The sequence below is a fragment of the Methylobacterium sp. SyP6R genome, from assembly GCF_019216885.1.
GTDB lineage: Bacteria > Pseudomonadota > Alphaproteobacteria > Rhizobiales > Beijerinckiaceae > Methylobacterium.
Genome location: NZ_JAAQRC020000001.1, coordinates 510460 through 624304 on the forward strand (window position 1 = coordinate 510460; position 113845 = coordinate 624304).

The window sequence follows — 113845 nt, forward strand, 5'->3', positions numbered from 1 at the left end:
AAGGAGTGGCAATAATCCATCATGTCGACCAGTGAAGGCGATTCCGGAGAAGGTCAGGCCGAAAAACACGACGGGTAGGATTGCCAATTGAAAAAATGGTAGTGCGAGGGCTGCAAGGAGGAGTGCCGGAAGGCGGAGAATATGGCTTGTCCGCCTCGACACGGTGCCCTCCTCAGCGATCTACGGATTTCAAGAAGGCCTGTTTGCCTGCCGGAAACGATGTGAACCTCTATGCCAAAGTCTCGTCGCCTCTGCCCGGGTTTCTTCGGGCGGGTTCGGCCGGGGCGGCGCTGAATACCCCGGGGCGGTGGAAGCGATGCCACCTGCCCAACGAAAGAAAGGCCGGCCCCGTCCCCGGATGCCGGCCCTGAATTCTCAGAGAGGCTGCGAGGCTTACTCGCAGACCTCGACGCGCTTGTAGGTGAAGGACTCGTCGTCGAGCCACACCTTGCGGCGCTCGAAATGGCAGATCGGGCCGCGGCGCGGGCGCACGTATACGGTCTCGGGCTCCTCGACATAGACCCGGCGCGGCGGCGGCGCGGCATACATCGGGGGCGGCGGGGGCGGGGGCTGCATGCCGTTCATGATGGCGCCGGCCGCGACGCCGCCGAGCACGCCGGCGGCCGCACCGCCGATGATCGCCGCGCCGACATTGTCGCGGGCCTGGGCCTGGGGGACGGCGGTGACGAAGAGGGCGGCGGCGAGCGCCGCGCCCGCGCCGAGGCGCGGAAGGCCGTAAGAGGTCGGAGCGCGCACGCTGAGGGTCTCCCGAAGGTGTTGGCGCGAGGATGCGAGGGACTGCTTAACGAAGTGCCAAGCTTGCCGCCCGACCGGGAGGTCGGGCACGGCCCGGGGCCGACGAAAGCCTCGCGCCGTCGGGCCCGAGAGATGAGGGCGGTTTGCGGCGATTTCCGGGTATGCCCGAGCTTCCACAGGGTGTGTGTATTTCGGGACACGGTGGCGTCGGGCCCGACGCGAAAAGGGCCGCCCCGAGGCGGCCCTTCGTTCACTGCTACAGGTTCATCAGGGCGCTGGCGGTGCCGGCGACCGTCATGGCGAGGCCACCAGTCAGGACACCGATCATGCCGTAGGACACGGCGCGCAGGAGCTTCATCTCGCTCATCGTCGCTCCCCTCAGCAGCGGTAGCCACCGGCCGTCTGGCCGTACTGCTTGACCGGGAAGTTCTGCTGCTTGGCGTTGCCCTCCGCAGCCGAGCTCATCGGGCAGGCGCCGTAGAACGGCACGCTGTCGTTGGCGCGGCCGCCGATCGAGCCGGTGGTCTCGACGTCACGCGGCCAGAACGCATTGGCGGGGCCGTTCGGGCCGAAGGCCATGGCGGAGGAGAGCGGGGCGGCGACCAGAGCGAGGGCGGTGACGGCGGCGGCAATGCGAGTCTTCATGTGAGTTCGATCTCCGGTTACTTGGGGTGGCCGGGGCTTGTTGTCCCTGTGCCTTTCGATGATCCGAATATAGTTGGCCGCTCGACGCCGTGATGTGTCATCGCGCACGCGGAATAATGGAATAAAAATCAGGAGGAATCGGGCGGATGGATGGAGAGCGAGGCCGTTCCCGACCGCTTCGGTCACGCTGCCTCTCCGGCATGCGCTGCGGGCTGCGGATCGTCACAGCGGCAGGTGCGATGGTGCGCGCTGGATGCGGCCGTGACGGCGCCTCCGCGGCTCCAGCGTTTCCCACCCACGAACCTCATCCTGAGGTGCGGGCGATCGAAGATCGCTGAGCCTCGAAGGAGGGCTCCAGATGTCGCTGCGATCTCTGGAGCCCTCCTTCGAGGTCAGTCCATCGAGATGGACTGACACCTCAGGATGAGGTCGAGGGTGGGAGAGCCCCAGGGCCGGCAGGCTTCAAGCCACTGTCGTCTACCGCGGTCCTCCCGCTCGACCATTCGCGGGCGGAAGAGATGTCTTGCCCTATCGCCCGTCTGGGATGCCGCGCATCGCCGGATTCGTCCCGCCCCCCGGTCGCCCTCCGCGAAGTTGCCTGATAGCCTTCCGGAAAAGGATTCGTCAGGGAGGGAAACGGCGATGGCCGAGAGCGACCAGTTCGAGAAGGGTCTCGAGGTCCGCCGGGCGGTGCTCGGGGCGGATTACGTCGATGCCAGCCTCGCCAAGGCCGACGACTTCATGATGGCGTTCCAGCGCATCACCACCGAATGGTGCTGGGGCTATGCCTGGACGCGCGACGGGCTCGACCGCAAGACGCGCTCGATGCTCAACCTCGCGATGCTGACCGCCCTGTCGAAGCCGGCGGAACTGAAGCTCCACGTCAAGGGCGCGCTCGCCAACGGCGTCAGCGTCGACGAGATCAAGGAGATCCTGCTGCACGCCACCGTCTATTGCGGCATCCCGTCCGGCCTCGAAGCGTTCAAGGCCGCGCACGAGGTGCTGAAGGCCGAAGGAGCCATCCCCGACAAGCCGTGACCCGGCCCCGCAGCGGGGCTTTTTCCGGGATGCCAGGACAAGAGGGTCATGGACTTCATGCGCATCGATCGATCCTCCGCCCGCATCGCGTTCCTGGGCCTCGGCAAGATGGGGCTGCCGATGGCGAGCCGGCTCGTGGCGGCGGGCTGGACCGTCGCCGGGTTCGATCCCGCGCCGGCCGCCGCCGACGCCTTCGCGGCCGCCGGCGGCCGGGCGGCGCCCTCGGCGCGGGAGGCGGCGGAGCGGGCGAGCGTCGTCGTGACGATGCTGCCGGACGGCCGTGCGGTGCGCGCCGTCCTCGCGGGCGCCGAGGGCGTGGCCGGGCATCTCGCTCCCGGCGCGATCGCCATCGACATGAGTTCGTCGGCGCCGGTCGGCACCCGCGAACTCGCCCACGACCTCGCCGGCGCCGGCGTCACGCTCCTCGACGCGCCGGTCTCCGGCGGGGTAAAGCGCGCGGTCGACGGCACCCTCGCCATCATGGTCGGCGGGGACAAGGCCGCCGCCGCGGCTTTGCGGCCGCTCCTCGAATGCCTCGGCGCCTCGATCTTCGAGACCGGGCCGATCGGCTCCGGCCACGCCATGAAGGCCCTGAACAACTACGTCTCCGCCGCCGGCCTCACCGCGGCCTGCGAGGCGCTGCGCATCGGCGCGGCCTTCGGCCTCGACCCCGGCCTGATGACGGATGTCCTCAACGTCTCCACCGGCCGCAACAACTCGACCGAGGTGAAGCTGAAGCCCTTCGTGATCCCCAAGACCTACGCCTCGGGCTTCTCGATGGCGCTGATGGCCAAGGACCTGCGGACCGCGGACGATCTCGCCCGCCACGAAGGCGTCCCGGCGCCCTTGTCGCGGGCGGTCGCCTCCTTGTGGCAGGAGGCCCTCGACGAGCTCGGGACGGAGGCGGACCACACGGCGATCGACGCGTTCCTGGCAGCGTTGCCGGCGCGGGAATGAGGAGAGAGCCATGCCGGCTTACGAGGTCATCGCGTTGCGCTACGCGACGCACCAGCGCCCGGCCTCGGCGAACCTGCTCTATCCGCCGGAGGGCGGTGACCCGCATGACGGGCCGATGCCGATCGACTACTTCGTCTGGGTGATCCGCGACGCGAGCCGCGTGGTCGTCGTCGATACCGGCTTCGACTGGCCCGCCTGCGCCGCCTATGGCCGGACCATGGTGCGCCATCCCCTGGAGGGGTTGCGGCAACTCGGCGTCGATCCGGCCGAGGTGCGCGACGTGATCATCACGCATCTGCACTACGACCATGCCGGCAACCTGTCGGCGTTCCCGAACGCCACCTTCCATCTTCAGGACGCCGAGATGGCCTACGCGACCGGGCGCTGCATGGGCCATGCGCGCCTGCGCGGCGCCTTCGCGGTGGAGGATGTCTGCACCATGGTGCGGCGCGTCTACGAGGGCCGGGTCGCCTTCGTCGACGGGGAGGGCGAGGTCGCGCCGGGCATCACGGTCCATGCCGTGCCGGGGCATACGCGCGGGCTCCAATGCGTGCGGGTCGAGACGGAGCGCGGCCCGGTCGTCCTCGCCTCGGACGCGGCCCATTTCTACGCCAACCTCGCCCAGCAGAATCCCTTCCCGATCGTGGTCGACATCGCCGCGATGATGGAGAGCTGGCGCCGGCTCGCCAGGCTCGCGGGCGACCCGGAACGGATCGTTCCGGGCCACGACCCGCTCGTCATGGCCCGCTACCCGCGCCATCCCGCGGCGGAGGTCGAGGCGGTGCTGCTGCACCGCCCGCCGCGAGGGCCGGCGCCGTGATGCGGCCTCACCCCTCCATGGCGATCAGCGCCGCGTCACCCCCGGCGGCAGCGGTGTTGATCGTCACGGTCTGCTCGGTGGCGAAGCGGGTGAGGTAGTGCGGACCGCCGGCCTTCGGGCCGGTGCCGGACAGGCCGTGGCCGCCGAAGGGCTGCACGCCGACCACCGCGCCGATCATGTTGCGGTTGACGTAGACGTTGCCGGTGGACAGCCGCGAGACCACCCGCTCCACCGTGGCGTCGATGCGCGAATGCACGCCCAGCGTCAGGCCGTAGCCGCTGGCCTCGATCGCATCGAGCACCCGGTCGAGATCGGCGGCGTGATAGCGGGCGACGTGCAGGATCGGCCCGAACACCTCCTCCGTCAGGGCCTCCGGGCTGACGATCTCGTAGATCTGCGGCGCCACGAAATGGCCCTCGCCGGGCACCTCGCCGACGTAATGCGCCTTGGCGGAGCGGCGCATCGCGGCGCCGTGGCGGTCGAGGCGGGTGCGGGCTTCCGCGTCGATCACCGGGCCGACATGGGTCGCCGGGTCGCGCGGATCGCCCAGGCGCAGTTCCCGGGCGGCGCCCGCCACCATGCCGATCACCTTGTCGGCCACGTCCTCCTGCACCAGCAGCAGGCGCAGCGCCGAGCAGCGCTGGCCGGCGGAGCGGAAGGCGGACATCACCACGTCGTCGGCGACCTGCTCGGGTAGAGCGGTGGCGTCGACCAGCATCGCGTTGATGCCGCCGGTCTCGGCGATCAGCGGCACGATCGGGCCGTCCTTGGCGGCGAGCGCCCGGTTGATGTGGCGCGCCACCTCGGTCGAGCCGGTGAAGACCACGCCGGCCACGTCGCGATGCGCCACGAGCGCCGCGCCGACCGCGCCGTCGCCCGGCACGAGGTGGAGGGCCGACGGGGCGATGCCGGCCCGGTGCAGGAGGCGCACGGCTTCCGCCGCCACCAGCGGCGTCTGCTCGGCGGGCTTGGCCACCACGGCGTTCCCGGCCATCAGGGCCGCGGCGACCTGGCCGACGAAGATCGCGAGCGGGAAGTTCCAGGGCGAGATCGCCACGAAGACGCCGCGGCTGCGCAAGGTCAGGCGGTTGCTCTCGCCGGTCGGGCCCGGCAGGGCCTGCGGTGCCCCGAAGAGCGTGCGCCCTTGCGCGGCGTAGTAGCGGCAGAAATCCACCGCCTCGCGCAGCTCCGCCACCGCATCGTCGAGGGTCTTGCCGGCTTCCGCCTGGAGCAGGTGGATCAGCCGGCCGGTCGACGCCTCCATCGCGTCGGCGGCCCGCTCCAGGGCGGCGGCGCGCTGCTCGGCGGGAACCCTGCCCCAGGCGAGCGCGCCCTTGCGGGCGGCGCGCATCGCGGAGGACGCGGTGTCCGGAGAGGCCTCGGTGACGGTGCCGACGATCGTGCGCGCGTCGTTCGGGCTCAATACATCGCGCGGCGTGCCGGTCTGCTGTGCGCCGTCGATCACCGGCGCCGCCTCGGCGGGACCGCGGGCGGCGGCGACCGCATCCGTCAGGCGTTCCAGGGCCGCCCGGTCGCCGAACTCGACACCGGCGGAGTTGATCCGCTCCGGGGCGAACATCTCGGCCGGGCGGCGCAGCTTGGCGTGCCGGGCGCGGTCGGGATTGCCGACGCTCTCGGCGGGGCGGCGCAGCAGGCTCTCGACCGGCACCGCCGGGTCGGCGGCCTGCGAGACGAAGGAGGAATTGGCGCCGTTCTCCAGGAGCCGCCGCACCAGATAGGCCAGGAGGTCGCGATGGCCGCCGACCGGCGCGTAGGTGCGGCAGGCCGCCCCCGGCACGCTCGCCAGCAGCCGGGCATAGAGCGCCTCGCCCATGCCGTGCAGGCGCTGGAACTCGTAGGTGCCGGCTTGCGGCCCCGCCCGCTCGACGATGGCCGCGACGGTGAGCGCGTTGTGGGTGGCGAATTGCGGGAAGAGCCGCGGCCGGTGCGCCAGCATCCGCTCGGCCGCCGCCAGGTAGCTGAGATCGGTCATGCTCTTGCGGGTGAAGACGGGATAGTCGGGCAATCCCCGCTCCTGGGCCCGCTTCACCTCGGTGTCCCAGTAGGCGCCCTTGACGAGGCGCACCATCAGCCGCCGGTCGAGGCGGGCGGCGAGATCCGCGACGTGGTCGATCACCTGGAGGCAGCGCTTCTGGTAGGCCTGGACCGCGAGGCCGAACCCGTCCCATCCGGCGAGCGAGGGATCGCCGAGCACGGCCGCGATCACGTCGAGGGAGAGTTCGAGCCGGTCCGCCTCCTCGGCATCGACCGTGAAGTTGAGGTCGTAGCTCCTGGCGGCCTGGGCGAGCGTCAGGAGCACCGGGACCAGCTCCGCCATCACCCGGTCGCGGCCGACCGCCTCGTAGCGCGGATGGAGCGCCGAGAGCTTGACCGAGATGCCCGGCCGGTCCGGCAGCGGCTTGTTGCCGGCGGCCCGCCCGATCGCCTCGATGGCGGCGGCGTAGGAGGCCGCGTAGGCCCGCGCATCCTCGGCCGTGCGGGCGCCCTCGCCGAGCATGTCGAAGGAGTAGCGGTAGAGGCGCCCTTGCCCGCTCGCCGAGCGCTTGAGCGCCGCCTCGATCGTCTCGCCGAGCACGAAATGCCCGCCCATCACCCGCATCGCCTGGCGGGCGGCCTGGCGCACGGCGGGGAGCCCGAGGCGCTTGGCGAGGCCGGCGAGGATGCCTTCGGGCGTGTCGCCCGGCTGGATGATCCGGGCCGAGAGGCCGAGCGCCCAGGCCGAGGAGCGCACGAGAAGCGCCTCCGAGCGGGTGGCATGCTGCTCGAAGCCGCCGAAGCGCAGCTTGTCCTCGATCAGGCGGTCCGCGGTGGCGGCGTCCGGCACCCGCAGCAGGGCCTCGGCCAGCACCATCAGCGCCAGGCCCTCCTTGGTCGAGAGCGAGTATTCGCGCAGCATCGCCTCGACGCCGCCGAGGCCCCCGGTCTCCTGCCGGATGGCCCCGACGAGGTCGCGGGCCAGCGCATCGACCTTCGCCTCGCGCTCGGGCGGCAGCGCGCCCCGCTCCAGGAACAGCCGGGCGAGGGCGGCATCGTCGGCGGCGAAAGGCGCGTGGAAGACGGGGAGGGGCGCGGGCATCGGGGCGGTCCAGGGCTAGGCGACGATCCTCAGCGTATTCGGCCTTTCACCGCGCTTCGATGGCGCATATCGCCGATCGGCCGCAGGATCGGCGGTGAGATCGGCCTTGGGGAGTGAAAATGACGGATGGGCTCGACCGGGTCGACCGGCAGATTCTGAAAATCCTCCAGCGCGAGGGGCGCATCCCGAACGTGGAACTGGCCGAGCGGGTCGGGCTGTCGCCGACCGCCACCGGCGAGCGGCTGCGCCGGCTGCAGAAGGAGGGGGTGATCACCGGCTTCGGCGCGCGGCTCGACCCGCATCTCCTGGGTCTGAGCCTGCTCGTCTTCGTGGAAGTGTCGCTCGACAAGACCACGCCCGACGCCTTCGCGCGCTTCGCCGCCGCCGTGCGCCGCGCACCGGAAGTCTTGGAGTGCCACATGGTCGGCGGTGGGTTCGACTACCTGGTCAAGGCCCGGGTCGCCGACATGCCGGCCTATCGCCGCTTCCTCGGCGAGGGCCTGCTGTCGCTGCCGGGGGTCAACAACACCCGCACCTACGCGGTGATGGAGGAGGTGAAGAGCGACGGGTTGCTGCCGCTTTAATCCGCCGTCTCATGCGTCCAGCGCATGATTTCCCTGCGACATAATGGAGCTTTGCAGCGGCTGCGGAGTTGGCAGGAGGCGCAACGTGTCGCAGTCTCGCATTCACCAAGCCGACGCAGAGCGGCCCGACGCGAATGGAGGTACGCCGATGGTCAATCCGAACCGTCTCGTCAAATCCGCCTGGATCGCCGCCGAAGTGTCCCGCGAGAAGTCCGAGAAGGTGCTGGTGGTCGAGGCCTATATCGCGGTCTCTCCGTTGGAGAGCGGCTACGATGCTGGCCGCTACGGCCGCCTTGTCGAGGATGTCCGACGCATCCTGGCCGAGAACCCCGATATCGACCGGGCTTCGATCCTGAGCGTCCACCGCGAATCGCGCTGCGCGGCGCTCTTTCGCCGGGGCGCCTGCCAGGACGAACGCCAGGAGGAGCGGCGGCCCGAATTGGTGGCGTGAGCACCCATCCGGCAACGCGCCCGAACCCTCCCCCCTCTGCGGGGGAGGGTGCCCCACGCAGTGGGGCGGGAGAGGGGAACCCGCTTCCGGAGAAGTCGCGACCGTGGTGACGGGCGCCATCTGGATCAGCGTCGCGCTGCCCCTCTCCCGGCTCGCATCCGCTCGCCACCCTCCCCCGCAGAGGGGGGAGGGTTCGGGCGCCGCGGTCCCTGAATGGGCGGGGTCCCCGAAGGAACCCCACCCCTCGACCCCTCACAGCCCCTCGAACAGAGCCGACGAGATGTAGCGCTCGGCGAACGAGCAGGCGACCGTCACGATGCGCTTGCCCTTGAATTCCGGCCGGGCTGCGATCTCGAGGGCCGCCGCGACGTTGCCGCCGGTCGAGATGCCGCCGGGGATGCCCTCGATCCGGGCGAGCAGGCGCGCGGTGTCGAAGGCGGTCTGGTTGGAGACCGTCACCACCTCGTCGATCACGCCGCGGTCGAGCACGTTCGGCACGAAGCCGGCGCCGATGCCCTGGATCTTGTGCGGACCGGGCTGGCCGCCGGACAGGACCGGGGAATCCTCCGGCTCGACCGCGACGACGCGGAGGTTCGGCAGGCGCTGCTTGATCACCTGGCCGACGCCCGTGATGGTGCCGCCGGTGCCCACGCCCGCCACGAAGGCGTCGAGCTGCCCTTGAGTGTCGTTCCAGATCTCCTCCGCGGTGGTCTTGCGGTGGATCTCGGGGTTCGCCGGGTTGTTGAACTGCTGGGGCATGATCGCGCCCGGGATCTCCTTGAGGAGCTCCTCGGCCTTGGCGATCGCGCCCTTCATGCCCTGCGGGCCGGGGGTGAGCGCCAGCTCGGCGCCGAGATAGGCCAGCATCTTGCGCCGCTCGAGCGACATCGTCTCGGGCATGACCAGGATCAGCCGGTAGCCGCGGGCCGCCGCCACGAAGGCGAGGGCAATGCCGGTATTGCCGGAGGTCGGCTCGACCAGGGTGCCGCCGGGCTTCAGCGCGCCCGAAGCCTCCATGGCGTCGATCATGTTGACGCCGATCCGGTCCTTCACCGAGGCGATCGGGTTGAAGAATTCGAGCTTCAGCAGGATTTCGGCGTCGATCCCCCGCTCCTTGGCGAGACGGTTGAGGCGCACCAGCGGGGTGTTGCCGATGGTCTCGGTGATCGACTCGTAGACCCGGCCGTGGCCGATCCGGCGGCCGGATTCCGAGGTGGCGGTGGCGTCGGCCATGGGTATCTCTCTCCCTCGAGGGTACGTCGTCCGCCGCACGGGTAGCGGAAATCCGGCCTGCCGTCGAGATATGCCGATTTATACAGTTTTCGACTGTGAAATACGCATCCGCCTGGCCGGCGGACGCCCGTCGGAGCGTTGTTGGTGCATCAAAGCTGTCGGCACCGCCCGGAGCCCGGCAAGGGGGTCACAAGGGGGAACCCTGCGGCCCTCGCCAGCCTCGTAACCTTGGGTCACAATGTCGCTCCGGCAAGCCCCGACGCGGCGAGTCCTCCCGCGACCCGCCCCGGCCCGACCGCCGCAACCGCCCGAGAGCGCCGCGAGAGAGAACCGCATGTCCGAGACCCTGCACCGCACCACTCTCGAACCCGCCCCCCTCGACGGCGCGCGCGGCGCGGCGCGTCCGGATGCCGTGCCGCACCGGGTCGTGATCGTCGGCGGCGGGTTCGGTGGCCTCACGACGGCGCGGGGGCTCGGCGGCGCCGAGGGGATCGAGGTCACGCTGATCGACCGGCGCAACCACCACCTGTTCCAGCCGCTCCTCTATCAGGTCGCCACCGCCGTGATCGCGCCGGGCGAGATCGCCGAGCCGATCCGGGCGATCCTGCGCTGGGACCGCAATGTCCGCGTGCTGATGGGCGAGGTCGTCGGCGTGGACACCGAGGCGCGCGCGGTGCAGCTCCGCGACGGCACCCGCATCCCCTACGACACCCTGGTGCTGGCGACCGGCGCCACCCACAGCTATTTCGGCCACCCGGAATGGGAGCGCTTCGCGCCCGGCCTCAAGACCCTCGACGATGCCCGCCGGATCCGCGCCCGGGTCCTGCTGGCCTTCGAGGCGGCGGAGCGCGAGGACGATCCGGCCGCGCGCGAGCGGCTGATGACCTTCGCGGTGATCGGCGGCGGGCCGACGGGGGTCGAGATGGCCGGCGCCATCGCGGGCCTCGCCCACCACGCCCTGTCGAAGGATTTCCGCCGCATCGACCCGAAGCAGGCCCGGATCCTGCTGATCGAGGCGGCGCCCCGGGTGCTCGGCACCTTCACCGAAGACCTCTCGGCCTATGCGCGGCAATCGCTTGAGCGCCTGGGCGTCACGGTGCTGACCGAGCACGCCGTCGAGGACGTGTCGGAGGAGGGCGTGACCGTCGCGGGCAAGGTGATCCCCGCCGCTACCATCGTCTGGGGTGCGGGCGTGCGCGCCTCGCCGGCGGGGGAATGGCTCGGGGTCGAGACGACGCGCACGGGCCACGTGCCGGTGGGACCCGACCTCGCGGTGATCGGCCGCCCGGGGGTTTACGCGCTCGGCGACCTCGCCATGACGAAGGGCGAGGACGGCAAGCCGCTGCCGGGCCTCGCCCAGGTGGCCGATCAGCAGGGCCGCTATCTCGGCCGCTCCCTGCGCGACCGCATCCTGCGCGGGACGATGCCGAAAGCCTTCCGCTTCCGCAGCCGCGGCAACCTGGCGATCATCGGGCACAATTCGGGCGTGGTGCAGTGGGACCACGTCAAGCTCAAGGGTTTCCTGGCCTGGGTGGTCTGGGGCGTCGCCCACGTCTACCTCCTGGTCGGCTTCCACAACCGGCTCGTGGTCACCCTGCGCTGGCTCTGGGCTTACTTGAGCTTCCAGCGCGGCGCCCGCCTGATCTCCGAGCGCGACGAGGCCGTGATGGCGCTGATCCGCGGCACGCCGCCCGGCCGCATCCCGCCGCCCTGATTCTTTCGGTGCCGCGGGCCTTTGCAGACCTGGACCGAGCCGGACGCATGGCGCCCGGCCCCCATCGTGCGACAAGGGGCCGGGCCTAACAACGGACAGGCCCCCGAGAACGACATCCCGAAGTCGCGAGGAAACATGCACAACAGCGAGGCGATCTGGCGGCACGTCGAGGAGCACGCCGCGGCCTTCGTCGCCCTCTCCGACCGCGTCTGGGAGATGCCCGAGCTCAACTTCCAGGAGGTGCGCTCGGCGGCCGAGCATGCCGCGATGCTCCGCGCCCAGGGCTTCCGGGTCACGGAGGGGACCGGCGGCATCCCGACCGCGATGATGGGCGAGGCGGGGGAGGGCGGTCCGGTCATCGCGATCCTGGGCGAGTACGACGCGCTGCCGGGCCTGAGCCAGGAGGCGGGCGTGGCCGAGCACCGGCCGCGGCCGGGGGAGGGGGCCGGCCACGGTTGCGGCCACAACCTGCTCGGCGCCGGTGCGCTGCTCGCCGCCACCGCCGTCAAGGACTGGCTCGCCGCGCAAGGGCTGCCGGGCCGCGTGCGCTATTACGGCTGCCCGGCCGAGGAAGGCGGGGCCGCCAAGACCTTCATGGTGCGCGACGGCGTCTTTGCCGATGTCGACGTGGCGATCACCTGGCATCCGGGCCCGTTCGTGGCGATCTGGGAGCCGGTCTCGCTGGCGATCCAGCTCCTCGATTTCACCTTCGCCGGCAAGGCCTCGCATGCGGCGGCCGCGCCCCATCTCGGCCGCTCGGCCCTCGACGCGGTCGAGCTGATGAATGTCGGCGTCAACTACATGCGCGAGCACATGCCGAGCGACGCGCGGGTCCACTACGCCTATCTCGATGCCGGTGGCATCGCCCCGAACGTGGTCCAGGCCGGCGCCAGCGTGCGCTACCTCGTGCGCGCCGCCGACCTGCCCGGCCTCCTCGACCTCGCGGCGCGGGTGGAGAGGATCGCGCAAGGTGCCGCGCTGATGACCGAGACCACGGTGACGAGCCGGGTGGTGAGCGCGATGTCGAACCTGCTCGCGAATCCGCCGCTGGAGCAGGCGCTGCACGCCAACCTGATGCGGCTCGGCCCCCCGCCCTTCGATGCCGAGGACCGCGCCTTCGCGAAAGAAATCCGGGCGACGCTGACGGCCGAGGACATCGTCTCGGCCCATCGCCGCTTCGGCGTGCCGGTGACCGAGGCCCCGCTCTGCGACACGATCGTGCCGCTCGGCGCGGTCGGCGAGCGGATGATGGGCTCGACCGATGTCGGCGACGTGAGCTGGGCGGTGCCGACCGTGCAGGCCCGCGGCGCCACCTACGCCATCGGCACCCCCGGCCATTCCTGGCAGATGACCGCGCAGGGCAAGACCCCGGCGGCGCACAAGGGCATGATCCACGTCGCCAAGGCCATGGCCGGCACGGCGGTGGACGTGCTGCGCGACCCCGACCTGCTGGCCCGCGCCAAGGCCGACCATGCCGAGCGGCTGGCCCGCACGCCCTATGTCAGCCCGCTGCCGGCGGGGCTCGCCCCGCCGCTCGACATGGCGGGTTGAATTGGCGGGCTGAATCGGCGGGCTGAATCGGCGGCCTGAGCCGGGGCGGGCCCACCGTCCCGGCGCTCGCCCCGCCTCCGGGCCGAAGGCCCGATCCTGCGCCGGCCCCCAGGATTTCGCCGGATGCATCAAATGCAACCGATTCGCATCACCATCGGACCAGACCTCCCCTCGTACTGACCATTCCTGATGCAAGCGACCGCCCCCACCAGGCGGCAACCGGCGCGAAGGCTGCGTCGCTCGTCGGAACGGAGCAGGTCATGATCGTCACGGGCGCGTCCCTCCTCGGGCAGATCCTCACGAACCGGACATCGTCCGGCTTCGCACCCGCCAAGGCCGCTTCCGCCCCGGCCGAGGCCGTGCCCGCGACCCGGCCCGAACCGGTATCGACGCTGGCCTCGGTGACGATGTCGCTCTCGACCCTCGACGCGTTGTTCGCGCTGACGGTGTCGTCGCAGGGCGCCGGGGCGGCGACCGGAACCCGGGCTCTCGCGCACCTGTCCGCGCCGGGCTTGGAGGCCGGCCCGCAACGGCGGGACAAGACCCTGATGGGCGGCCGGACCGTCGTGGATCCCGACCTGGTGCGCGCGATGACCGCCGCCCTCGAGAGCCGCAAGAGCATGGGGACGCCGCTGGCGCCGCAGGCGTAGGCCGGCACTCGACGGGCTCGATGATCGCGAGAGGTCTTCCATCCCACCAGCGACCCCAGGATGAGGTCGAAGGCAGGACGGGCCGGTTGCGCGGCTCGAACCGTCGCCGCGCCCGAATCTCCACGACGGCGACGGCGCGTCAGCTCATCAGGTCGCCGTGCTCACGGTGGCGCCGCAGCCACGCCGCCGCGTAGCCGCAGAGCGGCCGGATCCGCGCGCCCTCCGCCCGGGCGGCCGCGGCCACGCCCTGCATCAGCCGGTCGGCGGCGCCGGTGCCGCGCAGGCGCGGCGGCGCATACACATAGGCGATGACGAGGGTGCCGGGCTGGCGGCGGTAATCGGCATAGGCGACCTCGCCGTCGATCTCGAGCTCGAACCGGCTCCGCTCCGGGTTGTCGCGTAGGACGGCCTTCATGGGCGCCTTCGTGATGGGCTGATCCGCATGGTCGGGCATGCGGGAGGGAAAGGAGCGGGAGCCGGGGTGGTTCCGCTCCTGTCCCGCGGCCGTGCCTTCCCTGGGGAAGGCACCCTACGGCTCTCCCGGCAGGGCCGAGGCTTCCAGGCGCCGGGCGGTGCGGCCGAACAGGTTTTCGCGCAGCCGCAAGGCGTCGCCCCGGCCGAGGATCGCGGCGAGGCGGCGGCGCAGGTCGGCGCAAGGTAGGGCGCGGGGCGGCAGCGGCGCCGTGGTGGTCGGCACGATCGGCGCCGGGCCGGCGAGGGCCCGATCGAGGAGGGGCCGCATCCGCGCGACGCCGCCCGACCCGCGGCTTCCCGGCAAGGACTCGGCGGCGGAGAGGAGGTCGCCGTCCTGCCCGATGGCGCGGCACGTCTCCTCGCTCCCGCTCGCCGTCATGGCCTCGAGGACGAGGCGGCCGAGGGACGCGACGGTCGCGTCGTCGGTGCCCGAAAACGCCGTCCGCAGCGCGTCCACCGCTTCGGCGCGAATGAGGTCGAGGCCGTCGCTCTCGCTGCGTCCCTGCCGGTAGGACGCGCGGTAGCGGGCGGCAATGCCGTCGAGCACTCCCGGCCGGTGGGCCGCGAAGGCGGCGAGGAGGTCGACCGCCCGGAGCGCCGCCGCCCGGGCGCCGGCCGGGGAATCGTCGTCGTCGAGGGTCGAATCCGGCAGGTCGCCCGGCCCGACCACCCGGGTGACGACCCCGGCCGAGCGCAGGCGGGCGGAATCGGGGATCCAGACGTCGCGGGAGGGGGTGGCGAGGGCCCGGTCGACGAAGGCGGGCTCCAGGCCGGCGGCGAGGTAGCGGCCGCGCTCGTCGCTGGCATCGACCGGGATCATCTGCCCGAACAGGCCCGGCTCGTAGGGGGCGTGGAAGCCGAGCCGGCTGTCGCCCATGATGATCCGCTCGCGCCCGCGCACGAAGGCGAGGGTGCAGGCCGAGACGCAGTAATCCGGCACGTAGGTGGCAAGCCCCCGCTCGGCGACGATCTCGCCGATCGCCACCCCCTCGTCGACGAGGCCGCCATCGCTGGTCAGGTGCAGCCGCGTCACGCCCGGATTGGCGTCGAGCAGGGCGCGCAGCCGCGCGGCGGTGCCGTCGTTGAGGTCGCCCCACAGCCGCACGTCGCGCCCGCCCGGGCCGAGGGTGACGCGGGCCGGCGGCCCGTCGGGCGTGGTGTCGAGAACGGCTTCGAGGTTGCGCGACAAGCCGCCGAAGGCCGGGGTCAGGGTGCCCGTCACTCCGGCGAGCCCGAGGCACGCCAGCACGAATCCGGCGCCGGCCCATCGCCGGCCACGCCGCACGCCCGTTGCTCCCATTCCGGTCCCCCGCCACCTTGCCGGGCTCAGCCTCTTCGGGCTTGGGCCCTCTTGTCCTTGACCTCCACTCAGCCACATCGCCGGGGCGATGCGAAGACGTTGAGGCACCCGCAAGGGTCAGCAAGATCCGGGCCGAACTGGGGCCGGAGCATGGTTCGTTTCGCCAATGGCTCCCGTGACGGAAACAGTTGTCGGCGGGAGTGCGGCACGGGAGAAACTTGCGCTCCGCCCCGCGCCACCGTGTCGCGGTGGCGGAATTGCCTCAATCTTTGAGCGGATCGTGGCCCCAGTTCATGAGGGAGTAGCGCCAGCGCGAGGTCTTCACGTCTTCCTTCGGCCCGCCCTGGGCGAGGTGGCGTCTGACGTAGGCCACGACCTTGCGCATGTCGGCATAGTCGTCGTCCGAGAGGTCCGCCTTCTTGATGTGCTTGATCGCGACGATCCGGCGTCCCTGGTGGTGGCCGACCGATTCGCCCCCCTTCGCGCTCTCCTTCTTGGCGCCGTCGCTCCAGCCGACCGACCGGCTCTCCTCGGTGTCGAGCCATTTCTCCAGCTCGGCCGGGGCCATGTTCACCGCCTCGCGGAAGGCCGCGTAGGTGTCCTCGTGGTCGCTCGCATCGGATTCGGCCTGCTTGCTCACGGAAGTCGTCTCCTCGGGTGATCGGATGTCGCGCATCAACGTCACGAACGGCCTTCGCGTTCGTCGCGCGGTGGTGGATCGTCGGAAGACGGGAAGCAGCCTTAAGCGCTAGGGTCGGGCACCCGTCTCACCCGGATTGCGTCCCCCATGACCGAGACCGACGAACTGCTCTATGAGGTCGATGCCGAGGGCATCGCCCGCATCACCCTCAACCGGCCGCAGGCGCGCAACGCCCTGACCTTCGCGATGTACGAGCGCCTGCACGGCCTCAGCCTGGAGATCGACGCCGATCCGGCGATCCGCGCCGTGGTGATCCAGGGGGCGGGCGGGCGCGCCTTCGCGGCCGGTACCGACATCGCTCAGTTCCGCGCCTTCTCCACGGCAGAAGATGCGCTCGGCTACGAACGCTTCATGGACCGGGTGCTCGGCGCCGTCGAGCGCTGCACTAAGCCGACCATCGCGGCGATCGCCGGGGCCTGCACCGGCGGCGGGGCGGCGATCGCCGCCGCCTGCGACCTGCGCATCGCCACGCGGGATGCCCGGTTCGGCTTCCCGATCGCCCGAACCCTCGGCAATTGCCTGTCGGTCGCCAACCTGCGCCGGCTCTCGGCCCTCGTCGGCGCCGCGCGGGTCAAGGAGATGATCTTCACCGCCCGCCTGGTCGAGGCCGAGGAGGCGCGGGCGATCGGCCTGGTGAGCGCGGTGGTGGAGGATGCCACTGCGCTGGCCGAGCGGGCGACCGACCTCGCCCGCCTGGTCGCCGGCCACGCACCCTTGACGCTCGCCGCCACCAAGGAGGGATTGCGGCGGGTGCGCGACGAGGCGCCGTCCGAGGCCGGGGACGACCTGATCCTGCAATGCTACACGAGCGCGGATTTCCGCGAGGGGATGGAGGCCTTCCTGGGCAAGCGCGCGCCGCGCTGGCAGGGGCGGTGAGCGGGGGCTCCGGCGCGGGTCGAGCGCGGAGGGGCGTGGTGTCCACGTGGTCCGGCGTGTTCGAGGCGACCGGCCTGCCCAGGGCTGTCCGGGGAAAAGAATGGCGCGGGAATTCCCCTCTCCCCGCGGGCGGGGAGAGGGTCACGACCCCCTTGTCGGGGTCGTGACAAGCGGAGGCGCGGCCGGAGCGAGGGGTGAGGGGGTCTCGACGCGTGAGGCTCTTCCGGGCCCCCCCTCCACCCTCGCCCTGCGGGCTCACTTCATCGACGACACGGTCGATGAAGTCCTCTCCCCGCCCGCGGGGAGAGGGGAAACCCGCACTCTTCTCGTCTCGGAAGTTTCTCCGGGCAGCACTGCGCCCGCGGGGAGAGGAGAGCGCCCGCGTCTTACCGCGAGCACAAAGTTTCTGAACGTCTATGCCAGCTATGGGCGCAGAAATCCTCCTGCGACTTCGAGGTCAGGCGCAGAGGTGGTTCGTCGGGCGTTGCGATGTTGGTGACATGTCATGCGGGATGCCGGGAAGACCCGCTTTGCAACAAGTAGCCGCTCTGCGAGCGACGAACCCCTGCAACAGACGCCGCAGAACGAGCGGTATTCTTCAAGAAAAAGGCCGGCGGCGCATGGCGTCGTCGGCGCGGGCCGGGCATGAAGCGCCGGATTCGGGACGCACCGCCTTCCGCGGCGCGGCGCGCTCAGTGGATCGGCTGGTCCTTGCGCTCGTTCTGGGCGAGCGTGGCCTCGTAGCTCTCGGCCTGTGCACGGGTCAGGCCGCTGACGAGCACGAGCGCGCCGCGGTAGACCGTGTAGGTGCCGTCCTGGGTGGGCTTGACGCGAATGACCTGAGACATGCGCTGGCTCCCTTGCGCGAATCACGACCGATTTTCTTGGATTTGAACGTGACGTTAACGACTCGGCGGAGCCGCGCAAGAGGGGGACCGCGAAACCGCCGGCTTCTCGACACGATCTTGACCAAAGTACAGTCGGCCGGGGGAGGCGCCGCCAGCCCGGGGGGAGGCACCTCGCCGCGGGCAGCACCATGCCGAACAGCTCCGGGCACGGGACTGGTAGGCCGGAAATCTTGATCCGGCGAAAGTCTTGGCCGGCTCGGAATCGCGATGGACGATGTCGCAGGGGACGTGAGGGGAGGTTCGGCTCAGGACGGTGAGCGAACGCTCGTGAGATGGATCTTCGGCCCTTGAAGCGTCGGAGCGCTCTGGGCTGACGGTGCCAGGGTCGGGGCCTTGCCGGGCAGGGTCCACCAGCCGACGGCCGAATGCACCGCCAGGGTCAGGCAGAGGAGGACCAGCATCGAGACGGCCTGGCCGGCCATGCTTGGTTCCGCCGGGGGCGGCGAGGGCTCGCGCTGCGGGCTCGCGGCGCAATCCAGGGGTTCGGGCTCCAGCGGGAGCATCGAGGCGTAAGGACCGACGGGTTGACCGGTCGGGCGGTGGAAGGGTCCAATGCTGAACATCGGCGTCTCCTGTCGAGGCCCCTGCGACGGAGGGCTATCGGAACCGCCCAAAGTTAACAGCTGGTGAACAAGACGCCAGCCCCGATCACGAACCCGTGAACGAGGCGCTTGTACACCGGCCGTTCAGGTTCGCGGCCAGGATGACGGGGGCGTAGCCCGGCCTCAAGGCCGCTCTTCGGAGGATGCCGTAAACAGCGTCGGGTGGCGCAGGCGCAGGGTCTGGACCAGGCACAGCGTCTTCATGTCGGCGACCTCGCCCCGGTCGGCCATCGCAGCGAGGTCCGACAGCGCCACCTCCACCACCTCGATGCTCTCGTGCTCCTCGGCCAGCCCGCCCCCGGCGCCCTCGCGGTCGGCGGCGCGGTAGGGGGCGAGGAAGAGGTCCATCCGCTCGGTCGAGAGACCCGGCAGCGACCAGACCCTGCCGGCGGGTTCGAGCACCGACAGGCGCAGGCCCACCTCCTCGAAGGCCTCGCGCCGGGCGCAGGCCTCCGGGTCGTCTTCCTCGCGCAAGCCCGCGGGCGTCTCCAGCACCGAGGCGGTGCCGTCGACGAAGCAGGGCGGCGTGCGGAACTGCCGCACCAGCAGGGCGACCCGGCGCTCGGGATCGTAGGGCAGCACCGCCACGGCGGGCCCGTGATCCTCGACCTCGCGGCCGATCCGGCTGCCGTCCGGCATCCGCACCTCCGCGACGAGGTAGCGCGCCCAGCCCTCGTAGACGGTGCGGGCGCCCATGATCCGCGGCGGGGTCTCGTCTCGGCTCACGCGGCGCTCTCCTTAAGTCTCGTCGGGCGCGGTTCCGCGACGGATCTCGAAGGTCAGGATGCCGTCGTCGCGCAGCATCCGCTCGAGATGGTCGCCGCGCTCGCGCAGCAGGTTGGGAATGTCGATGGCGGCCATCGGGTCGGTGCAGCGCACCGAGAGGCCCTCGCCGGGCGCGAGGCCGCGCAGGGCCTTGGCGGTGCGCAGGACCGGCAGGGGGCATTTGAGCCCGCGCAGATCGAGATCCGGCAGATCGAGATTTTGCAGGTCGAGATCGGGCAGGTCGAGGTCTCGGTGTCGCATGATCGTCCGTGCCGCGCGTCGCTCGACCGGTTGAGCATATCCGGCGCCCACGAGAAAGCCCGGCGCGGGAGCGTCCCGCGCCGGGCTTCCGTTACTTCAGGCCGTGCGGCCGATCAGTAGCCGTAGCCGTAATAGCCGCCATAGGCCGGGTAGCTGTATCCGTAGGACGGGTAGCTGTATCCGTAGCCGTAGCCGCCGACCGGGGCGTAGCCGCCGCCGTAATAGCCGCCATAGGCCGGGTAGCCGTAGCCGTAGGACGAGGCCGAACCGGCCGCGATGGCACCGCCGATGATGCCGAGCGCCGCGCCGGCCGCGAGCGCCCCGCCGGCGCCGATGCCGCGGCGATAGCCGTAGCCGCGATAGCCGCCGCGGTATCCGCCGTAATAGCCGCCGCCGCGCCAGCGCACCTGGTCGACGGTCGCACCCGACCCGGCGATGGCGGCCGAGGTCGCCGCCGGCAGCGGCGCAGCCTGGGCGCCGACGGTGCCGGCGGTCAGGGCGGCGGCCGCGCCGGCCGCGAGGGCGAGGGTGGTGAAGCGAGACATACTTATCTCTCCGAATGGTCTGAGGAACGTGCCCCGATGGCCTCAAGAACGGCCAAGGGGCGACCTGTGTTCCAAGATTCGGTGCGAATTGACGGACCGTCAATCGGTAGCGGCTACGCTTGTCCTGCGCGTGTGCGCGGCCGCACTCGGCGAGACCGCATCGGGCGACCCGGATAAGCTTGAGCGTTCATCGGATCGCCGCGGCCGTCACTGGCTCGACCGCAGAGTGCCGGGGTGTCGTCAGAGTCTGTTCGAGCGGGCCGACCGAGCTGACATTCCCATCGTCAGCCCGGGTCGCGCAGCCGAACCCGGGATCCATCATCGCTGACGGTGCAGGACGATGCGGAACGGGATACGCCGTGCTCTTCGATGTCGGCGGTTATGGATCCCGGGTTCCGCTGCGCGGCCCCGGGATGACGTCGAGTGACGGCAGCGGTTGCGCCAAGTTACCGACGCTACACGTCACCGGCTCGTCGCATCAAACACGCCTCAGAACGCGCAAGCCGCGAAGGCCGGATCGACCGAGCGGTTCCACGGCCCATGATAGAGCGCCAGCAGGTCCTCGGCCCGGCTCTGCGAGGCGGCGATGGCCTGGAGCGGGGCGAGATGGAGCGTCTCGTCGCGTCCCTGCGCGTCGCGGCGGGCCCGCGCCTTCAGGCCGGCCTCCGCCAGCGCCAGCGCGTCGCGGGCCAGCTCGCGCAACGGCCGCTTGCCGGCCGGCGCGTCGAGGCCGAGCCGCGGCACCTCGGCGCGCATCGTCTCGCGCTCCTCCGCCGAGAGCTCGCGCACCAGCTGCCAGGCGCCGTCGAGGGCGCCGGCATCGTAGTAGAGCCCGGCCCAGAACGCGGCCTGGGCGGCGATCATGTTGGCGTCGCCGACATCGGCGCCGCGCATCTCGAGGAAGCGCTTCAGGCGCACCTCGGGGAAGGCGGTCGAGGCGTGGTTGGCCCAGTCGGAGACCATGGCGCGCTCGCCCGGCAGGGCGGAGAGCCGCCCCTCCAGAAGATCACGGAACGAGGCGCCGCTCACGTCGTGGTAGGTCTCGCCGCGCTTGACGAAGTACATCGGCATGTCGAGGAGCCAATCCGCATAGGCCTCGTAGCCGAAGCCCTCGTCGAAGGCGAAGGGCAGCATGCCGGTACGGTCGCGGTCGGTGTCGCGCCAGATCTCGGAGCGGCGCGACAGGAAGCCGTTCGGCTTGCCGTCGGTGAAGGGCGAGTTGGCAAACAGCGCCGTCGCGACCGGCTGCAGGGCCAGCCCGACCCGCATCTTCGTCACCATGTCGGCCTCGGACGAAAAGTCGAGGTTCACCTGCACGGTGGCGGTGCGCAGCATCATGTCGAGGCCGAGCGACCCGACCTTGGGCATGTAGCCCTTCATGATGCGGTAGCGGCTCTTCGGCATCACGGGCGTTTCCTCCCGTGTCCATTTCGGGCTCATGCCGAGGGTGAGGAAGCCGATGCCGAGGGGATCGGCGGCCTGCCGCACCGCGTCGAGGTGCTGGCTCAGCTCGTGGGCGGTGGCATGCACGTCCGGCAACGGCGCGCCCGAGAGCTCGAACTGGCCGCCGGGTTCGAGCGAGATCGCGCCCCCGCCCTCCACCGCGGACAGGCCGATCACCCGGCCCGCATCCTCGATCGTCTCCCAGCCGGTGATGGCCCGCAGGCCCTCCAGCAGGGCCTCGATCCCACGCTCGCCCTCGTAGGGCACCGGCGAGAGGTCGGCGCGGTAGAACGGGACCTTCTCATGCTCGGTGCCGATGGCGAAGGCGTCCTGCGGCTTCTCGCCGGCCGCGAACCACTCGATCAGCTCGGACCGCGCGCTGAGCGGGGTCGCGTCGGACACGTCGCGCGCCATGCGCCACCTCGTGCTTGAAAGCGAAAAACGATGACTCCCGGCGGGCCGGCGGCCCACCGTCAAGGTTGCGCCTAAATAGGCCGCGGACGACCGAGCCGCAACGCGGCTGCGAAACGCCCCCCGCGAGCCATGCGCTCCCGGCCGTCAACCAACCGTTCACCATAGCGGCCGGATCCGGCGCCAGCCCCCTTTGACATGGAACAAAACAGGAACGAACATCCGGTCATCGCAAGGGGACAGACCATGAACATACGCAAGATCCTCATCGCTGTCACGGAGGTCGCCTCGATGGGCCTGCTCACCGGCGCGATTGCCCTGTGGGCGGTGGCCCTGTCGCCGATGCACTGAGCCTTCGCGCCGTGGCCCATGGGCCACGGCTCGGGCCCTTCGGCCCGAATCCGGTGGATGGCGCCGCTGTGTTGCGCCGCTGGTCGTGACTCCTCAAGCTCTGCCGGGAATCCTAGCCCGCTCGGTAGGAGTGAGTCGCCTTGCAGATCCTGAAGCCCGTCGGCTACGTCCACCTGCACGTCCACTCCTCGTATTCCCTGCTCGAGGGCGCGCTGAAGATCGGCGACCTCGTGAAGGCCGCGGGCGCCGACCGGCAGCCGGCCCTGGCGCTCACCGACACCAACAACCTGTTCGGCGCGCTCGAATTCTCCGAGAAGGCGGCCGGGTCCGGCATCCAGCCGATCGCCGGGATGCAGCTCAGCGTCGCCTTCGAGGCGCCGGAGGCGAACGCCAAGCTGAACGCCTCCCACCCGCACATCGTGGTGCTGGCCAAGGACGAGACCGGCTACGGCCACCTGCTGCGGCTCGCCAGCCGCGCCTATTTCGACAACCATCTCGGCGAGGTGCCCCGCGTCTCCGCGCAGGCGCTCTCCGAGTGCGCGGGCGGCCTCATCGCGCTGACCGGCGGCATGGGCGGCCCGGTCGATGCGGCGCTCCGCGCCAACCGGCCCGAACTGGCGCTGGCCCGCCTCGACGCCCTGAAGGCGGCCTTCGGCGAGGACCACCTCTACGTCGAGCTGCAGCGCCACGGCCTCTCCGACGAGCGCGCCGTCGAGGGCGAGCTGATTCGGCTGGCCGACACGCACGGCCTCTCTCTTGTCGCGACGAACGAGCCCTATTTCGCCAAGCCCGAGGATTACGAGGCCCACGACGCGCTGCTCGCCGTCGCCGAAGGGCGGCTCGTCTCCGACGACAAGCGCCGGCGCCTGACCCCGCGCCACGCCTTCAAGACCCGGGCCGAGATGGCCGAGCTGTTCCGCGACCTGCCCGACGCGCTCCAGGCCAGTGTCGAGATCGCGATGCGCTGCGCCTACCGGGTGCGGACCCGGAAACCCATCCTGCCGAGCTTCGGCGCCCCGAGCCTGACGACGCCCGCGCAAGGCACGAAGGAGGGCGCCGCCCTCCAGGCGCAGGTGGCGGCGGCCACCACCGCGGTGGCGAAGGAGATCGCCCCCGACGAGGCCGCCGAGCTGCGCCGGCAGGCCGAGGAAGGCCTGACCGAGCGCCTGCGCCAGCACGGCCCGGCCGAGGGGCTGACGGAAAAAGATTACCGCGACCGGCTCGAATACGAGATCCGCGTCATCACCAACATGAAGTTCCCGGGCTACTTCCTGATCGTCTCGGACTTCATCAAGTGGGCCAAGGAGCACGACATCCCGGTCGGCCCGGGCCGCGGCTCGGGCGCCGGCTCGCTCGTCGCGTGGTCGCTCCTCATCACCGATCTCGACCCGATCCGCTTCGGCCTGCTGTTCGAGCGCTTCCTCAACCCCGAGCGCGTCTCGATGCCGGATTTCGACATCGATTTCTGCGTCGAGGGCCGCGAGCGGGTGATCCGCTACGTCCAGGAGCGCTACGGCGAGGAGCAGGTCGGCCAGATCATCACCTTCGGTACTCTGCTCGCCCGCGGCGTGCTGCGCGACGTCGGCCGGGTGCTGGAGATGCCCTACGGCCAGGTCGACAAGCTGACGAAGCTGGTGCCGCAGAACCCGGCCAACCCCGTGACCCTGGCGCAGGCCATCGAGGGCGAGCCGAAGCTCCAGAGCGCGATCGAGGAGGAGCCGGTCGTCGCGCGGCTCATGAGCATCGCCAAGAAGCTCGAGGGCCTGCACCGCCACGCCTCGACCCACGCCGCCGGCGTGGTGATCGGCGACCGGCCGCTGGAAGAGCTGGTGCCGCTCTACCGCGATCCGAAGACCGGGATGCGGGTGACCCAGTTCAACATGAAGTGGGTCGAGCAGGCGGGGCTGGTGAAGTTCGACTTCCTCGGCCTCAAGACCCTGACGGTGCTCCGCGCCGCCACCGACCTGTTGAAGCTGCGCGGGATCGAGGTGGATCTTCCCTCGCTGCCGATCGACGACACCCTCACCTACGAGCGCCTGCGCAAGGGCGAGACGGTCGGGGTGTTCCAGGTGGAATCGGCCGGCATGCGCAAGGCGCTGGTCGAGATGAGCGCCGACCGGTTCGAGGACATCATCGCGCTGGTGGCGCTCTACCGCCCGGGCCCGATGGCCAACATCCCGGTCTATTGCGAGCGCAAGCTCGGCCGCGATGCCGGCAACGAGAAGAACTGGTACCCGCACGAGAAGCTGGAGCCGATCCTCGCCGAGACCTTCGGCATCATCGTCTACCAGGAACAGGTGATGGAGGTGGCCAAGGTCCTGGCCGGCTACTCCCTCGGCGACGCCGACCTCCTGCGCCGCGCCATGGGCAAGAAGATCAAGGCGGAGATGGACGCCCAGCGCGACCGCTTCGTGAAGGGCGCGGTCGAGCGCGGCCTCGAGAAGGGCAAGGCCAACGAAATCTTCGACCTCTTGGCCAAGTTCGCCGATTACGGCTTCAACAAGTCGCACGCCGCGGCCTACGCGCTGATCACCTACCAGACCGCCTATCTCAAGGCGAATTTCCCGGTCGAGTTCATGGCCGCCTCGATGTCGCTCGACATCGACAACACCGACAAGCTCGCCGAATTGCGCCAGGACGCGCAGCGCCTCGGCATCAAGGTCGAGCCGCCGAACGTGAACCGCTCCGGCGTCACCTTCGAGGTGCATGACGGCGCGATCCGCTACGCGCTCGCCGCGATCAAGGGCGTCGGCCGCGCCGCCGTCGAGGCGATCGTCCAGGCCCGCGGCGACACGCCGTTCCGCGATCTCGGCGACTTCGCCCGGCGCCTCAACCCGAAGCAGGTCAACAAGCGCACGCTCGAGAACCTCGTCGCGGCGGGTGCCCTCGACGCGATCGAGCCCGACCGGGCCAAGGCCTTCGCCGCCGTCGAACCGATGATGCGCCTCGCCCAAGGCGCCGCGGAGGCCGAGACCGTCGGCATGATGGACATGTTCGGCGGCGTCATCGCCGCCGAGGTGAACTTGCGCATCCCGGCTTACGAGAACTGGCCGATGGCCGATCGGCTCAAGCGCGAATACGACGCGGTCGGCTTCTTCCTCTCCGGTCACCCGCTCGACGAGTACGGCGACCTTTTGCAGAAGCTCCGGGTGCAGACCTGGGCCGAGTTCTGCCGCTCGGTCCGTGCCGGCACCTCGACGGTCGGCCGGGTGGCTGCGAGCGTGCTCGACCGCGCCGAGCGCCGCACCAAGACCGGCAACAAGCTCGGCATCGTCACGCTCTCCGACCAGACCGGCCATTTCGAGGCGATCATCTTTTCCGAAGGCCTCTCGCATTACCGCGACATGCTGGAACCCGGCGCCGCCCTGGTGCTCCAGCTCCAGGCCAGCACCGAGGGCGAGGACGTCCGCGCCCGCATCCAGACCTGCGAACCCCTCGACCAGGCCGCCGCCCGCCACCAGAAGGGCATGCGGATCTACCTGCGCGACGAGCGCCCGATCTCCAGCGTGCAGCAGCGGTTGCAGGTGAAAGGGGAGGGGGAGGTGTCGCTGATCCTGATCCTCGATGGGGGGGAGCGGGAGGTGGAGGTGAAGCTGGGGGGGAAGTACCAGGCGACGCCGCAGATTGCGGGGGCGCTTAGGGCAGTGCCGGGGGTGGTGCAGGTGGAGGTGAGTTAGCGGGAAAAGATAATAATTAGCATCTTCAGATTGTACCAAGAAGAAGCTTTTTTCGCTTGCTGCTGTGCAATAGAATGATATCACAGCAGGTTAGTAGTACTATTTATTTATTTTTTAGGCGTTAATTCATAATTTGACAATCTCAGAAATTTTACTGCCGACAATTGGCTAAATGCATCGATTAATTTATTTGAAGTGAAAATATACCGCAAGTATATTATTATGGCCTACCTATGTAGGCTGTTTTATATGCAGTCGGGGAAATTTTTATAAATTATTGAATATTAATCGCAAAAATTTAAGACAACAATATTATATATCACATAAATAAAATAGCTAGATATAATAATACATTTATAATTTACAGGCATATTAGCGAACGGTGAAACTAATCGATATAATAATATATGAATATTATTCACAAAATATTGGTTCTATAAAGACTAAGCTTGTTTCCGGATTTTTTTATCATGATGTTAATGTTGTCTCGGGCGCCTACTTAATGTCTCGACAGCGGCTGGATTTAGTGTGAAAGTCGTTTCATGGGGAGATCGTGATGGCCGGTGATTCAAATGGAGCGGACCCTATTTCTGCTTTCGTCGTGCGGTATCAGCGAGAGTACGATTACTTCTACGAAGTAGCCCGCTTAGTCTCGCAGCGCTGCGACGCGTTAGCTGCCGAGAATGGTATCAGAGCAATCGTCACGTTTCGCGCTAAGTCCCCGGATCGATTAGAGGCTAAACTTCGTCAAAGAAACTCCGAAAAAAATTATACATCTGAGGATGAGATACGCAATGATATTGTCGATCTTTCGGGCGTAAGAGTTGCTTTGTATTTTCCTGGCGATCGAAATAAAATCGGAAATTTAATAAATTCGGCGTTCCAGGTTGACAAAGTAAAATCTTTTCCCGACAAGCCTAAAACAGATCAACAGAAATTTGATGGATACCATGCCGAGCACTACCGTGTGAGGTTGGTTTCAGAAATTCTACCCGAGTCGCAACGAAGATATGGCGGCAGTATGGTTGAGATTCAAGTTGCTTCGGTGCTCATGCATGCGTGGTCAGAAGTGGAGCATGATCTTAATTATAAGCAGTTAAGTGGTAATCTTTCAGATGATGAAATTTCTATTCTTGATGGTATCAACGGAATCGTTCTGGCCGGCGAGGTTTTTCTAGAACGATTGCAGGTGGCGTTTGAAGCGCGTGTATCTCGCAGCGGCAGTAGTTTTTCAAGCCAGTATGAATTGGCGGCGTTTCTCTATGATCGCCTTCGTGCTACGACGACTGGCAGTAATACTGATTTGGCGATGGGTAGAATCGATTTGCTTTTCAGACTTTTGCAAAAAGCAGAATTAAACAATCCAGACGCCCTGATGCCATATATCGAAAATATAAAATTACAAGAAAATCGCGGACCTCTGGCCGATAGATTTATTGATCATTTACTGTCGAGGAATCCAGGCTTATCTGATGTGTATCTAAATCTTCGTCGATCCAGCGGTAGCGGTGCCAGATCTTTCTTTAGTGGGCAAGATCAGCCTTCGCCAGAAATCGTAGGTAGTTATTTACAGAAGTGGATCGTCTTGGAAAGATTTATACGAGCTCTTTCAAAAATTCGTAATATTGGAGGAAGGCATTATTCTTTTCCGTCCCGGGATGTGGTCAATATGCTCCAGCTTGATGTAGGAGTTCAGGCAGCGCTTGATGTTCTCAGAAGAATCCGCAACGAGCTTGTTCATGGAGTGAACATACCTGGCGAAGACCTGCTTCAAACGGCGGATCGAGATTTAGGTATTATGTTAGAATCATTTGCAGCAAGTGATGATCCGGAAATATCTACTGCTATGGAGTGGGCAAGATCAGGAGAGCCGGACAATAATCAGTCAAGCATTTGAAGTGGAGACTTTGCTCGTGATATCTAGGGTATAAAATCCGATAGATGTTTCCTGGCGTTTAGGAGGTATGATGCGGTTTGATACATACGGGCCATTTCAAGTGGCTGCTGTTAATAAGAGGGTTAAGGGAAGTCAGCCAGATTTCTGGTCTTCTGTCGATGACGAGGCAAAACGCTATGGCTATGTAGCGGGGGAGCTGCCGCGCGCTATCGGATGCTATGCCCTTGTAATATACAATCGCGCATATCGCCCATGGTATGTTGGTAAGACCCTCGCTCGAGCTGGATTTCGAGGCGAGATTTTTCAAAAACATAAACTTGAGATTTATAGCGAGTATACTCTTGAACGTCGAGGTACGCCGTATATGTTTCTTTTCCCCTTATTGACCGATGGTGGCGCATTCAGCAAAGCGCGGTCTTCCGCAGATAGTGTAATCGATTGGCTCGAACAAACACTTATTGGTATGGCATTTGCAAAGAATCCGATGTTACGCAACGTTTCTCGCACGAAGCATCTACGTAGTGTTACGGTATCTGGTATAATCGGTCCTCGACCACCAGGGAGACCAAATAGCTATGCTGTCGAGGCACGCAAGGCCTTCGTGTTGGGCGATTGATTTAGAGAAACAAGTGTCGTGCATATATGATATTTATTATATATTGAAAATTATAATATTTTTTTAAATGGAGTTATATTTTTTAATTACGAATTGTTTATTGTGAATAATAATTAACTCTCCAACCCCAGCCACCCCGCCAAAACCCCTAACTCCACTCCCAACGCCTCCTGCGCGCCCTCCCCCACCCCCGACTCCCAATGCACCGCATGCACCAGGAGCCGCCCCCCAGCCCGATCAGCCTTCAAATCCACCCGCCCCACCAGCTCCTCCCCGAACAGGAACGGCAGCACGTAATACCCGTACTGCCGCTGCGCCGCCGGGGTGTAGATCTCGATGCGGTAGCGAAAACCGAACAGGCGCTCGGTGCGGGCGCGCTCCCAGACCAGGGGGTCGAAGGGGGCGAGCAGGGCTCGGGCCGAGACGCGGCGGGGGATCGTGGCGTCGCGGTGGAGGTAGGCGGGGGGCCAGCCGGGCACCTCGGCCGGGAGCAGGAGGCCCTCCTCCACCAGCCGGGCGATGGCCGCGGCGGCATCAGACGCGTCGAGGCGGAAATAGTCGCGGAGTTCTGACGCCGTGGCGAGGCCGAGCGCCCGGGCGGAGAGGGCGACCAGCTGCGCTTGCGCCTCCGCCTCCGGCACGTCGGGCAGAGACAAAATGTCCGGCGGGATCACCCGCTCGGTGAGGTCGTAGACCCGCTCGAAGCTGCGCCGCCGCGTCGCCGTGGTGACGTGGCCGGCGTAGAACAGCCATTCGAGCATGCGCTTGGGCTCGCTCCATTCCCACCAGCCGGCCCGGCCGGTCTGGATGTCGGAGGCCGAGAGCGGGCCCTCGTCGCGAAGCCGCGCGAGCAACGCCATCGCCTCGGGCCGGCGCTCGGTGGCGAAGGTCCGCATCGCCCGGTAGCCGGCCTCGCCCCGATCGGCCCGGGCCATGCGCCAGCGCAGGAGCGGGTGGAGGGAGAGCGGCAGGAGCGAGCATTCATGCGCCCAGTACTCGAACAGCCGCCGGTCGCGCTTCGGCCCCCAGGCGCGGCGGTCGAGGATGCTCGTGTCGTAGGCGCCGAGCCGCGAGAAGGCCGGCAGGTAATGCGCCCGCACCAGGACGTTGACGCTGTCGATCTGGTGCAGGCCGAGCCGGTCGATCGTGGCGGCGAGGTGCCGGGGACCAGCGGTGGCAGGGCGTGCGGCGTGAAACCCTTGCGCCGCCAGGGCGACCCGGCGGGCTTCTTGAGGCGTCAGCCGCACGATCCCCATCAGGTCAGATCTTCCGCACGGCCCCGTGGGCGGCGCTGGTGGTCATGCTGGCGAAGGCCCGCAGCGCGGCGCTCACCTTGCGCTTCCTCGGCGCGGCGGGCTGCCAGCCCTTCGCCTGTTGCGCCGCGCGGCGGCGTTCGATCTCGTCGGCATCGACCGCAAGGTGGATGCGCCGGTTCGGGATGTCGATCTCGATCCGGTCGCCCTGCTCGACGAGGCCGATCAACCCGCCTTCCGCCGCTTCCGGCGAGACGTGGCCGATCGAGAGCCCCGAGGAGCCGCCCGAGAAGCGCCCGTCGGTGACCAGCGCGCAGGCTTTGCCGAGGCCCTTCGACTTCAGGTAGCTCGTCGGATACAGCATCTCCTGCATGCCGGGGCCGCCGCGGGGGCCCTCGTAGCGGATCAGCACCACCTCGCCGGCCTTGACCTTGCCGCCCAGGATGCCGTCCACCGCCGCGTCCTGGCTCTCGAAGACGTGGGCCGGGCCGGAGAAGCTGAGGATGCTGGCATCGACGCCTGCGGTCTTCACGATGCAGCCGTCTTCCGCCAGGTTGCCGTACAGCACCGCGAGGCCGCCATCCTGCGAATAGGCGTGGGCTGAATCGCGCACCACCCCGCCCTCGCGGTCGAGGTCGAGCTCGTCGAAGCGCGAGGCCTGGCTGAAGGCGACCTGGGTCGGGATGCCGCCCGGCGCCGCGCGGTAGAACTCGCGCACGCTCTCGCTGGTGGTGCGGGCGACGTCCCAGCGCGCCAGCGCCTCCTTGAGGGTGCCGGAGCCGACATTGCCGACATTCGTGTCGATCAGGCCGGCCCGGTCGAGCTCGCCGAGGATCGCCATGATGCCGCCGGCGCGATGCACGTCCTCCATGTGGACGTTGGCGACGGCGGGCGCGACCTTGCACAGGACCGGCACCCGGCGCGACAGCCGGTCGATATCGGCCATGGTGAACGGCACCTCGCCCTCGTAGGCCGCGGCGAGCAGGTGCAGCACCGTGTTGGTCGAGCCGCCCATGGCGATGTCGAGGGTCATGGCGTTCTCGAACGCCGTCATCGAGGCGATGGCGCGCGGCAGCACCGACGCATCGTCCTGCTCGTAATGGCGCTTGGCGAGATCGACGATGAGATGGCCGGCCTCGACGAACAGGCGCTTGCGGTCGGCATGCGTCGCCAGCACCGAGCCGTTGCCGGGCAGCGACAGGCCGAGGGCCTCGGTGAGGCAGTTCATCGAGTTCGCCGTGAACATGCCCGAGCACGAGCCGCAGGTCGGGCAGGCCGAGCGCTCGATCACCTGCACGTCCTCGTCGGTGACGCGGTCGTCGGCGGCGGCGATCATCGCGTCGACGAGGTCGACCTTCTTGATCCCGGTCGAGAGGTGGACCTTGCCGGCCTCCATCGGCCCGCCCGAGACGAACACCACCGGGATGTTGAGGCGGAGCGCCGCCATCAGCATGCCGGGGGTGATCTTGTCGCAGTTCGAGATGCACACCATGGCGTCGGCGCAATGCGCGTTGACCATGTACTCGACCGAATCGGCGATCAGGTCGCGGGACGGCAGCGAGTAGAGCATGCCGTCATGGCCCATCGCGATGCCGTCATCGACCGCGATGGTGTTGAACTCCTTGGCGACGCCGCCCGCCGCCTCGATCTCCCGCGCCACGAGCTGGCCGAGGTCCTTGAGGTGGACGTGGCCGGGCACGAACTGCGTGAACGAGTTCACCACCGCGATGATCGGCTTGCCGAAATCGGCGTCGGTCATGCCGGTGGCGCGCCACAGGCCGCGGGCGCCGGCCATGTTGCGGCCATGGGTGGTGGTGCGGGAGCGATAGGCGGGCATCGGAACTCTTCTAAGGGAGGCTCCCCCGCGTCATGCCGCCGCGACCCCGTCTCCCGCAAGTCCCTGAATGCAGATCAGGCCCGCGGAGAGCCGCTACTTCGAGCAGCCGATGCAGATGCCCTTCATGATCTGGTCCTCGCGCTTCGCCTCCCGGCGCATCTGCGGGGAGACGGTGCCGGTCTCGTTCGGACCGAGGGCGCCGGGCTTGGGCACCGTCTGGCCGGTGCCGGTGGTGTTGGGCGCCTTGATCGTCGAGGCCGGGCCGCCGCCGGTGCCGGTCTCGCTCACCTGCGCGAGGGCGGGGAGGGGGGCGAGGAGACCGAGGGCGAGCAGCGTGGGGAGGAGGGGGCGGGCCGGCATGGCGGGATCATTCCTTGTAAGACTCTCTCGCCCGAGTCGACGCGGCGGGCCCGGCGAAGTTCCCGAGATGTGGCCGAGCTTGTTCACCCATGATCGGCGCGCGCCGATCCGGCGGTCGCCCGGAAGCGACCGTTCCGGCGGCGTGGTAACGACTTGTTAACCATTTCGGCGCCACGAATCGGCCATGTACTCACAGCTTCGCCACTACGGCTGGCGCCCGCTTGAAGCGGTTGGCCATATCGCGTTCTGGATCGCCCTGCTGACGGTGGGCATCGCCTGTACGGGGGCCGATCTCCTCGGCGGCTGGGAGCAGGCCGGGCGGATCCTCACGGGGCGGGGCTGATTCTTCGAGGGCGCGGCGGGTTCCCGCTTGCGAGCGGGTTCGGTCGCTCCACAGATTCAATCCCACCCGCGACCTCAGGATGAGGTCGCGGGTGGGACAGATTCTCGTCTCATGCGATCTCGAACCCATCCGGGTTGCGTCCAGGGTCTCGGCTGCTAAGCTTGGCCGTGGCCACGGGCCAGGCTTGCCGCCCGATGAAGGGGCGCCACACGTCTCCCGCGCCGCCGGAGAGCGACGTCGGCCTCCGATGCGCCGCGCGACCCGGTCCCTGAGCGCCGGCGCATCCTCGACCCATCCGGGCGCGGCTTCTCGCGCCCGCCCAGGCCGCGCCGCCCATCGCCTCCCGCGTCGGGTTCGTCGCGCGTGGCCGCACCCATCGTCAAGGATCCGACGCGATGATCGATCACCGCCGCCGCCTCCTGAGCCGCGCCGCCCTCACGGAGGAGGGGCGCATCACAATCCGGCGCGAGCCGGACCGGGCCTGGCCCGGCGACCACAGCCGGCTCTGCGCCCTGGAGAATGACGGCCACCTGCTGTTCCTGGGCGAGCGGCCCGGCCCGCTGCCCGGCGGCGCCTCGGCCGAATGGCGCCTCACCGCGCAGGGCCGGCAGGCGCTGGGGGAGGCCTGAAGGCCGGGGCCGGCAAGGGCGTCGCGTCGCACCGGCGCTTCAAAACCGGCCTGTTCGCGCCTACATCCCGGAGGTAGGGCCACCGGCCCGGACAGACCGCCGAGGTGAGCGATGGACTATGTCTGCGACGTCACGGGCGGAAACACCTGGTTCCGGATCGAGACCGAGGCGGAAGCGATCCAGGAATCGGCCCTGATGGGCCATGCGGTCGAGAAGCACTTCCGCCAAGCGCGGGAGCGCGCCGAGGCCTCCTACGTGCCGCCCCCGGGGCCCTTCATCGAGCAGCAGATCGGCCTCAAGGCGCATCTGCGCCGGACCATGCCGCGCTTCTTCACCCTGCGCGATCCGGAGGGCAACGGGCTCGCCACCGCCATGGTGCCCTCGGGGGCGGGCTGCCCGATCATCGTCGGCGTCGGCAATCGCGACCCTTACGTGGAGCACGACGCGGCGATCCGGGCGCTGGCGGCGCATCTCGGCATTCCGCTCGAGCGCAGCCGCTGCTACCCGTACGGGCGCTGAGGCTTTTGTCTGTGCATCATTTTTTTCGCCGAACCGGCAACCACTTCGGCGAATGATGCCGTGTCACGCGGCTTGCGTCCGGGCCGTGAGCGGCACCGCGATCCGGCAGGCGAGGCCCGACGCCGCGTAATCGAGCCGGACCGCGCCGGCGAGTTCCCGCTCCAGGCTGGTGCGGATCAGCCGCGTGCCGAAGCCGGTCCGGGCCGGCGGCGCCACCGCGGGGCCGCCGCTCTCGCGCCAGCGCAGGGAGAGAAGGCCGGCACCGGCCTGCCACGCCACCTCCCAGTCCACCGCCACCTGGCCCGTCTCGACCGAGAGCGCGCCGTACTTCGCCGCGTTGGTGGCGAGTTCGTGGATCGCCATCCCGAGGGGCAGGGCCACCGCCGGCGTGAGGGAGACCGGCGGCCCGTCGAGGCGGATGCGGTCCGGCCGCCCGCCGGCATAGGGCTCCAGCTCCGCCGACAGGATGCCGCGCAGGCCCGCCCCCTCCCAGTGGTTGGCGGTCAGCACGTTGTGGGTCTGGGACATCGCCAGCAGCCGGGCCTCGAAGCTGCCGGTGAAGTCGGCGAGGGTGGCGGCGCTGCGGGCGGTCTGGCGCGCCATCGATTGCACGGTGGCGAGCGTGTTCTTCACCCGGTGGTTCAGCTCGTGGATCAGCAGGTCCTGGCGGGCATCGGCCGCCCGGCGCTCCTCCTCCTGCCGCCGCAGGGCGTCGGCGGCGGCGGTCAAGGCGTGGCTGATCGCCTGCGCCTCGCGCACGGCGGAGGCCGGGACGACCGCCGGCTCGCCCCGGCCGAGCGCCGCGGCGGCGACCGCGAGGCGGCGCAGCGGCCGGGCGAGCAGGCCGGCGGCGAACCAGCCGATGCCCGCCGCCACGGTGGCGACGACGAGGCCCCAGAGCAGGATCTGCCGGCGCAGCTCCGCCACCGTCGCGAAGGCGGTGTCGGCGTCCTGGCGGACCAGCACCGTCCAGCCGAGGCCCGGGAAGTCGCGGTAGCCCCGGGTCGGTCGGTAGCCGGTGAGGTAGCGCTTTCCGTCGGGCCAGGTCTCCGCCACCGTGCCGGAGCGGCCGGCGCGGGCGGCGGCCACGCTCGGCAGATCCGCCGGCAGGTCGGTGCGGCGCCAACGGTCGGGGCCGAGCAGCACCGTGCCGTCCCGGGCGAGCACCAGGGGGGTGACGTCGCGCTGGCCGGCCGCGGATTCGCGCAAGGCCGCCTCGGCCGCCCGGGCCCAGGTCCAGTCGAGATGGCCCGAGACCACCCCCACGAGGCGACCGGCATCGTCCCGTACGGGAGCGGCGATGTCGAGCACTCGCGGCGGGTCGGCGGGATCGCTGTTCGGTTTCAGGCTGGCGAGCAGGGTGGCATCGTGCACGTCGCTCACGAAGGGGCCGTGGCGGCCCTTGGTGAAATACTCCCGATGGGCGACGTCGATCCCCTCCAGCACGCCGGTGCTCGTCGCCGCGATCCGGCCGTCCGCGTCGATCAGCCCGATGATGGCGTAGTCCGGATAGGTCTCCTGCGCCCGCCGCAGCACCCGGCGCTTGCGCTCCACCGGCACGGCGGGATCGCGGATGGTGTCGTTCTCGGCCAGGATCACCATGTCGCGCCAGCGCTCGAACAGGCCGCGATCGAGCCGGCCGGCCATGGTGACGGCGAGGTCGCCGAGTTCGGCCTCGATGCGCGCCTCGAGCCGGTCGCTCGCCACACGGGAGGCCACCAGGGCGAGCACCAGGGTCGCCACCAAGCCCGCGGCTCCCAAACCGAGGGCCAGGAAGACGCGGAGCGGCGGCTGGAGCACGGGGCGATCCGGGTCCTGAAGGCGGGGCAGGGGGAGGCTGCCCTACGGGTACGGGCCAACCCTATCTCAAAGCAACCCGCGCGAGAAAGCCTCGCGGTTCCGGATACGGCGGAAACGTCAGCTTTCGAAGCGCCGCTTCCCCGTCGGCTCGATCATCGCCCGGACCTTGGCGGCGAAGGCGTCGATGGCGAAAGGCTTGGTGATCATCCGCATGCCGGGCGCGAGGTGACCGTTGCCGAAGGCGGCGTTCTCGGCGTAGCCGGTGATGAACAGCACCCGCAGGTCCGGCCGCGCCGCCAGGGCCTCGTCGATCATCCGGCGGCCGTTGAGGCCCGGCAGGCCGACATCGGTGACGACGAGGTCGATCCGCCCGGGCGCTTCGAGGAGGCGAAGGCCGGTCCGCCCGTCGGGCGCCTCGATCACCCGGTAGCCGAGTTCGGTCAGGGTCTCGCCGATCAGCGCCCGGACGGTGGAATCGTCCTCCACCACCAGCACCGTCTCGCCGTGCTCGGCCCGCGGCACCGGCAGGCCCCTCTCGGGGGCGGGCTCGTCGGCGATGCGTCCGCGGTGCCGCGGCAGGTAGAGCTTGACCGTCGTCCCGGCGCCGACCTCGGAATAGATCCGCACGTGCCCGTCCGACTGCTTGGCAAAGCCGTAGATCATCGAGAGGCCTAAGCCCGTCCCCTCGCCCATCGGCTTGGTGGTGAAGAACGGGTCGAAGGCGCGGGCGATCACGTCCGGCTTCATGCCGGTCCCGGTATCGCTGACGCAGAGGCAGACATACTGCCCCGCCCGCACCCCGATCTCGCTCGCCACATAGGCGTCGTCGAGATGGGCGTTGGCGGTCTCGATGGTCAGCCGCCCGCCGTCGGGCATCGCGTCGCGGGCGTTGATCGCGAGGTTGAGGATCGCGTTCTCGAGCTGGTTGGGGTCGCAGAGCGTCAGCCACAGGCCGCCGGCCACCACCACCTCCAGCTGCACCCGCTCGCCGAGCGTCCGGCGCAGCAACTCGTCCATCGAGCTCACCAGCCGGTTGGCGTCGACCGCCCGGGCCTCGAGCGGCTGGCGCCGGGCGAAGGCCAGCAACCGGTGGGTCAGGGCCGCGGCGCGCTGGGCCGAGGCCATGGCGAGGCCGGCATAGCGGGTCAGGTTCTCGGTGCGGCCCTCGCCGATGCGGGTCTGCATCAGGTCGAGCGAGCCGACGATGCCGGTGAGCAGGTTGTTGAAGTCGTGGGCGATGCCCCCCGTCAGCTGCCCCACCGCCTCCATCTTCTGCGACTGGCGCAACGCCTCCTCGATCCGGGCCCGCTCCTCGATCTCGGCGGTCAGGCGCGCATTGGCCTCGGCGAGCGCCGCCGTGCGCTCGGCTACCAGCGCCTCCAGCGCCTCGCGGCTGCGGGCCAGGGTCTCGCGGGCCCGGACCTGGTCGTCGATGTCGGTGCAGGTGCCGAACCAGCGCTCGATCGCGCCGGTGCGGGCATCGCGGATCGGCATCGCCCGGCCGAGCACCCAGCGATAGACACCGTCGTGCCGGCGCAGGCGGTACTCGATCTCGTAGGGCTCGCCGGTGGCAAGCGAGTGGCGCCAGCGCCGCCAGGCCTCCGGTTGCTCGGCGGGATGGAAGATCGCGTTCCAGCCCTCGCCGTCGGTCGAGCCCTCCGGCATGCCGGTGAACTCGTACCAGCGCGTGTTGTAATAGTCGTGGTAGCCGTCCGGCAGGGTCGACCACACCATCTGGGGCATCGATTCGGCGATGGCCCGGAACTTCAGGGCGCTGTCGGCGAGCGCCGCCCGCGCCTCCTTCTCGGCGGTCATGTCGACGCCGAGCAGGTGCAGGTCGGCGATCGCGCCGTCGGGCCCGCGATGGGGCACGTAGCGCACGAGCGCGTGGCGCCCGTCGGCACCGGGATGGGGCATCTCGAACGACACGGTCTCGCCCGAGAAGGCCCGGGCGAGCAGCGGCTGGCGCACCGCATAGGCGTCCTCACCGAGGATCGCCCGCAGCGGGCGCCCGACGGCCTCGTCCGGCGCGAGGCCGAACCATCGCGAAAAATTGCCGTTGGCGAAGCGGCAGATCTCGTCGCGGTCGAGGGCGGCGATCAGCGCGGGGGCGGCTTCGGTGATGCTGCGCAGGTCGTCGCGGTCGGCCCGGGCCTCGGCGAGCGCCCGGGCGAGGCGGATCTCCCGCGCCGCTTGCCCGGCGAGCACGGCGAGGCCCTCGGCCTCCCGCTCCGTCAGCCCGTCCGGCCGCGCATCCGGATCGAGCACGCACAGGGTGGCGAGGGTCCGGCCATCCGGGTCCGCAAGCGCGATGCCGGCATGAAAGCGCAGGCCCGGCGGACCGGCCACGGCGGGCAAGGCGGCGGTGCGATCGTCCTGGGCCAGATTCGGGACGATCACGGGTTCGACGCCGGCGAGGCGAGCGAGCGCCGCCGCATCCCGCGGGGACAGCCCGGGCGGGACGAACCCGACCGGGGCTGCGTCCGCCCGGTGGATCAGCGCGAAGGCGCTGCCGCAGACCGCACGGGCGAGGCGGGCGGTCTCGGTGAGGTCCGGTTCCGGAAGGTCCGATTCCCGGATGTCCGGTTCCGGGTCTCCGGCCGGGAGCATGACGGTGCCCCATCCGGCCGGTTCGATCTGTCCGCTCGCGTCGTCGCTGGTCATGGCTGATCGTTGCGGCCCGCCCCCGCCGGACCCTGCGGAACCGCAGCCGGATAGACGGAGCGATACCCTGCAGGCAACCGCCAAGACGGCGCAGGGTTTCCCGAAGGTGCGCCGAAGGATGCGCGAATGGCGCGCACGGGCGACCGCCTGCGGCGCGATGACCGCACCCGTGCGGGTTGCGGACCCTGCGCCGAATCAGTAACTTGTTGATTATGTTGTAGTTTTCAAAAGTTCTAATCTGAGAGCCGTCTGCGGGAGCGATTCCCTCGGCGCTCCGCGGATCGGGTGCTCCAGTCACAACATGATCGTCTGTTCCTGCAACGTGCTCTCCGACGGCCAGGTGCGCGCGTGCCTCAATCCCGGCCCGGGCTGTCCGCGGACGCCCGCCCAGGTCTATGCCTGCCTCGGCTGCAGCCCGAAATGCGGCCGCTGCGCCCGCACGATCCGGGGCATCCTCGATCGGGCCCTGTCCGAGGCGCATGCCGCCTGCACCACCACCTGCGGGGCGGCCTGCACGCTGAAGGAATTGAAGGAAGAGGCCGCCTGAGGCGGCCCCCTCTCGTCACGACCTGAAAGCCACGCGACTGGCCACGCAACCTGAGATCTCGCAGAGTCTCGGGCTCACATGGCCTCGGGCTCACATGGCCTCGGGCTCACATGGCCTCGGGCTGGATCGTCTCCAGGCCGCCGATGTGACGCTGGCAGTAGAGTTGCAGGCCGATCTGGCTGATCAGCTCGAGCTGAGTCTCCAGGAAGTCGATATGGCCTTCCTCGTCGGCGGCCAGTGCCTCGAAGAGCTGCTTCGACACCCGGTCGTTGATCGAGTCGCAGTACTTCGCGGCCTCGAGATAGAGGCTGCGCGCCTCGTTCTCGGCGGCGAGATCGCACTCGATGATTTCCAGGACGTTCTGCCCGATCCGCAGCGGATCGAGCTCCTGCAGGTTCGGGAAGCCATCGAGGAACAGGATCCGATCGACGAAGCGATCGGCGTGGTTCATCTCCTCGATCGACTCCTTGCGCCAGAACTTGGCGAGATCGACATAACCCCAGTCGTTCAGCATCCGGAAGTGGAGCCAGTACTGGCTCACCGCGGTCAGCTCGCTGCGCAGGCCGCGGTTGAGGTACTCGACGACCTTGGCGTCACCCTTCATCGCTCGATCTCCCGTGTCGATCGTCCATGGGGCCGGGCGGGTGCCGGCCCAACCGGGGCCCTAGCTAGCAGCGAACGTGCCGCAGGGCCACAGCGTCCAGGCGCTGACAGCCCGGGATCCGGCGCTCACACGTCGAGGCAGGCGAAGGCGTCGAGGTCGAGGGCGTGGCCGGCCCGGTCGCGCTTGGCGGTCAGGTAGCGGATGTTCTCCGGCGTGATCCGCCCGAGCGCCCGCTGGGTCTCGACCACGGTGAGCCCCGCGGCCTCCAGGCTCGCGGCCTTCTCGGGGTTGTTGCTGAGGAGCCGGACGGAGGTGACGCCGAGCGCCTTCAGCATCGCGGCCGCGAAGTCGAACCGGCGCTGGTCGAGGCCGAAGCCGAGGGCCTCGTCCGCCTCGTAGGTGTCGAGCCCGCGCGCCTGGAGGTCGTAGGCGCGGATCTTGTTGGCGAGCCCGTTCCCGCGGCCCTCCTGGTCGAGGTAGAGCACGATGCCGCCGCCGTTCTGCGCCATCCAGCCGGCGGTGCCGCGCAGCTGGTCGCCGCAATCGCATTTGAGCGAGCCGAACAGGTCGCCGGTGAGGCAGGCCGAGTGCAGCCGCACCGCCACCGGCCGCGACAGGTCCGGCCGGCCGATCACCACCGCCACCTGATCGCGCAGCCCCTCGCCGCCGCGGAAGACCACGAACTCGCTGTCGGGCGCGCTCGCCAGCGGCACCGGCGCCCGGCTGACCGGCCTCAGGGACGCCGCCTGCCGGCCCGGATAGGCCGCGACCGACGCCGCCCCGACCGCGAGGGTCCCGGGGGGCGCCGCCTCGCCGGGCACCACCAGGACGGCCGGCAGTACCTGCGCCAGCGCCATCAGGGCGAGGGCCGCCTCGTCGCCGGCCGAGGCCGGCGCCACGGGCGCGTCGATCCGCCCGTCGAGGCGCAGGGCCAGGGTCTCGATCCGGACGGGGTCGATCGCCGGCAGGGCGACCGCGCCGGCCTCGCTCCGATCCGCGAGGCCGAGGCGGCGCAGGCGCGCCGCCGGCAGGACGAGACGCGCGCCCGTGCCCGCGAGCGCCGCCAGGGCGCCGGCCGCGTCGCCGTCGAGGGCCTCGACCGACAGCGCGAGAACCGGATCCGCGCCGCGCAGGGCGACGGGCCGGCCGGCGCGGATCTCCGCCAGCGCCCGCTCGACGTCGACCTGCTCCTGCCTCTGTTCGCGGCCCGCGGCCGGGTCTAGATTGCTGCTGCTACTCTGCATCGTGACCGACATCATCGACCCTGAGAGAGATGGCCCCGGCACGGTCGTGACGGGCCGGGAACCATGAGGACGAACCGGTGAAGGGACAAAGCCACGGTTCGACGCCGGACGGCATGCGGGGCGTTTCGCCACGCTTGGCTCAAGTGGGGCGTTCCGCCCCGCTTTGCCGGGATCCCTCCATCAACCTTTCGCGATTGTCCAGACCGTCCATACATCCGGGGAGTGAGGCCGCATGACGCCGCCCAGCTATGCTCCGTCCCAGAAGGTGCTGCACTGGGCCGTCGCCGTCCTGATCGTCGCCCTGGTGCCGATCGCTCTAGCCATGGCCAACCTGCCCGACGGACCGGTGAAGAACGCGCTCTACGAGTGGCACAAGTCGTTCGGGCTCACCGTGCTGGCACTGGCCCTGGCGCGGCTCCTGGTGCGCGCCGCCCGCGGCGCTCCCCCGCTGGCGGCCGGCCTGCCCGCCTGGCAGCGCCGGGCGGCCCACGCCTCGCACCTGGCGCTCTACGCCCTGATCGTGGCGGTGCCGCTGCTCGGCTGGGCCGGCACCTCGGCCTGCTGCGCCCCGGTGATGCTGTACTTCACCCTGCCCCTCACCCTGCCGATCTCCGGCGGCATGCCGGTGGGCGAGGCGATCCTCCGGGTGCACCAGGTCGCGGCCTTCACGCTGGTCGCGCTGGTGCTGCTGCATGCCGCCGCCGCCCTGCATCACCATCTGGTGCGGCGGGACGGGACCTTGCGGCGGATGCTGCCGGGACGGACGGAGTGATCCGACATCCGGAAACGATCGCCCGGATGTCGGATGACGAGCCCGCGCGGCGGATCCGACGGCTCCACGCGCTCGAGCGAAGCCGATATCCGCATCGCGACAGCGATTGCGCGGCAATCGCCGGGCGATCGTGCAAGCCGGCCTGCTATGCCGGCATCGCGAAGTGTATCGGCCGTCCGGAGGGAATGGCCGCAAGCAGGATGGGCGGAACGGTCCGCACCAGCGCCTCGTTGAAGCCCAGCTCTACGAAATTTTCGTAGGTCTTGATGGCATATTTGCGGATGTTGATCGACGGCTCGCCGAAGACCAGATAGATTTCGCCGGTCTCGCTATCGCTCACCAGGCACGTGCCGGGGCCGAGATCCGGACCTTCGGCGACGCTGTCGAGGTCCGGAACGTGATCGAAGGTCACTCCCGGCCTGAACAGCGCGTCATAGACGGGGGAGCTGGTTACATGGTGGCGCAATCCATTGAATACCAGCCATGTCCGCGTGCTCTCTTCGTTGATGAGACGCCGACCATTGAGATCCGGGCGAATGGACTTCACAATACCAGCTCCGACTTGAAACGGAATGGCAGACGCCATAACAATCGCGCTGCGTGATTGCAAGCAGGAACCGCCGTGCTGATCGGATGTCATCCCAGTATCGAGCATGGAGGGGTGCAAGCGAGATATGGTATTCATATCCGATTTATCTGCGATGTCACGCTATGAATGGATGGCATGTCGATGAACGTCGCCGTTCACGGAGATCCCGTCAGTCAAGATTTCCGATCGCCTCGTCTTGGGAGGTGCGGCCATTGTTCTGGCGGCGGCGGTCGTGATCCGGCCTGCCGCAGCCCCGACGATCCGTCGCAGGGTGGCGGCCGGAGCGCCTTTTCGTGCACCACGAGATCTTGATCCTGCGGTTGCCATGGCGGCGGTGGCGCCGCGCAGGGCTCGGCGAGACGTCCCGCGACCGACGCCTGCGCCGGAGCCGCTTCGACCGGACTTTCGCAACGCCGTGTCATCCGGGCCTCCGACCCGACGTGCATGGCGGCATTCGGCTGGACTTCGTTGATCCAATGGAGCGTCTGATGTATGTGCTATGTACCAGTATCTTGGGTCTGCCGTGCCGGACAGCCCAGCCGATCGATGCGTGCCGCACTCGGGCTGCGACGAGTAGGATGACATGCCGGATTGGTCGAAAATGCGAGTTTTCCATGCAGTCGCAAACTTCATTTGCAAATGCAGTCTGAATTATAATCAGTCAAGAGGTATGAAATATTCTAAATTATGATTTATAGTCACGCAGATTGAAAATCGCATATATTATATATAGGATGGTATGGCATGAAGCTGGAGATCGTCATCGATGATTCCGTCGCCGTGAGCGGCGACGGATGGATCGCTAAGATCTGCAATATCGGCGTGAAGAAAATCGATAACGAGGGCGATCTAAGCTTCTGCCTGTCGACGGGAGATCCTGACCTTTATGATTATTTCCCGTTCAATGTCCGCATTTTTTTGAACGGGCAAATCGCGGAGGGCGTCGAGTTCGGCAGGCCTTGGGAGAATCTCAAGCTGAGCTACCCGATCCACGATCCGTCCGGCTCGTTCGCGATCAGGATCGAGAGCGATTACGCCGCGACCCCGTCCGCGCGTGGCATGAACGACGATCAGCGCGAGCTCGCCCTCGTCGTCTCGGATTTTGCCTACGACCCGATGGTCCATCTGCGCCCCAGGAAGGCGATGCCCCGGGGGCCGTCGTCGAACGCTCCGATCTTCGTCATCGGCCCGCACCGGCCCGACACCCGCCGTCTCGCCTGGGCGGTCGGGCAGCATCCGAACGTCTACCCGATGGACGAGACCAGCTGGCTGCCGGGCTTCTACGTCGGAGCGCTGCGGGCGTTCGAGGCAGCGAGCCGGGCTCCCGGCTCGTCGGTGAAGACGTACAGCCTCGATCTCGACGATGTCCTGCGCCGACAGGGGCAGATGATCAGCGACATGCACCACGAGATCAGCCGACGCCGGTCGCTGGAGATCCTGTTTGCCCGCGCGGAGAACATGTCGCCGCACTTCGACAGACGGTTCTAGATGATCCGGTCGCCGCACTCGACGAAGGGCCGCTGGGTCGACGGCACGGCGGACAATACCGGCCTGGCGATCGGTCTGGCGCGCATGTTCCCCGACGCACGGTTCATCGGCACGCTCGGGCGCCCCACGGCGGCGGTAACGTCCCGGCTGGTCTCCGGGGAGGCGGGCGTGGATCCCGCGGCCTTCAAGGATGCCGCCGAGGCGTGGGAGAGAGCGACCCAATGTCTGGTCGAGGCGATGCGGCATCTCGGGCCGGGGAGGGCGCTTCCGGTCAGGCAGGGCGACGTGACCGAGAATCCGGCCAGGGTGATGCGCACGGTACTGGATTTCTGCGGCGAGCCCTTTTTCAGGGGCTGCGAGGCGAGCCTCGCGAGAGACGGCACTCCGTCCCCCGCATCCCCCCGGTTCGACGATGCCCAGAGCAGCCATCTGTTCGATCTGGAGAACATCTACGAACAGGTCATGTCGGGGGCGGCGATGGCGGACATCCGGTGGAGGACGCCGCCGGTCGCCTTCGACGACCGCTGCGCCGTGGAGGCCGGCCGATGGGCCGGTGCGATGCCGGGCGGTTGACGGCCGCCGCCGCCCGGACGGGGCGCGGGGCCGGAGCATCGCCGTCGCCGCACCCCGCCCAGTGCGGATCGTCACGAACGCGGGAGTCGGGCCCGCACCAGGTCGTCGAGGGAGTCGCTCCCGCCGATCTTGTATCCGACGATGCCCGCCGCCCGGGCCGCGGCCACGTCGTGATCCTGGTCGCCGACCAGGAAGCTCGTCGCCGCGTCGACGGGCCATCGGCTCAGGAGATCGAGGATCATGCCGGGTGCGGGCTTGCGCCAGTCCGAGACGCGGGCATAGGCCGGCACCGTGCCGTCCGGATGGTAGGGGCAGTACCGGAAGGCGTCGATATGCGCGCCCATCGTCCGCAGCTCCGCCTGCATGTGGGCGTGTAGCAGGCCGACGGCCGCCTCGTCGTAGAAGCCGCGCGCGACGCCGGCCTGGTTCGTCACCACGAACACGAAGGCGCCGGCATCGTTCAGGGTCTTGACGGCCTCCCGGGCGCCAGGCAGCCAGCGGAACCGCTCGATCTCGCCGACATAGCCGCAATCCTCGTTGAGGACGCCGTCGCGGTCGAGGAAGACGGCCGGCCGGCGCTGGGCCGCCGGGATCGCTCTCTGGGCCCGCTCGAAATCGCTCGGGATCCCGATATCGATGAAGAAGCCGTCATAGCGCCGGCCTGCGACCCGGCCGCTCTCGGCGAGCTTGGCCAGGCCGTCGGCCTCGAGCGAGGAGGACGGCGACAGGCTGTCGACGAGCGAGCGGCGGACGACGTAGATGCCGCCATTGACGAGGCCCGGCGCCGGGGAGCCGGTCTTCTCCGCGAAACGCCGCACGCGCGGGCCGTCCACCGTCACGGTGCCGTAGCGTGCCGCATCCTCCACTTCCCGCAGGGCCAGGACCGCGAGGTCGTCCGGCCCGAGCCGGGTCGCCAGGTCGAGGAGGTTGACGTCGAACCAGCTGTCGCCGTTGAACAGGAAGAAGACCGGGTCGAGCTGGTCGCGGGCGTGCCAGAGGGCGCCGCCGGTCCCGGCCCGGTCGGGCTCGACCGCGATCTCGAAGGTCAGGCCGAGCCGTGGACACGCCTCCGCCGCGAAGGCGCGGATGTCGTCGGCGCGGTGAGCGGCGAGGAACAGGACCCGGTCGATCCCGAACCGGCCGATCTCGAACAGCAGCCGCTCGAGGAACGGCGTCTCCGCCACGGGGAGCAGGGGCTTCAGCGTCGCCGCCGTCAGGGCGCCGAGGCGGCTGCCGATCCCCCCGCAGAGGATGACGGCCTGCCGGACGTCCGTCGGCTGGGAATGGGTCGCAATCATCTTGGTTTCCAGTCACGGACGATCGGGCACCTTGGAGAGCGCCGCGATCGCGTTGCAATCACGAAGCTCTCTAGGTCTTTGATTTTGCCGCAATTTCTGCGACGAACCGGCACCCACTTCGTCGGAAAATGCGCGAGAGGAGGCTCCCTCCCCGGCGGCCGATGCGGGCGCGCTCTCTCGCTGGAGGGCGCCGCGTATCAGGCGGCAGGGCCGCCGAAGATCTCCTCCTCGACGGCGCCGCAGATCGCGTGGGCCGCCGTGATGTGGAGCTGCTGGATCATCGGCGTCCTGGTGTGGGGCGCGGCCAGCACCAGGTCGCAGAGATCCGCCATCTCGCCGCCATTCGCACCCATGAGCCCGACCGTGGTGACGCCGAGCTCGCGCGCGGCGCGCAGCGCGCGCAGGATGTTGGGCGAGCGGCCCGAGGTCGAGATGCCGCAGAACAGGTCGCCCTTGCGGCCGAGCGCCAGGACCTGCCGCTCGAAGACACGATCGAACCCGTAATCGTTGCCCACCGCCGTCAGCACCGAGGTGTCGACGGTGAGGGCGATCGCGGCCAGCGGCGCGCGATCGAAGTTGAGGCGGGAGACGAACTCGCCGGCGATGTGCTGGGCGTCGCCCGCGCTGCCGCCGTTGCCGGCGAACAGGAGCTTGCCGCCCCCGCGCAGGGTGCGGACGCAGGCCGCCGTCATCTGGCGGCAGGACTCGATGAAGGCCTGTTCCTTGAGGGTGTCGGCCAAGGCGGCGCTGGACGCCTCGAAGTGGGACAGGACGTGGCAGGGCTTATCGGACATCGGCTGGTCTTTCGGGCTGGTCTTTCGGGCCGGTCGTTCTGTCGGGATGGGAATCGGCGGCGCGCGGACGGGTCACGACTCGCCGGAAGTGGCGGGAGGCCCGCCGAGTTCCGGCACGTAGGGCTGCATGCTGCGCACCAGCGCCGCCAGCGCATAGTCGCGCGACAGGAATTCGATCGCCCGCGCCGCCCGCGCCTGGGTCGCCGCCGGATCGAGGAGGCAGCGGATGACGCCGTCCGCGAAGGCGCCGGGCTCGTCGGCCACGATGCAGATGTCGTCGGCGTCGATGCCCTGCATGCCGATCGAAGTCGATACGACCGGGATCGCGTTGGAGAACGCCTCGATCACCTTCCCCTTGACGCCGCCGCCGAAGCGCAGCGGGACGATCGCCGCCGAGGCCTGGGCGTAGAGCTGCCGCAGAGCCGCGTCGCTGATATGGCCGGCCACGGTCACCGAGGGCGCCGTGTTGACGAGGTTGCGGATGTCGCCCGGCGGGTTCGAGCCGGCGATCGTCAGCCGGGCATCGGCCACCGCGGCCTTGATCGTCGGCCACACCTCCGAGACGAACCACAGCACGCCGTCGACGTTCGGCCCATGCTGGAAGCCGCCGACGAACATCAGGTGGGCGGCGTCGCGGCTGGGCGCCTGCGTGTTGCGCTCCCACATCGCGGCGATCTCGGCTTCGTCGAAGAACCAGGCCGGCACCGCCGCCGCCGGCGGCAGGTCGGGCAGGGAGGCCCGCAGGATGTCGATCTCGGTCTGGCTCGGATAGAAGATCGCGTCCGAGCCAAGGCAGATCTTCTCCTCGAGCGTCCGCATCGCGGTCATCTCATCGTGGACCGCCTCGTCCTGGGATACGTTCCACTGGATTTCCAGCCGGCGCCAATGCAGGTCGTGGCCGTAGAACAGGACCTTGCTCTTTTGGCGGTCGATCGCGTCGATGTATTTCTCGGCGATCTGCGGCCGGCTCAGGAAGACGTAGCCGAGATCGTCCGCGTTGTCCCGGTACCAGGCCTCGAACCCGCCGACGTATTGCGGACCGTAGATGACCTCGACGCCGAGATTCTGCAGCGGCCGGGCATAGGTCCGGTCGTTGTAGAGGTTGTCGGGCCAGAACGTGACGTGGAAGCCCTGCTTCAGGAACATCCGGATGAAGTGCAGCATGGTGCGCGATCCGGCATCGCGGTCCCATTGCGGCACGTAGTGGTCGACGATCAGGATGTGGGGACGGCGCGCGCTGCGGTCCCGGGCCAGGAAGACCCTCTCGGCATTGGGGAAGTGCTCGGCCGCGAGCGTGGCGCTCCAGCGCTCGAGGAACTTGCGCTGGTTGGCGACCTGATAGGCCTTGATCCCCGACGTGACGTCGCGGCCGTGGGAGCGGCCCTCGTGATGGATCAGGACCGAATGCGCCGCGAGCCAGGTCCGGTAGCCGGCGGCGCGGACCCGGAACGCGATGTCCGAATCCTCGTTGTAGGCCGGCGTGTACAGCGGATCGAAGCCGCCGAGCTCGTCCCAGAGCGTCTTCGGGAACGCGATCGAGGCGCCCGAGATGTAGTCGACGTCCTTGGAGTAGCTGAAATGCGGCAGCCGGGCGTTGCTGCCCCGGCCGTAATTCCAGGCGCTACCGTCGTTCCACAGGATGCCGCCGGCCTCCTGCAGCGTGCCGTCGCCGTTGATGAGCTTCGATCCGGTCATGCCGACGGCCGGGTCGGCCGCGAAGGGGGCGATGAGCTCGTCGAGCCAGCCCGGCAGGACGATCGTGTCGTTGTTCAGGAAGACGAGGTAACGCCCCTTCGCCTGCCGCGCGCATTCGTTGCAATTGTGCAGGAAGCCGAGATTGGTCGCGTGCCGGGCCAGCACGATGTTGTGGCCGAGGCGCGAGACGATGCTCGGCGTCGCATCCGTCGACCGGTCGTCGCCGACGACGATCTCGTAGCTGTAGGACGTCTCGTGCTCGAGGATCGAGACGATCGCGGTCAGCGTGTAGACGAGGTTGTTGTAGACCGGAATGACGATCGACACGTCGGGCTGCGTCTGGTCGGACGGCGCGGTGAGCCGCCGGGCGCGCTGGACGAGGTATTTGAGCGCGGGACTCGCCGCGAACCCGTCCGGATCGGCGTCGTAGGCTTCGATCACCGAGAACAGGTAGGACAGTCCGTCGATCGGATCCTGGCCGAACTCGTCGCCGACGTAGTCCCGCAGGCTCTGGGGAATCCAGTAGTCGTTGAGGGTCGACGGCCACGTCTCGGCGTCGATCGCCGGGCTGAGCTCCTCGCCGAGGCACTGCTCGATCACCGCGATGACCGGCCCCTCGCCCGCCAGCGTCTCGATCTCCGCGTTGGGGGCGTGGTTCGCCCACAGGCCGGCCCGCACGAAGTGCTGGAACGCATCGCCCGCATGGCGCACCGATTCGGGGTGGCGGCTCACGTAGTAGTGGCGGTCGAACAGCGGATGCGGCTGCAGCTCGGCGGCGGCGCCGACGCGCACGTAATGCGACAGCGGATTGAGCCCGGAGGCCAGGGCCTCGGCATGCGTGGCGAGGTACCAGTCGCCGTCGAACATGACGTTCGGCGACCGGCCCTCGCGCCAGCCGGTCTCGATGTAATGCCGGAACGGATCGACGCCGTCTTCCAGCGCGTCGCCGTAGAGCCTCACGTAGCGCTGTTCGTCGAAGAACAGCTTCTCGTAGAGCGGCTCGCCGGGGTTGAACGCCTGGAGGTTCACGGATGAGGACGGCGGATTCCGCATCATGTCCAGCCGGACGACGTGCGAGGCACGCCTCGAGCTGCGGTCGAGCGCGTCCCGGTAGGCGAGGACGGTGTCGGTCGGCGCGGACCCGGTCTGCGCGAGCTTCCTCTCCGCCGCTTCGAGCTGCCGCCGGAGGTCGGCGAGGGTCGCGGTGAGGGAGGCGATCTGTGCGGCATGCGCCTCGTCGCGGGAAGCGGCCGCCTCCGTCGCCTGGCGGTTGGCGTGGACGCGGTCCGCCTCGTGCACGGCGATCTCGGTCGTGAGCGCCGCCACCGCGGTGCGATGGGCCTCGTCGCGGGCCTGCAGGCGGCTCTCCGCCTCGCCGGCGGCCTGGGCGAGGGCGGCTTCGCGCGCCGCGACCTCGGCCGTCAGCCGCAGCACGGTCTGGCTCTGCCGCTCGATCCGCTCCTGCAGGGCCGCCGTGGCGGTGCGATGGGCCTCGTCGCGGGCGCGCAGGCGGTTCTCCGCATCGCGGGCGGCCTCGGCGAGGGCGGCGTCGGAGCGCGCGATACGGTCCCGCGCCTCGGTCTCCAGCCGGCCCTGCTCGTTCTTCGCGATGGTGAGCTGCTGCCCGAGCCCCTGCACGGTCTCGCGCAGCTCGGCGTCCCGCGCGTCGCGTGCCTGGAGCTCGGCGGCGTGCGCCGCCTCCCGCTCGGCGTCCCGCGCGTCGCGTGCCTGGAGCTCGGCGGCATGCGCCGCCTTCCGCTCGGCGTCCCGCGCGTCGCGTGCCTGGCGGTCGGCCGCGTGTTCCGCCTCCCGCTCCTGCATCCGGCGCTCGAGCGCCGCGAGCGAGGCGACGGAGGTCTCGAGCCGGTCGCGCAAGCTCTGCTCGTCGGTGAGGCGGCCGCGAACGAGCGCGGCCTCCCTGTTCGCTATTTCCCGCTCGTGCCAGGCGAGGGCGAGGCCGTCGACCAGGGCGTGGACCGTGGCGGGCGTCTGCTCGCCGTTCAGCCGGGACAGGAGCGGCGAGAGCATCGACAGGTCGCGCTCGAAGGCCTGGCGCTGCCGGTCGGAGCCGCGCTGCTCGGCCTGTGCCAGCAACTCGCCGATCTGCTCCTCGCGCTGCGACAAGGCGCGGTCGGCGCGCGCGGTGTGGGCGGCGAGCTGCTGGCCGGTTTCGAGCAGCTGATGGACCGTCGACCGGTTGTCGGACAGGATCTGGTGGGTGGCCTCGGCGAGGCGCGCCTGCTCCGCCAGGGCGCTCTCCCGCTGGCGGGCGAGGGCGAGCTCGTGCTCGACCTCGCCGATCCGCCGGCGCAGGATCTCCGTCTCGTCATGGACGCCGGAGGCCCACTTGGTGATCTCGCGATGGCTGAGCCAGAGGTCGTCGTCCGGCAGCACGAGAACCGAATCGGCCGCGACGGGGTGATAGATCTCGTTGTCGCTGCAGAAACAGACGTAGTATTCGGGCGAGGCCAGGCGGCCGACGCCGGAATGGATCTCGGTCGGCCGGGTCAGCCCGCCGAGGTCGCCGGTGAAGGCCCGGTAGCTCGGCTCGTTCGGGATGGACCCGTTCGCCAGCGGCGCGACCATCGATCCGATGAACATGCGCTGGCCGCGCATGTCGCAGGTCCTGAAGTTCGCCGAGAGGATGCCCTGGAAGCTCGGAAGATCGAACTCACGCAGATGATGCGGGTTCGGGTGCGACAGGCTCTTCCGGTATTCGGGCTCGTTCGGCGACGAGATAATGAGAAGGCCGCCGGGCTTCAGGACCCGCTTGATCTCCCGCAGGAAGCGATCCGCGTCCTTGAGGTGCTCGATCGTCTCGAACGACACCACCACGTCGAAGCTGGCGTCGTCCGCCGGAATCTTCTCCGCGTCGCCGTGCAGGAAGGTCAGGTTGTCGCGGTTGCCGTAGCGCGCCCGGGCCTCGGCGACCGTTCCGGCGTCGATGTCGACGCCGGTGACGTGGCGCGCCACGGATGCGAGGTTCGCCGCGCCGTAACCCTCGCCGCAGGCGATGTCGAGCACGGCCGCTCCGGTCACGTAATCTTTCGCGACGGCATAGCGATGCAGATGTTCGTAGGCTATGCGCCCCTTGATCGAAGGGTCGTAGCGCTCCAGATCGGCCATTATCGATTCACCAGCAGAAGGACAGTTCGGTCGAGGCGCGGGGGGTTAAGGTTGGTTGCGATCGTCCCGTCTGGAGCGGCGCCCGATTGCCGTGCAACCAGATGCTGCTCCAGATCTTTGATTTTGCTGTATTTTCCGACGAACCGGTGCCCGCTTCGTCGGAAAATGCGCTAGTTCTGCGTTTTCCAGGATTCGACGCCCCGCCCGGTCAGGTGGACCGGCCCGGCCGAGCCGCCGGCCTCGTTCAGGCGTGCGATCAGCTGGCGCCGCTTCTCCGGCTCGACCAGGAACATGATGAAGCCGCCGCCGCCCGCGCCGGAGATCTTGCCCGCATGCGCACCGCTCTGCATGCCGGCGTCGAACAACGTGTCGATGACCTGGGTCGACACCCCGGACGCGGTCTTCTTCTTCGAGATCCACGAATGATTCAGGATCTCGCCGAGCGCACGAAGGTTCCCGGTCAGCAGCGCCTGCTTCATGTCGATCGCGGCTTGCTTGATCGCATGGAGCGCCTCGAGCGTCTGGGCGTTCCGTTCGACCATGCGGCCGACCTGCTGGTTGATGATCTGCTCGGATTCGCGCGACACGCCCGTGGAGCAGACGACGAGGGATGCTTCGAGCTCGTTGAGCACCGACCGGTCGACCCGCAGCGGGTTGACGATGACCCGGTCCTGCGGAAGGAACTCGATGAAGTTCACGCCGCCGAACGAGGCGGCGTACTGATCCTGCTTGCCGCCGGCGAGGCTCAGCTTCAGGCGCTCGATCTCGAAGGCGAGATGGGCCAGGTCGTAGAGCCCGAGCGGCGTGTTGCAGAAGAACCGGAACGCCTCGCACAGGGCGACGGCGAGGGCGGACGAGGAGCCGAGGCCCGATCCGGGCGGAGAATCGACGCCGGTCGTGACCGTCATGCCGATCTTGGGATCGAGGAAGCCGGACTCGACGAAATAGTTGTAGACCGCCCGATGGAACCTCAGGCCCGCGCCGATATCGAGAACGTTCCCGGTCTGATGGCTCTCTTCCTTGTTGATGTCGCTCGCCACGAAGCGGATGACGCCGTCGTTACGAGGGGTGATGAACGCGTATGCGTAGCGATCGATCGTGCAATTGAGAATGGCCCCGCCGTACTCGTCGCAATACGGGGACAGGTCGGTGCCGCCACCTGCGAGACCGAGCCTCAGAGGCGCTCGTGAGCGGATGGTAACTTCTCGCAAGACACTGACTCCTTTGCCTGGTGCGGCATGAAGCAAATTTTTCATTCTGATGCAAGAGAATTGTAGCCAAATTTAGAATGATAGAAAGATTGTGAGATAAGGTTCTGTTGCCTCGGAATCACCCATGTCCAACGTGTTGCCGCTGGGCTGTGCCACTATCGCCTTGCCCGAGAGACGGCGATGTCGGCGAGGCACGGTGCCGACAACTTATGGGTGGTGGAACAGCCGGGCGCGAAAACCCAGGGCCGCAGGCGATGGAGGGCGTTGCACGGGGTCATGGGTGGATCAGGATTGTCTTGCTTGTGCTGCCTTACCCAAAGTCAGTGATGATCGGGCCGGATTCGCGACGGTCGATCCCGGGTCGCCGGCCGCTGCCGCGTCGCCCGGCCGATGGTCCGTTCGGCCGGAGACCGACCGAGGGTCGGCAACCAAGAATCAGGCAAGCATCCGCGTCACCGAGGGGACGGCGAGGAGGTCTCGATGGCCGATCACCGCTCCCGTGCCGGGGCGCTGCCGCAGTGCCGACCATGAGGCGACATCCGCTGCCGCGACCTGCCCGGTCTCCCGCGCCGCCCGCGCCGTGCCCTCGGCGAGCTGGTGCAGCAGGGCGGCCTCGTCCGGCCCGAGGCGCCACGGGCTCGAGGCGGTCCCGATCGTATATCCGCGCTCCCGGAAGGCCTCGGCCAGCGCCCCGGTCGCACCCGGGCCGCTGGCCGGCCCGAACCCCTTGTCGCCGGCCTGGTGGGCCAGGAAGGCGGCGTGGATCGCGGCGTCCGCCGGGTGCGGCGGCGTCCACTCTTCCCGGCCGTCATAGGTGAGGGCGGTGTAGAAGACCGCGCCGGCTTCGGCGACCGCTCCGGCGACGGCGGCGATCCAGGCGTCCGAGGCGAGGTCGAACAACGCCGCCGCGGTGACGAGGTCCGGCCCCTCGGCGAGCGCCGCCGCCGGGTCGGCCGCGAGGTCGAGGACCCGGAACCGGACGGCGATCCGCGCGCCGCCGCGATGCAGGACCAGGCCGTCCCCGGCCGCCTCCGCCCGCTCGGCCCAGGCCGCGAGGCGGGCCTTCGCGGCGGCGAGCAGGGCGGGATCGTGGTCGACGAGCACCCAGTCCTGGGCGCGACCCAGATGGGGCGCCAGCGCCCGCAGGTTCGAGCCGGTGCCGCAGCCGAGATCGACGGCCCGCACCTGCGGCGGCAGCGCCCGCGCGAGGGCCGCGACGAGGCCTGCGTCGCGGGCGGCGTGGTCGGCGGGCTCGCGCAGGGCGAGCCAGTCGGTGCTGAAGCCGCTCATGTCGTCCTCACGATGACGTCCTCATGGCGGCGGCGACCGCCGCCGCGGTGTCGGGCCAGTCCGGCAGTCGCCGCCCCGCATTCCAGGACGCCGCGGCGGCCTCGGCGCGGCGGACCGGATCGGCGATCAGCGCACGCAAGGACGCGGCCAGGGCAGGCGCGTCACCGGGTGGCACCGCCTGGCCGGCGCCGGCCGGCACGGTCTCGGCGGCGGCGCCCCCGGTGGTGGCGACGAGGGGCAGGCCGCGGGCCAGGGCCTCGGCCAGCGCCATGCCGTAGCCCTCGAACAGCGAGGCCGAGACCGCGAGGTCGGCCTCTTGATAGAGCCGCTCCAGGGCCTCGGGCGTCACCGTGCCCGCGAGCGTGATGCGGTCCCGGAGGCACGAGGCGGCGATCTGCGCGCGCAGGGCGGCGGCGCAAGCGGGCGCCCGGTCGAGGCTCCCGGCGATGGTGAGCGACCAGTCGAGATCGATCAGTGCGGCGAGGGCCTGTACCAGCACGGCGTAGCCCTTGCGCGGCGTCACGGTGCCGACGGCCAGCAGCCTGACATGCGGGCCCGGCCGCGGCGCCACCCGGGCGGCGGGGGCGGTGCCGGGCTCGGCGATCGCGATCCGCGCGTGATCCACGCCGAACTCGGCCGCGAGCAACCGGGCGGTGTAGCGGCTCGTCGCGACGACACGGTCTGCGAGCGCCAGCACCGCCCGCTCGCTCGCGACCAGGGCCGCCGCCCGCTCCGGCGACAGGCCGGTCTCGTAGCCGAGGGGGTGATGCACCAGCACCGAGACCGGGCGCCCGACGGCGCGGATCAGATCCGGCGGCAGCGCCCCGTAGGCGAGGCCGTCGACGAGGAGGCCCGTCCCGGCCGGTACCGCCGCCAGGAGGACCGCGGTACGGGCGAGATCGTCGGGGCCCGGAGCCGGAAATCCGCCCGGCAGCGCCAGATGGGTCGCCGCGACGCCGTGCGCCGGCAGATGCGCCAGGATTTCGCGGGCATAGGCGTAGCCCCCGGTCGGGGCCGAGAGGTCGCCCGGGACGGCGAGACAGAGGCGCATCAGGCGAGCGGCGCCTCGAACCAGGCCCGCGCCAGGTGGGATTCGTGCAGGGTCACCCGGATGCGGCTCACGCCCTCGCCACCGGGGCCGAGATCGCCGGCCCGGGCGGCGGCGGCCATCGCGCCGTGGATGTGCCCGCACAGGAATTCGGTGGTGGTGTTCTTGCCTGCGAATTCCGGCAGGTCGTCCAGGTTGCGGTAGTTGATGGGCGCCAGGATCGTCTTCAGCGCCTCGCTCGCCCGGCCGATATCGACCACCACCCCGTCCGGGGTCAGGCTCTCGCGGAAGAACGCGACGTCGACCACGAAGGTCGCCCCGTGCAGGGCCTGCGCCGGCCCGAACAGCTCGCCCCGGAAACTGTGGGCGATCATCACGTGGTCGCGGACCTCGATGGCGTACATGGGGTCTCCTTCAAGAGCATTGTCCGACGAAGTGGATGCCGGTTCGTCGTAGAAAATGCGGCAAAACAAAGACTACGGCACGTCGCGATTGCAGTGCGATCGTGACGTGCCCTAGTACCGGATCACGGTGCACAGGCCCGGCGCGCCGGGCGCGAGCAGGCGGGGGAGGGCGGCGGGCAGGGCGTCGAAGGCGACCTCCTCGGTGACGAGGGCGTCGAGGCGGGGATCGCGCAGCAGGGCGAGGGCCTTGGCGAGGCGGCGCCGGTGGCTCCAGCGCGGGCGGCGCGAGGCCGCCACCGCCCCGACCTGGCTGGCGATCAGGCGCAGGCGCCGGGCATGGAAGGCGAGGCCGAGCGGCGCGGCGACGGTATCGGTGCCGTACCAGCTCAATTCGACGATCGTCCCCTCTTCTCCCGCGAGCGACAGAGCGAGGTCCAGCCCGGCCGCGCTCGCGCTGGCATGGAACACGATGTCGGCCTCCCGCGGCGCCGCCTCCGGCAGGGCGAAGGCGAGGCCGAGCGCCCGCGCCGTCTCCGCCCGGGCGGGGTCGCGGTCGATCAGGCAGACCTCCGCCCCCGGCAGGCCGGCGCAGAGATGGGCGACGAGGAGCCCGACCACGCCGCCGCCGACCACCGCGATCCGGTCCCCCGGCCCGGCGCCCGCATCCCACAGGGCGTTGAGTGCCGTCTCCATGTTGGCGGCGAGCACGGCGCGACGCGGCGGCAGGCCCTCCGGCAGGGGGCACAGGCTGTCCCGCGGGGCATTGAACGCTTCCTGGTGCGGCTGGAGCGCGAAGATCCGCTCGCCGTCCTCCGTCTCGGCGACGGCGCAATAGCCGTACTTGACCGGAAAGGAGAACTCGCCGCCCTGGCCCGGGGCCCGCATCCGTTCCGCCACCGCTTGCGGAACCCGGCCCTCGAAGACCAGACGTTCGGTGCCGCGGCTCAGGGCCGTCCACAGGGTACGTGCCCGCACCTCGTCCGGACCGGCTGGGGGCAGGCGCTCTTGCCGCAGCTCCGCCTGGCCGGCTGCGCTATACCAGAGCGCCCGCACGGCGTCCGCCGTGTCGCTCCCGGATGCCTGACGATGCCGCAAACCGACTCCTCGGTGGTCACCCTCGCGGAGGGGCCCGCCCGCGCTCCTCTCACGACGCCGACGGGCCTGCAAGCCTGCGTCACCTTGCGTCGCCGTCGCCTCCTGGTGCTCGGGCTCAACCTCACCACGATCCTGGCCCTCGCGGCGGGTCTCTGGGGGGTGCTGGCGCAGGACGGGGACGGGATCGACGGGCTCGACCTCGCGCTCCTCGCCTGTGGCCTCGCCACCCTGCCCTGGACGGTGCTGGGATTCTGGAATGCCGCGATCGGCTTCCTGCTCCTGCGGGCGGGCCGCCCGGGCATGCTCGCCGCCGCGCCGCACGCGGCGGCAGGGGAGGGGGAGGCGCCGCTCCACGTCTCCACCGCCGTGGTGATGACCCTGCGCAACGAGGATCCGGCCCGGGCGCTGTCGCGTCTCGCCCTGGTGCGCGAGAGCCTGGAGCGCACCGGCCACGGCGATGCTTTCCGCTACCACGTGCTGAGCGACAGCGACGATCCGCAGGTGATCCGGGCCGAGGAGGCGTGGGTCGCGTCCTGGCGCGCCGGGCTGCCCGGCCCGGAGGCGGACCGGATTCGGTATCGCCGCCGGCGCGACAATGCCGGCTACAAGGCCGGCAACCTCCAGGACTTCTGCGCCGGCAGCGACGCCGACCTGATGCTGCCGCTGGACGCCGACAGCCTGATGACGGGACCGGCGATCCTGCGCCTCGTGCGCATCATGCAGGCGCATCCGCGCCTCGGCATCCTGCAGAGCCTGGCGGTCGGCGCGCCGGCTTCAAGCGCCTTTGCCCGGCTGTTCCAGTTCGGCATGCGCCACGGCATGCTGCCCTACACGCTGGGCGCGGCCTGGTGGGGGGCGGAATGCGGCCCGTTCTGGGGCCACAACGCGGTTCTGCGCATCGCCCCCTTCGCGGCCCATTGCCGGCTGCCCCCTCTGCGCGGCGGAGGCGCGGTGCTGTCGCACGACCAGGTCGAGGCGGTGCTGATGCGCCGGGCCGGCTACGAGGTCCGGGTGCTGCCGATCGAGGAGGGCAGCTTCGAGGACAATCCGCCGACGCTCCTCGACCACCTCACCCGCGATGCCCGCTGGTGCCGCGGCAACCTGCAATACCTGCGCCTGCCGGCGATGCCGGGCCTCGAGCCGATGAGCCGGTTCCAGCTCGCCTGGGCGGTGCTGATGTTCCTCAACCCGCCGGCCCTGACGCTGGCGCTCCTGCTGCTGCCCTGGCGCGCCGCGACGCAGGACGGCCCGGCGACGGGGGCCGCCGCGCTCACCCTCGCCTGGCTCCTGCTCTCGCTCGCTCCGAAGCTCGCCGGCTACGCCGCCGTGCTGGCGGATCGCGAGGTCCGGGCGGCCCATGGCGGGGGTGTCCGCTTCCTCGCCGGGATGGCGGCCGAGATCGCGGCGTCGTTCCTCTTGCTCGGCGCCTCGTCGGTGCGGCTCACCGGGGTGATGATCGGGCTCGCCGTCGGCCGGGCCGGGCTCTGGACGGCGCAAGGGCGGGACACGACGGGCCTGCGCTGGGGCGAGGCGTTCCGGGCGCTCGGCGGCGTCACGCTGTTCGGGGTTCTCGTCTGCGCGGCGCTCGCCGTGATCGCGCCGGCGCTCCTCGCCTGGAGCCTGCCGCTCACCCTCGGCAGCCTTCTCAGCGTGCCCTTCGCGGTCCTCACCGCGGCCCCGGGCGCCGGGCGCGCCATGGTCCGGTCCGGGCTCTGCGCGACACGGGAGGAGATCGCTCCGCCCTGGGAGATCGCGCGGCTCCAGGCCGGCCGGGCGGAGGCGGCCGTGTCCTGACAGGGTGGGCCGGGCCTTCACGGCCCGGCCCGACATCTGTGTCTTCAGGCTGCGATCCAGGTGAAGCGCTCGGCCTCGTCCCAGGCGCAGGCTTCGCCGAGCGACGCCGCGAACACGCCCGAGAGGCGGGCCCGCTCGGCCTCGACCACCGGACCGTCCACGGCGACCGGCCGGCAGCGGGCGGCGAGGCCCGGCACGACGAAGTCCGGGTTGTGCAGGGCGTGGTCGGAGCCTTCGGTGAAGAACGGGCGGTCGCCCCAGTCGAGGTAGCTCTCGGCGGGCAGCCCCTCGGCGAGCAGGATGTCGTGGCTGTCCAACTCGACGTGCCAGTAGGTGACCGACGTGACCGGCTCGCGGGCGATGCTGGTGCCGTTGATCAGGCACATGATCGGCACGAGATGGCCGCCCGCGCCGTCCGCATCCATGCCGACGAGGACCGGGTGGCCGGGCGAGAGGCGCAGATCCCGGGTGGGCAGGCCCGCCCCGAAGGCGCCGGCGCGGACATGGATCGGCTGCTGGTCGTGGTGCAGGGCCTTGCCGGCGCCGTCGATGGCGCGGTGCCCGATCCAGACGATCGGCCGCAGGGCGCCGGAGGCGGTCACCGCGCTGTCGCCGACCCGCAGGTCCTCGACGGCGGTCTCGGCCTCGGTGCCGTCGCGCATCGCGCGGATGCGCGTGCCGGTGACGAAGCAGACCGGCGGCGTGTAGTCGGTCGGGCTGTTGTTGTCGTCGAAGCTGACGCGTTGGCGCTTGGCGAGCGCCGTGTTCGAGAAGACGTAGCGCGTCGTGGGGGCGCCCGGATTATCGGTGAACTGGATCATGCTCTGCGAATCGTACTGAGTCGCGTAGAGCGTCTTGGTGGTGGACGCGCTCTCGGCCGGGAAGATGCCGGTCGCCTGGACGGTGTCGCCGACCTTGGCGACCGTACCGGTCACCGTGATGGTCGAGGTCGACACGTCGTCGAGGCCGAAGCCGGCCGACGGTGCTCCGTCATCCGTGGCGACGAATCCCGCACCGTACATGGTGTTGTTGAAAACAGGCATCGGATGAACCTCCCCGGCTTATTCAAGATGATTGCTGTATAGGCCACGCGAATCGCGCGAATGAGCATTCACGCGATGGTATGGCGCGGCCGCGCGATGCTTGCCGGCAGCCGTTGCGGCGACGCCCGCAGGGTAAGCACGTCGCAAGCCGCAGCAACACCCGGTCTTGCAGGCATATCCAGAGGTTTCTCGAGGTCTGTGGTTTTATTGCTACGATCTCATCGAGACACGGACATCTGAGTCCTGTCGATCTATCGGTAAGATCAGCAATTCGATTGCCGCATTTTCCCGAGATGCATTGCCGAATGTTCCCGATGGGACAGCTTCGACCAGGGCCAGGGCCAGGGCTGGCACACCGGGCTGGCGGGCGAAGCCTGCGAGCGGCTGTGCGGCTGGACCCACTCTGCGATCAGATCAGACAGGATCTCGCTCAGTCGACATCGCCCGTCGTTCCGCGGCTGCGCCGCGGAACCCTGACCCGAGGGGCGCGAAGGACGATCCGGAATCTCGGACCGTTCAAGAGAAGGGCCCTTCGCTTTCCGCCCGATACCGTACCGTCTGCAGCGATGGATCCCGGGTTCCGCTTTCGCAGACCCGGGATGACGCCGAGAGCGTCAGGACTGTCGAGCGAGACGACAAAAGGCTCCCTTGGTGGGAGCGGTCGACGCAAGCGCCGTCCAGTCGTGCCGTCACAGTGGGACGACGCGGGTTCCGCCGATCCCGGGCGAGACCGGAACCGGCGGGACAAGGGCGCGAATCGTGTTTGCCGCGGGTCGGGATGCGGAGGGCGGCGCAACCGCCCCCAGCCGGGCTCGCCCCGCGGAGAGAAGAGAGCCGCTACCCCACGAATTCGCGCTTCAAGCCCTGCCGCGTCCGGTGCCGCTCCAGCGCCAGGTCGACCAGACGCGTCAGCAACTCCGGATAGGGCACGCCGGAGGCCTCCATCATCTGCGGGTACATGCTGATCGAGGTGAAGCCCGGCAGGGTGTTGACCTCGTTGAGGTAGAAATCGCCACCCTTTCGGTCGAGGAAGAAGTCGACGCGGGCCATCCCGCTGCATTCGAGCGCCTCGAAGGCGCGCAAGGCCAGGGCGCGCACCCGCTCCATCTGCTCAGCGCCGATGTTGGCCGGCAGGTCGACGCTGGCGCCCTCGGGGTCGAGGTACTTGGCGGCGTAGGAGTAGAAGTCGTGATGGGCTTGCGGGTTCAGCTCGCTCGCCACGCTGACGAAGGGTGGATCGCCGTCGAGCACCGCCACCTCGATCTCGCGGGCGTCGATGCCCTGCTCGACCAGCACCTTGACGTCGTACCGGAAGGCGTCGGCCAAAGCCGCGGGCAGGTCGGCCCAGTCTTTCACCTTATGGATGCCGACGCTGGAACCCATGTTGCAGGGCTTGACGAAGACCGGGAGCGTCAGGCCGGCGGCGATGTCGTCGAGGGAGATGTCGCCGCGCTCGTAAGCCCGCCGGGTGAAGGCGCGATAGGGCGCGATCGGGATGCCGGCGAGGCCGGCGAGCCGCTTGGTGACGTCCTTGTCCATGCCGACCGCCGAGGCCATCACGCCCGAGCCGACATAGGCCGTCTCGGTCAGCTCCAGCAGGCCCTGCAGCGTGCCGTCCTCGCAGAGCGGCCCGTGCAGGACCGGAAACACCACGTCGATCTCGGCGCGGGCCGGCGCGCCGTCGAGCCCGACCAAGGCGGCGCGTCCCTCGGCGCCTTGCGCCAGCCGCACCTCGGGGCTCTCGGCCGGGATCGACAGGCTCTCGTCCCCGGTCTGGGTGATCCGGCGCAGGTCGTGGCGCTGCCAGCGCCCGGCCTTGTCGATGCTGACCGGGATCACCTCGAAGCGGTCGCGGTCGAGATGGCGGATCACCGAGGCGGCGGAGCGCAGCGAGACCTCGTGCTCGCCGGATCTGCCGCCATACAGGACGGCGACGCGGGTCTTCTCGGTCATGATGCGCGCACCCTCGATCGCCTGAAACTCGAGCTTTTCAAACCCGCGCGGGTACCCGCGGGGCGGCCCTGATTATCGCGCGTGGAAGATTTCAGAAACCCTACGAGCCGGCACGGTCCGGATCGGCCCGGCCGAGCGCGTCGCGCATCAGGTTCAAAAAATTCTCCGTCACGGCGCCGGCCGGCACCCGGTAGAGGGCGCAGACGTCGGCGACCGGGGCCGGCCCGGCCAGCGGGCGGTAGGCGATGTCCGGCCGGGGCAGCGCGCCGGCCGAGGCCGGCACCAGGGCGACGCCGAGCCCCGCCGCCACGAGGTTCACGAGCGAAGCCGATTCGACCACCTGCTGCACGATCCGCGGCACGAAGCCGGCCGACAGGCAGGCCTCCTGCAGATACGTCGCGAAGCGCGAATCGCGCAGGCGCAGCGAGACGAAGGGCTCGTCGGAGAGGTCGCCCAAGGCGATGGCGGCGCGCTCCGCCAGGGGGTGCCCCGCCGGCAGGGCGACGCCGACCGCCTCGGGCCAGGCCCGCACCACCCGCAACGACGGATCCTCCGGCGGCCGGCGCAGGAAGCAGAGATCGGTGCGGTGGGCATGGAGCGCCGCCGGCTGCTCGCCCGGCGGCATCTCGTGCAGACGCACCAGCACGGCGGGGTAGCGCTCGCCGAAGAGGCGGATCAGCCGCCCGAGGGGGCCGGCGAGGATCGAGCCGGTGAGGCCGACATCGAGGGTGCCGCTGCGCCCGGCCCCGATCGCCCGGGCCTCGGCGCAGGCCTCCTCCACCTCCGCCAGGATATGCCGCGCCCGGGCGAGGAAGGCGGTGCCGGCGGGGGTCAGCGCCACGCTGCGGCTGGTGCGCCAGAGGAGCGGCGTGCCCAGCTCCGCCTCCAGGTCGCGGATCTGCTGGCTCAGCGGCGGTTGCGAGACGCCCAGGCGCTCCGCCGCCCCGGTGAAGCTCAAGGAGTCCGCCACCGCCACGAAGTAGCGCAGGTGCCGCAATTCCACGGGAGGGGCTGGGCCGATCCAGACGAAAAACGACTGGACCATACGCAACGGAATATTGGACGTCGAGGGGCGGGAGTCCCAGTGGTGAGGCTGCGATCCGGGCACGCGGCGGGCCTCGACCGATGCCGTCCTGGCCTCCGTCGAGCACGATGCGGCTGGACAGCCCCACGGCCCGGCCATACCCCGGAGTCACTGACCTCCCGCGCCGCTGAACGGACTTGACCGCCATGCCGCACGACAGGCCGCTTCCCCACCCATCCCTCGCCACTTGCCTCGGCGCCGAGGTGATGGCCCGCCTCGACGCGCTCGCGCGCTTCAGCGCCGATCCGGACGGGCTCACCCGCCTCTACCTCACCCCCGCCCATGCCGAGGCCGCCCGGCAGGTGGCGGCCTGGATGGAGGAGGCGGGCATGAGCGTCCGGCTCGATGCCGCCGCGACGGTGGTCGGCCGCTACGAGGCGGCGACGCCCGGCACCCCGACCCTGCTGCTCGGCTCCCACATCGACACCGTGCGCAACGCCGGCCGCTACGACGGCAATCTCGGGGTGGTGACGGCGATCTCCGCCGTGAAGGCGCTGCACGAGGCGGGCGAGCGCCTGCCCTTCGCGGTCGAGGTGCTGGCCTTCGGCGACGAGGAGGGGGTGCGCTTCCCCGTCACCCTCACGGGCTCGCGGGCGCTCGCCGGGCTGGTCCGGCCCGATTTCCTGGAGGCCCGCGACCGCGACGGGATCAGCCTGGCCCAGGCCCTGCGCGATTTCGGCTGCGACCCCGACGGCGTGGCGGGCCTCGCCCGCGATCCGGCCTCGGTGCTCGGCTACCTGGAAGTCCATATCGAGCAGGGCCCGGTCCTGGAGGATGCAGGCCTGCCGGTCGGCATCGTCACGGCGATTGCCGGGGCGAGCCGCCTCGTCGTCACGGTCGAGGGCCGGGCGGGTCATGCCGGCACGGTGCCGATGGCCTTGCGCCGCGACGCCCTGGCGGCGGCGGCCGAGATGGTTCTGGCGATCGAGGCCGAGGCGAACGGGACCCCCGATCTCGTCGCCACGGTGGGCCAGATCGAGGTGCCGCGGGGCGCCGTCAACGTCATCCCGGCGCTCACCCGGTTCAGCCTCGACCTGCGCAGCCCGAGCGACGCCGTGCGCCACGCCGCGCTCGCGCGCCTCGACGCCGCCTTCGGGACGATCGCCGCGCGCCGTGGCGTGACGGTGAGCCGGCAGGGCAGCTACGACGAGCCCGCGGCGTCCTGCGCGCCCGGGCTGATGGACGCCCTGTCCGACGGCATCGCGCGCTTGGGGCTCGCCCCCTTGCGCCTGGCGAGCGGCGCCGGCCATGACGGCCTGGCTCTGGCCGGCCTGTGCCCGATCGGCATGATCTTCGTGCGCTGCGCCGGCGGGCTCAGCCATTCCCCGGCCGAATCCGTGACCGAGGCCGATGTCGACGTGGCGACGCGCCTGCTCGTCGACGTGCTGCGGCACCTAGGGCCGGAATCGCTGCGTCCCTGATCCGTCTGGCCCGGCTCTCGCTTCGTCGGGCTCGGTCCCACTTCCTACCCCTCGACCAGGAGAGACCCCGTGAAGGAACTGAAGATCAAGGCCGGCCCGTTCGACCTCGTCGGCCGGCTCGAGCTCGAGAAGGCGCCCCAGACCTGCGCGGCCTTCCTCAAGGCCCTGCCCTTCGTGAGCGAGGTCATCCACGTGCGCTGGAGCGGCGAGGGCGTGTGGATGCCGCTGGGCGATCTCGATTTCGGCGTCGGCTACGAGAACCACACCAGTTACCCGGCCCCGGGCCAGATGATCCTCTATCCGGGCGGCATCAGCGAGACCGAAATCCTGCTCGCCTATGGCGGCGTGCATTTCGCCAGCAAGGTCGGCCAACTCGCCGGCAACCACTTCCTGACCATCACCACCGGCATCGAGCACGTCTACGACCTCGGCCGCATGACGCTGCTCAAGGGCGCCCAGCCGATCCGCTTCGAGGCACCGTGACCGCCTGATCCGGGAACCGCCGCGGGGTATGCTCTGACAGGAGCCCCTTGCGGCGGGGCGATCCGCCCCGTACGCCTGTCGGGCGGCCCGCCCGGGAGGCCGTTCGCGGCCCCCGGACGGGCGCGCGCGGGGCGTTGGTGAGATGAACCTGAAACGGTCCTACCGCTCTCTCGTCGGCGGCGTCTGGGTGGGCGTGCTGACGACCTGCCTCGGGCTGGCCACGGTCACGGTCTGGACCGACACCCGCGACTACGAGCGCACGATCCGCGACGCCCGCAGCACCGCCGAGGCGGTGGCCCAGGCGCTGGGCCAGGAAGCGAACCGCCTCGTCTCCTCCGTCGACATGCTGCTCAGCGCCGCCGCCGCCCGGGTCGACGCGCACACCTTCGGGGCGAACCAGGCCTATACCCGCCAGCTCCTCTCCGGCCTGATGGCCCATATCCCGGCGGTGATGGCGGTGCGGGTGCTCGACGGCAGCACCGGCAGCCCCCTGTTCGGCCAGGGCGGGGCCGGCAGCGCCGGCCGGCCCAACGATGCCGATCTCGTCCGCGCCGCCCTGGCGGTGGGCCAGTCCGAACTGGCGATCGGGCAGCCGACCCGGGTCGGGCCGGCCGATTCCTGGTTCGTCAGCGTCGCCCGGCTGGTGGTGCCGCGCCCGGGCGAGACGCCGCTCGTGGCGGTGGCCGACCTGTCGCTCACCGAGTTGCAGCGGCTCTACGGCCGGCTCGATCTCGGCCCCAACGGCGCCATCGGGCTCCTGCGCAGCGACGGCGTGATCCTGGTGCGCCACCCCTACGTGCCGGACAAGGTCGGCCGCAGCGTCGCCGGCGGCTCGCTGATGCGGGCCGCCGCGGGGGCCGCCGGCGGCACCTTCGACGGCACCGCCTCGCCGATCGACGGCGTGCGGCGCTACGGCAGCTTCCAGCGCGTCTCCGGCGCGCCGCTCCTCGTCACCACCGGCGTCTCGAGGGACGAGACCCTGGCGGCCTGGCGCGAGGGCGTGCAGCAGGACGCCGCGGTGGTGCTCGGCATCAGCGCCGTCCTCGTCGGCCTCGGCTTCGGGCTGACCCGGGCGCTGGTGCGCCACCGCGACCTCGAGGCGGAGGCGCGCCGCGCCGCCGGCATGCTCTCGGCCGGCGAGGCGCGCTATCGGCTGCTCGCCGAGAATACCAGCGAGCTGATCGTGCTCGCCCACGACGACGGACGGCGCAGCTACGTCTCGCCGGCGGTGCGGCGCCTCCTCGGCTACACGCCGGAGGAGGCCGTGGCGATGCGCCTGCGCGACGGCGTCCACCGCGAGGATCTGGCCCTGCTGGTGACCCAGGCCCGCCGCCTCGCCGCCGGCGAGCCGCAGGTCAGCGTGGTCTGCCGGGCCCGCCACCGCACCGGGGCCTGGGTCTGGGTCGAGGGGGCGTTCCGGCGCATCCCGGGCGCGGCGCCCGGCGAGCCCGCGATCATCGCGACCTTCCGCGACGTCGGCGAGCGCCAGCGCCATGCGCGCGCCCTCGAAGAGGCGCGGATCACCGCCGAGCGGGCGAGCCAGGCCAAGACCGACTTCCTGGCCTCGATGAGCCACGAGATCCGCACGCCGCTGAACGGCGTCATCGGCTATGCCGACCTCCTGCTCGCCGACCGCACCCTGCCGGGCCGGCACCGGCGCTACGTCGACCGGATCGCCGCGGCGGGCGGGGCGCTGCTGACCGTCGTCGACGACATCCTCGACTTCTCGCGCATCGAGGCCGGCGGCATCGCGCTCGCCGAGGTGCCCTTCGCCCCCGCGGCGCTGGTCGACAACGCCGCCTCGATCGTGCGCGGCCTGTCCGAGCCCAAGGGCCTCGTCCTCGACGTCTCCCTCGATGCCGCGGTGCCGGATTGGGTCCGGGGCGATCCCGACCGCCTGCGCCAGATCCTGCTCAACCTCCTCAACAACGCCGTCAAGTTCACCCCCGCCGGCCGGGTCGCGGTACGGGTCGAGGCCGAGGGCGGGATCGAGGGCGGGACCTTGCGCTTCTCGGTCTCCGATACCGGCATCGGCATCGCCCCCGAGCAGCACGGCCGGCTGTTCCAGCGCTTCAGCCAGGTCGACGGCTCGATCCGCCGGCAATACGGCGGCAGCGGGCTCGGCCTCGCCATCTGCAAGGGCCTCGTCGAGCTGATGGGCGGGACGATCGGCGTCGCGAGCCGGCCGGGCGCCGGCTCGACCTTCTGGTTCCGGGTCAGGCTCCCGGCCTGCGCCGCGCCGGCGGCGGAAGCCGCGGAAGGGCGGCCCGAGCCGGTGCGGCCGGCCCACCTGCTGCTGGTCGAGGACGTGCCGATCAACCAGGATCTCGCCCGGGCGGTGCTGGAGGCCGACGGCCACAGCGTCGACGTCGCCGGCGACGGCGCGGCGGCGATCGAGGCGGTGCGGGCGCGCCCCTACGACCTCGTGCTGATGGACGTGCAGATGCCCGGCATGGACGGGATCACCGCCACGAAGGTGATCCGGGCGATGCCCGGGCCGGTCGGCACCGTGCCGATCGTCGCGATGACCGCCAACGTGCTGCCGGCCCAGCTCGAGACCTTCCGGGCCGCCGGGATGGACGGCCATGTTGGCAAGCCGTTCAAGCGCGCCGAGCTCGCCGCGGCCATCGCGCAGCACCGGGCCGACGGCGCCGTGGTCTCCGTTCCGGTGCTGGTCGATATCGACGCCTTCGCGGCGGCCCGCACGCTGATGGGGCCGGAGCGGATCGACGGCCTGCTGGGCATGCTGGCGGCGGAGCTGGAGCAGCGCTTCCGCGCCCGCAGCGGCGACCGCGCGGGCTTTGCCCGCGATGCCCACGCGATGATCTCGGCCGCCGGCCTGCTCGGCTTCACCGGCCTGTCCGACCTCTGCCGCGAGATCGAGGAAGCCTGCCTCGCCGGCGCCGACCTGCCGGACCTCCAGCGCCGGATCGAGGCGGCCCGGGCGGCGGCGCTGGCGCAGATCGAGACGCTGCGGGCGGCGTGAGCGGAGCCGGAGTTGCGTTGGCGGGTTACGCCGCAAGCGGCATAGCAGGTCCAGCCGCCCGGGAGCGACGGCCGAGAGCATGAACCCTCCCCCCTCTGCGGGGGAGGGTGGCGAACGAAGTGAGCCGGGAGAGGGGCAGCGCGACGCTGATCCAGGAAGCGCCCGTCAGAACGATTCATACGCTTTCCGATTGATCGCTTCGCGATGCGGAAAGCGCAGGCGCCGCGCGGGCTGATGATACGAAATCCGGAAGTCATCTTCCGGATTTCGTATCAGTTCGTCACCGGCTTCGCGGTCCCTTGCGGATGAAACATATGGCAGAGTGGACTTGCCGTCGGCGGAGAGATCGGTTCGTCTTTGGTGTGCCAGACCCCGCGTATCAGTTGGATCCGGGCTCCTCTTCAGTCCCCTCGCTTGCGTCACGGGCCGGTCCTCGGGCCAGCCCCGGAGCGCGTCATTTAGATTTGATCTCACGGGAGCCTGCGCCGGCGGCCTGACGGCAAGGAGATCGTGATGAAGGTCCTCTACCCCCGCTGCGCCGCCCTCGATGTTCACAAGGACACCGTCGTCGCAGCCATCCGTCTGGCCGAGAGCAGCGAGGTTCAGCGTGAGGTGCGGACGTTTGCCACCACCACGACCGCTCTGCTCGACCTCTCCGCCTGGCTCGACGAGCACGCCTGCACCCATGTCGCCATGGAGGCGACCGGCATCTACTGGCGCCCGGTCTGGCAGGTCCTCGACGCCGACAGCCGCACCCTGATCCTGGCCAATGCCGCCCATGTCAAGAACGTGCCCGGCCGCAAGACCGACGTCGCCGACGCGGTTTGGCTCTCCGACCTGCTCGCCCACGGCCTGATCCGCGCCAGCTTCGTGCCCGAGGCTCAGACCCAGGCGATGCGCGACCTGCTGCGCACCCGCAAGCAACTGGTCCGCGAGCAGGCCAGCCACGTCCAGCGCATCCAGAAGACCCTCGAGGAGGCCAACCTCAAGCTCGCCTCGGTGCTCACCGACATCATGGGCCAGTCCGGTCGCGCCGTGCTCGACGCGCTGGTCAAGGGCGAGCGCGATCCGGCTGGGCTGCAGGCGCTGGTCAGCCCGCGGGTGAAGGCGGCGCCCGAGGCGATCCGGGCCGCGCTCACGGGCCGGATCGGGGATCACCACCGTTTCCTGCTCGGTGTGCATCTACGCCAGTACGACGGGTTGGGGCGAGCGATCGCGGAGATCGACGCGCAGGTGGAGCGCGACCTCGGCCCTTTCCGGGAAGCGGTGAAGCTGCTGGTGACGATCCCGGGCATCAGTGACCTCACCGCGCAGGTGATCCTCTCCGAGATCGGCCCCGACATGAGCCGCTTCCCGACCGCCGGCCATCTGATCTCCTGGGCCGGGCTGTGCCCGAGAAACGACGAGAGCGCGGGCAAGCGGCGCTCGACGCGGCTGCGCAAGGGCGCGCCCTGGCTCAAGACGGCCTTGGTGCAGGCCGCCTGGGCCGGAGTGCGCAAGAAGGCGAGCTACATCAGGGCGCAGTTCCAGCGCTTGCGCGGCCGGCGCGGCCCCAAGAAGGCGATCTGCGCGGTCGCCGCTTCGATGTTGACCGCGATCTATCACATGCTCAAGGCCGGCACGGCTTACGTCGATCCCGGGCCTGATCACGGCCGCAAGGCGGCCCCGACCATCCGCGCCAAGGCGCTCGTGCGGCAGATCGAGCGCCTTGGATTTGCGTGCGAAATCAAACCCGTAGAGCCAGTTTCTATTTAGTTGTTCACCGGCTTCGCGGTCCCTGGCGAATGAAACCGTTTCGCGAGCCGCGGCGGCGAGTGCCACCTTGGATAGCGAGTTTCTATTTAGCCTTTTTCGGAAGCGGCGTCCCCTCTCCCGGCCTGCTCCGCAGGCCACCCTCCCCCGCAGAGGGGGGAGGGTGGCCTGCGCGGCAACCGTCCCTCCCGCATCTTCGCAACTTCCGATGTCAAGCCCTGTCGGTACCAGCCGGGCAGAACTTCGCGAAAGATGCGTCACCCCCCCTGCGCCCCGCCCGGCACCGACCCGAGCCGCTTGGCCAGCCGCTCGATCCGCTCCGCCGTGCGCTGCACGGTCTCGGCCAGCCGCGCCTCCGAGGCTTCCCGCTCGGCGCTGCCGGCATCGGTGGATTCGCGCAACGCCGCGGTCTCGCGCTCCATCGCCTCCATCCGGCGCTTGGTCTCCGCCAACTCGTCGGCGAGCGTCAGCGCCGCCATCACGTGCAGGCGCATGTCGCCGATCTCGCCGAAGGCCTTGCGCATGTCGCCGATGCGGGCGTCGAAGCTCGCGGCCAGCCCTTCGAGGTGGCGCTCCTCGCCCTCGCCGCAGGCCATGCGGTAGGTCTTGCCGGCGATGGTGACCGTCACTTGAGGCATCGCCCCCTCCTCGAACGCATGAAACGCCAGTCCGACACCGGTAGGTCCGGCGGCCTCAGCCCTCGCCCCGCTCGCCGTTGCGGCCGAGCACGCCCTCGACGGTGCCGATGGCGCGGCCGAGGCGGTGATCGACCTCCTCGGTCACCGATTGCATCTCGGCGAGGCGCGCCGTCGCCCCGTCGAGTTCCGCCGCCAGCCGGGCCCGGTCGTCGCGCATGATCTCCAGCTCGGTCTCGAGGTCGCTGTGGCTGCGCTCCGCGTCGAGCCGGCGCGTCACCGCGGATTCGAGCAGCGACACCGAGGCTTCGAGGCGGCGCAACGCCTCCTCCACCGCTGCGGTCATGCTCACCTCCGAAAAACGCCGGACGCGACAACGCCGACTGAAAAGACCAGGGATACCCGGCCGAAACCCTAATGGTCCGGGGCCCGCGTCGCAATCGTCGTGCCGATCCGCCGGGCGTGGGGGGCTCCATCCTGGGGACGGTGGGGACAATCAGGCCGCCGCCACCTCCAGCCGGTTCCGCCCGGCCGCCTTGGCCCGGTAGAGAGCGCGGTCGGCGGCCGAGAGCAGGGCCGTGAGGTCGCCGCGTCCGGCCGCCAGGCCGACGCTGACGGTCGCCGGAATGCCGGGCCCGTCGCGGTGCACGGACGAAGCGGCGAAGCGGCGGGCGATGCCCTCGCCGACCTGCCGCGCCGCAACGAGGTCGAAGCCCGGCAGCAGGGCGGCGAATTCCTCGCCGCCGAGCCGGGCGACCAGCGCGTCCGGCCCGGCCGCCCGCCGCGCCGTGTCGGCGAAGAGCCGCAGAACCGCGTCGCCGGCGGCATGGCCGTGGCGGTCGTTGATCGCCTTGAAGTGGTCGAGGTCGAAGGCGAGGAGTGCCGCGGGCCGTCGATCGAGGAGCCGCGCGCCGTCCTCGAAGAAGCCGTGGCGGTTCTGGAGGCCGGTGAGGTAGTCGGTGCGGGCCGCCGCCAGGGCGCTCGCCTGCGCCTCCTCGCGCACGAGCGCGATCAGCCCCATCGGCATGGCGACGGAGTAGAGCACGCCCTCGTACATCGTCATCTTGCCGAAGACCGGCATCAGCCAGTCGCCGTAGAGGGCCACGATGACCGGCGTCACCAGGGCCCGAGCCAGGTAGAATAGGGCGTGCCCGCCCGCGACCGCGATCGCGAGCCGCCGCGCACGAAAGGCCCGGGCGGTGCGGCTGCGCAGGAGCCGCCAGGCGGTGAGACCGCAGGCGAGCGCGATCGGCAGCGAGCCGACATAGGTCCAGAGGACAACGGGAAAGCGGACCCCGAGCGTCGCCCACAGGAGAGCGAGCACCGCGAGCACGGCGAGCGGCAGGCGCAGCCGCGCCCGCCCGTCGAGGAGGGCGACGCCGTGCAGGATCATCAGGTAGCCGGACACGATCAGCAGGTTGCCGAGCGCCGAGCCCAGGATACCCGGCAGGGCGGCCCGGTTGATCGACACGACCAAGCCCGCCGCGAAGGCCAGGAAGGCGCCGGTCCAGATTCCGAGCTCGCGCGCGCGCCGCTTGTGGGCCTGGCGCTCCCACAACATCGTCGCGGCGGCGACCAGCACCGTTCCCACAATCAGGCAATAGAGGGTGTGAAGATCGATCTGCATCGCTGCCGTCACCTAGGCCTCACGGCATACGCGCCGGCGATTGCCATCTTCGTTACGGTTCCGATCGTCTCCTCCCCGTTGCGCGAGCATGGTTAAGTGTCTTCTCGACGATGTCCGGGCCCGATCATCGCCGGCGTCATCGTGGCGGGAGGATGACGGCCGCTTGCGCGCACGGGCGTGAACGCCGTTTCATCCGACTCGAAAACCGCGCGATGCCGCAGGATCGAGGCCGTCGACGGGATGGTTTTCCCCAAAGCCCCGCTCGGGTTTGACACGCCCCGGCACCATGTTAGGAAGCCCGCGCCCCCGCCGGGCGGCTGTCGCCGGCGGATTGACAGAAATACGAGCTGCCGTGACGCCTCCCGTGCTCCCCGCCAGTGCCGTCCCCGCCGGGACGGCCGGTGCGTGCGGGACCAGGAGAGCAGCAGGCCGCGCCGGCGAGCGCCGGCCCTTCGTCAGCGTCGAGACGCGCCGCGCCGGACCGATCCGTGCGGCCCGTTCCGCTCCGGGGCGTCGCCGCCCCCACCGCCTCCGCCACACCGAGTCCACGGGAGAGAACACATGACGGTCAAGGTCGCCATCAACGGCTTCGGACGCATCGGCCGCAACGTCCTGCGCGCCATCAAGGAAGCCGGCCGCACCGACATCGAGGTCGTGGCCATCAACGATCTCGGCCCGGTCGAGACCAACGCCCACCTGCTGCGCTTCGACTCGGTCCACGGCAAGTTCCCCGGCACCGTCTCGGTCGAAGGCGACCACATCGTGGTCGACGGGCAGCGCATCCGCGTCACCGCGATCAAGAATCCGGCCGAGCTGCCCCACCGCGAGCTCGGCGTCGACATCGCGATGGAATGCACCGGCATCTTCACCTCGAAGGACAAGGCGAAGCTCCACCTCGATGCCGGCGCCAAGCGCGTCCTCGTCTCGGCTCCCGCGGACGGCGCCGACCTCACGGTCGTCTACGGCGTCAACCACGACAAGCTGACGGCCGACCACCTGGTGGTCTCCAACGCTTCCTGCACCACCAACTGCCTGGCTCCGGTCGCCAAGGTGCTCAACGACGCCGTCGGCATCGAGCGCGGCTTCATGACCACGATCCACTCCTACACCAACGACCAGCCGTCGCTGGACCAGATGCACAAGGACCTCTACCGGGCCCGCGCCGCGGCCCTGTCGATGATCCCGACCACGACCGGCGCCGCCAAGGCCGTCGGCCTGGTTCTGCCGGAGCTGAACGGCCGCCTCGACGGCACCTCGATCCGCGTGCCGACCCCGAACGTCTCGGTCGTCGACTTCAAGTTCAATTCCAAGCGCGCCACCTCGGTCGCCGAGATCAACGAGGCGATCAAGGCCGCGGCGAACGGCCCGCTCAAGGGCGTGCTCGGTTTCACCGAGGCCCCGAACGTCTCGATCGACTTCAACCACGATCCCCACTCCTCGACCTTCCACATCGACCAGACCAAGGTCATGGACGGCACCTTCGTGCGCGTGCTGACCTGGTACGACAACGAGTGGGGCTTCTCGAACCGCATGGCCGACACCGCCATCGCGATGGCCAAGCTCATCTGATCGCGGCCGACGCGACGGGCCGGCTCCCTCGGGCGCCGGCCTTCGTTTTCGGGCGGCCCCGTCGCGGGGCCGCCCGCCTTGCCCCAGGATTCGCCCCCGAGGATCCGCCGATGACCGACGCCGTGCCCGCCCCCCGCCCCGCGAACGCCGCCGACACCGCCCTGCTCCAGGGACAGGTGCCGAGCCCGGCCGCCCCAGTGCCGACCACGGTGTCCGCCGTCCCGGCGCACGTCCCGCCGGCCACTCCTTCCGTTCCGGTCTCCGCGCAGCCCCAGCCGGTCGCGCTGCCTCCCGGCGTCGCCGACCAGCTCGCCCGCATCGAGGACAAGGCCTCGCGGATCGAGGACAAGTATGCCCGCTCCGAGGCCCTGCTCGCCCGCGTCGAGGACCGGGTCGAGGCGGCCGGCGCCCGCATGAACGAGGCCGCCCGCCAGTCCGACCTCGCCGCCCTGCGCAACGAGGTCCGGGCGATTGCCGACCGCACCCGCCGCCTGCCGGGTGCCGGCGCCCTGATCGTCACCGCGATCGTCACGGCCGTGCTGACGGTGGCGCTGACCCTGGTGGCGCAGCGCCTCAACCTCCAGGGCCTGATCCCGCCGCGCTGATCCCCGCGCCCTTCCCCTTATCCCGCAAGGTGCCCCCGCCGATGACCCAGTTCCGTACCCTCGACGATGCCGGCGACCTGAAGGGCAAGCGCGTCCTCGTCCGCGTCGACTTCAACGTGCCGATGGACCAGGGCCGCGTCACCGATTCCACCCGCATCACGCGCGTGCTGCCGACGCTTAACGAACTCGTCGAGGCCGGCGCGAAGGTGGTTCTGCTGGCCCATTTCGGCCGCCCGAAGGGCAAGCCGGTCGCCGCCGAATCCCTGCGCCCGATCGCCGAGGCGACCGCCAGGGAACTCGGCCGCCCGGTCGCCTTCGCGGAGGATTGCATCGGCGAGACGGCCGCCGCGGCGGTCGCGAGCCTGAAGGACGGCGACGTCCTGATGCTGGAGAATACCCGCTTCCACGCCGGCGAGGAGAAGAACGACAAGGCCTTCGTCGAGGCGCTGGCCGCAAACGGCGACGTCTACGTCAACGAGGCGTTCTCGGCCGCCCACCGGGCCCATGCCTCGACGGAAGGCCTCGCCCACGTGCTGCCGGCCTATGCCGGCCGCCTGATGCAGGCCGAACTGGACGCGCTGACCAAGGGCCTCGAGGCCCCGGCCCGGCCGGTGGTGGCGATCGTCGGCGGCTCCAAGGTCTCGACCAAGATCGACCTGCTCAAGAACCTCGTCGCCAAGGTCGATGCCCTGGTGATCGGTGGCGGCATGGCCAACACCTTCCTGCACGCCGCCGGCCTCGGCGTCGGCAAGTCGCTGTGCGAGCGGGATCTGGCCGCCACCGCCCAAGCCATCATCGAGGCGGCACGCGAGAACAACTGCGCCATCATCCTGCCGGTCGACGGCGTGGTGGCCGAGGAGTTCAAGGCAGGCGCCCCCCACCACACCTACGGGGTCGACGCTATCCCTGACACCGGCATGATCCTCGACATCGGCAGCCTGTCGGTCGACCGGATCGCGGCGGCGATCGACGACGCCAGGACCCTGGTGTGGAACGGCCCCGTCGGCGCCTTCGAGATCGCACCCTTCGACCAGGGCACGGTGGCGGCGGCCCGCCACGCGGCGGCGCGCACCAAGGCCGGCAAGCTCGTCTCGGTGGCGGGCGGCGGCGATACGGTGGCGGCGCTCAACCATGCCGGCGTGTCGGCGGACTTCACCTACATCTCGACGGCCGGCGGCGCCTTCCTCGAATGGCTCGAGGGCAAGCCGCTCCCGGGCGTCGACGCCCTGCGCCGGCAAGCTTGAGGGTTTTCGTTCAGGTCGGCCGCGTTAGGACGCCGGCCGACCCTTCCGCTATAATCCAGCAACAGTGACAGTCTCGGAGGATTTCGACATGGCGCGCATCACGCTTAGGCAACTCCTCGACCACGCCGCCGAGCACGGCTACGGGGTGCCGGCCTTCAACATCAACAACATGGAGCAGGGCCTCGCCATCATGGCGGCGGCCGACGCCACCGATTCGCCGGTGATCCTGCAGGCGAGCCGCGGCGCGCGGTCTTATGCCAACGACGTCGTGCTGGCCAAGCTGATCGACGGCCTCGTCGAGATCTATCCCCACATCCCGGTCTGCATGCACCTGGATCACGGGAACAACGAGGCGACCTGCGCCACTGCGATCCAGTACGGCTTCACCTCGGTGATGATGGACGGGTCGCTGAAGGCCGACGGCAAGACTCCGGCGGATTACAACTACAACGTCGAGATCACCCGCAAGGTGACCGAGATGGCGCACTGGGCCGGCTGCTCGGTCGAGGGCGAGCTCGGCGTGCTCGGCTCGCTCGAGAGCGGCGAGGGCGAGGCCGAGGACGGCCACGGCGCCGAAGGCGTCCTGTCGCACGACCAGCTGCTCACCGACCCGGCCGAGGCGGAAAAATTCGTGGCGGCCACCAAGGTCGACGCGCTCGCCGTCGCCATGGGCACCTCGCACGGCGCCTACAAGTTCACCCGCAAGCCCGACGGCGCGGTGCTGGCGATGAACGTGATCGAGGAGATCCACCGCCGCCTGCCCAACACCCACCTGGTGATGCACGGCTCCTCGTCGGTCCCGCAGGACCTCCAGGACATCATCAACCAGTATGGCGGCGAGATGAAGCCGACCTGGGGCGTGCCGGTCGAGGAGATCCAGCGCGGCATCAAGCACGGCGTGCGCAAGATCAACATCGACACCGACAACCGGATGGCGATGACCGGCCAGATCCGCAAGATCCTGATGGAGAACAAGGCCGAGTTCGACCCGCGCAAGTACCTGAAGCCGGCGATGGACGCGATGACGAAGCTGTGCAAGCAGCGCTTCGAGGAGTTCGGCACGGCGGGCAACGCCGGCAAGATCCGTCCGGTCGCGCTGTCCGAGATGGCCAAGCGCTACGCCGCCGGCAAGCTCGACCCGTCCTTCGCCCCGTCGAAGGCCGCCGCGGAGTAAGGCCCTTGCGGCGCGGGTGATCTCGCGCCGCATCGCCGCCCCATTGACCATGCAGCAGGGCGGGCGGCCGGGGGGCCGTCCGCCCCGCGCGTTTTGCGCCCCTGTCCGTCCCGAAGGCTCGAAGACCCCGATGGCCGATCCCCAGACCCGCCTGATCCTCCTCACCGCCCCCGAGGCCGGCCCGGACCTGAAGGACAGGCTGGCGCGCGCGGTCGCGGCCGGCGACGTCGCCGCGGTGATCCTGCGCCTGCCGCCCGGCGACGAGCGGGCGCTGGTCAACGCCGTCAAGGCGGTGGCGCCGGCGGTGCAGGAGGCCGGCGCCGCCCTGGTGCTGGCCGGCGGCGGCGGCATCGATCTGGCCACCGTGGCCTCCCGCAGCGGCGCCGACGGCGTCCACGTCCCGGCGAATTACGGGGCGGAGGATCAGCCGGACGCCGACATCCCCGCGGAGGCCGACGGCGACGAGGCGGAGGACGAGGAGAGCGACGGCCCGCTGCGTGCGCTCCGCGAGCGCCTGCGCGACGGCCGCATCCTCGGGGTCGGGCGCCTGCGCAGCAAGCACGCCGCCATGGAGGCCGGCGAGGCCGGCGCCGATTACGTCCTGTTCGGCGACGAGTCGAAGCTTGCCCACGACGACCTCCTGGCGCGGCTGACCTGGTGGGTCGAGATCTTCGAGACGCCCTGCATCGCGCTCGCCCGCAACCTCGAGGACGTGCCGGACCTCGTCGCCACGGGGGCCGAGTTCATCGGCCTCGATCCCGCCCTCTGGGCCGGGGAGGGGGGCGAGGCCGCGGTGGCCGAGGCGCAGGCCGCGATCCGGAACCGCCCCGCGGGCGGGGAGGGGTGAGAATGCGGAATTCCCGCCTCGCGACTCTCGCGCTTCTCGGGGCTTTCGGCCTCGCGGCCGGGCCGGCCGGGGCCCGCTCGGTCCCGGCTCCGGCCGAATCCGCCACACCGGGAGGCGTCAAGCCGGGCGTCGTCCCGCCGAATTTCGGCGCGACCACCAACACCTTCGGCGCGTCGAAGTCGAACCAGACCCTGCCGGGCGCGGCCTCGCTGCCGCCCGCGCCCTCGAACGACCCGAATGCGGATCTCGCCTACGGCGCCTATCAGCGCGGCTTCTACGTCACGGCGTTCCGCGAGGCGACGAAGCGGCTGGAGAAGAACAAGACCGACTTTCCCGCCATGACCCTGCTGGCGGAACTCTACAGCCAGGGCCTCGGCGTCCGCCAGGATCCCGCGCGGGCCGCCGAGTGGTACCGACTGGCCGCCAATCTCGGCGATCCCCATGCCGCCGCCACCCTCGGCATGATGCAGATCGAGGGCCGCGGCGTGCCCAAGGACCAGGCCGCGGGCCGCGCCCTCCTGGAGAAGGCCGCCGCCCGGGCCGATGCCACGGCGAGCTACAACCTCGCCCTGATCCTCCTCGGCACCGGAACGCCCGCCGACCTGACCCGCGCCGTCGAGCTGCTGCGCCAGGCCGCCCACCAGGAGCTGGCCCCGGCCCAGCACGCGCTCGGCGTGCTCTACCTCCAGGGCCGCGGCGTGCCCAAGGACACGACCAAGGCCGCCGGCTGGTTCCGCCGCGCGGCCGATAACGGCGATCTCGCCGGCGAGGTCGAGTTCTCGATCCTGCTGTTCAACGGCGAGGGCGTGCCGAAGGACGAGACCCGCGCCGCCCGCTACTTCCGCCACGCCGCCTTCCGGGGCAACGCCGTGGCCCAGAACCGGGTCGCCCGGCTCTACGCCAGCGGCCGCGGCGTGCAGAAGAACCTCGTCGAGGCCGCCGCCTGGGACATCGCCGCCCGGGCGCAGGGGCTGTCGGATGCCTGGCTCACCCAGGCGGTGTCCGGGCTCAACGCGGAGGAGAAGGCCCGGGCCGAGCGGCTGGCGGCGGACCGGGCGGGGCCGTGAGCGGGTGATGTCCATCTACCGGAGGGCATCGTGGAACGTGCACTGACCGAGGCGGTCAAAGGCCTGAAGCGGTTCGGCCCGGACGACCTTGTCTTCGCCCTGGCGATCCTTGGAACGTTCGGGGCATTGGCGGTCGGCGCGCCTCCGGCCTGGACGGTTGCTGCGGGTTGTGGATTTTGCCTGCTCTGGCTGCTGCGCAACTACGTGGATGCGCTGATCGCGTTGCGTACCAAGAAGGCCGAGCTTGAGATCGAGGCGCAGCGGGGCGGGAAGCGCATGATCGAGAAGGCCAGGAAATCGCTGTAACCGCGACAAACCCGCCCTTCGTCCCTATCTTTCACCCCGGACATCCGCGCCCCGGTGCTGATCATGCAAGAAACGGCCATTATTATCGCGATCCTCGCGCTCGCGGCTCTGTCGGCCCGGGAGCTCGTCCGGATGACGGCCGAGGCGCGCCGGAAAGCCCGCCTGATCGAGGGCGCGCGGATGGACCTGTCCCGCTGCCTCGCGGTCACCGAGCGGGCGCTGGCGGATGACCGCGTGCCCGCCCTCCTCAAGGCCGTGCTCTACAACCAGGCGGCGGCTTTGGCCGATCCCGCCGTCGGGCGGGCCCGGGTGGCGGAATTCGCGCGCGCCCCGGGGCGCGAGGACGGGCCGGATCGCGACGATCCCATCGACCACTCCCTCGACCGGCTGGCCGCGATCGATGCGGGTCTCGCCTTCGATTGCCGGGCGGCGCTGACGCAAGGGCTGATGGCGCTGCTGCTCCTGCACGCCGACGAGGTCGCGGTCGATCGGGCGACGCGGGACGTGGTCCGGCGTCGCCACGGGCTGCCGGCGCGGCTGGACCTCCTGTTCGGCGAGGCGACGGCCCCCGTGTGAGACGCAGGCCGGATTTTCTCCACGAACCGATGTGACATGCCGCGCGATGCGGCTTAGAGGCATCCATCAGTGACGCTGCCCGTGCCGCGAGGTGCGGGCCGCATTCCGTTTGCATTCGTCGTGCAGGGCAACCGCGCCCGCCATCAAGGACCACCTATGACCCCGACCCGCATTCCGGGAGCCGCCGCCCGATGATCGTCTCCCCCCTGATGACCGTGATGGTCGATGCCGTGCGCAAGGCGGCGCGCGGGCTCAAGCGCGATTTCGGCGAGATCGAGAACCTGCAGGTCTCGCGAAAGGGCCCGGGCGACTTCGTCACCGCCGCCGACCGCAAGGCCGAGGCGACCCTGCGCGAGGCTCTGATGAAGGCCCGGCCGGGCTACGGCCTGATCATGGAGGAGAGCGGGGTCATCGAGGGCCAGGACAAGACCCATACCTGGCACGTCGACCCCCTCGACGGCACCACCAACTTCCTGCACGGCGTGCCGCATTTCTGCATCTCGGTCGGCCTCGAGCGCGAGGGCACGATGGTGGCCGCGGTGATCTACGAGCCCATCAAGGACGAGCTCTACATCGCCGAGCGCGGCAAGGGCGCGTTCCTCAACAACAAGCGCCTGCGGGTCGCCGGCCGGCAGGACCTCGCCGACAGCCTGGCGCTCTACGGCTCGCCCTATCTCGGCCGCGGCAGCCATCCGCGCCTGCTCAAGGAACTCGCCGCCGTGATGGCGGTGACCGGCGGCGTGCGCCAGACCGGCTCGGCCGCCCTCGACCTCGCGGCGGTCGCCTGCGGCCGGGCCGACCTGTACTGGGAGCGCGACCTCCAGACCTGGGACATGGCCGCCGGCCTGCTCCTGGTGCGCGAGGCCGGGGGCTTCGCCAGCAGCGCCGATGGCGGCGCCGACCCGATGACCGCCCGCTCGGTCGCCTGCGGCAACGAGGTGCTCCAGCGCGAGCTGGTCGCCATCCTGCGCAAGGTCGGCGGCTGACGGCAGCCGCCCGGGCCGGTTCCCGACCGGCCCCGGGCCTTCCCCGCCGAACTCTCGAAAAAAGGCCCTACGCCATGGACCCGCGCACCACGTCCGCTCTCAAGGACGCGATCCGCTCGATCCCGGACTATCCGAAGCCCGGCATCATGTTTCGCGACATCACCACCCTGCTCGGCGACGCCCGCGCCTTCCGGCGCGCGGTCGACGAGCTGGTGCACCCTTACGCGGGCGGCCGGATCGACCAGGTCGCCGGCATCGAGGCGCGGGGCTTCATCCTCGGCGGCGCCATCGCCCACCAGCTCTCCTCGGGCTTCGTGCCGATCCGCAAGAAGGGCAAGCTGCCCCACACCACGGTCTCGATTGCCTACGCGCTCGAATACGGCACCGACGAGATGGAGATCCATTCCGACGCGGTGAAGCCCGGCGACCGGGTGATCCTCGTCGACGACCTGATCGCCACCGGCGGCACCGCCACGGCGGCGGTGGAATTGCTGCGCCGGATCGGCGCCGAGGTGGTGGCGGCCTGCTTCGTCATCGACCTGCCGGAACTCGGCGGCGCCGACCGCCTGCGCGCCCTCGACCTGCCGGTGCGGACCCTGATCGAGTTCGACGGGCACTGACGAAAAAGGCGGGCTGCAAGGCCCGCCTCGTAATCGTTATTCATCCCACTCCGCCCACCTCATCCTGAGGTGTCAGTCGATCGAAGATCGACTGACCTCGAAGGAGGGCTCCAGAAGTCTCTGAGCTAGCTGGAGCCCTCCTTCGAGGCCCACTGCGTGGGCACCTCAGGATGAGGTCGAGAGTGGGATGGATGGGGCGAGCAGCCGAAAAGCTCCCCTCACGCCGCCTTGGCCAGGCTCTCGAACAGCCCGCGCCCGTCGGTGCCGCCGACCAGGCCTTCCACGAAATTCTCCGGGTGCGGCATCAGCCCGAGGACGTTGCGGCTCTCGGAATAGATGCCGGCGATGGAATTGAGCGAGCCGTTGCGGTTGGCCTCGACCGTGAGCCCGCCGGCCGCGTCACAGTAGCGGAACGCCACCCTTCCCTCGCCCTCGATCCGCGCCAGGGTCTCGGGATCGGCGAAGTAGTTGCCCTCGCCATGCGCGATGCAGACGTCGATCACCTGGTGCTGCGTGTAGGCCTTCGTGAAGGCGGTGTCGGTGCGCTCGACCCGCAGGGTCTGCCGGTGGCAGAGGAAGCGGCGGTTGACGTTGCGCATCAGCACGCCCGGCAGCAGGCCGGACTCGCACAGGATCTGGAAGCCGTTGCAGATGCCGAGCACGAGCCCGCCGCGGGCGGCGTGCGCCCGCACCGCGTCCATGGCGTGAGCCCGCCCGGCGATGGCGCCGCAGCGCAGGTAATCGCCGTAGGAGAAGCCGCCGGGCAGGACCGCGAGGTCGGTGCCGGCGGGCAATTCGGTCTCGGTGTGCCAGACGGTCACCACCTCGGCGCCCGAAAGGCGCAGGGCCCGCGCGACGTCCCGCTCGCGGTTCGAGCCCGGGAAGACGACGATTGCGGCCTTCATCGGGCGATCTCGACGCGGTAGTTCTCGACCACGGTGTTGGCGAGCAGCCGGTCGCAGGCCGCCTTCACGGTCGCCTCGGCGGCGGCCTCGTCGGCGGCCTCGACCTCGACCTCGAAGAACTTGCCCTGGCGCACTCCGGCGATGCCGGTGATCCCGAGCGAGCGCAGCGCCCCCTCGATCGCCTTGCCCTGGGGGTCGAGGACGCCGGTCTTCAGGGTAACGGTGACGCGCGCTTTCATCGGCCAGACCTTCGGCAGCGGAGGGCTTCTTTCCGGCTTCCGATAGTGCGGAACGGTCCCCGAGGCAACGCCGGGTGCGGCTCGCACCGGGACGACGACAGCGCGAGGAGCGGTCCATCGGCCGGTCCCGGGCGTCAGGTCCTTTGGGTGTTATATGGGCCGGCGCACACATTGATCTTTGCTGGTAGGATTCTAATACTGGACCAGGGCCGGCGGCGATCGCACGGTGGACGAGGTCGCTTCGCGCGCGGGTGCGGGGTTCAGGGGTGGGTCATGTCGGACGCTGGTGACGCGTTCATTCGCCAATCATTCGACCTGATCGACGGCTTCGACGAGATGTCGGATCCGCTCGACGTGCAGCAGCGCGTGCTCGATCTCGTCAAGGATTGCGGCTTCACGTACTTCACGATCACGCGGTTGCCGCAGCCGAGCGAGCGACTGGGACCTAACGTCCTGCTCAGCATCTGGCCTAAGGGCTGGCTGTCGCATTACGATCGGGTCGGCCATTACCGCTACGACCCGGTGGTCCGACATTGCTACCGGACTATCGAGCCGTTCACCTGGACCGAAGTGCATTACGAGCCGGAAATCCTGCCGCGCGCCCGCCGCGTCATGGACGAGGCGACCGACCACGGCATGGCGGTCGGATTCTGCGTGCCGATCCACGACGCGATGGGCTTCCAGGCGGTCGTGTCCCTGGCAGGGCGGCAGGTCGAGTTGCCCCCGCGTGTCCGCCGCGGCGTCCACATGCTCGGGCTCTACGCCTGGGGGGCGGCGGAACGGACCACGGCCCAGCGGCGAAAGCCGACCGGACGGCTGCTCAGCGCCCGCGAGCGCGACGTGCTGTCGTGGGCAGCGCTCGGCCACACATCCGAAGAAGTCGCCGACATTTTGGGTATTTCCAACCAGACCGTCAACACGCATCTCAAGAACGCCCGCGTGAAGATCGGCACACGCAACACGACCCACACTGTGGTCGAGGCCTTGCGGCGGCGTGAGATCACGCTCTAAAGCGCTGCCCGATCACGTTGCGATCGGACGGTTCCTTGGTTTATCTATTTTGCGATAGTATGTTCCGACGAAATGTTATCCATTTTGTCTAAAAATACTTCAGGCAATGTTGCGCCCTGCGCCCCGGCTTGATGCCTTTGGCGAAACTCCCGGCCGCCATCGTCGATCGCTGCGGCGGCGCCAGTGCGGCGGGCGTCCTCCGGCGCGGCCGGGGGCGTAACGTCCCCTTCGGTGCCCGGCGTGGCACGTCGATGTCCGGTCGGGAGCGGATGTCCGGCCGCCCGTGTACGCGAACGGCTTCGGCGCCCGCCGGATCTTGCCCGGCGACCGAGCGGGCGGCGCATCCCGTCATCTGTGCAGCCACGACCCGCCGCCCATGCGGGACGGTCCGCAGGCGCAACGCCGGCCGACACGTCGCTCGCCGAGCCATTTCGCGTCAAGTCTTGGCGGGTGCGCGGACCGCCGTGACCCTGGCATCATGATATAATCCGAACGGCCTAGAGCACTTCACGATCGCGTTGCAATCGCGAAGCTCTCTAGGTCTTTGATGTTGCCGCATTTTCTGCGACGAACCGGCATCCACTTCGTCGGAAAATGCTCTAGCGATCGGTGCGCCGTAAAAGTCAGCCCTTCCATCACTATTTTTCGGGATACCGGGACACCCTCTCGTCTGCGCGAATGCTGCCAGAGCGAGAGAGATACCCGCATGATCCGGCTTCACGTCATCGATCGAACGAACCGCAGCGCTTACGCTGATGCCATCGATCAACATCATGTTCTTCGTAAGAAGATTTACATGGATGAGCAGAAGTGGAGTGCCCTGCGCGCGGTCGACGGCCGCGAGATCGATCAGTTCGATACCGACAGCACCGTGTATCTCCTGGCGATCGGGGCGGATGGCGAGGTCGCGGGAGGCACGCGCCTGCTGCCGTCCCTCGGGCCGACGCTGCTGAGCGAGGTGTTCCCGCAACTGGCCGAGGAGCGCGGCTTCGAGCGGTCGGCGGAGATCTGGGAATGGACCCGCTTCTTCGTCGCCCCCCGCTACCGGGAGGACAAGCGGCTGTCGCGGGTGGCCGGCATCGTCGCGGCGGGCATGGTGGAGTATTGTCTCGATCGGCACATCCCGCGCATGAACGTGGTCGCCGAGGCTTACTGGATCCCGAAGGTCTCGGCCCTCGGCTGGCGCCCGCGGCCTCTGGGCCTGCCCCTCGCCCATGAGGGACTGTCGATCTGCGCCTTCACGATCGAGATGACGCAGGAGGCTCTGCAGGCGACCCGCGCCGTCTACGGGATCGACGCGCCGTCCCTGGTCCGGGCGAAGGATCTCGTTCCCGCCTACGACCACCCTGCATCCGACCGCACCCTGTCGGCTTGAGATGACGGATGTCGACCGACAATCAGATGTCGTCGCAGGGCCGTGCGTCGATGGGAGCGGTCGTCCTCGACCATCCCGCCGCCGGGGCGGGCGTCTCGCTCCGCGCCATCACGACCGCCATGACCGAGGAGGCGCCGGGAGAAACCCGGGCGACCTGCGGCGTCACCGTCTCCGTACCGGCCCATCCCCGGCCGTCCACTCCGCCGGACCGGATCGTGTCCCGCCCGTCATGCCGAGGGTCTTCGACAACGACCCTCGCTTCCGGCCTCGAATTCTCGTCCGGTCTCGAATTTTTGCCAAGTCTTGAATTCTTCCCAAGTCTCGAATTCTTGCCAAGTCGCGACTTATTGCCAAGTCTCTGTCTGGGCATTGAAAATTCGAGATGGTCCGACGGCCCGGTGCATCGGCATCCCGGGTCGGTATCATCAGTGTGAGGTCGTCAGCGATGGCGCGTTACGGCGACACCCGTCTCCCCACTCCGGTTGCCCGCCTCGTGCGGCCACCGGCCAGTCCGCAAAGCCCGGCCGACCGCCTGGCCGAGCACCTGATCGAGGCCTATCGGAGCGCCGCGGATTGCGAGGACCCGGTCGCCCTCGATCTGATCCGCCTCGCGCTCTGGCATGTCGGCCGCACCTACCCGCCCTCCGGCCACATCCCGGAGGAGCAGCGTCGGGAGGAGCACTGGTCGTGACGGCCGGCGTCACCTTGCCCCATCGGTCCCGCGCCCGTCGCGCACCGGCCCATCCATCCACTTCGTCCACCCCCGATCAGGCACGCACCATGGCGCCCGCGACCCGCTGCACCCCGTCGCAGTCCCACCTTTCCCAGGCGGCCCGGGCCGAGATCCAGGCCCTGCGCCTCGCCGCCGGCATCCTCGACCTGCAGCGCACCGCGAGCCCGCAGATCCGCGAACTGCCCTCCGTGCAGGCGATGATCCGCGCGGCCGCGGCGGTGTTCGACGAGCTCGGCTTCGGCGAGGGGAGCGAGGCGGAGCGGACCGACGGCGAGCTGGAGCGGACGATGTCGTCCTGACGTTTGCCGCGCCGGCGGGCGGTCAGCCGATGCCGGCGATCTCCCGCTCCGCCGCCTCGGCGAGCGCCCGGAACCGCGCCCCGTCGAGTCCCGATTCCCCGTAGAGGAGCCGCCCGCCATTCGGCAGGATCCCGAACCGGTCGTCCGGCGCCTCGCGGAAGCGCTCGAGGGCGATCGGGACCCGGTTCAGGGTCGCGGCCTGGCTCGCATGGGCGGCGAACAGGGCGGCCTTGAAGGCGCAATCCTCAGGGTCGAGATGGAGCGCGATCGCCCGCCGCGGCGGTTCGGTGGCCAAGAACTCGGTGGCCAAGAATCCGGTGGCCGAGAATTCGGTGGCCGAGAATTCGGTGGCCAAGACGCTGCCGGCATCGAACCCGTCCGGGCCGGCATGGTAGAACGGCATCTCGATCACCGCGAGGCGCTCCGGCCCGAGAAGCCGCCGGGCACCCCGCAGGGAGAGCGCCACCGCGTCGTGGTCCGGGTGGCCGCCCTCGTAGGCGTGGGTCAGCGCCACCGTGATCCCGCATGCGCTGAAAATCCCGGCCAGCTGCCGGGCGAGCGGCGCGATGATCTCCGCCACACCCCGGTCGGGATGCCCCAGCGCGATGCGCCGCGCCCGTTCGACGCCTGCAAGGCTCAGTGCCGCATCGAGCTCCCGGGCGCGGGCCGCCGCGTAGGCGGCAGGGTCCGAAAAACCGCGGCGCGCGGCGTCTCGCCCGTCGCGGGGCGCGCCGTCGGTGACGTGGATCACCGTGAGGCCGGCAAGGCGCGGCAGCTGCGCGCCGCAGCCGATGCTCTCGTCGTCCGGATGAGCGACCACGAGCGCGGCGGCGTGTGCCGCCACCGGCCCGCAGGCCGGATCGGCGAGGGCTGCCAGGAACCTTTCGGCGGCCGGCGAGGTCGGGGCGATCGCCATCGCGGTCAGATCGCTGCTTGCGGCCCGAGGGCCGGCCCGGGCCGGATCGTCCCGGCATAGCGCCGGACCATCGCGGCGCAGAATCCCGCGGATTCCTCCCTCACCTGCGGCGGGCTGGTGTGGTGGGGGGCGATACCCCGGTGCTCGGGGGTGAAGCAGAAGGTCACGGTCACGTCGAACTCCGCCAGGGCATCCATCCGCCGGTCGAACCACTCGAGGGCATCGGGCCGAAACAATCGGCCCGGGACGGGCCGGTGCGGAGATACGTCACCCCGAGCCGCCGCATCAGGCCTCCGCCTCGTCGAGCCGGTGATCCTGGTCACGGAACCACCGGCACGGGCCGCGCGCCGGGGTGTGGCGGGCGAAATGCTCGTGCGCCGGCTTGGGCGTGCCGTCCTCGCGCAGCAACCCATATAGAAATGCCGATCATAGGAGGAGCCCTCCGCCTCCCGGTGCCGTGTGGTGGCGCCCAAGGCCTGCGGCGGGTCGTAGAGGCCGGACCGGTGGATCCGCGGCGCCTGTCCGGCCAGCAGCTCGGCGGTACGGTCGATCCGGACGACCTGCACCTCCTCGGCCCCGAAGGTCGAGACGCCGACCTCGGTGACCCAGATCGGCCTGGAAGTTACCGCGCGCGGATCTCGGCGAACTTGTCCGGCCACTCGTCGGTCTGCCACAGGTTCCAGTCGAGCGGGAAGCCGTGCAAAGCCACCGCGTCGACGTGGTCGAGGGCGCCGCGACCGTCGAGCATCCGGATGAAGGTCGGGTCGGTCGGCGAGATGCCGCCGAGCACCGTCGGCAGGTGCGGCGTTTCCCCCTTCACGGCACGCGCCGCGCAATCCAGCGTTTCGGCGACGAGCGACCAGCCCGGATCGATCTCGGGATCCCAATTGCGACTTGTTGCTGGGCTCGTTTTCTGGGCTCGTTCCGGATCGTCCCCGCTTCGATCATGCCGCCCTCGTCGCACGAGAGGGGTGGGGAGTTTGGGGGTCCGTCATGGCGACAGGCCGGGCGCGGTGCAGGCCACCGGACCGGCGGCGCACTGGAAGCATTGCGAAGAACAGCCGGTTGTCCCTGCGGCTTGACGGTTACACAGACCTCGCACGCAGACCTCGCCTGTGCGGCGACGCCTTGACGGCGATGCCGCACCTGCGAGATGAGCATCCCAAACCGAGAACCTCGCGACCCGTCGAGCGCCTTCAGGATTCCTGGCACGATGAGCAACTTCAACGAGGAGCGCGTCCTGTCCGTCCATCACTGGACGGACTCGCTCTTCAGCTTCCGCACCACCCGCGACCCGTCGTTCCGCTTCCGCAACGGCGAGTTCACGATGATCGGCCTCAAGGGCGAGGGCGCCAAGCCCCTGCTGCGCGCCTACAGCGTGGTGAGCGCCAATTACGAGGACGAGCTGGAGTTCTTCTCCATCAAGGTGGCCAACGGCCCGCTCACCTCGAAGCTTCAGCACCTCAAGGTCGGCGACCCGATCGTGGTCAGCCGCAAGGCCACCGGCACCCTGGTGCTCGACAACCTGATGCCCGGCCGGCACCTCTACCTGCTCGGCACCGGCACCGGCCTCGCGCCGTTCCTGGCGATCATCAAGGATCCGGAGACCTACGAGCGCTTCGAGAAGGTGATCCTGGTCCATGGCTGCCGCCAGGTCCAGGAGCTCGCCTACGGCGAGACGATCACCGAGACGCTGCCGCAGCACGAGCTGATCGGCGAGATGGTCCGCGACCAGCTGATCTACTACCCGACCGTGACCCGCGAGCCGTTCCGCAACCGCGGCCGCATCACCGACCTGATGACCTCCGGCAAGCTCTTCTCCGACATCGGCCTGCCGATGATGACCAAGGAGGCCGACCGCTTCATGCTCTGCGGCAGCCCCGACATGATCCGCGACACCCGCGACCTGCTCGCCGGTGCCGGCTACATCGAGGGCAACCACGGCGAGGCCGGCCACTACGTCATCGAGAAGGCCTTCGTCGAGAAGTAGCCCTGTGATACGAAATCCGGAAGATGACTTCCGGATTTCGTATCATCAGCCCGCGCGGCGCCTGAGCGAGGCCGCTTTCCGTATCGCGAAGCGATCAATCGGAAAGCGTATGATACGCGGGATGCGCCGGGAAACCTGCGGGGAAACCTGATCGTGCGCATCCTGCTCATCAACCCCAACACCACGGCCGCCGTCACCGAGCAGGCGGCCGCACATGTCCGGCGCCTGATCCCCGCCGAGATCGTGCCGGTGACGGGCCGCTTCGGCGCCCGCTACATCGCGAGCCGCGCCGCCGCGGCCATCGCCGGCCACGCCGCCCTCGACGCCCTGGCGGCCAACGTCGCCGGGTGCGACGCGGTCTATCTCGCCTGCTTCGGCGATCCGGGCCTGCTCGCCCTCAAGGAAGTCTCGCCGGTGCCGGTCGTCGGCATGGCGGAGGGCGCCCTGCACCTCGCCTGCACCCGGGGGCGCCGCATCGGCATCGTCACCGGCGGCGTCCTGTGGAAGCCGATGCTGATCGAGTTCGCGGCGATGCTCGGCCTCTCCGAGCGCCTCGCCGGCATCCGCACCGTGGCACCGACCGGCGGCGAGATCGCCCGCGACCCCGACGCGGCGTTGGGCCGCCTCGCGGCCGCCTGCCGCGACTGCGCCGAGATCGACGGGGCCGACGTGGTGGTGCTCGGCGGCGCGGCTTTGGCCGGCCTGGCCGAGCGGGTGCAGCCGCAGGTCGCCGTGCCGGTGATCTGCTCGGTCGAGGCCGGGGCACGGGCGGTGATCGCCGCGGCCGGGATCGCGGGCGCCCGGCCGACCCTGCCGCCGACGGAGAGCGTGGGCCTGTCGGAGGATCTGGCGCGGATGCTGCGCGCCTGAGCGCAACGGCGCCGGTTTACAGCGGGCGGCGCCCTATGAAAGGCTGGCGCCCCGATTCCCGCGAGACTTGTCCGATGACCGACCCCGCCGCAGCCCGCGCCGCCTTCCGGCGGCTCCACGAGAGCGGCTGCTTCGTGATGCCGAACCCTTGGGACATCGGCACCGCCCGCTACCTCGCGGCGATGGGTTTTCCGGCGCTCGCCACCACCAGCTCGGGCTTCGCCTTCACCCGCGCCCTGCCGGACACCGACTGGGCGGTGCCCCTCGACGCGATGCTGGCCCACATCGCCGAGATCGCCGCCGCCACCGACCTGCCGGTGAACGCCGATTTCGAATCCGGCTACGCCCACGATCCCGAGGGCGTCGCCCGCAACGTCGCGGCCTGCGTGGCGACCGGCGTCGCCGGCCTGTCGATCGAGGATGCCACGGGCGACCCGAGCCGGCCGCTCTACGACATCCGGGAGGGCGCCGAGCGCATCCGCGCCGCGAAGGCCGCAATCGATGCCTCCGGCACCGGCGTGGTGCTGACCGGCCGGGCCGAATGCTACCTCACCGGCCATCCCGAGCCCCTGCCCGAGGCGATCCGCCGGCTCCAGGCCTATGCCGAGGCCGGGGCCGACGTGGTCTATGTGCCGGGCCCGAAGCGGCGCGAGGACATCCGCACCCTGGTCGAGGCCCTGGCGCCGGTGCCGGTCAACATCCTGATGAGCACCAATCCGGGCCTCAAGGTCGCCGATCTCGAAGGCTTGGGCGTGCGCAGGATCAGCGTCGGCTCGTCGCTGGCGCGGGCGGCCTGGACCGGCTTCATCCGTGCGGCGCGGCGCATCCACGACGAGGGCAGCTTCGGCGGCTTCGACGGCTCGGTCGGTTTCTCCGAGATCAACGGATTCTTCCGCCAAGATCTCAAGAACCGGGACCTGAAGGAGCGGAGCGGCGCATGAATCCCGATCGCGATCCCGTCACCGGCCTGCCGATCGGCCATCCCGTCGCCACGACCGGCCCGGCGCCCGGGCCCGAGAAAATCCGCCTCGACGGGCGCCACGTCTCGATCGTGCCGCTCGATGCGGCGGCGCACGGCGCCGACCTCGCCGAGGGCGCGGTCGGGCCAGGCAAGGAAGCCCTGTGGCAATACATGCCCGCCGGCCCGTTCGACGATCATGCGAGTTTCCAGGCCCATCTCGCGGTTTGCGCGGCCTCGAGCGATCCCCTGTTCTACGCCATCCTGGATGCGCGGTCGGGCAAGGCGATCGGCCACGCCGCGCTGATGCGGATCGACCGGGCGAACCGGGTGATCGAGGTCGGCAACATCCTCTACACCCCGGCCTTGCAGCGCACGCCCGGCGCCACCGAGGCGATGCGGCTTCTGGCCGGTTACGTCTTCGATCTCGGCTATCGCCGCTACGAGTGGAAGTGCAACGCCCTCAACGCCCCGTCCCGGAGCGCGGCGCAGCGCCTCGGCTTCTCCTACGAGGGGCTGTTTCGCCAGGGCATGATCGTCAAGGGCCGCAACCGGGACACGACCTGGTTCTCGATGCTCGATGCCGAGTGGCCGCAGACCCGCCAGGGCTTCGACCGCTGGCTCGATCCCGCCAACCTCGACGGCGGCCAGTCCCTGCGCCTCGGCGCGCTGACGAGCGCGTCGATCCCGGGCGAAGCCTTGCGCCGGGCGACGACCCCCGACGAGGCCGCCCTCGCAGGCCTTCAGGAGGCGGCCTACGCGCCGAACCGCCCGCTCCTCGGCGTCGAGCCGGTCCCGCTCCTCACCCCGGCCGCCGAGGTGCTGGCGCGCTACGAGGTCTGGCTCGCCGACCAGGACGGGGCGCTCGCCGGGGCCCTGGTGCTCGATCCGCATCCCGATCACCTGATGATCTGGAGCGTGTCGGTCGATCCGGCGCACCAGGGCACCGGCCTCGGCAACGCCCTGCTGGCGGCGGCCGAGGCGCGGGCGCGGGACCTCGACCTGTCGGAGTTGCGGCTCTACACCGGGGACAAGCTCGTGCGGAACATCGACTGGTACGCGCGGCGGGGCTACGCCACCGAGCGGGTCGAGGACCTGCCGGACCGGCGCCTGGTCCACATGACGAAGACCCTCGCCTGACGGCGACACGGTTTCACGAACAAGCCCCGCCGCCGAGCGGGGCGCGACGAACGGGAGGATACACATGGCGGGACGGCTGACGGGCAAGCGCGCGGTCGTGACGGCGGCGGGCCAGGGGATCGGACGCGCCATCGCGGCGGCCTTCCTCGCCGAGGGCGCCGAGGTGCTGGCGACCGATCTCGACGCGGGGAAGCTCGAGAGCCTGAAGGGGGCGCAGGCCGCGTCCCTCGATGTCCGTTCGGACGCGGCGGTGGCGGAGTTCGCGAAGGGCGCCGGTCCGGTCGACGTGCTGGTGAACGCCGCCGGCTTCGTCCATCACGGCACCATCCTCGATTGCACCGACGCCGAGTGGGATCTGGCCTTCGACCTCAACGTGCGCTCGATGCACCGCACCATCCGGGCCTTCCTGCCCGGCATGCTGGAGCGCGGCAACGGCTCGATCGTCAACATCGCCTCGGCGGTCGGGGCGGACGCCACCGCGCCGAACCGCTACGTCTACGGCGCCTCGAAGGCGGCGGTGGTCGGTCTCACCAAGGCGGTGGCGCGGGACTTCATCCGCAGCGGCGTGCGGGCGAACGCGATCTGCCCCGGCACGATCCAGTCGCCCTCCCTCGACGAGCGCATCGCGGCCTTGGCTGAGATGAACAAGACTTCGGTCGAGGCCGCCCGCCAGGCCTTCATCGACCGCCAGCCGATGGGCCGACTCGGCACGGCGGAGGAGATGGGGGCGCTCGCCGTCTACCTCGCCTCGGACGAATCCCGCTTCACCACCGGCCAGACCCACGTCGCCGATGGCGGCTTCACGCTCTGAGGGAGACGCTTCGATGCATATCCTCATCCTCGGCGCCGCCGGCATGGTCGGGCGCAAGCTCCTCGACCGGCTGGTCAAGGACGGCTCCTTGGGCGGCGAGACGATCTCGCGCCTGACCCTGCACGACGTGGTGCCGCCCGAGGCGCCGGCCGGCACAAAAATCCCGGTCTCGCTCTCGGCCTCCGACTTCTCCGATCCCGGCGAGGCCGAGCGCCTGGTCGCCGGCCGCCCGGACGTGATCTTCCACCTCGCCGCCATCGTGTCGGGCGAGGCCGAGGCCGATTTCGACAAGGGCTACCGGATCAACCTCGACGGCACCCGCCGCCTCTACGATGCCGTGCGGGCGATCGGCGAGGGCTACAAGCCCCGCTTCGTCTTCACCTCGTCGGTGGCCGTCTTCGGCGCGCCGATGCCCGACCCGATCCCCGACGAGTACCTGACGGCGCCGCTCACCAGCTACGGCACCCAGAAGGCGATCGGCGAGCTCTTGCTCTCCGATTACTCGCGCCGCGGCATCTTCGACGGCGTCGGCATTCGGCTCCCCACCATCTGCGTGCGGCCGGGCAAGCCCAACAAGGCGGCGTCGGGCTTCTTCTCCGGCATCATCCGCGAGCCGCTCGCCGGCCAGGAGGCGGTGCTGCCGGTCTCCGACCAGGTCCGCCACTGGCACGCCTCGCCGCGCTCGGCGGTCGGCTTCCTCATCCACGCCGCGACGATCGACACCAAGCGACTGGGGGATCGCCGCAACCTGACCATGCCGGGCGTCGGTGCCACCGTCGCCGAGCAGATCGAGGCCCTGCGCCGCGCCGCCGGTGACGCGGCGGTGGCCCGTATCCGCCGCGAGCCCGATCCCACCATCGAGCGCATCGTCGCCGGCTGGCCCCGCACCTTCGATGCCCGGCGGGCGCTGGAGCTGGGCTTCAAGGCCGAGCCCGATTTCGACGCGATCGTGCGGGCGCATATCGAGGACGAGCTGGGCGGGAAGGTGCCGGCCTAGAACACTTCCCCTCCCCCTTGTGGGGAGGGGCCATGGGGATCGAAGATCCCGCGTGGGGGTGGTGCAGGAGGCACCACCTCGCTCTATCCGGCACCACCCCCACCCCCTTACCCCTCCCCACAAGGGGGAGGGGAGGCGCTTCAACTCTCGACGCCGAGCTCTTTCCAAAGCACAAAAAGAAACGGGCGGCACTCGCGTGCCGCCCGTTCTCATTTCCCGTTGACGGACACTTAGCCGCGCTGAGCCACCGTCACGTAATCGCGCTTCGGGGCGCCGGTATAGAGCTGGCGCGGACGGCCGATCTTCTGGGACGGGTCCTCGATCATCTCGGCCCACTGGCTGATCCAGCCGACGGTGCGGGCGAGCGCGAACAGCACCGTGAACATCGAGGTCGGGAAGCCCATCGCCTTGAGCGTGATGCCCGAGTAGAAGTCGATGTTCGGGTAGAGCTTCTTCTCGATGAAGTACTCGTCCTTGAGGGCGATCTGCTCCAGCTCCATCGCGACGTCGAGCAGCGGATCGTCCTTGATGCCGAGCTCGCTCAGCACCTCGTGGGTGGTCTTCTGCATGATGCGGGCGCGCGGGTCGTAGTTCTTGTAGACCCGGTGACCGAAGCCCATCAGGCGGAACGGATCGTTCTTGTCCTTGGCCTTGGCGACGTACTCGCCGACGCGCTCAGGGGTGCCGATCTCGGCCAGCATCTTCAGCGCCGCCTCGTTGGCGCCGCCATGGGCGGGCCCCCACAGGCAGGCGATGCCGGCGGCGATGCAGGCGAAGGGGTTGGCGCCCGAGGAGCCGGCGAGACGAACCGTCGAGGTCGAGGCGTTCTGCTCATGGTCGGCGTGCAGGATGAAGATCCGGTCGAGCGCCCGCGACAGCACGGGGTTCGGCTGGTACTCCTCGCACGGCACCGCGAAGCACATCCGCAGGAAGTTCGAGGTGTAGTCGAGGTCGTTCTTCGGATACACGAAGGGCTGGCCGATCGTGTACTTGTACGCCATCGCCGCGAGCGTCGGCATCTTGGCGATCATGCGCATGGAGGCGACCATGCGCTGCTTCTCGTCCGTGATGTCGGTCGAGTCGTGGTAGAAGGCCGAGAGCGCGCCGACCGAGGCGACCATGACGGCCATCGGGTGGGCGTCGCGGCGGAAGCCCTGGAAGAACCGGTTCATCTGGTCATGCACCATCGTGTGGCGCGTGACGCGGTAATCGAAATCGGCCTTCTGGGCCGCGGTCGGCAGCTCGCCGTACAGCAGCAGGTAGCAGGTCTCGAGGAAGTCGCCGTGCTCGGCCAGCTGCTCGATCGGGTAGCCCCGGTACAGGAGCACGCCCTCGTCACCGTCGATGTAGGTGATCTTCGATTCGCAGGAGGCGGTCGAGGTGAAGCCCGGGTCGTAGGTGAACTGGCCGGTCTGCGCGTAGAGCTTGCTGATGTCGATGACGCTCGGACCGATCGTGCCGGTCTTGGTGGGCATCTCAATCGCGCGGCCGTTCACCGTGAGGGTGCTGGTGGGGAGGCTCATGGGGTTGCGGACCCTTTCCATCAACGTGACTGAGCGTCGGCGCCGTTCCGACCGCGGCCCCCGGTGCAGGGCGGCGACTTTGCTGCGGTTGCTCACTCGGGTTTCCGGTTAGCGGATCGCCGCACCGGCATCAACCGCAGCTCCCCGCCCTGGTGACAGAATTCAGTTTCTGTTCAGGGGTTGTAGGATCACCCCCGCGAATGCGGATTCGCGGGGGTGCGCGGCCCGGTTGCATGTCCGGCAGCGAACGTCCGTCCGCTTCAGACCGCTGCCTCAGGCCGCCGCCTGCTCGCGCAGGCGCTCCAGGCTCTCCTCGCGGCCGAGCACCGCCATCACATCGAAGAGCGGCGGCGAGGTGGTCCGGCCGGTGAGCGCGGCCCGCAGGGGCTGGGCGACCTGCCCGAGCTTGACCCCGGCGCTCTCGGCGAATTGCCGCACCGCACCCTCGGTCGAGGCGGCGGACCACTCGGTCAGGGCCTCGAGATGGGTGAGCGCCCCGGCCAGCCGCTCGCGGCCCCCGTTGCCCAGCAGCCCGGTCGCCTTCTCGTCGAGGGCGAGCGGGCGCGGCGCGTAGAGGTAATAGGCGCTGTCGACGAGCTCGATCAGGGTCTTGGCCCGCTCCTTCAGCCCCGGCATCGCGGCGATGAACTTCTGGCGGGTCTCCGCAGGCAGCGGCGCCGAGAGGCCCCAGCGCGCCCCTTGCGTCGGCAGGATCGCCTCGATCGCCGCGACCAGCGCCTCGTCGGTGGAGGAGCGGATGTAGTGTCCGTTCAGGCTCTCGAGCTTGGCGAAGTCGAACCGGGCCGGCGAGCGCCCGACCTGGGCGAGGTCGAAGGCGGCGATCATTTCCTGCGTCGAAAAGATCTCCTGGTCGCCGTGGCTCCAGCCGAGGCGCACGAGGTAGTTGCGGAGCGCCACCGGCAGGTAGCCGAGGTCGCGATAGGCATCGACCCCGAGCGCGCCGTGGCGCTTCGAGAGCTTGGCCCCGTCCGGCCCGTGGATCAGCGGGATGTGCGACATGTTCGGCACGTCCCAGCCGAGCGCCTGATAGATCTGGGTCTGGCGCGCGCCGTTGGTCAGGTGGTCGTCGCCGCGGATGATGTGGGTCACGCCCATGTCGTGGTCGTCCACCACCACCGCCAGCATGTAGGTCGGCGTGCCGTCCGAGCGCAGCAGGACGAGGTCGTCGAGGTCCTTGTTCTGCCAGACGACCCGGCCCTGCACCGCATCCTCGACCACGGTCTCGCCCTCGGTCGGCGCGCGCAGGCGGATCACCGGCTTGACGCCGGCCGGCGCCTCGGACGGATCGCGGTCGCGCCAGCGGCCGTCGTAGCGGATCGGCCGGCCCTCGCGGCGGGCGGCCTCGCGCATCTCGGTCAGTTCCTCGGGCGTGGCGTAGCAGTAATAGGCCCGGCCGGAGGCGAGCAGCCCCTCGGCCACCTCGCGGTGGCGGCCCGCCCGGGCGAACTGGTAGACCACGTCGCCGTCCCAATCGAGGCCGAGCCAGTTGAGCCCGTCGAGAATCGCCTCGATGGCGGCGTCCGTGGAGCGCTCGCGGTCGGTATCCTCGATGCGCAGCAGCATCCGGCCGCCATGGCGCCGGGCATAGAGCCAGTTGAACAACGCCGTGCGACCCCCGCCGATGTGGAGGAAGCCCGTGGGCGACGGGGCAAAGCGGGTGACGACGGAGGACATGCGCTTCGAGAACCGGGTGAGAGCGAAAAAACGGTGTGGCCGGGGCCGTTAGGGCAGAGTCGGGTGAGTCGACCCGCCGGCGCCGGGTCCTGTAGCATGCGCGAGACGAGCCGTTAAGAAACCGTTGTCCGGGCCGTCTCGTCGCTTGCGGGGCGCGGAATGGCGGGGCCGAGGGCAGGGACGGGAGTCGTGGTGCGCGGTTTCCGCGCGCTGCCGGCGCCCGTTCTCTTGCTGCCGGCGCTCGGCGGCTGGGTCTCGGGCAGCCTCGCCGCGGAGGCCGCCCAGCGCCGGCTGTTCCCCTGGCTGGCGGTGGCCTTCGGGGCCGGGGCGCTCCTGTTCCTCACCGTGGCGGACGGCCCGGTTTTTCTCGCCGCCCCGTTCGGTGTCGGCCTCGCGCTCGCCGGGGCCGCCTTCGCCTGCCGGGCGCGGGCGGTGGCGCCGGCCATCCTGCTCGCCGCCGCCTTCCTGTCCCTCGGCTTCGCCGCCGCGGCCACACGCACGATGAGCGTCGCCGCGCCGGTGCTCGCCCGCACGGTGATCGCGCCGCTCCACGGCTTCGTCGAGGCGCTGGAGGAGCGCGAGGAGGGGGCGCGGCTGGTGGTGCGGGTCACGCGGCTCGGCGAGATGGCGGCACCTGAGCGCCCGACCCGGGTGCGGGTCTCCTATCGCCGCGCCGACGGCATCAAGCCCGGCGACTACATCGAGGCCAAGGCGCGGCTGCTGCCCCCGCCGGAGCCGGCGCGGCCGGGCGGCTATGATTTCGCCCGCGACGCCTACTTTCGCGGGATCGGCGCCGTCGGCTCGCTGCTCGGGCAAGCGGCCATCAAACCGCCGCCCGAGCCGGCGCCGCTCTCCCTGCGCCTCGCCGCCGGCCTCGACGAGGCGCGCAACGCGCTCACCCGCCGCATCGCCGAGTCGAACGGGGGGCAGGCGGGGGCGGTGGCGGCGGCCCTCGTCACCGGCAAGCGCGGCCTCATCGACCAGCCCACCAACGACGCCCTGCGGGCGGCCGGGATCTACCACGTCGTTTCGATCTCCGGTCTCCACATGGTGCTGGCCGCCGGCGTGGTGTTCTGGCTCGCCCGGGCGCTCCTCGCCTTAGGCCCGGGGCTGGCGCTCTCCTGGCCGATCAAGAAGATCGCCGCCGCCTTCGCGATGGTCGGGGTCACCGGCTACTGCGCCTTCTCGGGCTGGGACCTCGCCGCCGAGCGCTCGCTGGTGATGACCCTGGTGATGCTGGGCGCGATCTTGGTCGACCGGCCGGCGCTCAGCCTGCGCAACCTGGCGCTGGCGGCGCTGATCTCGCTCGCCCGCGAGCCGGAAGGTCTCCTGGGCCCGAGCTTCCAGATGTCGTTCGGGGCGGTGGCCGGGCTCATCGCCTGCGCCCGGCTGATCGACGGACGGCTCTGGAACCCGGAAGGCGCCGGGCCGATCACCCGGGCGCTCGCCTGGTGCCTCGCCACGGTGATCGGCACGCTCGCCACCACGCTCGTCGCGCAGATCGCTACCGCACCCTTCGCCACCTACCACTTCCAGACCGTCCAGCCCTTCGGCCTCGTCGGCAACGCCCTGACCCTGCCGCTCGTCTCGCTGGTGGTGATGCCGGCAGCCGTGCTCGGCATCCTGGCCACCCCCTTCGCCCTCGACCGGCCGGTCTGGTGGACGATGGGGCTGGCCGTGCGCGGGATGATCGACATCTCGGCCTGGATCGAGGGCTTCGATCGCGCCACCCTCGTGCTGCCGGCCTTCGGCCCGGGCGCGCTCGGGCTGATGACGGTGGCGTTGCTGCTGCTGGTGCTGCCGGTCTCAGGGCTACGCTGGCTCGGCCTCATTCCCGGACTTCTCGGCATCGCACTCGCCGCGAGCCCGGTGCGGCCGGACCTCTATGTCGACCGCGAGGGCGGCGGCGCGGCCCTGCGCGGGGCCGACGGCCGCCTCGTGGTGTTGGGCAAGCCCCCCGCCTTCGGGCTCGAGCAATGGCTGAAGGCCGACGGCGACGGCCGCTCCCGCGAGGACCCCGGACTGAGTGCCGGCGCCCGCTGCGACAAGCTCGGCTGCGTCGGCCACGGGCCCGGCGGCGTGAGCGTGGCGCTGGTGCGCGACAAGCGCGCCTTCCCGGAGGATTGCGCCCGGGCGACCGTGGTGATCTCGCGCCTGGAGGCGCCGCCGGGTTGCGCCGCCAAGCACGTCCTCGACCGGATATTTCTCGCCGCGCACGGGGCGACGACCTTGCGCTTCACGGCGGAGGGAGCGGTGATCGAGACGGCCAAGCGGCCAGGCGAGACGCGGCCGTGGCGGCCGGCGCCCGTCGTGAAGGCGGCGGGACCGCCCGCCCCACCGGTGCCGGGTCCGGCGCCTCGCCCGGCGCCGGCTCCGCCGGAGGGTGAGGCGGAGGAGGGGCAGGGCGAGCCGTGAGGCGGGGCTTCCTTCGGGTCGCTCCCGATGACCGAGGACGCGGGCGAGGGCTGCCGCGCCTGAACCCTCCCCCCTCTGCGGGGGAGGGTGCCCCACGGAGTGGGGCGGGAGAGGGGAACCACGCTTCCGGAGAGGTCGCGACCATGATGACGGGCGCCATACCCGGCATCGTCGCGCTGCCCCTCTCCCGGCCTACTTCGAAGGCCACCCTCCCCCGCAGAGGGGGGAGGGTTATGCGTGGCGGCCGTCACTTCCTGGTTGCGCAACCGACTGTGTCGTATCCCGTGTCGCAACCCGGTTGGGCGGCGCTCTCAACGCCCTGCCGCAGCCCGCCCCTGCGGCGCCTCGTCGACCGCCAGCGTGCCGAGATAGGTCTCGACCACCCGGGCATCACCCTGGAGCGTGCGGCTGTCGCCCTGGAGCACGACGCGGCCGCCGTCGAGGACGTAGCCGTGATCGGCGATCTGGAGCGCCGCGCGGGCGTTCTGCTCGACGAGGAGGATCGCCACCCCTTCGTCGCGCAGGCGCGCCACCGTGCGCATCACCTCGGCGACGATCAGCGGGGCGAGGCCGAGGCTCGGCTCGTCGAGCATCAGCAGGCGCGGCCGGCCCATGAGGGCGCGGGCCATGGCGAGCATCTGGCGCTCGCCGCCCGAGAGCGTGCCGGCGTGCTGGCGCCGGCGCTCGGCGAGGCGGGGGAAGAGCCGGTACATCTCGCCGATGTCGCCGCCGCCGCCTTTGCCGCGGAACCGGAAGGCGCCGAGCTTCAGGTTGTCCTCGACGCTCATCGTGGCGAACAGCTCGCGCCGCTCGGGGATCAGGCTCAGGCCCTGCGCCACCCGCGCCTCGACGGGCAGCCGCGTCAGGTCGCTCCCCTCGAACAGGATGCGGCCGCGGGCCGGCAGCACCCCCATCAGGGCGTTCAGCAGCGTGGTCTTGCCGGCGCCGTTGGCGCCCAGCACCGTGACGAGCCGCCCGGGCGCGACGCTGAGCGAGATGCCCCGCACCGCCTCGACCTTGCCGTAGGCGACCGACAGGTTCTCCGCTTCGAGCATGGCCTGCGTCATGCGGCGCTCCCCAGATAGGCCTCGACCACCGCCGGATCGCGGCGCACGGTGGCGGGCGCGCCCTCGCACAGCTTGGCGCCGAAATTCATCACCACCAGCCCGTCGGCGAGCCCCATCACGAAATCCATGTCGTGCTCGACGAGCAGGATGCCGAGGCCTTCCTGGCGCAGGCGGCGCAGCAGGTCGCCGAGCGCCTGCTTCTCCTGGTGGCGAAGCCCGGCGGCCGGCTCGTCGAGGAGGAGGAGCTGGGGGCCGAGGCAGAGCGCCCGGGCGATCTCGACGATGCGCTGCTGGCCCAGCGCCAGGCTGCCCGCCGGCAGGTCGCGGCAGGCGGAAAGCCCCACCCGGGCGAGCTGGCTCTCGGCCTCGGCGAAGAGCGCGGCTTCTTCGGCCGCATCGAGGCCGAGCGCGCCGCGGACCGGACCGGCGGAGCCGCGCAGGTGAGCGCCCAGCGCCACGTTCTCGATCACCGACATGCCGGCGACGAGCTTGACGTGCTGGAAGGTGCGGGCGCAGCCGAGCCGGGCGATGCGCCGGGCCGGCAGGCCGGTCACCTCGCGGCCCCCGAGCCGGACCGCCCCGGAGGTCAGCCGCGCGACGCCGGTGACGAGGTTGAAGGTGGTGCTCTTGCCCGCCCCGTTCGGTCCGATCAGTGCCACCACCTCGCCGGCCTCGACCGAAAAGCCGATGTCGTTGACCGCGACGAGGCCGCCGAAGGTTTTTCTGAGGTTCGCGGCCTCCAGCAGGACCGTGCCGGCGGCGGCGGCCGGGCGCGGCGCCAGGGGCTCCGCGGCCGGCCCGCGATCCGGCGGCCCCGAGACCGTGCGGCGGACGATCAGCGGCCACAACCCGTCGGGTGCGCGCTGGAGCATCAGCACCAGCAGCACCCCGAACACGATCGCCTCGAAGTTGCCCTGACTGCCGAAGACCAGCGGCAGCACGTTCTGGAGCTGGTCCTTCAGCACCGTCACCAGCACGGCGCCGAACACGCCGCCGCCGATCGAGCCGGCCCCGCCGATCACCGCCATCAGCAGGTACTCGATGCCGGCATTGATGCCGAACGGCGTCGGGTTGATGGCGCGCTGGATATGGGCGTAGAGCCAGCCCGAGAGCGCCGCCAGCACCGCCGCATAGACGAAGGCGACGATCTTCACCCGCGCCGTGTCGACCCCGAAGGATTCCGCCGCGACGACCCCGCCCTTCAGCGCCCGGATCGCCCGGCCGGTGCGCGAGCGCAGCAGGCGGTGGGTGAGCCAGAGGCAGATCCCGAGGAACCCCCAGGTGAGGAGCAGCGCCTCGCCCCCGCCGAGGACGGGATAGCCGAGGATCGTGATCGGTGGCAGGCCGGTCAGGCCGTCGTAGCGGCCGAGCGCGTCGGTGTTGCCGAGCACGTAGAAGAACGAGATGTTCCAGGCGATCGTGCCGAGCGGCAGGTAATGGCCCGACAGGCGCAGGGTGATCGCGCCGATGACCCAGGCGGCGATGCCCGACAGCAGCAGCGCCACCGGCAGCGACAGCCAGGGCGACAGCCCTCCTTGGGTGGTCAGGAGCGCTGTCGCGTAGGCGCTGATGCCGACGAACATCGCCTGCCCGAAGGAGGTGATGCCCGCGACCCCGGTGAGCACGACGAGGCCGGTGACCACGATCGCCGAGAGGCCGGCATAGGTGAGCAGCGTGAGCCAGAACGGCGGCACGCCGGGCAGGAACGGCAGGGCGACGACGGCCAGCGCAGTCAGGCCGGCCAGAATGCCGGTGGGCGTGAGGCGGGCGGGCATCTTACTCTTCGTCCTCGATCGGGGCCGAGCGCAGGGAGCGCCAGAGCAGGACCGGGATGATCGCCATGAACACGATCACCTCCTTGAAGGCGCTGGCCTCGAACGAGGCGACGGATTCGATGATGCCGACGAGGATCGCCGCGGCCGCCGCCGCCGGATAGCTCGCGAGCCCGCCGATGATCGCCGCGACGAAGCCCTTGAGGCCGATGAGGAAGCCGGTGTCGTAATAGACCGTGGTCAGCGGCGCGATCAGCACGCCCGAGAGCGCCCCGATGAAGGCCGCGACCGAGAAGCTGAGCCGGCCGGCGAGCGAGGGCGCGATGCCCATCAGCCGGGCCCCGAGCCGGTTGACCGCGGTGGCGATCAGCGCCTTGCCGAGCAGCGTGCGCGAGAAGAACAGCCACAGCCCGACGATGATCGCCAGCGTCAGGCCGATCATCCACAGCGACTGCCCGCTGATGAGCAGGGGCCCGGCCGGGAACGAGGCCTCCGACAGCGGCGGGGTGCGCGAGCCCTCCGCGCCGAAGAAGACGAGGCCGAGGCCCGTCAGCGCCAGATGGACGCCGACCGAGGCGATCAGCAGCACCAGCACCGAGGCATGGGCGAGCGGCCGGAACGCCACCGCGTGCATGAAGCCGCCCATCGGGGTCACGATGGCCAGCGTCACCAGGATCTCGACGAGGAGCCCCGGCTTCATCGGCGCCAGGATCCAGGCCGCGGCGGCGACGAGGGCCGGGAGCGCAAGGTCCCGGAGCGCGAGGCGCAGCAACGTCCGCCGGTCGAGGGTGTGGCGGCCCTCCGCGCAATCGGCCAGGAAGGCGAGGCCGCCGAGGCCGAGGAGCAGCGGCACGGTGCCCGGCAGGGTGCCGGCCTCCAGGCTCGCCAGCGTCAGCGCCCCGTAGGCGACGAACTCGCCCTGCGGGATCAGGATCACCCGGGTGACGGTGAAGACCAGGACCAGCGACAGGGCGATCAGCGCGTAGATCGCGCCGTTCACGACGCCGTCCTGGAGGAGGAGAAGGAGGATCGTGGCGTCCACGGAATGGTATCCTGGGCGTCGTGGGAGATGTCGAATTTTTATGTCTATCCCACACGCGACCTCATCCTGAGGTGCGAGTGAAACGAGCCTCGAAGGAGGGCTCCAGTGATCGCAGAGATGTCTGGAGCCCTCCTTCGAGGTCAGTCCATCTGCGATGGACTGACACCTCAGGATGAGGTGGAGGAAGGGATCGTTGCCGGCGCGATTGGCGCGGCCCTACCCGTCAATTCGTCGCCGACAACAGCTTCCACTTGCCGTTCTCGATCGTCACCATCACGCGGGCGCGGTCGTCCTGGCCGACATGGTCGGTAGGGGTCATGTTGACGACGCCGTTGGTGTAGACGACGTCCTTCAAGCCCTCGATCGCGTCGCGGAGCGCCGAACGGAACTCAGGGGTACCCGGCTTGGCGGTCTTGAGCGCCACCGGGATCGCGTTCGCCAGCAGCACCTCGGCATCGTAGGCGTGGCCGCCGAAGGTCGCGAGCGAGCCCGCCCCGAATTTCGCCTCGTAGGCCCTGGTGTAGTCGAGGGCGACCTTGCGCACCGGGTTCGATTCGGGAAGCTGCTCGGCGACGAGCAGCGGGCCGGCGGGCAGCACCGTGCCTTCCAGGTCCTTGCCGCCGACGCGCAGGAAGTCGGCATTGGCGACGCCGTGGGTCTGGTAGTACTTGCCGGCGTAGCCGCGCTCCTTGAGCGTCTTCTGCGGCAGCGCCGCGGGCGTGCCCGAACCGGCGATCAGCACCGCGTCGGGACGCGCCGCCATCACCTTCAGCACCTGGCCGGTGACGCTGGTATCGGTGCGGGCGTAGCGCTCGGTCGCGGCGAGCTTGATGCCCTTGGCCTCGAGCCGCGGGGTGATCTCGGCGAGCCAGCCGTCGCCATAGGCGTCGTTGAAGCCGATGAAGCCGACCGACTTCACCCCCGCCTTGGCCATGTGTGTGGCGATCGCCTCGGCCATCAGGCCGTCGTTCTGCGGCGCCTTGAACACCCAGCGGCGCTTGTCGTCCATGGGAGCGACGATCTTGGACGAGGCCGCCAGGCTGATCATCGGCACCTTGGCCTCGGCCGCGACCTCGACCATGGCGAGCGAGACCGGCGTCACCGAGGAGCCGACGATGGCGTCGACCTTGTCATCGCTCGCGAGCTTGCGCGCGTTGGCGACGCCCTTGGTGGTGTCGGTGGCATCGTCGAGGACGATCCACTCGACCTTCTGGCCGCCGATCTCGGTCGGCAGCAGCGTCATGGTGTTGGCCTGCGGGATGCCCAGCGAGGCCGCCGGGCCGGTCTTGGCGATGGTGACGCCGATCTTGATCGGCTGTGCCAGCACGGGTCCGGCCAGAACGGTGCCGGCCAGAAGAGGGCCGATAAGGGCGAGCGCCCAGACGATGCGCCTCATGGTCATGTCCTCCCATTCGGAGCCGCGCCGGTTGGAGCCCGGTCGCCGGCATCGCGCGCCTCGTTGGGCCCGCGGATCGTTGCTTTGCAATTCCCCGCGGCCGCCGTCCACCCTGGCGTTCGGCTAACGGCATCCGCGTTTGACTTCGTTCCCCGGGGTTTATAATTTACCGTCCGGTTGGTCAATAGATCGCGCCGGCGGCTCCGAAGGGCTCGACACGGCGGGACGGGGAGGGCGTAACCACATGAGCGAGACGAGCGAGACCTTGGTACTGACGGAGCGCCACGCGGGTTACCGCGTGCTGGTGCTCAACCGGCCCGACCGGCTCAACGCCTTCAACGAGCCGCTGCACCTCGCCCTCCGCGAGGCGCTCGGCGCCGCCGCCGCCGATCCGGAGTGCCGGGCGCTGATCCTCACCGGGGCGGGGCGCGGCTTCTGCGCCGGCCAGGACCTCTCGGCCCGCAACTTCGCGCCCGACGTCGTGCCGGACCTCTCCCGGACCCTCGCGGAATTCTACAACCCGCTGGTCAAGCAGATCCGCGACCTGCCGATGCCGCTGATCTGCGCCGTCAACGGCGTGGCGGCGGGGGCGGGCGCCAGCCTCGCCTTTCACGGCGACCTCGTGCTGGCCGCGCGCTCGGCCAAGTTCCTCCAGGCCTTCGCCAAGCTCGGGCTGATCCCGGATGCCGGCGGCACCTGGCTGCTGCCGCGCCTCGCCGGCCGGGCCCGGGCCCGCGGCATGGCGCTCCTGGCCGAGCCGATCACCGCCGAGCAGGCGGAAGCCTGGGGCATGATCTGGCGGGTGATCGACGATGCCGACCTGATGGCCGAGGCGCATCGGCTGGCCGCGCAACTGGCGCAGGCGCCGACCTACGGTCTCGCCTTGATCCGCCGCGCCCTCGACGCCTCGGAGACGAACGACCTCGACCACCAACTCCAGGTCGAGAGCGAGTTGCAGGGCGAGGCCGGGCGCTCGCCGGATTACCGCGAGGGCGTGGCCGCCTTCCTGGAGAAGCGCCCCGCCCGCTTCACCGGGCGCAAGCGGTGAGCCCGGAGGAGATTGCCCGCGCCTGCGCGGCGGCGATGTGGGCGGAGGACCGGGCGAGCCAGGGACTCGGCATGCGCCTCGACCATGTCGGCCCGGGCGAGGCGGTCCTGTCGATGCGGGTGCGCGACGACATGACGAACGGCCACGGCTCGTGCCACGGCGGCTTCATCTTCGCGCTGGCCGATTCGGCCTTCGCCTTCGCGTGCAACGCCTACGATCAGCGGGCGGTGGCGCAAGCCTGCGCCGTCACCTTCCTGCGGCCGGGGAAGCGCGGCGAGGTGCTGACGGCGCGGGCCGTCGAGCGGGTGCGCGAGGGGCGCTCCGGCATCACCGACGTGACGGTGACCGATGCGGAGGGCCACGTGGTGGCGGAGTTCCGCGGGCATTCGCGGACCGTGCCGGGGACGGTGCGGGCGGGGGAGGGTGGGGCTGTGCCGTCTGCCCGGTCGGAGCCTGGCTGAACGCCGTTACACCCTCGTCCCACCCGCAACCTCATCCTGAGGTGCGACCGAAGGGAGCCTCGAAGGAGGGCTCCGGAAGTCTCCGTGATCTCTGGAGCCCTCCTTCGAGGTCAGCCGATCTTCGATCGCGTGCGATCTCCGATCGCCAACACCTCAGGATGAGGTCGCGGGCGGGGTGGTCGGGGTAATCTACGAATGGAAAGTCAAAAAATATTTCAGGGAGAAACGCCATGCTCCAGATCGCCCCCCGCAAGCTCACCCGCATGGTCCCGGAGGCCGCCGAGCTCGACCGGTTCGAGACCGCCTCGCGGGCCGACCTCGCCGCCTGGCAGCGCGAGAAGCTGCGCGAGACCCTGCACCACGCCTACGCCAACGTGCCGCATTACCGTGCCGCCTTCGACGCAGCCGGCGTGCACCCGCGCGACTTCCAGGATCTCCCCGACCTCGCCCGCTTCCCCTTCACCGCCAAGGCGGATCTCCGGGCGAACTACCCATTCGGGATGTTCGCGGTGCCGCGCGAGCAGGTGTCGCGCATCCACGCGTCATCCGGCACCACCGGCAAGCCGACGGTGGTCGGCTACACCCGGGCCGACATCGACATCTGGGCCGACGTGGTGGCGCGCTCGATCCGCGCCGCTGGCGGGCGGCCCGGGATGCTGGTTCACGTCGCCTACGGCTACGGCCTGTTCACCGGGGGATTGGGCGCCCATTACGGTGCCGAGCGCCTCGGCTGCACGGTGATCCCGATGTCGGGCGGCATGACCGAGCGCCAGGTCCAGCTGATCCAGGATTTCCGGCCCGACATCATCATGGTGACGCCGTCCTACATGCTGGCGATCCTCGACGAGTTCCGCCGCCAGGGGCTCGACCCGCGGGCCTCCTCGCTCAAGGTCGGCATCTTCGGGGCCGAGCCCTGGACCAACGCCATGCGCCAGGAGATCGAGGAGGCGTTCGACCTCCACGCCGTCGACATCTACGGCCTGTCCGAGGTGATGGGACCGGGGGTGGCGAGCGAGTGCGTCGAGACCAAGGACGGCCTGCACATCTGGGAGGACCACTTCTACCCGGAGATCGTCGATCCGCGCACCGGCGCGGTCCTGCCGGACGGGGAGGAGGGGGAACTGGTCTTCACCTCGCTCACCAAGCAGGCGATGCCGGTGATCCGCTACCGCACCCGCGACCTGACCCGGCTGCTCCCCGGCACCGCCCGGGCGATGCGGCGGATGGAGAAGATCACCGGCCGCTCCGACGACATGATGATCGTGCGCGGGGTCAACGTCTTTCCGAGCCAGATCGAGGAGAAGATCCTGACGATCCCGGCGCTCTCGGCGCATTACCAGGTGGTGCTGGCCCGCGACGGCCGGATGGACACCATGACGATCCGCGTCGAGGCGCGGCCGGAGGCCGACATCGCGGACTTGCGCGAGGCGGCGGCCGACCGGCTCTGCCAGGCGGTCAAGGACACGATCGGCGTCACCACGACGGTCGAGGTGCTGCCGCCGGGGGGAATCGAGCGCTCGCTGGGCAAGGCCCGCCGGGTCATCGACCAGCGCCCGCGCGAGTCACGACAGAACCAGTAGCGACGAGACCCCATGGCCCGCACCCGCGCCAGCGACTACGACGACAAGCGCCGGGCGATCCTCGATCGCTCGGCCGAACTCTTTGCCGCCCACGGCTACGACCGCGCCTCGATGAGCCGGATCGCCGAGGCCTGCGGCGTCTCGAAGGCGAACCTGTATCACTACTATCGCGACAAGGACGAGATCCTGTTCGACGTGATCCGGCTCCACCTGGAGGAGCTGCTGGAAGCCGTCGAGGCCGCCGACCGTCCGGGCCTCGCGCCGGAGCCGCGCCTGCGCGGCCTCGCCGAGGCGCTGCTCGAGGCCTACCGGGATGCCGACGCCCAGCACAAGGTGCAGATCAACCATCTCGGCCTGCTCCCGCCCGAGCGGCAGGCGGAGCTGAAGGCGAGCGAGCGCGAGCTGGTGCGGCTGTTCTCCGAGGCGATCGCCGGGGTGGCGCCACACCTCGCCGGGACGCCCTTGCTCAAGCCGGTGACCATGTCGTTCTTCGGCATGGTCAACTGGCACTATCTCTGGTTCAAGCCCGGCGCCGGGCTGACCCGGGCGGATTACGCCGATCTCGTCACCCGGCTGATCGCCGAGGGGGCGCGGGGGATCGTGGGGGAACGGTCACCGGAGGTGCGGGTGGCGGGGTGAGGCTTACCGGATGCCGTCTGGCAATCCTTCTCCCTGCGCAAGGCTGTCCGGGGGAATAAAAAGGCGCAGGTTTACCCTCTCCCCGCGGGCGGGGAGAGGCCTTTGCCCCCCTGGTCGGGGGCGAAGGTAGCCCGTAGGGCGATGGTGAGGGGGTGTTTCAGGATGTGGCTCCTCCGGAAACACCCCCTCACCCTCGCTCCGGCTTTCGCCTCCGCTCGCCGCGTCCCCTGGACGGTGACGCGGCCCTCTCCCCGCCCGCGGGGAGAGGAGAGGACCCGCGCCATTCTTTTCCCCCGCACAGGGGGAAGGTTCATCGGCGAGCTGACGATCACACCTCCGCGGCGAAGCGGCCGTGGCAGTGCTTGTACTTCTTGCCCGAGCCGCACGGGCAGGGCTCATTGCGGCCGACGCGACCCCAGGTCGTCTCGTCGTCGGGTTTGCGCTCCAGCACCGGCGCGTCCGAGTTGAGTGCCTGGCCGGCATACTCGTAGGCGCCGCCGCCGCCGCCCGCCGGGCCCTCCGCGAAGGCGAACTCGTTCTCGCCGGTCACCGGGTCGAGGTGCTGGGGGAACATCGGCGGCAGGCTCGGCTGCTCCGGCTCCTGGTACATGATCTCGACCCGCATCAGCTGGCCGGTCACCTGCTCGCGAAGCGAGCCCACCAGGCTGTTGAAGAGGTCGAACGCCTCCGACTTGTACTCGTTGAGCGGATCGCGCTGGGCGATGCCGCGCCAGCCGATCACTTGGCGCAGGTGGTCGAGGGTGACGAGGTGCTCGCGCCAGAGATGGTCGAGGCTCTGGAGCAGGACCTGCTTCTCGACATAGGCCATCACCTCCGGGGTGTTGCGGGCGGTGCGCTCGGCGTAAGATTCGTCGGCGGCCTTGCGAAGGCGCTCGCGGATCTCCTCGTCGGCGATGCCCTCTTCCTTGGCCCATTCCTCGACCGGCACGTCGAGATTGAGGTCGCGGGTCACGCTCTCGCGCAGGCCCGCGATGTCCCACTGCTCCGGATAGGCATCCTCGGGCACGTGGCGCGCCACCACGTCGTCGATCACGCCCTGGCGCATCTCGTCGACGGTCTCGCGCACGCTGTCCTGCGCCATGAACTCGCGGCGCTGCTCGAACACGACCTTGCGCTGGTCGTTCATGACGTTGTCGTACTTGAGCACGTTCTTGCGCATGTCGAAGTTGCGGGCTTCGACCTTCTGCTGCGCCTTTGCGATCGCCTTGTTGATCCAGGGATGGATGATCGCCTCGCCCTCCTCGAGCCCGAGGCGCTGGAGCATGCCGTCCATGCGGTCGGAGCCGAAGATCCGCATCAGGTCGTCCTGAAGCGAGAGGTAGAACTTCGAGCGGCCGGGATCGCCCTGGCGGCCGGAGCGGCCGCGCAGCTGGTTGTCGATGCGCCGGCTCTCGTTGCGCTCGGTGCCGACGATGTAGAGGCCGCCGGGCAGCGCCGTCTTGCGGCCGGCCGCCGGATCCGCGGGCTCGCCCGACGCCAGGACCTTGGCGCGGTTCTGGTCGATCTCGGCCTTCAGGGTCGCGATGCGGGCGTCGCGCTCCGGCCCCTCGGGGACGTCGGCGAGCTCCTGCTCGATCCGCATGTCGAGGTTGCCGCCGAGCTTGATGTCGGTGCCGCGGCCGGCCATGTTGGTGGCGATGGTGATCGCGCCGGGCACGCCCGCCTCGGCCACGATGTAGGCTTCCTGCTCGTGGAAGCGGGCATTCAGCACCGCGAAGCGCTTGGTCACCCGGCCCTCGCGGGCCGCCGCATAGACGTCCTCCAGCGCCGACGGGTCGCTGTAGTCGAGCGGCGTGTAGCCGTGCTTCACCAGGAGGCCGGCGATGTGCTCCGAGCGCTCGATCGACCCGGTGCCGACCAGCACCGGCTGCAGCCGGGCATGCGCCTTGTCGATCTCCTTGATGATCGCGGCGTATTTCTCGTCGACGGTGCGGTAGACCTCGTCGTCCTCGTCGACGCGCTCGACCTCCTTGTTTGTCGGGATCTCGACCACTTCGAGGTTGTAGATCTCGTGGAACTCGTCCGCCTCGGTCGAGGCGGTGCCGGTCATGCCGGCGAGGTGCTTGTAGAGGCGGAAGTAGTTCTGGAAGGTGATCGAGGCCAGCGTCTGGTTCTCGGGCTGGATCTCGACCCGCTCCTTGGCCTCCAGCGCCTGGTGCAGCCCTTCCGAGTAGCGCCGGCCGGGCATCATGCGGCCGGTGAACTCGTCGATGATGACCACCTCGTCGTTGCGGACGATGTAGTCCTTGTCGCGGGTGAACAGGGTATGGGCGCGGAGCGCCTGGTTGACGTGGTGGACCAGCGTCACGTTGTGGGCGTCGTAGAGGTCGCCCTCCTTGAGGATGCCGGCCTCGCGCAGCAATTCCTCGATGTGCTCGTTGCCGTCCTCGGTCAGCGAGACGGTGCGCTGCTTCTCGTCGAGGTCGTAATCCTCGCGCTTGAGCCGCGGCATCACCGCGTCGATCATGGTGTAGAGATCGGAGCGGTCGTCGATCGGACCCGAGATGATGAGCGGCGTGCGCGCCTCGTCGATCAGGATCGAATCGACCTCGTCGACGATCGCGAAGTTGTGCCCGCGCTGGACCATCTGGCCCAGCTCGTACTTCATGTTGTCGCGAAGATAGTCGAAGCCGTACTCGTTGTTGGTGCCGTAGGTGATATCGCAGGCATAGGCCGCCTTGCGCTCGGCGTCGTCGAGGCCGTGGACGATGATGCCGGTGGTGAGCCCCAGGAAACGGTAGACCCGGCCCATCCATTCCGCGTCGCGGCGGGCGAGGTAGTCGTTGACGGTGACGACGTGGACGCCCTTGCCCGACAGGGCGTTGAGATAGGTGGCGAGCGTCGCCACCAGGGTCTTGCCCTCGCCGGTCTTCATCTCGGCGATGCCGCTCTCGTGCAGCACCATGCCGCCGATCATCTGCACGTCGAAGTGGCGCTGGCCGAGCACGCGCTTGGCCGCCTCGCGCACCGTGGCGAAGGCCGGGACCAGGATGTCGTCGAGGGTCTTGCCGGCGGCGAGCTCGGCCTTCAGCATGTCGGTGCGGGCGCGCAGGGCCTCGTCGGTCAGGGCCGCCAGCTCGGGCTCGAGGGCGTTGATCGCCTGGACGCGGGGTCGGTATCCCTTCACCCGGCGGTCGTTGGACGACCCGAAGATCTTCTTGGCAAGGGAACCCAGCATCGTGAACCTGCGATCGATCGTAACGGTAGTGGCGCGCGCCGCGGGCGCCTTATAGGCCCATATAGGGAGCCGTGCACCCAAAAGGCAGCGGTCCTCGCGGACCAACTTGGCCGTGCTGCGAAAGACGGGGGGAGGGGGCCTGCGACGCCGCTTGATTCCTGTCTCGGCACCGCCCTAGCTGCGCTGCGGCCACACGGGTCGAACGAGGGCCGCAGCGGACAGGCAAGCGGCCGGGGAGGAACGACATGACACGCTTGAGCCGGGTGCTCGCCCGCACCACCGCACTCGCCGCGGGGCTGGTCTTCGCCGTCGCCGCGCAGGCCCAGACTGCGGCGCCCAAAGGCGCCTCCGACGGCGTGGTGAAGATCGGCATCCTCAACGACCAGTCCGGCGTCTACGCCGATTTCGGCGGCCGCGGCTCCGTCGAGGCGGCGAAGATGGCTGTCGAGGATTTCGGGGGCAAGGTCCTCGACGTGCCGGTGCAGATCGTCGATGCCGACCACCAGAACAAGCCGGACGTGGCCTCGAACATCGCCCGGCAGTGGTACGACACCGACAAGGTCGATGCGATCATGGAACTGACCACCTCCTCGGTGGCCCTCGCCGTGCAGGGCCTGTCGAAGGAGAAGCGCAAGATCACGATCGTGGACGGGGCCGCCACGTCCGATCTCACCGGCAAGCAGTGCACGCCGTACGGCTTCCACTGGGCCTACGACACCCACGCGCTCGCGGTCGGTACCGGCGGCTCCCTGGTCGAGACCGGCGGCGACACCTGGTTCTTCCTCACCGCCGATTACGCCTTCGGCACCGCGCTCCAGGCCGACGTGACGCAATACGTCACCCAGAAGGGCGGCAAGGTGGTGGGCTCCGTGCGCCACCCCTTGAGCGCCCAGGACTTCTCCTCGTTCCTGCTCCAGGCCCAAGGGTCGGGTGCCAAGATCATCGGGCTTGCCAATGCCGGCCTCGACACCGCCAACGCGATCAAGCAGGCGTCGGAATTCGGCATCGTCCAGGGCGGCCAGCGCCTCGCGGCCCTGCTGTTCACCCTGGCCGAAGTGCACGGTCTCGGCCTCAAGGCGGCGCAGGGCATCGTGCTGACCGAAGGCTATTACTGGGATCTCGACGACCAGGCCCGGGGCTTTGCCAAGCGCTACATGGCCCGCACCGGCAAGATGCCGAACATGATCCAGGCCGGCACCTACTCGTCCGTCACCCACTATCTCAAGGCCGTGAAGGCCGCCGGCACCGACGACACCGACGCGGTGGCGGCCAAGATGCGCGAATTGAAGGTCGACGATTTCTTCGGCCGCGGCGGCACGGTGCAGGCCAATGGCCGCATGGTCCACGACATGTACCTGTTCCAGGTCAAGTCGCCGGCCGAGTCGAAGGCGCCGTGGGACTATTACAAGCTGCTGGCGACGATCCCGGGCGACAAGGCTTTCCTGTCGGCCAAGGCGAGCGGCTGCCCGTTGACGCAGTAAAGCGAAGTGGGGGCGCCAACCGGCGCCCCCAACCCGATCAGGCGAAGTACTGGCCGCCGTTGATGGTCAGGGTCGAGCCGGTGATGAAGCCCGCCTGCTCGCCGGCCAGGAACTCGACCGCGCGGGCGATCTCCTCGGCCTCGCCGAGGCGGCCGACCGGGATGTGCGGCAGGATCTTGGCCTTCAGCACCTCCTCGGGGATCGCCTTCACCATCTCGGTGCCGATGTAGCCGGGCGCGATCACGTTGACGGTGATGCCCTTGTTGGCGTTCTCCTGCGCCAGCGCCTTGGCGAAGCCGATCACGCCGGCCTTGGCGGCGGAGTAGTTGGTCTGGCCCATCTGGCCCTTCTGGCCGTTGATGGACGAGATCAGGATGATGCGGCCGAAGCCCCGCGAGCGCATGCCGTCGATCAGCGGACGGGTGCAGGTGAACATCGAGTCGAGGTTGGTGCGGATCACCGCCTGCCACTGCTCGAAGGTCATCTTGTGGAACATGCCGTCGCGGGTGATGCCGGCATTGTTGACCAGGATTTCGATCGGGCCGAGCTCGGCCTCCGCCGCGCGGATGCCGGCCTCGCAGGCCGCGGCATCGCCGACGTCGAACTTGAAGACCGGGATGCCGGTCTCGGCCTTGAAGGCCTGAGCGGCGTCGTCGTTGCCGCCGTAATTGGCCGCGACCTTGTATCCGGCCTCCTTGAGACCTTTCGAGATCGCAGCGCCGATGCCGCGGGTGCCGCCGGTGACCAATGCGACGCGTTCTGCCATGTGCCCTCTCCTCTTGGACGTGCGAGCGATTTCATCCCTCGGCGCGAATCCGTCGTACTTTACGGAAGGCGGCCGTTCCACAACGAAGGCGGGTGCTGTCCCGCTTCTTTAAGTACTAACTGTAAGGGGGCGGCCGGGCTCCCGGCCGCCCTTCGCCACGCGGCTAATATTTCAGCGTGACTTCAGCGCTCAACGCTCGAGGCACATGGCGACGCCCATGCCGCCGCCGATGCAGAGGGTGGCGAGGCCCTTCTTGGCGTCGCGGCGCTGCATCTCGTGCAGCAGGGTGACGAGGACGCGGGCGCCCGACGCGCCGATCGGGTGGCCGATGGCGATGGCGCCGCCGTTCACGTTGACCTTCGCGTCGTCGAAGCCCAGGTCCTTGTTGACCGCGAGCGCCTGGGCGGCGAAAGCCTCGTTGGCCTCGATCAGGTCGAGGTCGGAGGCCTTCCAGCCGGCCTTCTCGAGGGCCTTGCGCGAGGCCGGGATCGGGCCGGTGCCCATGATCTTCGGGTCGACGCCGGCGGTGGCCCAGGAGGCGATGCGGGCCAGCGGCTTGAGGCCACGCTTCTCGGCCTCGGCCGCCGACATCAGCACCAGGGCGGCGGCGCCGTCGTTGATGCCCGACGCGTTGCCGGCGGTGACGGTGCCGTCCTTCGAGAAGGCGGGCTTGAGCTTGGCCATGCCCTCGGGGGTCGCGCCCTCGCGGATATACTCGTCGGTATCGACCACCACGTCGCCCTTGCGGCCGGGCACGGTGACGGGGGCGATCTCGTCCTTGAAGCGGCCGTCCTTCTTGGCCGCCTCGGCCTTGTTCTGCGAGCGGGCCGCGAAGGCGTCCTGCTCCTCGCGGGTCAGCTGCCACTGCTGGGCGATGTTCTCGGCGGTGTTGCCCATGTGGTAGCCGTTGAAGGCGTCCATCAGGCCGTCCTTCAGCATCGTGTCGATGAGCTTGAGGTCGCCCATCTTCTGGCCGCCGCGCAGGTACTGGGCGTGCGGGGCCATCGACATCGATTCCTGGCCGCCGGCCACGATGATGTCGGCGTCGCCGTTGGCGATCTGCTGCATGCCGACCGCGACGGTGCGGAGCCCTGAGCCGCAGAGCTGGTTGAGGCCCCAGGCGGTCTTCTCCTGCGGGATGCCGGCGGCCATGGCGGCCTGGCGGGCCGGGTTCTGGCCTTCGCCCGCGGCGAGCACCTGGCCGAAGATCACCTCGTCGACCTCCTCGGGGGAGACCTTGGCGCGCTCCAGGGCGGCCTTGATGGCGACCGCGCCGAGCTTGTGGGCCGGCACGGTGGCGAAGGCCCCGTTGAACGAACCCACCGGGGTGCGGGCGGCCCCCACGATGACGATATCTGTCTTCTCGGCCATGCGCCTCTCCTCTTGCATCCTCACCCAGCGTCGCGGGTCGGCGGCTGCGTCGATCCCGCGCGCTTTGGCGTGGATGAAAGCGTTGCCCTGCGCGAAGTCAAGGCGTGCACGGCCGGTTCTCGCGCTGGCAGCGCGGCCAGTTTGCGTGGACGGCGCGCAGATTGCTATTTTCGCCAGCGCACGAAGGCCTTAAGGTCCAATCATGAGAACCGGTGAAAATTCGGCTCGCCCGGCGCCGTCCAATTCCCGCCGGGTTCGCCAACAGGGAGACAGCGTACCGATGGCGGACAGCGGCAAGTCGACACCCACCGTCATCAAGAAGTACGCCAACCGGCGTCTCTACCACACGGGCACCTCGACCTACGTCACGCTCGAGGACCTCGCCGCGATGGTGCAGGCCGGCGAGGACTTCGTGGTCTACGATGCCAAGTCGGGCGAGGACATCACCCGCTCGGTGCTGACCCAGATCATCTTCGAGCAGGAGAACAAGGCCGGCGCCGAGAACCTGCTCCCGGTGGCCTTCCTGCGCCAGCTGATCCGCTTCTACGGCGACAGCATGCGGGCGATGGTGCCGAGCTTCCTCGAATATTCCATGGACCATCTCGCCCGCGAGCAGGACGGCCTGCGCGAGAAGATGTCCCAGACCTTCGGCCCCACCGCCTTCCAGCACGCCATGGAGGAGCAGGTCCGCGCCAACATGAGCTTCTTCAGCGAGGCGATGCGGATGTTCACGCCGTTCGGCGCCGGCGGCCAGCCGGCCGGCGGCGACAAGCCGGCCGAGGCGCCGGTACCCGCTTCGGCCGCCCCGAAGGGCGAGCTCGACGATATCAAACGCCAGATGGCCGAGATGCAGAGCCGGCTCGAGGCCC

General features: G+C 69.8%; 97 protein-coding genes and 1 pseudogene (1 of these 98 cut by a window edge). 50 read left to right on the top strand and 48 right to left on the bottom strand.

Going from position 1 to position 113845, the window contains the following annotated elements; genetic code table 11:
- Positions 1–393 precede the first annotated feature (393 nt).
- Positions 394–756, bottom strand: a complete 363-nt coding sequence (locus HBB12_RS02350; RefSeq protein WP_236987885.1) for a hypothetical protein — start codon at positions 754–756, stop codon at positions 394–396.
- Positions 757–1134: 378 nt separating this feature from the next.
- A complete protein-coding gene (locus HBB12_RS02355; protein ID WP_236987886.1) occupies positions 1135–1401 on the bottom strand; it encodes a hypothetical protein in 267 nt (88 codons plus the stop codon).
- A gap of 642 nt (positions 1402–2043) precedes the next feature.
- Between HBB12_RS02355 and HBB12_RS02360 the strand changes: the two genes are divergently transcribed.
- The 3 genes from HBB12_RS02360 to HBB12_RS02370 are packed head-to-tail and all read left to right on the top strand — an operon-like array spanning position 2044 to position 4216.
- Positions 2044–2439, top strand: coding sequence for a carboxymuconolactone decarboxylase family protein (locus HBB12_RS02360; RefSeq protein ID WP_236987887.1), 396 nt, complete (start codon positions 2044–2046; stop codon positions 2437–2439).
- 48 nt (positions 2440–2487) lie between these two features.
- Complete coding sequence (locus HBB12_RS02365) at positions 2488–3396, top strand: NAD(P)-dependent oxidoreductase (protein WP_236987888.1); 909 nt, start codon at positions 2488–2490, stop codon at positions 3394–3396.
- 10 nt (positions 3397–3406) lie between these two features.
- Positions 3407–4216: an N-acyl homoserine lactonase family protein gene (locus HBB12_RS02370; protein ID WP_236987889.1), complete on the top strand. Its 810-nt coding sequence runs from the start codon at positions 3407–3409 to the stop codon at positions 4214–4216.
- Between the two features lie 7 nt (positions 4217–4223).
- On the opposite strand, the gene putA is transcribed toward HBB12_RS02370, so the two are convergent.
- Positions 4224–7313 (bottom strand): bifunctional proline dehydrogenase/L-glutamate gamma-semialdehyde dehydrogenase PutA, encoded by a 3090-nt coding sequence (gene putA, locus HBB12_RS02375; protein ID WP_236987890.1) that lies wholly within the window; start codon positions 7311–7313, stop codon positions 4224–4226.
- Between the two features lie 119 nt (positions 7314–7432).
- Between putA and HBB12_RS02380 the strand changes: the two genes are divergently transcribed.
- Together HBB12_RS02380 and HBB12_RS02385 are read left to right on the top strand one after the other, a co-directional pair.
- On the top strand, positions 7433–7897 hold the full coding sequence (locus HBB12_RS02380; RefSeq protein ID WP_236987891.1) for an Lrp/AsnC ligand binding domain-containing protein: 465 nt from the start codon (positions 7433–7435) through the stop codon (positions 7895–7897).
- Positions 7898–8045: 148 nt separating this feature from the next.
- Positions 8046–8348 carry a hypothetical protein gene (locus tag HBB12_RS02385; protein ID WP_236987892.1) on the top strand — a complete coding sequence of 101 codons (303 nt, stop codon included), beginning with the start codon at positions 8046–8048 and terminating at the stop codon, positions 8346–8348.
- A 252-nt stretch (positions 8349–8600) separates the two neighbouring features.
- On the opposite strand, the gene cysK is transcribed toward HBB12_RS02385, so the two are convergent.
- Positions 8601–9581, bottom strand: a complete 981-nt coding sequence (cysK, locus tag HBB12_RS02390) for a cysteine synthase A (protein WP_236987893.1) — start codon at positions 9579–9581, stop codon at positions 8601–8603.
- A gap of 334 nt (positions 9582–9915) precedes the next feature.
- Between cysK and HBB12_RS02395 the strand changes: the two genes are divergently transcribed.
- The 3 genes from HBB12_RS02395 to HBB12_RS02405 all read left to right on the top strand — a co-directional run bounded on the left by HBB12_RS02395 (position 9916) and on the right by HBB12_RS02405 (position 13496).
- Entirely contained in the window at positions 9916–11295 is a 1380-nt protein-coding gene (locus tag HBB12_RS02395; protein ID WP_236987894.1) for an NAD(P)/FAD-dependent oxidoreductase, read from the top strand.
- Between the two features lie 135 nt (positions 11296–11430).
- Positions 11431–12846, top strand: a complete 1416-nt coding sequence (locus tag HBB12_RS02400) for a M20 family metallopeptidase (protein ID WP_236987895.1) — start codon at positions 11431–11433, stop codon at positions 12844–12846.
- A 260-nt stretch (positions 12847–13106) separates the two neighbouring features.
- Positions 13107–13496, top strand: coding sequence for a hypothetical protein (locus HBB12_RS02405; protein ID WP_236987896.1), 390 nt, complete (start codon positions 13107–13109; stop codon positions 13494–13496).
- 139 nt (positions 13497–13635) lie between these two features.
- Here HBB12_RS02405 and HBB12_RS02410 read toward each other — a convergent pair whose 3' ends face one another.
- The 3 genes from HBB12_RS02410 to HBB12_RS02420 form a co-directional block, all read right to left on the bottom strand.
- Positions 13636–13911: a GNAT family N-acetyltransferase gene (locus tag HBB12_RS02410; protein WP_236987897.1), complete on the bottom strand. Its 276-nt coding sequence runs from the start codon at positions 13909–13911 to the stop codon at positions 13636–13638.
- 114 nt (positions 13912–14025) lie between these two features.
- Entirely contained in the window at positions 14026–15255 is a 1230-nt protein-coding gene (locus HBB12_RS02415) for a COG3904 family protein (RefSeq protein ID WP_236987898.1), read from the bottom strand.
- 277 nt (positions 15256–15532) lie between these two features.
- Positions 15533–15910 carry a DUF3140 domain-containing protein gene (locus HBB12_RS02420; protein WP_272913240.1) on the bottom strand — a complete coding sequence of 126 codons (378 nt, stop codon included), beginning with the start codon at positions 15908–15910 and terminating at the stop codon, positions 15533–15535.
- 147 nt (positions 15911–16057) lie between these two features.
- On the opposite strand from HBB12_RS02420, the gene HBB12_RS02425 reads away from it, so the two are divergent.
- On the top strand, positions 16058–16846 hold the full coding sequence (locus HBB12_RS02425; protein ID WP_236987899.1) for an enoyl-CoA hydratase: 789 nt from the start codon (positions 16058–16060) through the stop codon (positions 16844–16846).
- Between the two features lie 692 nt (positions 16847–17538).
- Here HBB12_RS02425 and HBB12_RS02430 read toward each other — a convergent pair.
- The 6 genes from HBB12_RS02430 to HBB12_RS02455 form a co-directional block, all read right to left on the bottom strand.
- Complete coding sequence (locus HBB12_RS02430; RefSeq protein ID WP_236987900.1) at positions 17539–17694, bottom strand: hypothetical protein; 156 nt, start codon at positions 17692–17694, stop codon at positions 17539–17541.
- A gap of 305 nt (positions 17695–17999) precedes the next feature.
- Positions 18000–18317: a hypothetical protein gene (locus HBB12_RS02435; RefSeq protein ID WP_236987901.1), complete on the bottom strand. Its 318-nt coding sequence runs from the start codon at positions 18315–18317 to the stop codon at positions 18000–18002.
- Between the two features lie 162 nt (positions 18318–18479).
- A complete protein-coding gene (locus HBB12_RS02440; protein WP_236992637.1) occupies positions 18480–19052 on the bottom strand; it encodes an NUDIX domain-containing protein in 573 nt (190 codons plus the stop codon).
- A 42-nt stretch (positions 19053–19094) separates the two neighbouring features.
- Positions 19095–19382: a sulfurtransferase TusA family protein gene (locus HBB12_RS02445; RefSeq protein ID WP_236987902.1), complete on the bottom strand. Its 288-nt coding sequence runs from the start codon at positions 19380–19382 to the stop codon at positions 19095–19097.
- Positions 19383–19495: 113 nt separating this feature from the next.
- The gene (locus tag HBB12_RS02450; protein WP_236987903.1) at positions 19496–19927 is read right to left on the bottom strand and encodes a hypothetical protein; all 432 of its coding nucleotides are present in this window, start codon (positions 19925–19927) and stop codon (positions 19496–19498) included.
- A 489-nt stretch (positions 19928–20416) separates the two neighbouring features.
- On the bottom strand, positions 20417–21784 hold the full coding sequence (locus tag HBB12_RS02455) for a glutamate--cysteine ligase (RefSeq protein ID WP_236987904.1): 1368 nt from the start codon (positions 21782–21784) through the stop codon (positions 20417–20419).
- 488 nt (positions 21785–22272) lie between these two features.
- Between HBB12_RS02455 and dnaE the strand changes: the two genes are divergently transcribed.
- Positions 22273–25809, top strand: coding sequence for a DNA polymerase III subunit alpha (dnaE, locus tag HBB12_RS02460; protein WP_236987905.1), 3537 nt, complete (start codon positions 22273–22275; stop codon positions 25807–25809).
- A gap of 556 nt (positions 25810–26365) precedes the next feature.
- Positions 26366–27706, top strand: coding sequence for a GTP pyrophosphokinase (locus HBB12_RS02465; protein WP_236987906.1), 1341 nt, complete (start codon positions 26366–26368; stop codon positions 27704–27706).
- A gap of 729 nt (positions 27707–28435) precedes the next feature.
- On the opposite strand, the gene HBB12_RS02470 is transcribed toward HBB12_RS02465, so the two are convergent.
- From HBB12_RS02470 to HBB12_RS02480, 3 genes are all read right to left on the bottom strand, one after another.
- A complete protein-coding gene (locus HBB12_RS02470) occupies positions 28436–29578 on the bottom strand; it encodes a winged helix-turn-helix domain-containing protein (RefSeq protein ID WP_236987907.1) in 1143 nt (380 codons plus the stop codon).
- 4 nt (positions 29579–29582) lie between these two features.
- Positions 29583–31412 carry a dihydroxy-acid dehydratase gene (ilvD, locus tag HBB12_RS02475; protein ID WP_236987908.1) on the bottom strand — a complete coding sequence of 610 codons (1830 nt, stop codon included), beginning with the start codon at positions 31410–31412 and terminating at the stop codon, positions 29583–29585.
- A 93-nt stretch (positions 31413–31505) separates the two neighbouring features.
- Complete coding sequence (locus HBB12_RS02480) at positions 31506–31772, bottom strand: hypothetical protein (protein WP_236987909.1); 267 nt, start codon at positions 31770–31772, stop codon at positions 31506–31508.
- A gap of 184 nt (positions 31773–31956) precedes the next feature.
- On the opposite strand from HBB12_RS02480, the gene HBB12_RS02485 reads away from it, so the two are divergent.
- The 3 genes from HBB12_RS02485 to HBB12_RS02495 all read left to right on the top strand — a co-directional run bounded on the left by HBB12_RS02485 (position 31957) and on the right by HBB12_RS02495 (position 33263).
- Positions 31957–32115 (top strand): hypothetical protein, encoded by a 159-nt coding sequence (locus tag HBB12_RS02485; protein ID WP_236987910.1) that lies wholly within the window; start codon positions 31957–31959, stop codon positions 32113–32115.
- A 395-nt stretch (positions 32116–32510) separates the two neighbouring features.
- Positions 32511–32744: a hypothetical protein gene (locus HBB12_RS02490; RefSeq protein WP_236987911.1), complete on the top strand. Its 234-nt coding sequence runs from the start codon at positions 32511–32513 to the stop codon at positions 32742–32744.
- 111 nt (positions 32745–32855) lie between these two features.
- Positions 32856–33263 carry a hypothetical protein gene (locus HBB12_RS02495; protein WP_236987912.1) on the top strand — a complete coding sequence of 136 codons (408 nt, stop codon included), beginning with the start codon at positions 32856–32858 and terminating at the stop codon, positions 33261–33263.
- A 63-nt stretch (positions 33264–33326) separates the two neighbouring features.
- Here the strand turns inward: HBB12_RS02495 and HBB12_RS02500 are convergent, their stop codons facing one another.
- Both HBB12_RS02500 and HBB12_RS02505 read right to left on the bottom strand, forming a co-directional pair.
- Positions 33327–35063, bottom strand: coding sequence for a sensor histidine kinase (locus tag HBB12_RS02500; protein WP_236987913.1), 1737 nt, complete (start codon positions 35061–35063; stop codon positions 33327–33329).
- 117 nt (positions 35064–35180) lie between these two features.
- Complete coding sequence (locus tag HBB12_RS02505; RefSeq protein WP_236987914.1) at positions 35181–37727, bottom strand: PAS domain-containing protein; 2547 nt, start codon at positions 37725–37727, stop codon at positions 35181–35183.
- Between the two features lie 301 nt (positions 37728–38028).
- On the opposite strand from HBB12_RS02505, the gene HBB12_RS02510 reads away from it, so the two are divergent.
- Complete coding sequence (locus tag HBB12_RS02510; RefSeq protein WP_203152928.1) at positions 38029–38274, top strand: (2Fe-2S)-binding protein; 246 nt, start codon at positions 38029–38031, stop codon at positions 38272–38274.
- Positions 38275–38380: 106 nt separating this feature from the next.
- Here HBB12_RS02510 and bfr read toward each other — a convergent pair whose 3' ends face one another.
- Together bfr and ribA are read right to left on the bottom strand one after the other, a co-directional pair.
- Positions 38381–38878 (bottom strand): bacterioferritin, encoded by a 498-nt coding sequence (gene bfr / locus HBB12_RS02515; RefSeq protein WP_236987915.1) that lies wholly within the window; start codon positions 38876–38878, stop codon positions 38381–38383.
- A 125-nt stretch (positions 38879–39003) separates the two neighbouring features.
- Positions 39004–40122, bottom strand: a complete 1119-nt coding sequence (gene ribA, locus HBB12_RS02520; protein WP_236987916.1) for a GTP cyclohydrolase II RibA — start codon at positions 40120–40122, stop codon at positions 39004–39006.
- A gap of 232 nt (positions 40123–40354) precedes the next feature.
- Between ribA and HBB12_RS02525 the strand changes: the two genes are divergently transcribed.
- Positions 40355–40894, top strand: a complete 540-nt coding sequence (locus HBB12_RS02525) for a cytochrome b (protein ID WP_236987917.1) — start codon at positions 40355–40357, stop codon at positions 40892–40894.
- A 145-nt stretch (positions 40895–41039) separates the two neighbouring features.
- Here HBB12_RS02525 and HBB12_RS02530 read toward each other — a convergent pair whose 3' ends face one another.
- Positions 41040–41534 (bottom strand): hypothetical protein, encoded by a 495-nt coding sequence (locus tag HBB12_RS02530; protein ID WP_236987918.1) that lies wholly within the window; start codon positions 41532–41534, stop codon positions 41040–41042.
- Between the two features lie 693 nt (positions 41535–42227).
- Here HBB12_RS02530 and HBB12_RS02535 point away from each other — a divergent pair.
- A complete protein-coding gene (locus tag HBB12_RS02535) occupies positions 42228–42971 on the top strand; it encodes a hypothetical protein (RefSeq protein WP_236987919.1) in 744 nt (247 codons plus the stop codon).
- Positions 42972–43544 (top strand): sulfotransferase family protein, encoded by a 573-nt coding sequence (locus tag HBB12_RS02540; protein ID WP_236987920.1) that lies wholly within the window; start codon positions 42972–42974, stop codon positions 43542–43544. It begins immediately after the preceding gene.
- A 71-nt stretch (positions 43545–43615) separates the two neighbouring features.
- Here HBB12_RS02540 and HBB12_RS02545 read toward each other — a convergent pair whose 3' ends face one another.
- From HBB12_RS02545 to HBB12_RS02580, 8 genes are all read right to left on the bottom strand, one after another.
- Positions 43616–44842 (bottom strand): HAD-IIIA family hydrolase, encoded by a 1227-nt coding sequence (locus HBB12_RS02545; protein ID WP_236987921.1) that lies wholly within the window; start codon positions 44840–44842, stop codon positions 43616–43618.
- Positions 44843–45039: 197 nt separating this feature from the next.
- Entirely contained in the window at positions 45040–45636 is a 597-nt protein-coding gene (locus HBB12_RS02550; protein ID WP_236987922.1) for a D-sedoheptulose 7-phosphate isomerase, read from the bottom strand.
- 72 nt (positions 45637–45708) lie between these two features.
- Positions 45709–50370, bottom strand: coding sequence for a methyltransferase domain-containing protein (locus HBB12_RS02555; protein WP_236987923.1), 4662 nt, complete (start codon positions 50368–50370; stop codon positions 45709–45711).
- 257 nt (positions 50371–50627) lie between these two features.
- Positions 50628–51704, bottom strand: a complete 1077-nt coding sequence (locus HBB12_RS02560) for a GHMP family kinase ATP-binding protein (protein WP_236987924.1) — start codon at positions 51702–51704, stop codon at positions 50628–50630.
- A 399-nt stretch (positions 51705–52103) separates the two neighbouring features.
- Positions 52104–52958 (bottom strand): methyltransferase domain-containing protein, encoded by an 855-nt coding sequence (locus HBB12_RS02565; protein WP_236987925.1) that lies wholly within the window; start codon positions 52956–52958, stop codon positions 52104–52106.
- A 7-nt stretch (positions 52959–52965) separates the two neighbouring features.
- Positions 52966–54009: a glycosyltransferase family 4 protein gene (locus HBB12_RS02570; RefSeq protein ID WP_236987926.1), complete on the bottom strand. Its 1044-nt coding sequence runs from the start codon at positions 54007–54009 to the stop codon at positions 52966–52968.
- Positions 54009–54410 (bottom strand): 6-pyruvoyl trahydropterin synthase family protein, encoded by a 402-nt coding sequence (locus tag HBB12_RS02575; RefSeq protein ID WP_236987927.1) that lies wholly within the window; start codon positions 54408–54410, stop codon positions 54009–54011. The genes HBB12_RS02570 and HBB12_RS02575 overlap by 1 nt, the downstream gene beginning before the upstream one ends.
- A gap of 111 nt (positions 54411–54521) precedes the next feature.
- Positions 54522–55424 (bottom strand): zinc-dependent alcohol dehydrogenase, encoded by a 903-nt coding sequence (locus HBB12_RS02580; protein ID WP_442919338.1) that lies wholly within the window; start codon positions 55422–55424, stop codon positions 54522–54524.
- A gap of 72 nt (positions 55425–55496) precedes the next feature.
- On the opposite strand from HBB12_RS02580, the gene mdoH reads away from it, so the two are divergent.
- Positions 55497–57299, top strand: coding sequence for a glucans biosynthesis glucosyltransferase MdoH (gene mdoH / locus HBB12_RS02585; protein ID WP_236987928.1), 1803 nt, complete (start codon positions 55497–55499; stop codon positions 57297–57299).
- Positions 57300–57343: 44 nt separating this feature from the next.
- Here mdoH and HBB12_RS02590 read toward each other — a convergent pair whose 3' ends face one another.
- From HBB12_RS02590 to HBB12_RS02600, 3 genes are all read right to left on the bottom strand, one after another.
- A complete protein-coding gene (locus HBB12_RS02590) occupies positions 57344–58342 on the bottom strand; it encodes a Hint domain-containing protein (protein WP_236987929.1) in 999 nt (332 codons plus the stop codon).
- Between the two features lie 837 nt (positions 58343–59179).
- Positions 59180–60295: a D-alanine--D-alanine ligase family protein gene (locus HBB12_RS02595; RefSeq protein WP_236987930.1), complete on the bottom strand. Its 1116-nt coding sequence runs from the start codon at positions 60293–60295 to the stop codon at positions 59180–59182.
- A 100-nt stretch (positions 60296–60395) separates the two neighbouring features.
- Positions 60396–61298, bottom strand: a complete 903-nt coding sequence (locus HBB12_RS02600) for a LysR family transcriptional regulator (protein ID WP_236987931.1) — start codon at positions 61296–61298, stop codon at positions 60396–60398.
- Between the two features lie 227 nt (positions 61299–61525).
- On the opposite strand from HBB12_RS02600, the gene HBB12_RS02605 reads away from it, so the two are divergent.
- From HBB12_RS02605 to HBB12_RS02620, 4 genes are all read left to right on the top strand, one after another.
- On the top strand, positions 61526–62800 hold the full coding sequence (locus HBB12_RS02605) for an allantoate amidohydrolase (protein WP_236987932.1): 1275 nt from the start codon (positions 61526–61528) through the stop codon (positions 62798–62800).
- A gap of 69 nt (positions 62801–62869) precedes the next feature.
- Positions 62870–63283 carry a DUF3830 family protein gene (locus HBB12_RS02610; protein ID WP_165089608.1) on the top strand — a complete coding sequence of 138 codons (414 nt, stop codon included), beginning with the start codon at positions 62870–62872 and terminating at the stop codon, positions 63281–63283.
- A gap of 142 nt (positions 63284–63425) precedes the next feature.
- Positions 63426–66269: an ATP-binding protein gene (locus tag HBB12_RS02615; RefSeq protein WP_236987933.1), complete on the top strand. Its 2844-nt coding sequence runs from the start codon at positions 63426–63428 to the stop codon at positions 66267–66269.
- 513 nt (positions 66270–66782) lie between these two features.
- Positions 66783–68024, top strand: coding sequence for an IS110 family RNA-guided transposase (locus tag HBB12_RS02620; RefSeq protein ID WP_236987934.1), 1242 nt, complete (start codon positions 66783–66785; stop codon positions 68022–68024).
- A gap of 254 nt (positions 68025–68278) precedes the next feature.
- On the opposite strand, the gene HBB12_RS02625 is transcribed toward HBB12_RS02620, so the two are convergent.
- The 3 genes from HBB12_RS02625 to HBB12_RS02635 form a co-directional block, all read right to left on the bottom strand.
- On the bottom strand, positions 68279–68659 hold the full coding sequence (locus tag HBB12_RS02625; RefSeq protein ID WP_236987935.1) for a cell division protein ZapA: 381 nt from the start codon (positions 68657–68659) through the stop codon (positions 68279–68281).
- A gap of 55 nt (positions 68660–68714) precedes the next feature.
- The gene (locus HBB12_RS02630) at positions 68715–69002 is read right to left on the bottom strand and encodes a DUF4164 domain-containing protein (protein ID WP_236987936.1); all 288 of its coding nucleotides are present in this window, start codon (positions 69000–69002) and stop codon (positions 68715–68717) included.
- Positions 69003–69152: 150 nt separating this feature from the next.
- Positions 69153–70283: a GGDEF domain-containing protein gene (locus tag HBB12_RS02635; RefSeq protein ID WP_236987937.1), complete on the bottom strand. Its 1131-nt coding sequence runs from the start codon at positions 70281–70283 to the stop codon at positions 69153–69155.
- 561 nt (positions 70284–70844) lie between these two features.
- Here HBB12_RS02635 and gap point away from each other — a divergent pair.
- The 10 genes from gap to HBB12_RS02685 all read left to right on the top strand — a co-directional run bounded on the left by gap (position 70845) and on the right by HBB12_RS02685 (position 79277).
- Entirely contained in the window at positions 70845–71852 is a 1008-nt protein-coding gene (gap, locus tag HBB12_RS02640; RefSeq protein WP_093568149.1) for a type I glyceraldehyde-3-phosphate dehydrogenase, read from the top strand.
- Positions 71853–71962: 110 nt separating this feature from the next.
- On the top strand, positions 71963–72457 hold the full coding sequence (locus HBB12_RS02645) for a hypothetical protein (RefSeq protein ID WP_236987938.1): 495 nt from the start codon (positions 71963–71965) through the stop codon (positions 72455–72457).
- A 41-nt stretch (positions 72458–72498) separates the two neighbouring features.
- Entirely contained in the window at positions 72499–73701 is a 1203-nt protein-coding gene (locus HBB12_RS02650; RefSeq protein WP_236987939.1) for a phosphoglycerate kinase, read from the top strand.
- A gap of 88 nt (positions 73702–73789) precedes the next feature.
- Complete coding sequence (fba, locus tag HBB12_RS02655; RefSeq protein WP_236987940.1) at positions 73790–74875, top strand: class II fructose-bisphosphate aldolase; 1086 nt, start codon at positions 73790–73792, stop codon at positions 74873–74875.
- 130 nt (positions 74876–75005) lie between these two features.
- Positions 75006–75722: a thiamine phosphate synthase gene (locus HBB12_RS02660; RefSeq protein ID WP_236987941.1), complete on the top strand. Its 717-nt coding sequence runs from the start codon at positions 75006–75008 to the stop codon at positions 75720–75722.
- Positions 75723–75724: 2 nt separating this feature from the next.
- On the top strand, positions 75725–76789 hold the full coding sequence (locus HBB12_RS02665) for a tetratricopeptide repeat protein (protein ID WP_236987942.1): 1065 nt from the start codon (positions 75725–75727) through the stop codon (positions 76787–76789).
- A gap of 30 nt (positions 76790–76819) precedes the next feature.
- The gene (locus tag HBB12_RS02670) at positions 76820–77095 is read left to right on the top strand and encodes a hypothetical protein (protein ID WP_236987943.1); all 276 of its coding nucleotides are present in this window, start codon (positions 76820–76822) and stop codon (positions 77093–77095) included.
- Positions 77096–77227: 132 nt separating this feature from the next.
- Positions 77228–77671, top strand: coding sequence for a hypothetical protein (locus HBB12_RS02675; RefSeq protein WP_236987944.1), 444 nt, complete (start codon positions 77228–77230; stop codon positions 77669–77671).
- A gap of 191 nt (positions 77672–77862) precedes the next feature.
- Positions 77863–78657, top strand: a complete 795-nt coding sequence (locus tag HBB12_RS02680; protein ID WP_203152910.1) for an inositol monophosphatase family protein — start codon at positions 77863–77865, stop codon at positions 78655–78657.
- A 74-nt stretch (positions 78658–78731) separates the two neighbouring features.
- Positions 78732–79277, top strand: coding sequence for an adenine phosphoribosyltransferase (locus tag HBB12_RS02685; RefSeq protein WP_048430036.1), 546 nt, complete (start codon positions 78732–78734; stop codon positions 79275–79277).
- A gap of 218 nt (positions 79278–79495) precedes the next feature.
- On the opposite strand, the gene purQ is transcribed toward HBB12_RS02685, so the two are convergent.
- Together purQ and purS are read right to left on the bottom strand one after the other, a co-directional pair.
- A complete protein-coding gene (purQ, locus tag HBB12_RS02690) occupies positions 79496–80182 on the bottom strand; it encodes a phosphoribosylformylglycinamidine synthase subunit PurQ (protein ID WP_236987945.1) in 687 nt (228 codons plus the stop codon).
- Positions 80179–80421 carry a phosphoribosylformylglycinamidine synthase subunit PurS gene (purS, locus tag HBB12_RS02695; RefSeq protein WP_048449910.1) on the bottom strand — a complete coding sequence of 81 codons (243 nt, stop codon included), beginning with the start codon at positions 80419–80421 and terminating at the stop codon, positions 80179–80181. The genes purQ and purS overlap by 4 nt, the downstream gene beginning before the upstream one ends.
- Positions 80422–80694: 273 nt before the next feature.
- Between purS and HBB12_RS02700 the strand changes: the two genes are divergently transcribed.
- From HBB12_RS02700 to HBB12_RS02715, 4 genes are all read left to right on the top strand, one after another.
- Positions 80695–81432, top strand: coding sequence for a LuxR family transcriptional regulator (locus tag HBB12_RS02700; protein WP_236987946.1), 738 nt, complete (start codon positions 80695–80697; stop codon positions 81430–81432).
- A 706-nt stretch (positions 81433–82138) separates the two neighbouring features.
- Positions 82139–82807, top strand: coding sequence for an acyl-homoserine-lactone synthase (locus HBB12_RS02705; RefSeq protein WP_272913241.1), 669 nt, complete (start codon positions 82139–82141; stop codon positions 82805–82807).
- Positions 82808–83252: 445 nt separating this feature from the next.
- A complete protein-coding gene (locus HBB12_RS02710; RefSeq protein ID WP_236987948.1) occupies positions 83253–83498 on the top strand; it encodes a hypothetical protein in 246 nt (81 codons plus the stop codon).
- An 89-nt stretch (positions 83499–83587) separates the two neighbouring features.
- Positions 83588–83839, top strand: coding sequence for a hypothetical protein (locus HBB12_RS02715; protein ID WP_236987949.1), 252 nt, complete (start codon positions 83588–83590; stop codon positions 83837–83839).
- A 22-nt stretch (positions 83840–83861) separates the two neighbouring features.
- On the opposite strand, the gene HBB12_RS02720 is transcribed toward HBB12_RS02715, so the two are convergent.
- Both HBB12_RS02720 and HBB12_RS02725 read right to left on the bottom strand, forming a co-directional pair.
- Positions 83862–84755, bottom strand: a complete 894-nt coding sequence (locus tag HBB12_RS02720) for a PIG-L deacetylase family protein (protein ID WP_236987950.1) — start codon at positions 84753–84755, stop codon at positions 83862–83864.
- A gap of 5 nt (positions 84756–84760) precedes the next feature.
- Positions 84761–85666 (bottom strand): annotated as a pseudogene (locus HBB12_RS02725) (glycoside hydrolase 5 family protein); the annotation flags it as partial.
- A 302-nt stretch (positions 85667–85968) separates the two neighbouring features.
- On the opposite strand from HBB12_RS02725, the gene HBB12_RS02730 reads away from it, so the two are divergent.
- The 6 genes from HBB12_RS02730 to denD all read left to right on the top strand — a co-directional run bounded on the left by HBB12_RS02730 (position 85969) and on the right by denD (position 91521).
- Positions 85969–86745: a ferredoxin--NADP reductase gene (locus HBB12_RS02730; RefSeq protein WP_236987951.1), complete on the top strand. Its 777-nt coding sequence runs from the start codon at positions 85969–85971 to the stop codon at positions 86743–86745.
- Positions 86746–86898: 153 nt separating this feature from the next.
- Complete coding sequence (locus tag HBB12_RS02735) at positions 86899–87615, top strand: aspartate/glutamate racemase family protein (RefSeq protein WP_236987952.1); 717 nt, start codon at positions 86899–86901, stop codon at positions 87613–87615.
- 74 nt (positions 87616–87689) lie between these two features.
- Complete coding sequence (locus HBB12_RS02740; RefSeq protein WP_236987953.1) at positions 87690–88556, top strand: isocitrate lyase/PEP mutase family protein; 867 nt, start codon at positions 87690–87692, stop codon at positions 88554–88556.
- Entirely contained in the window at positions 88553–89713 is a 1161-nt protein-coding gene (locus HBB12_RS02745) for a GNAT family N-acetyltransferase (RefSeq protein ID WP_236987954.1), read from the top strand. The genes HBB12_RS02740 and HBB12_RS02745 overlap by 4 nt, the downstream gene beginning before the upstream one ends.
- A gap of 64 nt (positions 89714–89777) precedes the next feature.
- Positions 89778–90524 carry an SDR family oxidoreductase gene (locus HBB12_RS02750; protein ID WP_236987955.1) on the top strand — a complete coding sequence of 249 codons (747 nt, stop codon included), beginning with the start codon at positions 89778–89780 and terminating at the stop codon, positions 90522–90524.
- A gap of 13 nt (positions 90525–90537) precedes the next feature.
- Positions 90538–91521 carry a D-erythronate dehydrogenase gene (gene denD, locus HBB12_RS02755; protein WP_236987956.1) on the top strand — a complete coding sequence of 328 codons (984 nt, stop codon included), beginning with the start codon at positions 90538–90540 and terminating at the stop codon, positions 91519–91521.
- 230 nt (positions 91522–91751) lie between these two features.
- Here the strand turns inward: denD and gltA are convergent, their stop codons facing one another.
- Together gltA and gltX are read right to left on the bottom strand one after the other, a co-directional pair.
- A complete protein-coding gene (gene gltA / locus HBB12_RS02760) occupies positions 91752–93044 on the bottom strand; it encodes a citrate synthase (protein ID WP_139034974.1) in 1293 nt (430 codons plus the stop codon).
- A 273-nt stretch (positions 93045–93317) separates the two neighbouring features.
- The gene (gltX, locus tag HBB12_RS02765) at positions 93318–94739 is read right to left on the bottom strand and encodes a glutamate--tRNA ligase (RefSeq protein WP_236987957.1); all 1422 of its coding nucleotides are present in this window, start codon (positions 94737–94739) and stop codon (positions 93318–93320) included.
- A gap of 159 nt (positions 94740–94898) precedes the next feature.
- On the opposite strand from gltX, the gene HBB12_RS02770 reads away from it, so the two are divergent.
- Positions 94899–97154 (top strand): ComEC/Rec2 family competence protein, encoded by a 2256-nt coding sequence (locus HBB12_RS02770; RefSeq protein ID WP_236987958.1) that lies wholly within the window; start codon positions 94899–94901, stop codon positions 97152–97154.
- A 311-nt stretch (positions 97155–97465) separates the two neighbouring features.
- On the opposite strand, the gene HBB12_RS02775 is transcribed toward HBB12_RS02770, so the two are convergent.
- From HBB12_RS02775 to HBB12_RS02790, 4 genes are all read right to left on the bottom strand, one after another.
- The gene (locus HBB12_RS02775; protein ID WP_236987959.1) at positions 97466–98221 is read right to left on the bottom strand and encodes an ABC transporter ATP-binding protein; all 756 of its coding nucleotides are present in this window, start codon (positions 98219–98221) and stop codon (positions 97466–97468) included.
- The gene (locus HBB12_RS02780; RefSeq protein ID WP_236987960.1) at positions 98218–99996 is read right to left on the bottom strand and encodes a branched-chain amino acid ABC transporter ATP-binding protein/permease; all 1779 of its coding nucleotides are present in this window, start codon (positions 99994–99996) and stop codon (positions 98218–98220) included. The genes HBB12_RS02775 and HBB12_RS02780 overlap by 4 nt, the downstream gene beginning before the upstream one ends.
- 1 nt (position 99997) lies before the next feature.
- Positions 99998–101035, bottom strand: a complete 1038-nt coding sequence (locus tag HBB12_RS02785) for a branched-chain amino acid ABC transporter permease (RefSeq protein ID WP_236987961.1) — start codon at positions 101033–101035, stop codon at positions 99998–100000.
- 223 nt (positions 101036–101258) lie between these two features.
- Entirely contained in the window at positions 101259–102431 is a 1173-nt protein-coding gene (locus HBB12_RS02790; protein ID WP_236987962.1) for an ABC transporter substrate-binding protein, read from the bottom strand.
- Positions 102432–102675: 244 nt separating this feature from the next.
- Here HBB12_RS02790 and paaG point away from each other — a divergent pair, with 244 nt between their 5' ends.
- The 4 genes from paaG to HBB12_RS02810 all read left to right on the top strand — a co-directional run bounded on the left by paaG (position 102676) and on the right by HBB12_RS02810 (position 106159).
- Positions 102676–103479: a 2-(1,2-epoxy-1,2-dihydrophenyl)acetyl-CoA isomerase PaaG gene (gene paaG, locus HBB12_RS02795; RefSeq protein ID WP_236987963.1), complete on the top strand. Its 804-nt coding sequence runs from the start codon at positions 102676–102678 to the stop codon at positions 103477–103479.
- A 35-nt stretch (positions 103480–103514) separates the two neighbouring features.
- A complete protein-coding gene (gene paaI, locus HBB12_RS02800; RefSeq protein WP_236992639.1) occupies positions 103515–103940 on the top strand; it encodes a hydroxyphenylacetyl-CoA thioesterase PaaI in 426 nt (141 codons plus the stop codon).
- 230 nt (positions 103941–104170) lie between these two features.
- A complete protein-coding gene (gene paaK / locus HBB12_RS02805) occupies positions 104171–105520 on the top strand; it encodes a phenylacetate--CoA ligase PaaK (protein ID WP_236987964.1) in 1350 nt (449 codons plus the stop codon).
- A gap of 12 nt (positions 105521–105532) precedes the next feature.
- A complete protein-coding gene (locus tag HBB12_RS02810) occupies positions 105533–106159 on the top strand; it encodes a TetR/AcrR family transcriptional regulator (protein WP_236987965.1) in 627 nt (208 codons plus the stop codon).
- 328 nt (positions 106160–106487) lie between these two features.
- On the opposite strand, the gene secA is transcribed toward HBB12_RS02810, so the two are convergent.
- On the bottom strand, positions 106488–109358 hold the full coding sequence (secA, locus tag HBB12_RS02815; protein ID WP_236987966.1) for a preprotein translocase subunit SecA: 2871 nt from the start codon (positions 109356–109358) through the stop codon (positions 106488–106490).
- A gap of 245 nt (positions 109359–109603) precedes the next feature.
- On the opposite strand from secA, the gene HBB12_RS02820 reads away from it, so the two are divergent.
- Positions 109604–110839, top strand: a complete 1236-nt coding sequence (locus HBB12_RS02820; RefSeq protein WP_236987967.1) for an ABC transporter substrate-binding protein — start codon at positions 109604–109606, stop codon at positions 110837–110839.
- A 37-nt stretch (positions 110840–110876) separates the two neighbouring features.
- Here HBB12_RS02820 and phbB read toward each other — a convergent pair whose 3' ends face one another.
- Together phbB and HBB12_RS02830 are read right to left on the bottom strand one after the other, a co-directional pair.
- Entirely contained in the window at positions 110877–111605 is a 729-nt protein-coding gene (gene phbB, locus HBB12_RS02825; RefSeq protein ID WP_236987968.1) for an acetoacetyl-CoA reductase, read from the bottom strand.
- Between the two features lie 189 nt (positions 111606–111794).
- Complete coding sequence (locus tag HBB12_RS02830; protein ID WP_236987969.1) at positions 111795–112976, bottom strand: acetyl-CoA C-acetyltransferase; 1182 nt, start codon at positions 112974–112976, stop codon at positions 111795–111797.
- A 280-nt stretch (positions 112977–113256) separates the two neighbouring features.
- Between HBB12_RS02830 and phaR the strand changes: the two genes are divergently transcribed.
- A protein-coding gene (phaR, locus tag HBB12_RS02835; protein WP_236987970.1) for a polyhydroxyalkanoate synthesis repressor PhaR crosses the window boundary here: on the top strand, positions 113257–113845 show its 5' portion. Its footprint extends 14 nt past the window's final position; the window shows 589 of its 603 coding nt (coding positions 1–589); the start codon lies at positions 113257–113259; the stop codon falls past the right edge of the window.

Excerpts from the sequence above, each read along its gene's own strand:
- HBB12_RS02435 (WP_236987901.1), bottom strand. The coding sequence starts at position 18,317 with ATGTTCAGCATTGGACCCTTCCACCGCCCGACCGGTCAACCCGTCGGT.
- HBB12_RS02400 (WP_236987895.1), top strand. The coding sequence starts at position 11,431 with ATGCACAACAGCGAGGCGATCTGGCGGCACGTCGAGGAGCACGCCGCG.
- paaI (WP_236992639.1), top strand. The coding sequence starts at position 103,515 with ATGTGGGCGGAGGACCGGGCGAGCCAGGGACTCGGCATGCGCCTCGAC.
- ribA (WP_236987916.1), bottom strand. The coding sequence starts at position 40,122 with ATGCAGAGTAGCAGCAGCAATCTAGACCCGGCCGCGGGCCGCGAACAG.
- HBB12_RS02620 (WP_236987934.1), top strand. The coding sequence starts at position 66,783 with ATGAAGGTCCTCTACCCCCGCTGCGCCGCCCTCGATGTTCACAAGGAC.
- HBB12_RS02635 (WP_236987937.1), bottom strand. The coding sequence starts at position 70,283 with ATGCAGATCGATCTTCACACCCTCTATTGCCTGATTGTGGGAACGGTG.
- HBB12_RS02440 (WP_236992637.1), bottom strand. The coding sequence starts at position 19,052 with ATGGGCGCCCGCACCGTCTACGAGGGCTGGGCGCGCTACCTCGTCGCG.
- HBB12_RS02830 (WP_236987969.1), bottom strand. The coding sequence starts at position 112,976 with ATGGCCGAGAAGACAGATATCGTCATCGTGGGGGCCGCCCGCACCCCG.
- HBB12_RS02385 (WP_236987892.1), top strand. The coding sequence starts at position 8,046 with ATGGTCAATCCGAACCGTCTCGTCAAATCCGCCTGGATCGCCGCCGAA.
- fba (WP_236987940.1), top strand. The coding sequence starts at position 73,790 with ATGGCGCGCATCACGCTTAGGCAACTCCTCGACCACGCCGCCGAGCAC.
- HBB12_RS02650 (WP_236987939.1), top strand. The coding sequence starts at position 72,499 with ATGACCCAGTTCCGTACCCTCGACGATGCCGGCGACCTGAAGGGCAAG.
- purQ (WP_236987945.1), bottom strand. The coding sequence starts at position 80,182 with ATGAAGGCCGCAATCGTCGTCTTCCCGGGCTCGAACCGCGAGCGGGAC.
- HBB12_RS02820 (WP_236987967.1), top strand. The coding sequence starts at position 109,604 with ATGACACGCTTGAGCCGGGTGCTCGCCCGCACCACCGCACTCGCCGCG.
- HBB12_RS02370 (WP_236987889.1), top strand. The coding sequence starts at position 3,407 with ATGCCGGCTTACGAGGTCATCGCGTTGCGCTACGCGACGCACCAGCGC.
- HBB12_RS02545 (WP_236987921.1), bottom strand. The coding sequence starts at position 44,842 with ATGATTGCGACCCATTCCCAGCCGACGGACGTCCGGCAGGCCGTCATC.
- HBB12_RS02485 (WP_236987910.1), top strand. The coding sequence starts at position 31,957 with ATGTACTCACAGCTTCGCCACTACGGCTGGCGCCCGCTTGAAGCGGTT.
- HBB12_RS02730 (WP_236987951.1), top strand. The coding sequence starts at position 85,969 with ATGAGCAACTTCAACGAGGAGCGCGTCCTGTCCGTCCATCACTGGACG.
- HBB12_RS02590 (WP_236987929.1), bottom strand. The coding sequence starts at position 58,342 with ATGCCTGTTTTCAACAACACCATGTACGGTGCGGGATTCGTCGCCACG.
- paaK (WP_236987964.1), top strand. The coding sequence starts at position 104,171 with ATGCTCCAGATCGCCCCCCGCAAGCTCACCCGCATGGTCCCGGAGGCC.
- HBB12_RS02615 (WP_236987933.1), top strand. The coding sequence starts at position 63,426 with ATGAACCTGAAACGGTCCTACCGCTCTCTCGTCGGCGGCGTCTGGGTG.
- HBB12_RS02425 (WP_236987899.1), top strand. The coding sequence starts at position 16,058 with ATGACCGAGACCGACGAACTGCTCTATGAGGTCGATGCCGAGGGCATC.
- HBB12_RS02645 (WP_236987938.1), top strand. The coding sequence starts at position 71,963 with ATGACCGACGCCGTGCCCGCCCCCCGCCCCGCGAACGCCGCCGACACC.
- HBB12_RS02540 (WP_236987920.1), top strand. The coding sequence starts at position 42,972 with ATGATCCGGTCGCCGCACTCGACGAAGGGCCGCTGGGTCGACGGCACG.
- HBB12_RS02395 (WP_236987894.1), top strand. The coding sequence starts at position 9,916 with ATGTCCGAGACCCTGCACCGCACCACTCTCGAACCCGCCCCCCTCGAC.
- HBB12_RS02455 (WP_236987904.1), bottom strand. The coding sequence starts at position 21,784 with ATGGCGCGCGACGTGTCCGACGCGACCCCGCTCAGCGCGCGGTCCGAG.
- HBB12_RS02665 (WP_236987942.1), top strand. The coding sequence starts at position 75,725 with ATGCGGAATTCCCGCCTCGCGACTCTCGCGCTTCTCGGGGCTTTCGGC.
- gltX (WP_236987957.1), bottom strand. The coding sequence starts at position 94,739 with ATGTCCTCCGTCGTCACCCGCTTTGCCCCGTCGCCCACGGGCTTCCTC.
- HBB12_RS02700 (WP_236987946.1), top strand. The coding sequence starts at position 80,695 with ATGTCGGACGCTGGTGACGCGTTCATTCGCCAATCATTCGACCTGATC.
- cysK (WP_236987893.1), bottom strand. The coding sequence starts at position 9,581 with ATGGCCGACGCCACCGCCACCTCGGAATCCGGCCGCCGGATCGGCCAC.
- HBB12_RS02790 (WP_236987962.1), bottom strand. The coding sequence starts at position 102,431 with ATGAGGCGCATCGTCTGGGCGCTCGCCCTTATCGGCCCTCTTCTGGCC.
- HBB12_RS02480 (WP_236987909.1), bottom strand. The coding sequence starts at position 31,772 with ATGCCGGCCCGCCCCCTCCTCCCCACGCTGCTCGCCCTCGGTCTCCTC.
- HBB12_RS02550 (WP_236987922.1), bottom strand. The coding sequence starts at position 45,636 with ATGTCCGATAAGCCCTGCCACGTCCTGTCCCACTTCGAGGCGTCCAGC.
- HBB12_RS02810 (WP_236987965.1), top strand. The coding sequence starts at position 105,533 with ATGGCCCGCACCCGCGCCAGCGACTACGACGACAAGCGCCGGGCGATC.
- HBB12_RS02660 (WP_236987941.1), top strand. The coding sequence starts at position 75,006 with ATGGCCGATCCCCAGACCCGCCTGATCCTCCTCACCGCCCCCGAGGCC.
- phbB (WP_236987968.1), bottom strand. The coding sequence starts at position 111,605 with ATGGCAGAACGCGTCGCATTGGTCACCGGCGGCACCCGCGGCATCGGC.
- HBB12_RS02780 (WP_236987960.1), bottom strand. The coding sequence starts at position 99,996 with ATGCCCGCCCGCCTCACGCCCACCGGCATTCTGGCCGGCCTGACTGCG.
- HBB12_RS02570 (WP_236987926.1), bottom strand. The coding sequence starts at position 54,009 with ATGCGCCTCTGTCTCGCCGTCCCGGGCGACCTCTCGGCCCCGACCGGG.
- HBB12_RS02530 (WP_236987918.1), bottom strand. The coding sequence starts at position 41,534 with ATGACATCCGATCAGCACGGCGGTTCCTGCTTGCAATCACGCAGCGCG.
- HBB12_RS02710 (WP_236987948.1), top strand. The coding sequence starts at position 83,253 with ATGGCGCGTTACGGCGACACCCGTCTCCCCACTCCGGTTGCCCGCCTC.
- HBB12_RS02770 (WP_236987958.1), top strand. The coding sequence starts at position 94,899 with ATGGCGGGGCCGAGGGCAGGGACGGGAGTCGTGGTGCGCGGTTTCCGC.
- mdoH (WP_236987928.1), top strand. The coding sequence starts at position 55,497 with ATGCCGCAAACCGACTCCTCGGTGGTCACCCTCGCGGAGGGGCCCGCC.
- HBB12_RS02685 (WP_048430036.1), top strand. The coding sequence starts at position 78,732 with ATGGACCCGCGCACCACGTCCGCTCTCAAGGACGCGATCCGCTCGATC.
- HBB12_RS02575 (WP_236987927.1), bottom strand. The coding sequence starts at position 54,410 with ATGTACGCCATCGAGGTCCGCGACCACGTGATGATCGCCCACAGTTTC.
- HBB12_RS02720 (WP_236987950.1), bottom strand. The coding sequence starts at position 84,755 with ATGGCGATCGCCCCGACCTCGCCGGCCGCCGAAAGGTTCCTGGCAGCC.
- HBB12_RS02510 (WP_203152928.1), top strand. The coding sequence starts at position 38,029 with ATGATCGTCTGTTCCTGCAACGTGCTCTCCGACGGCCAGGTGCGCGCG.
- HBB12_RS02750 (WP_236987955.1), top strand. The coding sequence starts at position 89,778 with ATGGCGGGACGGCTGACGGGCAAGCGCGCGGTCGTGACGGCGGCGGGC.
- HBB12_RS02445 (WP_236987902.1), bottom strand. The coding sequence starts at position 19,382 with ATGCGACACCGAGACCTCGACCTGCCCGATCTCGACCTGCAAAATCTC.
- secA (WP_236987966.1), bottom strand. The coding sequence starts at position 109,358 with ATGCTGGGTTCCCTTGCCAAGAAGATCTTCGGGTCGTCCAACGACCGC.
- HBB12_RS02680 (WP_203152910.1), top strand. The coding sequence starts at position 77,863 with ATGATCGTCTCCCCCCTGATGACCGTGATGGTCGATGCCGTGCGCAAG.
- HBB12_RS02505 (WP_236987914.1), bottom strand. The coding sequence starts at position 37,727 with ATGACCAGCGACGACGCGAGCGGACAGATCGAACCGGCCGGATGGGGC.
- paaG (WP_236987963.1), top strand. The coding sequence starts at position 102,676 with ATGAGCGAGACGAGCGAGACCTTGGTACTGACGGAGCGCCACGCGGGT.
- HBB12_RS02775 (WP_236987959.1), bottom strand. The coding sequence starts at position 98,221 with ATGACGCAGGCCATGCTCGAAGCGGAGAACCTGTCGGTCGCCTACGGC.
- denD (WP_236987956.1), top strand. The coding sequence starts at position 90,538 with ATGCATATCCTCATCCTCGGCGCCGCCGGCATGGTCGGGCGCAAGCTC.
- HBB12_RS02605 (WP_236987932.1), top strand. The coding sequence starts at position 61,526 with ATGCCGCACGACAGGCCGCTTCCCCACCCATCCCTCGCCACTTGCCTC.
- HBB12_RS02745 (WP_236987954.1), top strand. The coding sequence starts at position 88,553 with ATGAATCCCGATCGCGATCCCGTCACCGGCCTGCCGATCGGCCATCCC.
- HBB12_RS02355 (WP_236987886.1), bottom strand. The coding sequence starts at position 1,401 with ATGAAGACTCGCATTGCCGCCGCCGTCACCGCCCTCGCTCTGGTCGCC.
- HBB12_RS02740 (WP_236987953.1), top strand. The coding sequence starts at position 87,690 with ATGACCGACCCCGCCGCAGCCCGCGCCGCCTTCCGGCGGCTCCACGAG.
- HBB12_RS02360 (WP_236987887.1), top strand. The coding sequence starts at position 2,044 with ATGGCCGAGAGCGACCAGTTCGAGAAGGGTCTCGAGGTCCGCCGGGCG.
- putA (WP_236987890.1), bottom strand. The coding sequence starts at position 7,313 with ATGCCCGCGCCCCTCCCCGTCTTCCACGCGCCTTTCGCCGCCGACGAT.
- HBB12_RS02705 (WP_272913241.1), top strand. The coding sequence starts at position 82,139 with ATGATCCGGCTTCACGTCATCGATCGAACGAACCGCAGCGCTTACGCT.
- HBB12_RS02430 (WP_236987900.1), bottom strand. The coding sequence starts at position 17,694 with ATGTCTCAGGTCATTCGCGTCAAGCCCACCCAGGACGGCACCTACACG.
- HBB12_RS02410 (WP_236987897.1), bottom strand. The coding sequence starts at position 13,911 with ATGAAGGCCGTCCTACGCGACAACCCGGAGCGGAGCCGGTTCGAGCTC.
- bfr (WP_236987915.1), bottom strand. The coding sequence starts at position 38,878 with ATGAAGGGTGACGCCAAGGTCGTCGAGTACCTCAACCGCGGCCTGCGC.
- HBB12_RS02630 (WP_236987936.1), bottom strand. The coding sequence starts at position 69,002 with ATGACCGCAGCGGTGGAGGAGGCGTTGCGCCGCCTCGAAGCCTCGGTG.
- HBB12_RS02675 (WP_236987944.1), top strand. The coding sequence starts at position 77,228 with ATGACGGCCGAGGCGCGCCGGAAAGCCCGCCTGATCGAGGGCGCGCGG.
- gap (WP_093568149.1), top strand. The coding sequence starts at position 70,845 with ATGACGGTCAAGGTCGCCATCAACGGCTTCGGACGCATCGGCCGCAAC.
- HBB12_RS02565 (WP_236987925.1), bottom strand. The coding sequence starts at position 52,958 with ATGAGCGGCTTCAGCACCGACTGGCTCGCCCTGCGCGAGCCCGCCGAC.
- HBB12_RS02450 (WP_236987903.1), bottom strand. The coding sequence starts at position 19,927 with ATGTCTCGCTTCACCACCCTCGCCCTCGCGGCCGGCGCGGCCGCCGCC.
- HBB12_RS02525 (WP_236987917.1), top strand. The coding sequence starts at position 40,355 with ATGACGCCGCCCAGCTATGCTCCGTCCCAGAAGGTGCTGCACTGGGCC.
- HBB12_RS02595 (WP_236987930.1), bottom strand. The coding sequence starts at position 60,295 with ATGACCGAGAAGACCCGCGTCGCCGTCCTGTATGGCGGCAGATCCGGC.
- HBB12_RS02470 (WP_236987907.1), bottom strand. The coding sequence starts at position 29,578 with ATGGGGATCGTGCGGCTGACGCCTCAAGAAGCCCGCCGGGTCGCCCTG.
- HBB12_RS02465 (WP_236987906.1), top strand. The coding sequence starts at position 26,366 with ATGGCCGGTGATTCAAATGGAGCGGACCCTATTTCTGCTTTCGTCGTG.
- gltA (WP_139034974.1), bottom strand. The coding sequence starts at position 93,044 with ATGAGCCTCCCCACCAGCACCCTCACGGTGAACGGCCGCGCGATTGAG.
- HBB12_RS02490 (WP_236987911.1), top strand. The coding sequence starts at position 32,511 with ATGATCGATCACCGCCGCCGCCTCCTGAGCCGCGCCGCCCTCACGGAG.
- purS (WP_048449910.1), bottom strand. The coding sequence starts at position 80,421 with ATGAAAGCGCGCGTCACCGTTACCCTGAAGACCGGCGTCCTCGACCCC.
- HBB12_RS02625 (WP_236987935.1), bottom strand. The coding sequence starts at position 68,659 with ATGCCTCAAGTGACGGTCACCATCGCCGGCAAGACCTACCGCATGGCC.
- HBB12_RS02535 (WP_236987919.1), top strand. The coding sequence starts at position 42,228 with ATGAAGCTGGAGATCGTCATCGATGATTCCGTCGCCGTGAGCGGCGAC.
- ilvD (WP_236987908.1), bottom strand. The coding sequence starts at position 31,412 with ATGCCCGCCTATCGCTCCCGCACCACCACCCATGGCCGCAACATGGCC.
- HBB12_RS02380 (WP_236987891.1), top strand. The coding sequence starts at position 7,433 with ATGACGGATGGGCTCGACCGGGTCGACCGGCAGATTCTGAAAATCCTC.
- HBB12_RS02365 (WP_236987888.1), top strand. The coding sequence starts at position 2,488 with ATGGACTTCATGCGCATCGATCGATCCTCCGCCCGCATCGCGTTCCTG.
- HBB12_RS02495 (WP_236987912.1), top strand. The coding sequence starts at position 32,856 with ATGGACTATGTCTGCGACGTCACGGGCGGAAACACCTGGTTCCGGATC.
- HBB12_RS02405 (WP_236987896.1), top strand. The coding sequence starts at position 13,107 with ATGATCGTCACGGGCGCGTCCCTCCTCGGGCAGATCCTCACGAACCGG.
- HBB12_RS02715 (WP_236987949.1), top strand. The coding sequence starts at position 83,588 with ATGGCGCCCGCGACCCGCTGCACCCCGTCGCAGTCCCACCTTTCCCAG.